The sequence below is a fragment of the Paenibacillus nanchangensis genome (genome assembly GCF_046543445.1).
In the GTDB taxonomy this organism is placed as follows: domain Bacteria; phylum Bacillota; class Bacilli; order Paenibacillales; family Paenibacillaceae; genus Paenibacillus_AQ; species Paenibacillus_AQ nanchangensis.
In genome coordinates, this window is the sequence record NZ_JBHOFD010000016.1 from 57,672 (window position 1) to 151,596 (window position 93,925).

At 49.3% G+C, this 93,925-nt stretch carries 69 protein-coding genes; 63 read left to right on the forward strand and 6 right to left on the reverse strand.

Annotation, left to right across the window (positions count from 1 at the left end; all coding sequences use genetic code 11):
- The first annotated feature begins 30 nt into the window (after positions 1 to 30).
- Complete coding sequence (locus tag ACE6ED_RS14510) at positions 31 to 408, forward strand: winged helix-turn-helix transcriptional regulator (protein WP_410827898.1); 378 nt, start codon at positions 31 to 33, stop codon at positions 406 to 408.
- A 127-nt stretch (positions 409 to 535) separates the two neighbouring features.
- Entirely contained in the window at positions 536 to 826 is a 291-nt protein-coding gene (locus ACE6ED_RS14515; protein WP_410827899.1) for a hypothetical protein, read from the forward strand.
- Between the two features lie 72 nt (positions 827 to 898).
- On the opposite strand, the gene ACE6ED_RS14520 is transcribed toward ACE6ED_RS14515, so the two are convergent.
- Positions 899 to 1,741: an AraC family transcriptional regulator gene (locus ACE6ED_RS14520; protein WP_410827900.1), complete on the reverse strand. Its 843-nt coding sequence runs from the start codon at positions 1,739 to 1,741 to the stop codon at positions 899 to 901.
- Between the two features lie 229 nt (positions 1,742 to 1,970).
- On the opposite strand from ACE6ED_RS14520, the gene ACE6ED_RS14525 reads away from it, so the two are divergent.
- The 10 genes from ACE6ED_RS14525 to ACE6ED_RS14570 all read left to right on the forward strand — a co-directional run bounded on the left by ACE6ED_RS14525 (position 1,971) and on the right by ACE6ED_RS14570 (position 19,732).
- Positions 1,971 to 3,758 carry a sensor histidine kinase gene (locus ACE6ED_RS14525; protein WP_410827901.1) on the forward strand — a complete coding sequence of 596 codons (1,788 nt, stop codon included), beginning with the start codon at positions 1,971 to 1,973 and terminating at the stop codon, positions 3,756 to 3,758.
- Complete coding sequence (locus ACE6ED_RS14530) at positions 3,751 to 5,304, forward strand: response regulator (protein WP_410827902.1); 1,554 nt, start codon at positions 3,751 to 3,753, stop codon at positions 5,302 to 5,304. The genes ACE6ED_RS14525 and ACE6ED_RS14530 overlap by 8 nt, the downstream gene beginning before the upstream one ends.
- Before the next feature lie 85 nt (positions 5,305 to 5,389).
- Complete coding sequence (locus ACE6ED_RS14535) at positions 5,390 to 6,346, forward strand: ABC transporter permease (RefSeq protein WP_410827903.1); 957 nt, start codon at positions 5,390 to 5,392, stop codon at positions 6,344 to 6,346.
- A gap of 14 nt (positions 6,347 to 6,360) precedes the next feature.
- Complete coding sequence (locus ACE6ED_RS14540) at positions 6,361 to 7,299, forward strand: carbohydrate ABC transporter permease (protein ID WP_410827904.1); 939 nt, start codon at positions 6,361 to 6,363, stop codon at positions 7,297 to 7,299.
- 168 nt (positions 7,300 to 7,467) lie between these two features.
- Positions 7,468 to 9,168, forward strand: coding sequence for an ABC transporter substrate-binding protein (locus tag ACE6ED_RS14545; RefSeq protein WP_410827905.1), 1,701 nt, complete (start codon positions 7,468 to 7,470; stop codon positions 9,166 to 9,168).
- Between the two features lie 168 nt (positions 9,169 to 9,336).
- Positions 9,337 to 12,912 carry a glycosyl hydrolase gene (locus tag ACE6ED_RS14550; RefSeq protein ID WP_410827906.1) on the forward strand — a complete coding sequence of 1,192 codons (3,576 nt, stop codon included), beginning with the start codon at positions 9,337 to 9,339 and terminating at the stop codon, positions 12,910 to 12,912.
- 30 nt (positions 12,913 to 12,942) lie between these two features.
- Positions 12,943 to 13,929: a glycosyl hydrolase gene (locus tag ACE6ED_RS14555; RefSeq protein ID WP_410827907.1), complete on the forward strand. Its 987-nt coding sequence runs from the start codon at positions 12,943 to 12,945 to the stop codon at positions 13,927 to 13,929.
- Between the two features lie 492 nt (positions 13,930 to 14,421).
- Positions 14,422 to 16,617 carry a rhamnogalacturonan lyase gene (locus tag ACE6ED_RS14560; protein WP_410827908.1) on the forward strand — a complete coding sequence of 732 codons (2,196 nt, stop codon included), beginning with the start codon at positions 14,422 to 14,424 and terminating at the stop codon, positions 16,615 to 16,617.
- Between the two features lie 173 nt (positions 16,618 to 16,790).
- Entirely contained in the window at positions 16,791 to 17,741 is a 951-nt protein-coding gene (locus tag ACE6ED_RS14565) for an AraC family transcriptional regulator (RefSeq protein ID WP_410827909.1), read from the forward strand.
- Between the two features lie 14 nt (positions 17,742 to 17,755).
- Positions 17,756 to 19,732 (forward strand): glycoside hydrolase family 31 protein, encoded by a 1,977-nt coding sequence (locus ACE6ED_RS14570; RefSeq protein ID WP_410827910.1) that lies wholly within the window; start codon positions 17,756 to 17,758, stop codon positions 19,730 to 19,732.
- Positions 19,733 to 19,808: 76 nt separating this feature from the next.
- Here ACE6ED_RS14570 and ACE6ED_RS14575 read toward each other — a convergent pair whose 3' ends face one another.
- Entirely contained in the window at positions 19,809 to 21,062 is a 1,254-nt protein-coding gene (locus tag ACE6ED_RS14575) for a helix-turn-helix domain-containing protein (RefSeq protein ID WP_410827911.1), read from the reverse strand.
- A gap of 163 nt (positions 21,063 to 21,225) precedes the next feature.
- Between ACE6ED_RS14575 and ACE6ED_RS14580 the strand changes: the two genes are divergently transcribed.
- The 13 genes from ACE6ED_RS14580 (at position 21,226) to ACE6ED_RS14640 (ending at position 43,094) form a co-directional block, all read left to right on the forward strand.
- On the forward strand, positions 21,226 to 22,509 hold the full coding sequence (locus ACE6ED_RS14580; protein ID WP_410827912.1) for a glycoside hydrolase family 1 protein: 1,284 nt from the start codon (positions 21,226 to 21,228) through the stop codon (positions 22,507 to 22,509).
- 43 nt (positions 22,510 to 22,552) lie between these two features.
- On the forward strand, positions 22,553 to 23,356 hold the full coding sequence (locus ACE6ED_RS14585; RefSeq protein WP_410827913.1) for an SDR family NAD(P)-dependent oxidoreductase: 804 nt from the start codon (positions 22,553 to 22,555) through the stop codon (positions 23,354 to 23,356).
- 19 nt (positions 23,357 to 23,375) lie between these two features.
- Positions 23,376 to 25,703 (forward strand): glycoside hydrolase family 2 protein, encoded by a 2,328-nt coding sequence (locus ACE6ED_RS14590; RefSeq protein ID WP_410827914.1) that lies wholly within the window; start codon positions 23,376 to 23,378, stop codon positions 25,701 to 25,703.
- A 19-nt stretch (positions 25,704 to 25,722) separates the two neighbouring features.
- Positions 25,723 to 28,398, forward strand: a complete 2,676-nt coding sequence (locus ACE6ED_RS14595) for a glycosyl hydrolase (protein WP_410827915.1) — start codon at positions 25,723 to 25,725, stop codon at positions 28,396 to 28,398.
- A 275-nt stretch (positions 28,399 to 28,673) separates the two neighbouring features.
- Positions 28,674 to 30,173, forward strand: a complete 1,500-nt coding sequence (locus ACE6ED_RS14600) for an MFS transporter (protein WP_410827916.1) — start codon at positions 28,674 to 28,676, stop codon at positions 30,171 to 30,173.
- A 21-nt stretch (positions 30,174 to 30,194) separates the two neighbouring features.
- Positions 30,195 to 31,004, forward strand: coding sequence for an SDR family NAD(P)-dependent oxidoreductase (locus ACE6ED_RS14605; RefSeq protein ID WP_410827917.1), 810 nt, complete (start codon positions 30,195 to 30,197; stop codon positions 31,002 to 31,004).
- Between the two features lie 499 nt (positions 31,005 to 31,503).
- Positions 31,504 to 33,300 (forward strand): cache domain-containing sensor histidine kinase, encoded by a 1,797-nt coding sequence (locus ACE6ED_RS14610; protein ID WP_410827918.1) that lies wholly within the window; start codon positions 31,504 to 31,506, stop codon positions 33,298 to 33,300.
- A complete protein-coding gene (locus ACE6ED_RS14615; RefSeq protein WP_410827919.1) occupies positions 33,297 to 34,877 on the forward strand; it encodes a helix-turn-helix domain-containing protein in 1,581 nt (526 codons plus the stop codon). The genes ACE6ED_RS14610 and ACE6ED_RS14615 overlap by 4 nt, the downstream gene beginning before the upstream one ends.
- 153 nt (positions 34,878 to 35,030) lie before the next feature.
- The gene (locus ACE6ED_RS14620; protein WP_410827920.1) at positions 35,031 to 35,936 is read left to right on the forward strand and encodes an ABC transporter permease; all 906 of its coding nucleotides are present in this window, start codon (positions 35,031 to 35,033) and stop codon (positions 35,934 to 35,936) included.
- A gap of 2 nt (positions 35,937 to 35,938) precedes the next feature.
- Positions 35,939 to 36,808, forward strand: a complete 870-nt coding sequence (locus ACE6ED_RS14625) for a carbohydrate ABC transporter permease (protein ID WP_410827921.1) — start codon at positions 35,939 to 35,941, stop codon at positions 36,806 to 36,808.
- 59 nt (positions 36,809 to 36,867) lie between these two features.
- Positions 36,868 to 38,448: a type 2 periplasmic-binding domain-containing protein gene (locus tag ACE6ED_RS14630; RefSeq protein WP_410827922.1), complete on the forward strand. Its 1,581-nt coding sequence runs from the start codon at positions 36,868 to 36,870 to the stop codon at positions 38,446 to 38,448.
- 80 nt (positions 38,449 to 38,528) lie between these two features.
- Entirely contained in the window at positions 38,529 to 41,273 is a 2,745-nt protein-coding gene (locus ACE6ED_RS14635) for a glycosylhydrolase-like jelly roll fold domain-containing protein (RefSeq protein WP_410827923.1), read from the forward strand.
- Between the two features lie 30 nt (positions 41,274 to 41,303).
- Entirely contained in the window at positions 41,304 to 43,094 is a 1,791-nt protein-coding gene (locus tag ACE6ED_RS14640) for a family 43 glycosylhydrolase (RefSeq protein ID WP_410827924.1), read from the forward strand.
- A 157-nt stretch (positions 43,095 to 43,251) separates the two neighbouring features.
- On the opposite strand, the gene ACE6ED_RS14645 is transcribed toward ACE6ED_RS14640, so the two are convergent.
- Entirely contained in the window at positions 43,252 to 44,391 is a 1,140-nt protein-coding gene (locus ACE6ED_RS14645) for a DUF418 domain-containing protein (protein ID WP_410827925.1), read from the reverse strand.
- A gap of 318 nt (positions 44,392 to 44,709) precedes the next feature.
- Here ACE6ED_RS14645 and ACE6ED_RS14650 point away from each other — a divergent pair, with 318 nt between their 5' ends.
- From ACE6ED_RS14650 to ACE6ED_RS14695, 10 genes are all read left to right on the forward strand, one after another.
- A complete protein-coding gene (locus ACE6ED_RS14650) occupies positions 44,710 to 45,417 on the forward strand; it encodes a winged helix-turn-helix domain-containing protein (protein ID WP_410827926.1) in 708 nt (235 codons plus the stop codon).
- Entirely contained in the window at positions 45,414 to 46,886 is a 1,473-nt protein-coding gene (locus ACE6ED_RS14655) for a sensor histidine kinase (protein WP_410827927.1), read from the forward strand. Before ACE6ED_RS14650 ends, ACE6ED_RS14655 begins: the two co-directional genes overlap by 4 nt.
- Positions 46,883 to 48,022: a WD40 repeat domain-containing protein gene (locus ACE6ED_RS14660; protein WP_410827928.1), complete on the forward strand. Its 1,140-nt coding sequence runs from the start codon at positions 46,883 to 46,885 to the stop codon at positions 48,020 to 48,022. Before ACE6ED_RS14655 ends, ACE6ED_RS14660 begins: the two co-directional genes overlap by 4 nt.
- Before the next feature lie 345 nt (positions 48,023 to 48,367).
- On the forward strand, positions 48,368 to 49,570 hold the full coding sequence (locus tag ACE6ED_RS14665; protein ID WP_410827929.1) for an acyltransferase family protein: 1,203 nt from the start codon (positions 48,368 to 48,370) through the stop codon (positions 49,568 to 49,570).
- 282 nt (positions 49,571 to 49,852) lie between these two features.
- Positions 49,853 to 50,431: an SGNH/GDSL hydrolase family protein gene (locus ACE6ED_RS14670; protein ID WP_410827930.1), complete on the forward strand. Its 579-nt coding sequence runs from the start codon at positions 49,853 to 49,855 to the stop codon at positions 50,429 to 50,431.
- 38 nt (positions 50,432 to 50,469) lie between these two features.
- Positions 50,470 to 51,504 (forward strand): LCP family protein, encoded by a 1,035-nt coding sequence (locus ACE6ED_RS14675; protein ID WP_410827931.1) that lies wholly within the window; start codon positions 50,470 to 50,472, stop codon positions 51,502 to 51,504.
- A 303-nt stretch (positions 51,505 to 51,807) separates the two neighbouring features.
- Entirely contained in the window at positions 51,808 to 53,004 is a 1,197-nt protein-coding gene (locus tag ACE6ED_RS14680) for a sensor histidine kinase (RefSeq protein ID WP_410827932.1), read from the forward strand.
- Complete coding sequence (locus ACE6ED_RS14685) at positions 53,001 to 53,651, forward strand: response regulator (protein WP_410827933.1); 651 nt, start codon at positions 53,001 to 53,003, stop codon at positions 53,649 to 53,651. Before ACE6ED_RS14680 ends, ACE6ED_RS14685 begins: the two co-directional genes overlap by 4 nt.
- Before the next feature lie 169 nt (positions 53,652 to 53,820).
- The gene (locus ACE6ED_RS14690) at positions 53,821 to 56,043 is read left to right on the forward strand and encodes an MMPL family transporter (protein ID WP_410827934.1); all 2,223 of its coding nucleotides are present in this window, start codon (positions 53,821 to 53,823) and stop codon (positions 56,041 to 56,043) included.
- A gap of 103 nt (positions 56,044 to 56,146) precedes the next feature.
- On the forward strand, positions 56,147 to 56,851 hold the full coding sequence (locus tag ACE6ED_RS14695; RefSeq protein ID WP_410827935.1) for a glycosyltransferase family 2 protein: 705 nt from the start codon (positions 56,147 to 56,149) through the stop codon (positions 56,849 to 56,851).
- 181 nt (positions 56,852 to 57,032) lie between these two features.
- Here the strand turns inward: ACE6ED_RS14695 and ACE6ED_RS14700 are convergent, their stop codons facing one another.
- Entirely contained in the window at positions 57,033 to 58,121 is a 1,089-nt protein-coding gene (locus ACE6ED_RS14700) for a hypothetical protein (protein ID WP_410827936.1), read from the reverse strand.
- 35 nt (positions 58,122 to 58,156) lie between these two features.
- On the reverse strand, positions 58,157 to 59,140 hold the full coding sequence (locus ACE6ED_RS14705; RefSeq protein ID WP_410827937.1) for a hypothetical protein: 984 nt from the start codon (positions 59,138 to 59,140) through the stop codon (positions 58,157 to 58,159).
- A 223-nt stretch (positions 59,141 to 59,363) separates the two neighbouring features.
- Between ACE6ED_RS14705 and ACE6ED_RS14710 the strand changes: the two genes are divergently transcribed.
- The 27 genes from ACE6ED_RS14710 (at position 59,364) to ACE6ED_RS14840 (ending at position 90,375) form a co-directional block, all read left to right on the forward strand.
- Positions 59,364 to 60,176 (forward strand): electron transfer flavoprotein subunit beta/FixA family protein, encoded by an 813-nt coding sequence (locus ACE6ED_RS14710; protein ID WP_410827938.1) that lies wholly within the window; start codon positions 59,364 to 59,366, stop codon positions 60,174 to 60,176.
- The gene (locus tag ACE6ED_RS14715; protein WP_410827939.1) at positions 60,173 to 61,375 is read left to right on the forward strand and encodes an FAD-binding protein; all 1,203 of its coding nucleotides are present in this window, start codon (positions 60,173 to 60,175) and stop codon (positions 61,373 to 61,375) included. Before ACE6ED_RS14710 ends, ACE6ED_RS14715 begins: the two co-directional genes overlap by 4 nt.
- Positions 61,372 to 62,067, forward strand: coding sequence for a hypothetical protein (locus ACE6ED_RS14720; protein WP_410827940.1), 696 nt, complete (start codon positions 61,372 to 61,374; stop codon positions 62,065 to 62,067). The genes ACE6ED_RS14715 and ACE6ED_RS14720 overlap by 4 nt, the downstream gene beginning before the upstream one ends.
- Positions 62,068 to 62,088: 21 nt before the next feature.
- Positions 62,089 to 62,949, forward strand: coding sequence for a hypothetical protein (locus ACE6ED_RS14725; protein ID WP_410827941.1), 861 nt, complete (start codon positions 62,089 to 62,091; stop codon positions 62,947 to 62,949).
- Positions 62,950 to 62,961: 12 nt separating this feature from the next.
- On the forward strand, positions 62,962 to 64,110 hold the full coding sequence (locus ACE6ED_RS14730; RefSeq protein ID WP_410827942.1) for a DegT/DnrJ/EryC1/StrS family aminotransferase: 1,149 nt from the start codon (positions 62,962 to 62,964) through the stop codon (positions 64,108 to 64,110).
- Entirely contained in the window at positions 64,107 to 65,114 is a 1,008-nt protein-coding gene (locus ACE6ED_RS14735; protein WP_410827943.1) for an ABC transporter ATP-binding protein, read from the forward strand. Before ACE6ED_RS14730 ends, ACE6ED_RS14735 begins: the two co-directional genes overlap by 4 nt.
- Positions 65,111 to 65,902: an ABC transporter permease gene (locus ACE6ED_RS14740; RefSeq protein WP_410827944.1), complete on the forward strand. Its 792-nt coding sequence runs from the start codon at positions 65,111 to 65,113 to the stop codon at positions 65,900 to 65,902. Before ACE6ED_RS14735 ends, ACE6ED_RS14740 begins: the two co-directional genes overlap by 4 nt.
- Positions 65,903 to 65,906: 4 nt before the next feature.
- Positions 65,907 to 66,701, forward strand: a complete 795-nt coding sequence (locus tag ACE6ED_RS14745; protein ID WP_410827945.1) for an ABC transporter permease — start codon at positions 65,907 to 65,909, stop codon at positions 66,699 to 66,701.
- 13 nt (positions 66,702 to 66,714) lie between these two features.
- Entirely contained in the window at positions 66,715 to 68,190 is a 1,476-nt protein-coding gene (locus ACE6ED_RS14750; RefSeq protein ID WP_410827946.1) for a class I adenylate-forming enzyme family protein, read from the forward strand.
- Positions 68,187 to 69,107, forward strand: a complete 921-nt coding sequence (locus ACE6ED_RS14755; RefSeq protein ID WP_410827947.1) for an NAD-dependent epimerase/dehydratase family protein — start codon at positions 68,187 to 68,189, stop codon at positions 69,105 to 69,107. Before ACE6ED_RS14750 ends, ACE6ED_RS14755 begins: the two co-directional genes overlap by 4 nt.
- Positions 69,108 to 69,228: 121 nt before the next feature.
- On the forward strand, positions 69,229 to 70,314 hold the full coding sequence (locus ACE6ED_RS14760; RefSeq protein ID WP_410827948.1) for a glycosyltransferase: 1,086 nt from the start codon (positions 69,229 to 69,231) through the stop codon (positions 70,312 to 70,314).
- Between the two features lie 176 nt (positions 70,315 to 70,490).
- Entirely contained in the window at positions 70,491 to 71,480 is a 990-nt protein-coding gene (locus ACE6ED_RS14765; RefSeq protein WP_410827949.1) for a U32 family peptidase, read from the forward strand.
- Between the two features lie 14 nt (positions 71,481 to 71,494).
- On the forward strand, positions 71,495 to 71,761 hold the full coding sequence (locus ACE6ED_RS14770; protein ID WP_410827950.1) for an acyl carrier protein: 267 nt from the start codon (positions 71,495 to 71,497) through the stop codon (positions 71,759 to 71,761).
- A gap of 287 nt (positions 71,762 to 72,048) precedes the next feature.
- Positions 72,049 to 72,966 (forward strand): glycosyltransferase, encoded by a 918-nt coding sequence (locus tag ACE6ED_RS14775; protein ID WP_410827951.1) that lies wholly within the window; start codon positions 72,049 to 72,051, stop codon positions 72,964 to 72,966.
- Between the two features lie 9 nt (positions 72,967 to 72,975).
- Positions 72,976 to 74,691, forward strand: coding sequence for a hypothetical protein (locus ACE6ED_RS14780; RefSeq protein WP_410827952.1), 1,716 nt, complete (start codon positions 72,976 to 72,978; stop codon positions 74,689 to 74,691).
- Positions 74,692 to 74,705: 14 nt separating this feature from the next.
- Positions 74,706 to 77,291 (forward strand): excinuclease ABC subunit UvrA, encoded by a 2,586-nt coding sequence (gene uvrA, locus ACE6ED_RS14785; protein ID WP_410827953.1) that lies wholly within the window; start codon positions 74,706 to 74,708, stop codon positions 77,289 to 77,291.
- Positions 77,285 to 78,937: a carbamoyltransferase family protein gene (locus ACE6ED_RS14790; protein ID WP_410827954.1), complete on the forward strand. Its 1,653-nt coding sequence runs from the start codon at positions 77,285 to 77,287 to the stop codon at positions 78,935 to 78,937. Before uvrA ends, ACE6ED_RS14790 begins: the two co-directional genes overlap by 7 nt.
- Positions 78,938 to 78,964: 27 nt before the next feature.
- Entirely contained in the window at positions 78,965 to 79,252 is a 288-nt protein-coding gene (locus ACE6ED_RS14795) for an acyl carrier protein (RefSeq protein ID WP_410827955.1), read from the forward strand.
- Positions 79,253 to 79,291: 39 nt separating this feature from the next.
- On the forward strand, positions 79,292 to 82,633 hold the full coding sequence (locus ACE6ED_RS14800) for a non-ribosomal peptide synthetase (RefSeq protein WP_410827956.1): 3,342 nt from the start codon (positions 79,292 to 79,294) through the stop codon (positions 82,631 to 82,633).
- A 17-nt stretch (positions 82,634 to 82,650) separates the two neighbouring features.
- On the forward strand, positions 82,651 to 82,911 hold the full coding sequence (locus ACE6ED_RS14805; protein ID WP_410827957.1) for a phosphopantetheine-binding protein: 261 nt from the start codon (positions 82,651 to 82,653) through the stop codon (positions 82,909 to 82,911).
- 82 nt (positions 82,912 to 82,993) lie between these two features.
- Complete coding sequence (locus ACE6ED_RS14810; RefSeq protein WP_410827958.1) at positions 82,994 to 83,911, forward strand: hypothetical protein; 918 nt, start codon at positions 82,994 to 82,996, stop codon at positions 83,909 to 83,911.
- Positions 83,908 to 85,080, forward strand: a complete 1,173-nt coding sequence (locus ACE6ED_RS14815) for an NAD(P)/FAD-dependent oxidoreductase (protein ID WP_410827959.1) — start codon at positions 83,908 to 83,910, stop codon at positions 85,078 to 85,080. The genes ACE6ED_RS14810 and ACE6ED_RS14815 overlap by 4 nt, the downstream gene beginning before the upstream one ends.
- Positions 85,081 to 85,101: 21 nt before the next feature.
- The gene (locus tag ACE6ED_RS14820) at positions 85,102 to 85,845 is read left to right on the forward strand and encodes a hypothetical protein (RefSeq protein ID WP_410827960.1); all 744 of its coding nucleotides are present in this window, start codon (positions 85,102 to 85,104) and stop codon (positions 85,843 to 85,845) included.
- A gap of 18 nt (positions 85,846 to 85,863) precedes the next feature.
- Positions 85,864 to 87,288 carry a B12-binding domain-containing radical SAM protein gene (locus tag ACE6ED_RS14825; RefSeq protein WP_410827961.1) on the forward strand — a complete coding sequence of 475 codons (1,425 nt, stop codon included), beginning with the start codon at positions 85,864 to 85,866 and terminating at the stop codon, positions 87,286 to 87,288.
- 5 nt (positions 87,289 to 87,293) lie between these two features.
- Positions 87,294 to 87,425, forward strand: coding sequence for a hypothetical protein (locus tag ACE6ED_RS14830; protein ID WP_410827962.1), 132 nt, complete (start codon positions 87,294 to 87,296; stop codon positions 87,423 to 87,425).
- A 276-nt stretch (positions 87,426 to 87,701) separates the two neighbouring features.
- Positions 87,702 to 88,481, forward strand: a complete 780-nt coding sequence (locus tag ACE6ED_RS14835) for an ABC transporter ATP-binding protein (RefSeq protein ID WP_410827963.1) — start codon at positions 87,702 to 87,704, stop codon at positions 88,479 to 88,481.
- Positions 88,456 to 90,375 carry an FtsX-like permease family protein gene (locus ACE6ED_RS14840; RefSeq protein ID WP_410827964.1) on the forward strand — a complete coding sequence of 640 codons (1,920 nt, stop codon included), beginning with the start codon at positions 88,456 to 88,458 and terminating at the stop codon, positions 90,373 to 90,375. The genes ACE6ED_RS14835 and ACE6ED_RS14840 overlap by 26 nt, the downstream gene beginning before the upstream one ends.
- Positions 90,376 to 90,523: 148 nt before the next feature.
- On the opposite strand, the gene ACE6ED_RS14845 is transcribed toward ACE6ED_RS14840, so the two are convergent.
- The gene (locus ACE6ED_RS14845) at positions 90,524 to 92,422 is read right to left on the reverse strand and encodes a PAS domain S-box protein (protein WP_410827965.1); all 1,899 of its coding nucleotides are present in this window, start codon (positions 92,420 to 92,422) and stop codon (positions 90,524 to 90,526) included.
- A gap of 285 nt (positions 92,423 to 92,707) precedes the next feature.
- Here ACE6ED_RS14845 and ACE6ED_RS14850 point away from each other — a divergent pair, with 285 nt between their 5' ends.
- Positions 92,708 to 93,415: a DNA alkylation repair protein gene (locus tag ACE6ED_RS14850; protein WP_410827966.1), complete on the forward strand. Its 708-nt coding sequence runs from the start codon at positions 92,708 to 92,710 to the stop codon at positions 93,413 to 93,415.
- The last annotated feature ends 510 nt before the right edge of the window (positions 93,416 to 93,925 follow it).

Here is a 93,925-nt window from a genome sequence, read left to right on the forward strand (position 1 = left end):
AAGCACTATGCGGGTTAAGGAGGAGTCGTAATGAAATATGAATTAAAACTTGGAAAAGAATTCATGTGCCCCATTGAGTACGGCCTGGATATTTTCGGCGGAAAGTGGAAATCGCGCATTATATGTGTATTATCCGCTAACAAAGTCATCCGGTACAATGAAATCAAAAAACAGCTTAGTAATATAACAGACGCAGTGCTCGCTGCAATGCTAAAAGAATTGATTGCTGATGAAATGGTCAGCCGCAATCAATATAATGAGATTCCGCCTAGAGTTGAATATGCCCTTACCGACAAGGGGAAATCCGTTCTCCCCATTCTTCAATATATTTGCCAATGGTCGAGGGAGCATTCAGCAGAGGATTTGGAAACAAAACTGCCTGCTTGCAGAACTTGTGATTACCTATAAGTGTATGCACTAAGAAATTTATTAGTTACTAATAAAAATCCTAATATATTTACTCCTCCACCCCCCATGCTTATAGTTTAAGCATGGTTATCGAACCATAAAACAAATCATTTGGAGGGGTAAACTGATGAGTGCAAAAGCCTATCTGCAAATTACTATGGTTATTGACAATAACAACCGCCCAGCCGCTGCTAAGGTTTATGCGGAATACCGTGAACCTTTTTTGCAGGAGATCCAGGGTGCGGTTTCCAAAGATCTGCTGATCCGCGAACAAGATGTTCAGGTGCTTCACGGCTTTGATAGCGTCGAAAGCGCAGAAGCTTACTTGAGCAGCGAGTTGTTTAAGAATGACGTTTTTGTAAGTCTTAAACCCTTGTGGAGCGCTGATCCAGACGTAAAAATTCATAGCGTTGCTTAAGAAGTTTAGCCAGCATAGAAGCAGGCTCGAGATGCGCGTGCATTTCGGGCCTTAACCGGTTACTGTAATACGTTAGTTACCTGTTTTGTGGAAGTCGAAGTTTCCGGCCCGGTAGTGTTTAGGTGAAGCCCCCTTAACCTTTTTGAACATTTTGGAGAACAGCAAGGCGTCGCTGTAGCCCACAGACCGGGAAATGTCGGAGATCGACAGCCCTGCGTTTCCCATGATTTCACATGCTTTGTTCATTCGATAGCGAACCAGATAATCCTGGATGCTTTCATTTACATGCTGCTTGAATATGGAACATAAATAACTTCGGTTAAGTCCGACAAATTGGGCAATGTCCTCGATGGTAAATTTGTGCGGATAATTCATTTCGATAAAATCTTTTACCTGTTCCACGTAAATTTCCGCTCTCGTTCCCATAGGTTCAGGGGAAGAAGCCGCAGGGCTGGCTTCGATGAGCAGTGACAGCAAAAGATATAGCAGCCCGGTCAGCTTCGTTTCCCGCGCTTTGCCGGAATCCTTGGATTCATTCATCATTTGAAAATATTGATAAATCATGTCGTCCCGATCATAACGGGCGACAGGGGAAGCCTTCGACAAGCCGGCTTGCTTAAGCAGCAGTTCCGATGAGGTGCCGTTAAATCCAAACCAGCAATAAGACCAGGGATGGTTGATATCAGCCTGGTAATACGAAATGGTGTCTGGATGAATCAAGAAAAGCTCCCCTTTCCGCAGCCGGTAGCGGACACCGCCGGTTTCAAAGCTTCCCTCGCCGCTCAATACATAATGAAGCAGATAATGATTTCTTACTGCCGGTCCCCAAAAGTGCCCCGGAAGGCAATCCTCTATTCCATATTGAGTGAGGTACAGCTCCATCTGGCGTTTATTGCGAGGCAAATATTCGATCACAGTACCGCTCCCTTTAGTAAAATATCAAGCATTATAACATATTTAGCGATCACTATTCCATGTACTTAACACCTGTATATAACCTATCATTTACATATAGTTGATGGTTGCTGCTGTATGGATTTACCAAGTATTAAACCATGTTTTGGAAGCTGACATCCCCATGCCCCTTTCAATGAGAAGGGGCATTTTGCATGGGGTGGCCTAAGCGGGCCAGGGAGGGAAGGTTATGTTTTTTATTCGCATCATGAACGATATGAAGATGAAAAAAAAGTTAGCGCTTACCTTTATTTCGGCTGCCGTGCTTCCCATTATGTTATCCGGCCTGTTTTTGACCGGAAAGCTCCGGGAAATCGTGATTCAGGACGCTCTGGAACAAATATCTGACAATGTGGAGCGTGTTCAAAAACGGACGGAAGAGCTGATTAAGGTACCGCTGGACATTTCTTACCGGCTAAGCATCGATAACCGGATGAAAAAGGTAGCCACCCAAAAATACGAGGGGTACCCCGAAGTCATTCAGGCTTACCGCGAATATACAGATATCCGCGACTACATCCAGTTGTATAAAGAGATATCCGGCATCCGCGTGTATGTATCGAACCCCGGGGCGCTTAACAACTGGGAATTCATTCAGCCGGACGAGACCATCACGGCCCAAGCCTGGTACAAGGAAGCGATTGACCAGCAGGGGCTTGCCGGATGGAACCTGGTGAGGGATGAACGCAACGGATCCGACCAGCTGAGTCTGGTCCGTTCCTTTCCGGCTGACTCGTTTGGGCTGAGGGGGGTACTGATCATCAATGTCGACCAGCAGCAGTTAAAATCCATTTTGAACCAGGAGCCGTTCACCACGCTGATTGTGGATGACAAAAACCGGGTCGTCGGTTCCAATGAAGCCGGTTATTTCGGAAAGAAGTTATCGGAAATTGACGGGGACGAACAGGTCCTTTCCAATCAGGAGGGCAGCTATGACACGGTCGTTAACGGCAGCGATTCCAAAGTGGTGATCGCCAACCTGCAGCCGGAGAACAGCTGGAACGGGCTGCGGGTCATCTCTATTTTTTCCTATTCAGATATTATGCGGGATGCGAATCAAGTCATCCGGCTTGGCGCCATCGTGATAACGGTCAGCCTGATCTTTGCGGTTGTGCTTATTTATGCGTCCGCTTCTCTGCTGTCGGGAAGGCTGCTCCGTTTAAGCAAACATATGTCCAAAGTGGGGTCAGGCTCCTGGGAAACCTATCTCCATATTGACGGTAAAGATGAAGTTGGCCTGCTGTCCAAGCAGTTTAATTCGCTGGTGAGAAGTGTGCACGACCTGATACGGGAGGTCCAGGAAACCAATGACCAAAAAAATCTGGTGGAACAAAGACAAAATGAAATGCGATTTAAGATGCTGGCCAGCCAGATTCATCCGCATTTTCTTTTTAACGCTTTGGAATCGATCCGAATGGAGGCTCATATCCGCAAGCAGGATGATCTCGCGGAAGCGGTCTGGCTGCTCAGCACCCTTCTGCGCAGCAGTCTGGAGGCGGGAAATGGCAGCATTCCCCTTCATGAAGAGCTTGATCGTGTGCGCTGTTATCTGGATATGCAGAAGTTCCGGTATGAAGACCGTCTGGAATACCGTTTGACTTGTGATCCCGGTTTGGAAGATACGCCGGTCCCTCCATTAATTATTCAGCCATTAGTGGAGAATTCCATCCTGCATGGCCTCGAAAACCGTGAAGAAGGAGTGTTGGTTACGATTGAAGTCAAGAAGGCGGCAAAGGGGATGCAGGTTGAAGTGTGCGACAATGGCGCGGGGATTTTGCCGGAGCGTCTCGCCGGCATTCAAGCGGAGCTTGCGGCATCGCTTCATGAGCAGGAGAGCGAGCGGATCGGAATACGGAATGTAAACGACCGGCTGGTCCTTTTATATGGAGAACCAAGCGCCCTGACGATCGAAAGTGAATTCGGAAAGGGGACAAGCGTCAAGTTTTTGATACCTGGAGGTGCAGACAACCTTGATTAAAGTCTTGATTGTGGATGATGAACCGAAGTTAAGACAGGGACTTCAGACCTTGATTCCTTGGGAAAAGCTCGGGTTTACGGTTATCGCTGCGGCAAGTAACGGAAGAGAGGCATTAAAAATGATTGGGGAAGAACCACCCGATGTCGTGATTGCGGATATTCGCATGCCAGTGATGGATGGTCTGCAGCTCATTCAAAATTTGCGGTCGGCCGGCGGCCAGATGGAGTGCATTATTCTCAGCGGGTATGCGGATTTCGAATATGCCAAACAAGCGATTCAGTATGGAGTCGCCGGGTATTTGCTAAAGCCGATCAACATCCGCGAAATGTCGGCAACGCTGCAGCAGGTCCGGGAACGGATCGAAGCGGAGCGTTTGAAGCGGGAGAGCTATCGGGCGGGGACTTTGGACCGGGAATATTATCTGCACCGTCTGCTTGTCTCCCAGGAGAAGGCGGAAGATCTGGCAGTACTTAGGGATGGCATGAAAAAACTGGATCTGCTGTGGAGCAGCTACGAGGTGGTGGTTGTGGGTCCGCGTGTTGCCGACGCGGAACTTCCGGAAACGTTAAATCGGCTGTCGGCCGGACTGAACCAGGCGATTGAGGAACGGAACATGGGGGCTGTGACTGTACTCCCCCCTTATGTTGTGCTTCTGCTCAACACGCCGCTGCGCGGACTGCAGCGGCGCGACCAGCTGTACGGCGAGATCCGCCGAATCGCAGGCGAAATCCGGTTTATTGCCGCAACCGGCGGGGCCGTTAACGGTCCGGAACATGTAGGGGGTTCCTATGCCAAAGCCCGGGAAACGGCAAAATCCGCTTTTTTCAGGGGAAAAGATGGCCTGCTGGAGCCGGAGTCCCCGCTTTGCTCTATGCCTGACACTGCACGGCAGCCTAGTGCCGCCGGTTACGAAAAGATGCTGGAGGAGCTTGTTTTTCGCTTGTATTACAGCTTGGAGGCCGGAAACAAAGCGATGGTGCTGCCGCTGCTGAATGAAGCTGCTGCGCTTTTTTTCAGAACTGGACAAGAGGAGAAGTCCGCCAAGCAATCCTTCTTTTTTCTTTGCAATGCGATCATTCATAAACTTGCCGCAGCTTCCCGCATCGATCTGAAAGAGACGGAGAAGGTGTCGCGTTTCTTAAACGGGATTTATCAGCATGATTATTTGCAGGACCTTATAGAAGAAACCAGCCAATTTCTGCTGGAATTTGCGGAGGAATCGGAGCCGCAGGGCAAGGAGCAGGAGATTAAGAAAATGATCGGTTTTATTCATAAACATTATGCGGAGGACCTGAAGCTCTCCACCTTGGCCGGATTGCTGAATTACAGCACTCCTTATTTAGGCCAGCTGTTCAGAAACAAGACCGGGGAATATTTTAACACCTATCTGGACAAGGTCCGCATTCAAAAAGCGAAAGAGCTGCTGTCTCAAGGAATGAAGGTGTACGAAGCGGCCGAGCTGGTCGGTTATACAAACGTTAATTACTTTTTCAGCAAATTCAAAAAGTACGAGGGTCGTTCGCCGTCCGATTATAAAAATCCATAATTTATAGATGATTTTTTCCGAAATCCTTGGTATGGGAACACGTTCTCCTCTAATTTATGATGGTTATCAAGAGAGGGGAGGAAGCATGAAAACAACACTGTTGACTGCGGAAAACGCATACACAAAAAGAAAAAGAGGCGCATGGAAGGAGTTTAAAAATCAGAAATACTTGTATTACATGTCTATCCCGTTTGTGCTTTGGGTTTTTGTTTTCCAGTACCTGCCTTTATGGGGCTGGACGATGGCCTTCCAGAAATACAAACCCGGGGTGAGTTTTTTTGACCAGAAGTGGGTGGGCCTGGAACACTTCCGTACCTTGTTCCAAGACGGCCATTTCTATCAGGTGCTGCGGAACACGCTGGCCATGAGCTTTATGGGACTCATTGCCGGTTTTATTGTGCCGGTGGTGTTTGCCCTGCTGCTCAATGAGGTCCGCGTTCACACCCTAAAAAGGTTTGTCCAGACCGTATCGTATCTTCCGCATTTTGTGTCCTGGGTAGTGGCAGCAGGCATTGTGACCAAAATGCTCTCAACCGATGGCGGTGTGGTAAATGATATTCTGCTCGGCTTGCATATTATCGATCAGCCGATTCAGTTTATGGCCCAAGGACATTGGTTCTGGGGAATTGTCACCGGCGCCGATATTTGGAAGGAAACCGGCTGGAATGCCATTATTTATCTGGCCGCCATCTCGGGGATTGGCCCGGAGCTGTACGAAGCGGCAAGAGTGGACGGCGCAAGCCGTTTCCGGCAAATGTGGCATATCACGCTGCCTGGAATCCGGCCAACCATCATCGTCCTTTTGATTATGTCGATCGGGCATCTGCTGGGAACAGGATTTGAAAAGCAGTTTCTGCTGGGGAATCACTTGGTCATCGATTACTCTGAAGTGCTTGATTTGTATGCGCTTAATTATGGCCTGGCCATGGGCAGGTATTCCTTCGGAACGGCGATCAATATTTTTAACTCGGTGATCAGCCTGATCCTCTTGTTTGCCGCCAATGGAATATTTAAGCGTTTTACAAACGAAAGCATTATGTAAGGAGGAGGGGTGACATGGGAATTGCCAACAGCAGCGCTTCAACCAGTCCGCTAAAATTGAAACGCCGGTCCAAATCGCCTCAAGACCGGATTCTTGAAGTGATTGTGTATTTTACCATGATTGTCGTGACCGTATTGACGATTTATCCGTTTTTGAATGTCCTGGCGATCTCCCTTAACGATTCGGTAGATACCGTCCGGGGAGGAATTACCGTCTGGCCCAGAAAATTTACGCTCGACAACTACAGCCTGATTTTTAGTTATGGAAGTCTGATTACCGGATTTAAGATTTCCGTATTACGGACGGTGGCTGGTACTGTATTAGGCTTGATCAGCGGTTCGATGCTGGCTTACACGCTTGCGCGCAGCGATTTTCAGGCACGGAGATTCATTTCCGTTTTTCTTGCCGTCACGATGTATGTCTCCGGCGGTTTGATCCCGGGTTTTATCCTGATGAGGGATTTACAGCTGATTGATACTTTTGCCGTATACATTTTGCCGGGTCTTGTAAGCGCATTTAACGTTTTCGTTATTCGTTCTTTTATCGACGGACTGCCGTATGCGCTGCAGGAATCAGCCAAGCTGGATGGAGCCAATGACTTTACGATATACTGGCGTGTTATTTTGCCTCTTTGCAAGCCGGCATTGGCAACCGTAGCACTGTTCCTGGCGGTGGGACAGTGGAACTCCTGGTTCGACACGTACCTGTTTAACGGCTCCAATGAAGCGCTCACTACCCTGCAATATGAATTAATGAAAATACTGCAAAGCACTACAACAACCGGTACCAATTCGCAGGATATGGCCAATATGGCGGAACGCATGTCGCAAATTTCGCCGGAATCCGTAAAGATGGCCATCACGATTGTGGTAACCGTCCCAATCCTGATTGTTTATCCTTTTTTGCAAAAGTATTTTGTTAAAGGGATGACGCTTGGCGCGGTAAAGAGCTAAGAGTTATGAGCTGATAGCTGAGAGCCAAGAGTTCAGAGTTCAGAGTTGTAAGCTCAGAGTTTCGAGGTCAGAGTTCAAGCGTTAGAGCATTTGCTCCGGTGTGTCCAGGCTAACAGCCTGTCTCATACAATCTAATATCTATTCCAATAATTCTAGGGGGTTCTCTTAATGAAGCGACAGAAAAAAGGGCTGGTCCTGTCATGCGTGCTGGCACTGACGTTAGCCTCAACGCTTGCCGGATGCGGCGGTAATAACGGCTCTGCGGCAGAAGGGGGCAGCAACGGGGAAGGTTCTTCCGGAGATCTGAAGCCCATCACGTTCACTTATTTTTCGGAAGACAGCAGCACGAACTGGAATAACATGCAGGATGAAGTCGGCAAAATTATTACGGAAAAAACCGGCGTGACCCTGGATGCCGAGTTTGCAGTAGGCGATCCGGTCCAAAAGATTTCGCTTATTGCGGCAACCGGCAAATACCCTGATTTGATTGCTGCAAAGGCGGATGTCGGCAAGCTGGTTGACGCTGGAGCTGTAATCGATTTGACGGAATTGATCGACAAGCACGCGCCAAATATTAAAAAAATGCTGGGAGATAAGCTGGTCCGGACAAAATACAGCCTGGAAGATCAATCGATTTACGCCATTCCAACCTGGTCCGCTGTAGATGAGAAAAAGTTCAAAGCGGACGGAGGTTTTGAACTGCAGCACCGCGTTGTCAAAGAAGCCGGCTATCCGGAAATCCGGACAGTAAAAGATTTTGAAAAAGTCATCCAGGATTACCTTGCCAAACACCCGACGGATGAAAATGGCAATAAAAACATCGGAATCTCTCTCAACGGGGACGACTGGCATATGTACCAGGTCACCAATGCGGGCTTCCAGACCACCGGCGGACCGGATGACGGCGAATTTTATATCGATCAGGAAACCCATCAGGCCACTTATCATTTCCGCCGTCCGGAGGAAAAGGAATACTTCCGCTGGTTAAATCACATGAATGACATCGGGCTGCTCGATCCGGAAAGCTTCGTGCAAAAAACCGACCAATTTAAGGCTAAAGTGGCTTCGGGCCGGGTGCTTGGTTTGGCCGATCCGGAATGGGATTATGGCGACGCGCAAAACGCGCTGAAAGCCGCCGGCAAGTTCGACCAAACCTATGGTCATTATCCGGTCACTATGAGCGAGGAGTATAAGGACACCAGCTTTTGGCCGGCCGGGTTTGACGGCGGATACGGCATCTCGATCTCCAGCAAGTGCAAGGATCCGGTGCGTGCGATTAAGTTCCTTGACTTTTTGGCATCCGAAGAGGGACAGATCCTGAACAACTGGGGAATTGAAGGGAAACATTACACGGTTGAGAACGGCAAACGGGTGATTATCCCGGCTGTACAGGAACGTATGGACAATGACAACGCGGCATTCCAAAAAGAATCCGGTATGGGGCTGTACTGGAACATGATGGTTCATTACGGCGACGGCATTAAAGATTCAACCGGCAACTACTTTACCCGCAGTTATCCGGAGCAGCTGACTGCAAGCTACAGTGAACCGGAGAAGGAAGTGCTGAAAGCTTACGGTGCCGAACACTGGAAGGATCTTTTCCCGGCAGAAGACGAGTTTGAGCCTAGAGCTTACGGTGCAGCTTACACGATGTCGATCCCAAGCGACGATCCTGCCGTGATCCTGGGAGCCAAAATGAAGGATATTACCTGGAAGCGGATACCTGAAGCGGTCATGTCCAAGCCGGCGGAATTTGATAAAATCTGGGATGCCTATATGGCCGAGCTGGAGAAGGCCGGTGTAAAGGAAATGGAAGAGGCGTACACCCAGCATATTCAAAATCGTATCGAGTTGTGGTCCACTAAATAATTAGTCAGGTCTTGCGGGCTCATTTCCAGGTGTAATGAAATGGAAATGAGCCCTCTTGATAGAGTAGACAATAAAACTAGATACAAGCGAGTGAGAGAGAATTCACCATTTTTTGTAAGCGTTTAACAATGGCCGTACTGCAATCAAGATCTGCCAGGAGGGAAGTTGATGCGGTTGAACATGAAAAGAGGTCAATTAAGCTCGCTGTGTCTGGTTCTATTGTTTTCTTTATTCGCACAATTGGGGACAGAGGGTTCGAAAGCTGCCGCTTTTGCAGAACTCATTGACCCAAGTGAAAAAGAAGAGCGGCTGATGGATGGAGGTCCCGCCAGTGTTGTGAAGGTGACTTATGCAGAAGCGGTGTTAAAGGGTTATGGCATTGAGAAACGCGGTCCCGTCTTTGAGGATAAGGACCGGCTCTACGATGGCGAGGGTTATATCTCTTTCTTTTTCGACGAAAAAACTTCCTCATCGGAGGAAGCCGGAAATGCAACCTTTACGGTAAATATTGCCGAGGCCGGATTATACAAGATGAGTCTAGGCTACTATATTCCTGAAGGTTACGGCGGAAAGGCAACCGGCATACAAGTCAATGGGACCGGTACCGGGGAACTCATGCTGGACGCGCCTGCTGCAGGTACTGTACGGGCTGAAAAAATGGTGAGTAAAGTGCTACTGAACGCCGGCACTAATACAATTAAGGTAACCCGGGGTTGGGGGTACTATGGAATCGAGTATATCAAGCTGGAACCAGCGAAAGGGCCGCAGGCCGGAAACCTGCTTGAAGCAGAAGACGGCATGATGAATGGCGGCGTGTCGATAAGCGCCTCCGGGACTGGATACTCCGGTGAAGGTTACGCGGCTTTTCAGCAGTCGGGTTCGCTTGCTTTAACTTACACCACCCCTGCGGCAGGGATGTACGATATTTCTATAGGCTACAGCGCGCCAAACGGGGAGAAAAAAACCAGTATGGTCTTGAACGGGCAAACCTCTGAAATCACCCTTCCGGAGTCCGCAGGTTTTGCTCAGGTCCATGCCGGAAAAACATGGATGCGTCAAGGAGACAACACCATAGAGTTTTTGGCCAACTGGGGCTGGTACAATATTGACTACGTCAAACTGACGGCTGCATCCGTGCCGGAGCAGCGTGATGCGGCAAACACCTTAATTAATCCGGATGCAACACCTGAAGCCCGGGCACTGATGAACTTTTTGGAAAGCCAATACGGCCGCAAAATGATTTCGGGTCAACAAACGCTTGAGGATGTAGAGTGGATTGCCCAGCAGACCGGGAAATATCCGGCGATCTTTGCCACTGACTTGATGGACTACTCCCCCTCCCGGGTCCAGTACGGCGCCACCTCCACTGAAATTGAAAAAATGATCGAGTGGTACAACCGGGGAGGTATGGTGTCGCTGTGCTGGCACTGGAATGCGCCGAAAGGGATTGGAGCAGAAGAGCCGGGTAAGGAATGGTGGAGAGGTTTCTACACGGAGTTTACTACCTTTGATGTAAAATATGCGCTCGACAACCCCGATTCGGAAGACTATCATTTGCTCATCCGGGATATCGATGCAATTGCAGTTCAGTTAAAACGTCTGCAGGATGCGGGTGTTCCGGTGTTATGGCGCCCGCTGCATGAAGCGGAGGGCGGCTGGTTCTGGTGGGGAGCTAAAGGTCCCGAGCCAACGAAGCAGCTATGGAAACTGATGTACGACCGGCTGACCAACCATCACCGCCTGAACAATCTGATCTGGGTATGGAACTCTGAGAAACCGGAGTGGTATCCGGGAAATGAATTCGCCGATATCGCCAGTGTCGATACTTACAATCCAGCAGGCGACTATAATCCTATTATTGCAAAGTATGAAAATCTGGTATCCCTGGTGAATGCGAAGAAGGTAGTTGGCCTGGCGGAAAACGGGCCGATTCCCGATCCGGACATGCTGCAGGCTTATGGGGCCGACTGGAGTTTCTTCACCACCTGGACGGGGAATTTTATCAGGGATGGAATCACCAACTCTGCTGAACATTTGCAGAAAATTTATAAGCATGACTATGTCCTTACGCTTGATGAACTTCCAGCTGACCTGTACACCTCACAAAAGTATGAAGCGGAGAAAGGGGAACTCACGGGTTGGGAGATAAGCAATCAACAGGGGAATTACTCCGGAACGGGTTATGTGACTGGCATGTCAGCCACCGAGAGCAGACTGCGGATTAAAACCAATGTATCGCCTGGTACTTATACACTTATGATTCGTTATAAGTCGGACAATACCCGGATAAACCGCATTTCGATTAATGGCGCTGAAGCGGCTGATTATACATTTGCGAAAGCAGCGGAATGGACGGACACTGTAACCGGAGCCCATAACCTGCAAAAAGGGGAGAATACAATTGATATTCTCGGTGCCGGAGACCACACCGACATTGACTATATCAAGTTAACCCGTCATACGCCGCCTGCCGATCCCGAGACTGGGGCTGGCAGTTCCGGTTCCGGAAGTATAGGGAATACGGGGATGATCAATCGTGTTGGATCACAGCATATGGCGGCGGATCGAACAAAACGGATTGAGGTAGATGGAGTACAACTAATTGATGCCTTGAAAAAACAGCTGGGCCACCCCGCCGAATCGCAGTTGTATGTCATTCAGGCAGCCGGCAGTGATGTTACGGAAGTCAGCTTCCCGGCGTCGGCTCTTGCCCAGGCTGCGGATATCGCTCCCCAAGCAAAAATTGTGATTCAATCGGATATAGGGGAATACCGTCTCCCGGTTACCTTTGCCGATGTGGATGCGATTTCAGATCAATTGGGGACGGAGACTCAAAACATTCATATTTCAGTCCATATGAGAAAGCTCACCAGCGAGAAAGCAGGTAAAATCCATGCACGGTTAAGGGATACGGGCAGCCGGTTGGACAGCGATGTGTACGAATTCAATGTCCTTGCTTCTTCGGTCACCAGCTCCATCCCAATCAACACTTTTGGGGCCAGTTATGTATCCCATACGCTGTCATTTTCTCAAGCAGCCCGCGGCAGCTTAACAGCAGTGTTGGCCGATCCTGTAACGGGAGAGCAGTCGTTTGTTCCCGCTATATTCCATACACAGGACGGCAAAACGGTTGCAACAATTAGGCGGAACGGCAGCGGGATGTATACGATAGGCCAGTTCAACCGGACCTTTGATGATCTTGGCGGTCACTGGGCCAAGGAAGATATCGGGTTGATGGCGAATAAACTGCTTATAGATGGAATCGATGAGAATCATTTTGCCCCAAACCGGTTCATTACGCGGGCTGAATTTACTGCACTGCTGGTAAGGGCGCTCGGTTTCTCCGCTCCATCAAAAGCAGTTCCTTTCTCTGATGTCCCGTCAGCAAAGTGGTATAAGGAGGCGATTGGGGCTGCCAGCGAAGCGGGTTTAATTTCCGGCTATTCGGATGGCACCTTCCGTCCGGACGCTTGGATGACGCGGGAGCAAATGGCGGTTCTAATAGTTCGCGCTGCGGCTATCGCAGGCCAAAAAGCGGATGCGGAACGGAATGTCTTGGGACAATTCCTCGATGCGTCTTCCGTCAGTAATTGGGCTGCGGACAGCGTCAATGGGGCATTAAGCGCAGGAATTGCCCAAAGTGTTACGGATGACCAGTTTGCGCCTCAAAGTTTGGCGGACCGCGCACAAGCTGCCGTTATGGTAAAGCGTTTACTGGTGTGTCTGAACTTTATTAACGTCTAAGTGTAATTTTAAAGAATTGGAGCCGTGGAAATGAACAAACCTATGAATACTGCACCTCATGTTATTCCCTGCAACGCGAATGCCATTAAGGAGGTAAAAAACGTTCTCCGTTATTTGAGCGATCTGTCCGGCAAAGGGATCATCACGGGGCAGCACACTCAAACCACCGTACAAAAAGAACTGCGGTATATCGAAGAGTTAACGGGGAAATTGCCGGCATTATGCGGATTTGAGCTGCTGTCGTATTCCCCTAACATTAACTACAGTGATGCCAGCGAAGAATGCTTGATTGAGGTAGAGGAAAATAAAAACACGCTGGATAACGCATGGGACTGGGCCTTGAACAAACGCGGGCTGGTTACCTTCACTTGGCATTGGTTTTCACCGTTTGGCAGCCGGGATAAAGGGTTTTACACGGAGCACACCACGTTTGACGCTTCCCTTGCGGTAAAGGAAGGAACGGAAGAGAACAGGCAGCTCATCGCGGACATGGACCATATGGCTGAATTGCTTAAACCTTTTTGTGAGCGGCGGATTCCGATTTTATGGCGTCCATTCCATGAATCCGAAGGCGAATGGTTTTGGTGGGGAGCCAAGGGACCCGAGGTGGCCAAGCAGCTGTACCGGATCATGTATGATCGGTATACCCATCATCATGGTTTAAACAACCTGATTTGGGTATGGAACTCGCCGCTGCCCGAAGGGTACGTGGGCGACGATGTCTGTGATGTGATCTCGCTGGATCTCTATCCGCCAAAACACACGCATACGGATCTGGAGACAGAATATCACCAGCTGGTAAAAATTACGCCGGCGAATAAACTGACCGCGCTGGGCGAAATTGGCGTTCTTCCGAGTATCCCCCGTTTGGCGGAGACGCGCATTCCTTGGGTTTGGTATATGACTTGGTCAAATGACTTCGGCGCTACCGAAGAATGGACGACAAAAGAGGAACTCCGTGCTGCTTATGCCCATCCTTATGCGGTGACATTGGATACGCTGCCGCGGCTGTATTAGTACGTCCCTCAGAATAGGGAGACTTGTCAAGAAGGATGGCTTGCAAGCAAAGCAATCATAAAATCGATAAGACGAAATGATAAGAAGGAAGGAAAAAAGGGGACCTGTCAGCCGGCAGGTCTCCTTTTCTAACGGCCCAATCTGCACGCGAATAGCGCAGCTTAACCGCTCCCCCCGCCGATTAAACCAACAGCTGCCGCATGTTGAACTGAATGCCTTCTCCTTAGAAATTCACCTTCAGCTAGCCGATTTAATATGAAGTTATCCCCTCTCCATTCCTGCTTCCCTCAAGCAGCTGCAAAATACTGCAACCCGTTCAAAAAAGTGCAATGTCCTGAATCCGTCCGGGCAAAAATGTCTTATTGCTGGAAGCGGCTAAGGTAAGTATGCTACGGGTGTGATTTTTGGCGGCCTGGCATTTATCAGGTTAAGGAGAAAAAGATTACCGGAGGAAAAATCTGATTTGGGATGATTAACGGAGGAGGCTAAGGAATGAGCGTGCAAATGGAGCATTTAGACCGGGGGCTGGCAGCAGTTTGCACTTCCGAGGGGATATTTATCAGCTGGCGGCTTCTGGGGCAGGAGGTGACCGCCGTTTCAGAACACGGCCTAATTGCTGCGGATTTCCGCTTATATCGCAACGGCCGGCTGATTGCGGAAATCGGTGACAGCACGAATTACCTGGATAAGGAAGGCACAAAGGAATCGGAATATTCGGTCGCCGCTGTAATCAACGGAGAAGAACAGGACCAATGCGCCGGAATCCGGCCGTGGGAAACCCCTTATCTGGAAATCCCGCTTCAAAAGCCGGGGGACGGGGTTACGCCCGCGGGGCAGCCTTATACATACAGCGCCAATGACATGAGTGTGGGCGATGTGGACGGGGATGGAGAATACGAATATATCGTCAAATGGGACCCGTCCAACTCCAAGGATGTTTCCCACACAGGTTATACAGGGAATGTGTATCTGGACTGCTACAAGCAAAACGGCACGCTTTTGTACCGGATCGATTTGGGGATCAATATCCGGGCAGGGGCTCACTACACCCAATTTCTGGTCTATGACTTTGACGGGGACGGCAAGGCGGAGCTCATGTTCAAGACGGCGCCGGGAACCCGGGTGATCCGGTACCGGGACGGTGCTCCCGTCTCCGCAGCCTTCATTACCCTGCTGCCTGAGGATGCGGCGGCCGGTTACAGCCATAATGACGATTACCGCATGAGCAGTGCCGACTATGCGGAGCACGTGGCGGATATGTTCCAGAGCTGGCACAAGCACGAAGAGGTAGCGGCCGGCCGCTGGCCGGCTACGTTGGAGGAGTGCTTCGGCATCGCCCCCCAATATCCCTATCCGCTATCGCGTGTGGATGCGGTACGCTTGGCAGATTATTTCCTTGATGTGTATGCACCCGAAAGAAGCGAACGCAACAAGCTGCGGCAATTTGAGGGCTTTATTTTAAAGGGGCCGGAGTACCTCAGCGTTTTCCGCAGCGAAACGGGAGAAGAGCTGACGACGGTCCGCTACAAGCCGGGGCGTCACGACGACGGGCTGATGTGGGGGGACTATTCCTGGAACCGCATCGAACCGGGGAACCGGGTGGACCGCTTCCTCGCAGGGGTAGCCTATCTGGACGGCTGCAAGCCTTATGCGTTGTTTGCCCGCGGGTATTACACTCGGGCCGCCATGGCTGCTTACAGCTGGGACGGACAGGAATTGAAGGAGATATGGTACACCGACAGCGGTTGGGTGACCATGAATAATCCGTTTCGGGATACCTTACACCTGCAGGACGGCCGTAATCCGGAATTCGGCAGCTTGGCCAAGCAGGGCGCCCATGCCCTGTCCACTGCGGATGTGGACGGGGACGGCTGCCAGGAAATTATTTATGGGTCCGCCACGATTGACCAGGATGGCAGCCTTCTTTATAGCTCTGGAGGAATTTTGCCTGAAGGGAGCGCGGCTCCAGGGGAGTATGCCAAGTTGGGTCATGGGGATGCTCTGCATGTGGCAGTTGTGGATCCCGGCCGGAAAGGTCTTCAGATTTATATGGTTCATGAGGAGGGGATTCATGCGCCTTATGGATATACTTTGCGGGATGCTGCTACGGGTGAGGTGCTGTACGGTGCTTTTGCCAAAGAGGATGTGGGCCGGGGGATGATCGGGAAAGTGGAGCCGGAAGTGCCGGGACTGCAAACCTGGTGCAGTGAAAGCCACCTGGCTCACGAGCCGTCCAGAGGATTGCGCTCGGCCAAGGGCGAGAAGCTGGATGAGCGGGCACCTGGCACCAATATGAGCATCAAGTGGGCGGCAGATATGACCACCCAGTTCATTAGCGGCACCTTTGACGAACCGGTTGCTGTTGAAGACTGGAAGCGTGGACGGCTGCTGACAGCCGAAGGCACACGCTCCAATAACGGCACCAAAGGCAATCCCTGCCTGGTGGCAGATTTGTTTGGAGATTGGCGGGAGGAACTGGTTGTGCGGACAGAGGATAGCACGGCTATCCGCATTTATATGAGCACGGAACTGACGGACCGTAAGCTGTACACCCTGATGCATGATCCCCAGTACCGGACAGGGGTAGCCTGGCAAAACGTGGTGTATAACCAGCCTTGTTACACCAGCTTTTACCTGGGGACGGATATGAACTGGTCCAAGGTTCCGGTGCCGGATCTGTCATCATAATCATAAAAAGTCAATAACTGATGAGGAGAAGTGGATATAGGAGGAGACATCGCCCATAGCGTGGAAGTAAACTGGTAATAAAGCCGGGGGTTGAGGTCAATCCCATCCGTAACAGGTCAATCCCAGCAGTCATCAGTAATTGGTGAATCACTCCTTTGTTGGCGAGGTGGCATATGAAACCAAGTCTGGAACCATTACATCCGGAGCCAACAGACGAATGGGTTGCCGGGGATATGAAGGAGAAGCTTGAGCATGGAGACAAGCATTTCCGGATGAGCGTGCATAAGACGACAATCTCTCCAATAAGCAATTTGGTGTTGTATTCCCATTGGCATGAGGAAGCCGAGTTATTATTTATCGAAAAGGGCAGTGCGCGCTTTTATGTAGGGCAGGAGCAGTTTACGGTAAGAAGCGGCGAAGTTGTGCTGATTCCACCCCATATGCTGCATTCCGCAAGCAGGATCTGCCCGGGTGAAATCGTGTTTTATGCGTTCCTGGTTCACTACAATTTTTTGTCCAGTTTGAGCAATGATCAAATCCAGCAGCAGTATATCACCCCGTTTTTTTCGGGCCGGCGCAATTATCCGTTGCTTGTCACCCAAGAGATGGAGGCCGGGATGCGGCTGATTCCTGTTCTGGAAGAGGTAAGGAAGGTCTATCAGGAAAAAAAACAGGGTTATGAACTGCTAATCAAAGCCAGATTACTGGAGGTTCTGTACAAGCTGGAGAAATGTGCCGCCGAGCAGCCAGCGACATCACACGCTAATCTTTCCCGAAGGAATCACAGCTCCGTATTGGCCAAAAAAGTAATCGCTTACGTGCAGCAAAATTACAGTAAGCCTGTAACGCTAAGCGATATGGCGCAGCAGGTGAATATGAACCCCTCTTATTTTTGCCGGTTCGTCAAAAAACAGTTTGACCTTTCGCCAATGGAATTTCTAAATGAATATCGGATCGCGGAAGCCGTCAACTTGATGGAGACGACCGACAAAAAGATCATCGAAATTGCTTCCCAAACCGGCTTTAGCAATGTGAACCGTTTTACGCAAATTTTCAAAAAGTATTATGGCTGCACGCCAGCCTGCTATCGGCATGCCATTGTGGACCGTTCGCCGGACCGATAAGGGGGATAAACGTTATGTTTCGCGCGGAGAACAACCGGTTAATCAGAGAATTTGACCATGAAAGGGTATGGATCGAGCCGTGGGGAGAGAACTCGCTCCGTGTCAGGGCTTCCTATGCCGACATTACAGATGATGCGTGGGCGCTGCTGCCTGTTCCTGCAGTCACTCCTGAAATCCGCATTGAGGAACAACAAGCAACCATTACAAACGGGAAAATCAAAGCGGAAATTTTGAGCAGCGGACAAATTTTATTTTATAATCAACACGGAAAATTGCTGTTAAATGAAACAAAAGACACGTATCAGTTAAAGTATGGGGGCCGGGAACTTAAGGCCATTCCGGGCGGCAGCGATTTTGCCGTTAAACTGCGTCTGGAATCCAGCCGTTCCGAAAAGTTGTTTGGCATGGGCCAATACCAGCAGCCTTTCCTGAATGTAAAAGGATGCACATTGGAGCTGACTCACCGCAACAGTCAAATTAGCATTCCGTTTGTTCTCTCCAGCGAGGGATACGGCTTTCTTTGGCATAACCCGGCAATTGGCCAGGCCCATTTCAGCTTGAATGTAACCGAATGGACGGCACCTTCCGCAAAGCAGCTGGATTATTGGATCACGGCAGGAGATACACCGGCGGAAATCGAGGAGTCGTATGCGGCCGTGACGGGGAAAGTACCGATGATGCCGGATTACGGGATGGGATTTTGGCAGTGCAAGCTCCGTTACCGCACGCAGGAAGAGCTGCTGGAGGTTGCGCGGGAATATAAACGGCGGCAGCTTCCGATTGATGTTATAGTGATCGATTTTTTCCATTGGACCAATCAAGGGGACTGGAAATTTGACCCTGAATATTGGCCGGATCCCGAAGCGATGGTGCGCGAACTCAAGGAAATGGGCATTGAATTGATGGTTTCGGTATGGCCGACCGTGCAGACGGAAAGCGAAAATTATCAGCAGATGCTGGAAAAAGGTTACTTGCTGCGTTCCGACCGGGGCGTCCGTACGCAGTTCCGTTTTCTTGGAGAAAATGCGATTTTTGACGCCACAAATCCGGAAGCACGCCAATTCCTGTGGAACCTCATCAGACAGAATTATTATGACAAGGGAATCCGGGTGTTTTGGCTGGATGAAGCCGAACCCGAATTGAGCGTTTATGATCATGACATCTACCGGTACCATATTGGGTCCAGCCAGCAGGTCGGCAACATTTATCCGATGAAGTACAGCCAGACTTTCTTTGATGGAATGACCGCTGCAGGCCAACATCAAATTATGAATCTGGTCCGGACCGCTTGGGCGGGCAGCCAGCGATACGGCGCTGTTGTCTGGTCCGGTGACATTCATTCCAGTTTCGAGGTATTGGGCATACAGGTAAAAGCCGGCTTAAACATGGCCATAGCGGGCATTCCTTGGTGGACTACGGATATCGGAGGGTTCCACGGCGGCAACCCGCAGGACCCCTCCTTCCAGGAATGCATCATCCGCTGGTTCCAGTACGGCGCATTTTGTCCGGTGTTCAGGCTTCACGGCGACCGGCAGCCATATGCCGCTCCGATCGGAACGAAAGGCGGCGGCGTCTGCGGCAGCGGGGCGGATAACGAAGTATGGAGTTATGGGGCGCAGGCTTACGCCATTTTTACGGAATTTTTGCACATGCGCGAACGCTTGAAGCCGTACATCTCGGGATTGATGCAGGAAGCGCATGAAAAAGGGACCCCGCCGATGCGGCCGCTTTTCTACGATTTCCCGCAGGATGAAGCCGCCTGGAATGTAGAAGATGAGTATATGTTCGGGCCCGATTTGCTGGTCGCTCCCGTTGTCATTGAAGGAGTAAGATCACGGCCGGTGTACTTGCCCGCGGGGGCGGTATGGGTGAATGCTTACACTGGCGATAAATGTCCAGGCGGCCAAACAATCGTGGTTCAGGCGCCGCTGGAGCAGATTCCCTTGTTTCTGAAAAATGGAGCCGATTTGCCGATTATTCCGGCTAGATAAGCTGGAATGCGGCTTGCAGGCGATAAACTGTTCATTCAGTGAACGCATACCCCGATTGTACGTTAACGGACAACCTTCAGCGGTTGTCCGTTTTCTTTTCCATAAACCGGTGCCGTTCCCGATAAAACTTGGGGGTGACTCCGGTTACCTTTTTAAATACTTTGGTGAAGTAGCTTTGATCGTTAAAGTTCAGCAGCGTACAAATTTCGGAGATCGGCGTTTTGCTGTAGGCGAGCAGCTTTTTGGCCTCCGCGATCCGGGTCTGCTGAATATAATCGCTGACGGTAATCCCGACCTCTTTCTTGAACAGCACAGACAAATATTTGGGGCTGAGCTCAACCGCGGCCGCGAGCTCCTCATGTCCAATATTGCTGTAAATGTGTTTGTATATATAGTTTTTGCAGGAGGCGATGGTGCGGGAGTATTTTTCATTTTTGGCCTGCCGCACTTTATCCGCGTAGGTATACAGCACCTCCTTCGCTAAGTCCCGAACCTCGTCCAGGGTTGTTGTCTCTTCCAGCTGCTGAATAAAACGGTCATGCAGGCTAAACGCAATTTCCTCATGCAATCCCCCTTCGATTGCAGCCCGCGAAACCAAGGCGATCAGCGTGATAATATGGTTTTTGTTCGACCGGAAGTAGCTGGATTTCGACAGCACGCTGGCGACCTCTTCTTCTTTTAGAACGGGCAAATGCTTTAGTTCATCGACCCGGCCTTCTTTAATAATCTCCAGCATTTTTTTCTCAAACAACCGTTCATGAAAAGTGTGGGTCTGCAGGTGTTGCGACACCATCAGTTCCGTTTTTTCCAGCTTGGCGGCATCCAGCACCTTGCCGTTTTTCTCCCGCACGGCAGCCGGGTCCAAAAGGATCTGATTAAACAGCTGAAACACAATGATGCCGATATATATCAGCCGTTCATGTTCAATAACGGGAAGCGATTTGTAGTACCGGTGAACCTGGTCACGATAAAAAAAGCCGCGCGCATCATGGATAATTCCGTTCACCACTTCATCGGATACCGGGTGGGAGAGGGCAGGGCCAATCAATACGGTGCCTGCAAAGGTTTGATCCCGGAATATACTGACTAAAATGTATTTTTCGGAGAACACGGATTTTGTAATCAAGGGGAAGGCATACGACCGGGTGGAATACAAATTGAGCTGGGTGAATAAGTGATGATTCTGGTTGGCATAAAGCGGGTTTAATCCATGCTGGCTGGAGGCTTCATAGATGATCTTCCCCCCGGTATCAATCAGAAACACGTGCAGATCAAAGCTGTGACAGACCAGGTCACAATATGGCTGGTATTGATCCATGTAAGAGTCCATGCGCCCTTCTCCCTTTCCGCTTGGAAGATCAAACTTACGGATTATAATACAAAAAATCAAGCGGAAATACCATAAAGATTTTTTGGCTGATGTTATGATGCAGATGTGCTTATTTATGATAGCGGTTACATTGGGGCGAATCTTTTAGAAAGGTTGGATGGATATGAGCAAATTTCCTGAAAATTTTCTGCTTGGGGCGGCCACTGCAGCGCATCAGGTAGAAGGCAACAATATCCACAGTGATTTTTGGGCAATGGAGCATGTTCCGCATTCCGTATATAAAGAACCTTCTTTGGATGCGGTAGACCATTACCACCGGTTCAGAGAGGACATTCAGCTCCTGAAGGATGCCGGCTGCAACGCCTACCGGTTCTCTATAGAATGGGCAAGAATAGAGCCGGCCAAAGGGCAGTTTGATCCCCATGAGCTGGAGCATTACCGGCAGGTTCTCGATTTTTGCCATGCACAAGGGATTACTCCGATTGTGACGCTGCATCATTTTTCTTCGCCAAAATGGCTGATCTCCGAGGGGGGATGGGAGAGCGAATCGACAGTGGAACACTTTGGAGCATATACCCGCTATGTGGTTTCCGGGCTGGGCCATCTCATTCCTTATATTTGCACCCTTAACGAAGCCAATATGGGCAAGCAAATCACAAAAATCATGAAGCGGATGATGGCTTCCAGCCCAAAAACCGGCGCCCAGGCCGATGTTCAAGTGGGGCTTAATGCAGGGGCCGCCGACCGGATGCTCCATTATTACCGGGAACTGGGCGAAGTATTCGGGATTGATCCCCGCAGTGTACAGCCGTTTTTGTCACCGAGAACGGAGCAGGGGGAACGGATCATTATGAAGTGCCATGAAACCGCAAGAAGCATAATCAAGGCGATTCACCCCCAGATTCAAGTGGGAATTACGTTTTCGCTTTACGATCATCAGGCGCTGCCGGGCGGAGAACCCTACGTGACCAAAGAGCAGCAGGAGGATTTCCTGGATTATTTGCCGTTTATTCTGGAGGATGATTTCCTGGGTGTCCAAAATTATTCGCGCAAAATTCATGGTCCGGACGGTGTCGTTCATCCGGATGATCAGACAAGACGGACCAAGATGGGATATGAATATTATCCGGAGGCTTTGGGGCATGTGCTGGATTTTGTGGCTGAACACTGGCATAAACCGATCTTCATTACGGAAAACGGGCTGTCGACAGACAACGACGAGGAACGGATTGAGTTTATCCGGCAGGCGATGGCAGATGTGCATGAGCGGATAGAGCGGGGACTTCCCGTCATTGGGTATACTTACTGGTCGCTGCTGGACAATTTTGAATGGCAGCTGGGTTATGACCAGACCTTCGGCCTGATTGCCGTGGACCGCACAACCCAAATCAGACAGCCTAAACCAAGCTTGTCCGCATTGGGGACGATTCGTCATACCGGTCTGTAACCGGTTTACTCAAACGGCTTTACGGAAAAAGGAGGGCGAACAAATGAAGGTAGCAGGCAAAGTAATGGTAGTTACCGGTGCAGGCGGCGGAATCGGGAGGGAGCTGGTCTTAAACCTGCTTTCCAAAGGCGCACGCGTGGCGGCGGTGGACATCAGTAAGGCAGCCTTGGAAGAGACGGTCCGGCAATCCGCCGGCAAAAGCGGTCTGATCTCCACCCATCTCGTCAATTTGACCGAACGCGCTGCTGTGGAAGCTCTGCCGGAGCAGGTCATCCGGGAGCATGGCAGCGTAGACGGCGTTATTAATAATGCGGGAATAATCCACCCGTTTGTGAATGTCAACGAATTAAGCTACGACAAAATCAAGCAGGTCATGGACATCAATTTTTACGGGACGCTCTACATGGTCAAAACCTTTTTGCCCTATCTTCTGGCAAGGCCGGTGGCGCATATTGCGAATGTCTCCAGCATGGGCGGCTTTCTGCCGGTTCCCGGGCAGACGATCTACGGCGCTTCCAAAGCGGCGGTCAAGCTGTTGACCGAGGGGCTGAGAGCGGAGCTTAAGGATACAAATGTGAAAGTAACCGTGGTTTTCCCCGGCGGCGTAAGCACCAATATTATGCAAAATTCCGGTTTGGAGAACGCTCCTTCCAAGGAGATGAGCAAGGAACAGGTCTCTCAATTGCTGACGCCCTCCAAGGCTGCGGAGCTCATTATCGATGGAATCGAAACAGAACGGTATCGTGTTCTGGCGGGCAAGGACTCCAGAATGATGGATAAGCTGTACCGCTTGAATCCAAGACGGGCCGCGGAGCTGATTGCCGACAAGATGAAGGACTTAGTCTAGGACAAAAGGAGATGCTGGCGTGCGGAATGTGGTCAATCTTAACTCATCCTGGAGGTTCCTGCAGCGGGATGAGATTGAAGCTAAAGAAGTAAACTTCAGCGATCAGGACTGGGAGCGGCTGTCGCTGCCCCATACCTGGAATGCGTACGATGGGGCCAATGGCAATGAATATTACCGCGGTGCTTGCTGGTACCGCAAAGATTTAACAGTCCCAATGACCTGGCAGAACCAGCGGGTATTTATCGAATTTCAAGGGGCGAACAGCATCGCCGATGTTTATCTGAACGGACAGCTCGTAGGCACGCACCGCGGAGGTTACTCCACGTTTCGGTTTGACCTCACGCCATATTTGGCGTTTGGCACATCCAATCTGCTTGCGGTCCGGGTGGACAATTCGCCGGTTGAGGATGTCTATCCGTTAAGAGCGGACTTCACCTTTTTTGGCGGACTATACCGTGATGTGAATCTGATTCTCGTCCATCCTGTGCATATCGACTTGATGGATTACGGTTCTTCAGGCGTTTATGTGGTGCAGGAGGAAGTCACGGAGCCGGCGGCCAAACTGCGGGTGCAGACGCGGCTGGCGAATGATCTGCCGGATGAGAGCAAGGTCCGGTTATGGATTGAGCTGCTGGAAGAGAGCGGCCATGCCGTCTGCGCCTCTGGAGCGGAGGTTGTTATTCCGGCGGGTGACAGCCGTGCTGTTGATCTAAAGATGACCCTTAAGCAGCCGCATTTATGGAACGGTACCGGAGACGCCTACCTGTATCAGGCGCGGGTTACCCTGCAGCGCTTTAATGACACAATCGATGAAGTGAAAATCCCTTTTGGTGTCCGCTATTTTCATGTAGACCCGAATCAGGGATTGTATTTGAACGGCAGTAATCTCCGGTTAAAGGGAGTTTCCAGGCACCAGGACCGGAAGGACAAGGGATGGGCAATATCGCATCAGGAGCACGATGAAGATATGGCCCTTATCAAGGAGATGGGAGCAAACTCGATCCGGCTGGCCCATTACCAGCATGACCAGTATTTCTACGATCTGTGCGACCGTGAAGGCATGGTGGTGTGGGCTGAAATTCCGTTTATTACCCAAATGTCGCAAAGCGATTTGACCGGGGAAAACGCCAAGTCCCAAATGATCGAACTGGTCCGCCAAAATTTTAACCATCCTTCGATTTTTTTCTGGGGTCTGCAGAACGAAATTCAGATTGGCAGCAAAAACGCGGACCGTGTCCGCCAGGTGGTCCGTGAATTAAACGATTGGGTGAAGCGTGAGGACCCGTCCCGGTTAACGACGATGGCCAATATGTTTATGGTTGAGGATCAGGATGAATACAACTATATCACCGACGTGATCGGATACAACAAATATTATGGCTGGTATAACGGCAAAGCCGAGGATTTTGCGTCATGGCTCGACCATTTTCATGCCGTCAATCCCGCGACCTGTTTATGTATTTCAGAGTACGGCGCGGAAGGTATTATCGAGTATCACAGCGATAAGCCGGTTGTGAAGGATTACACCGAAGAGTATCACGCGGTTTATCACGAGACGGTCTGGAGGATTTTTGAAGAACGTCCGTTTCTGTGGGCGACGTATGTATGGAACATGTTTGATTTTGGGGCGAATATCCGGGATGAAGGCGGCGTGAAAGGCCGCAACAATAAAGGGCTGGTTACCTATGACCGCAAAGTTAAAAAAGATGCGTTTTTTATGTATAAAGCACATTGGTCGACGGAGCCTTTTGTGCATATTTCGGGAAAAAGATACCTGGAACGTCCAAACGACACCATGAATGTGAAGGTATACACGAACTGCGAAGCCGTAACGTTAAGGGTAAACGGGGAGGTAATCGGGACGTTATCCGGCGGCGGCAACGTTGTGGTTTTTCAAGAGGTCATGTTGGGGGAAGGTGTCAGCCATATCGAGGTGACCGCCGGTCATGACGGAGCGGCATATGCGGATCAGGCATGGTTTACCAAAGTTGCCGCCGCCAATACCTCCTATACCGCTCCGGTAGAAGATAAAGGGGAAGCCGTCGCCAACTGGTTTCAACTGCCGGAGCATGCGGACGATGAGCCGCTGGAAGAGGTGGACATTCCGGACGGAGTCTATTCCTCCCGCGACACGCTTCAGGATTTGATGGCCCATGAAGAGGCGAGACAGGCGGTGGTCCACGTGCTTGGCGATCTGACTCAGGTTCCGATGTACGGAATGATGGAAGGCTTCAAGCTGGATGTCCTGGCCTCGCTGGATAACGACAGCCTGCTGTTTAATAAGCGGAATCTAAACAAGCTGAACCGCGAGTTAGTGAAAATCACAAAGCAGACGGGCAACTCGTGATGCTGGAAAGGAGATCCGCATGAACCCAAAAATCAAACAGCTGCTAAATAATGAAGGGGAAAACTATATCTTCCCGTTCCTCTGGCTGCATGGGGAAGAAGAAAATGTATTGAGAGAATATATGGAAGCCATTCATTCCGCGGGCATCGGTGCCGTTTGCATCGAAAGCAGGCCGCATCCCGATTTTTGCGGTCCGAAGTGGTGGCATGACTTGGATATTATCTTGGATGAGGCCAGAAAGAGGAAGATGAAAATATGGATTCTTGATGACAGCCATTTTCCTACCGGGTATGCAAATGGGGCTTTGGAGAACGCGCCAGCGGAATTATGCAGACAGTTTATCTATTATTCTTCTGTTGAGGTGGCCGGGCCGGCAAAGTCCGTTCAATTAAACGTGGCAAACCATGCGGTGTATGTCAAAAACCCGTTTGAAACCAGCATCTTTGGCATGCGCGCCAAAAAAGAAAAACGAAAGTTCGACGACGATGCCCTGTTCAGTGTCTGCGCAGCGCGTGTTGACCAAGGTTTTGATGCATCCACCTTAACGGATATTACGGAATATGTTAAGGATGGAGAACTGGTCTGGGATGTCCCGGCAGGAAAATGGATGATTTACGTTCATTATCTGACCCGCAATGCCGGCAGCCGTGACGGTTACATCAACATGCTGCATAAGGAAAGCGCAAGAAAACAGATTGAAGCCGTGTACGAACCGCATTGGCAGCGCTACAAACAAGAGTTTGGCACGACCATTGCCGGCTTTTTTTCAGATGAGCCGGAGCTGGGTAACGGCAAAATGAATGCGAACCAGCCTATCGGCGCGGATCAGGACCTGCCGTGGAGCCCTGAGGTAGAGGCGCAGTTGCTGGCCCGGCTGGGCGGACAGTGGAAAACCCGATTGCCGCTGCTGTGGGAAAGCGGGAACCATCCGGACCAAACGGCTGAGGTTCGTTATGTTTATATGGATATTGTCACACGGCTGGTGGAGAAGAACTTTTCGCAGGAAATCGGGGACTGGTGCGCGGAGCATGGTGTGGAGTACATCGGCCATTTAATCGAGGACAACAACATGCATGCCAGACCCGGTTCCAGTCTGGGGCATTTTTTCCGCGGCCTTTCCGGACAGCATATGTCCGGTATTGACGATATTGGCGGGCAGGTTATGCCCGGCGGCGAAATTTATCCCAAACGGACGGTTATCGGCGAGCGCGACGGCGAATTTTTTCATTACCTGCTTGGAAAATTGGGAAGCTCCTTTGCGGCGATTGACCCCATCAAGAAAGGGCGCACCATGTGTGAAATTTTTGGAGCCTACGGGTGGGGCGAAGGCGTCCGCACGATGAAATATCTGGTGGACCACTTCCTGGTGCGTGGGGTCAACCACTATGTGCCGCATGCTTTTTCCGCCAAACCTTACCCTGACCCGGATTGTCCGCCGCATTTCTACGCTAATGGCCATGATCCGCAATTTCGCCATTTCGGCGCGCTTATGCGGTATGTAAACCGGATGTGCGCTTTGATCAGCGGCGGTACCCGGATTGCCCCTGCGGCTGTACTGTATCATGCGGAGGCGGAATGGGCAGGGGAGTATATGCTGGACCAGAAGCCGGCGCACGTGCTGCTGGATCATCAGATTGATTTTGACATTGTGCCTGCCGATGTCTTTGTGGAGCAAGACCGTTACAGAACCCGGTTGGGGAACTGTTTGTACGTGAATGACCAGGAATACAAGGTTTTAATTGTCCCGTATGCGCAGTATATGACAGCGGGTACGGCCAAGGCCGTCCTTGAGCTGAAGGCGGCAGGCTGCCCGGTGCTCTTCATTGACGGATTGCCAAGCGGAATACTGAGCGGAGAAGCCGCTTTACTGACAGAGCTGTCTGCCTGCCGGGTGGTTACCTTGGATACGCTTGTGTCCGAGCTGGAGAGCCATTCCGTAGCTGAGCTGGCGGTAGAGCCGGCTTTTCCGATGCTTCGTTATTTGCATTACCGGGAAGATAACGATCTTTATCTGTTCACCAATGAAAATATGGCCGAAGCATTTACCGGTACGGTACACGTGCCTGCTGCAGGCCCGGTATACGGTTATGATGTATGGAACAACCGCCTGGTTGAAGTGCGGGCTGAGCCTACAGATACAGGGACAAAGCTCTGCCTGGAAGTAAGGCCTTATCAGAGTGTGGTTATTGTGTTTGGCCGGGATGAGGAAACCGGTGCGCGTGCGGAAGCCCCCGCTTGCTGTGATCAGGAAATCCAACTGGCCGGCGGGTGGACGATGAGCCTGGCGGCAGCGGCGGAATATCCTCATTTTCACGACCATCAGCCGATTGAAGAATGTACAAATGTGGGGCTAAACTACCCCGCATTCTCCGGCTTTATCCGCTATGAGCGGGAGCTGGAGCTTCCTGCACTGCGCCATGCCGAGCTGGTGATCGAGGAGGCATACGAAGGCGTAGAGGTATTTGTTAATGAGCAGTCAGCAGGCATTCAGGTCGCTCCTCCATTTCATTTCAGGATCGGCCACCTGCTGAAAGCAGGCGGCAACAAGCTGCGGATCGAGGTAGCTACAACACGAGAGCGTGAACAGCACTATGCTCCGCCGCAGGCGGGAAGCTTTTTTGCCGCTTTTCTCAAAGCTCCCGCGCTTCCGCCGACCGGAATAATCGGCGATGTAAAGATTTTGGCTCAAGCCTAACCTTCAAGGGGTATTTTAGCCGGTTCCTGTCTATAGACGGGGGCCGGCTTTATTTTTGGGATTTATTAACAGTATGAATAGTCAAAATTAATGATTGATATCACCAAAAAAATGACCAAAGTACCATAAAGAAAAAAAGGCAGATGCTAACATTGGAGTTGAGCTCAGCAAGTAAAGAAAGCAGTCGGCCGATAAACGATGTTTTGAAAACGCTTAACCCATAAAATGTAAGCGCATTATTTTTTATTGTTGTTGATCTGAAAGGGGCGAATGGTATGGCGCAGATTGCGTTAAAAAAGCCGGCAAAGCAGCAAAAAGCAATCATCAAAGCGGAAAGAGAGAAAATGTACCGCCGGGCCAAGGGCTGGGAGCTGGCGCTTTATCCGATTGGAGGCTTCGGCCACAATGCCTTTATGTTTCTGATGGGTCTGGTTTCCTATTATGCTGCTGGAATTGTTGGTCTGGGTACGGTGATTGCCTCCATCGTTATCACTGGCTCCAGGGTAATGGATGCGGTGACGGACCCGATTATCGGCATTATTCTCGACAAAACCAATGGAAAGTACGGGAAAGTCAGACCTGCTTTGCTGATTGCTTATCTCATAATGGCTGCGTCAACGTTACTGCTGTTTTTTACTAATCATCTGATACCTGACGCATTGAAGCTTGTATACTTTATTGGGCTGTATATGGTTTTTATTGTCGGTTATGCGTTATCCCAAATTTCCCTTAATATCGGAAATGCCATTTTGACCAATGATCCGGAACAGCGGCCGTTGTTCGGCGGACTAACCATGATCTACACGATGGTATTTTATACGGCCGCTTCGGTTTATCTGTCGTTTTATCTCACCGGCAAATACGGCGGTTATACCCAAGTTGGCTTGTTTCAGGAAATGACCATTTCCACAGTGATTCTTGCGGGTGTCGGATATGCGTTTGCCATCATCGGTATCTCGTCCAAGGACCGGCCGGAACACTACGGCGCAGGCCAGCATTCGGAGCCTCTGAAGCTGAAGGAAATCTGGCCGCTGCTTAAGAGCAACCGGCCGCTGCAAATGTTTGTGGTGTCCGCCTCCATTGATAAACTAAGTCTGCAGATTGCCGGCAACCAGATTGTTAACGTGATGCTGTTTGGGATTGTGCTTGGCAATTATTCACTGCTGGGGACAACCAATGCGATCGGGATGATTCCCAATATATTAATTTTGATGTTCGGCATCCGCTATTCGATGAAATTTGGCTCAAAAAAAGGTTTTGTAATCGCTACCTGGGCATGTCTGATCAGTTACAGTCTGCTCTTCCTGCTGTTATGGCTGGGCGATCCGAATCAGATCCGGATGGAGAACATGGGTTTTATGACCATCAGTTTTTTATTTCTGTACCTGATTGGCGGAGCGTTGCGTTATGTAGGCTCCGGCCTGATGATGCCGATGCTGGCGGATGTCATTGACTACAGTATGTATAAAACCAACCGCTTCGCTCCGGGCTTGATCTCCTCGGTCTATGCCTTTATTGACAAGGCCGTTTCTTCGCTGCAGCAGACCTTCATTGGAGTCATGCTTGCTTTTATCGGGTTCAAAACGGCTTTTCCGGACGTAGATACCCCGTATTCCGGCAAAATCTTTTGGATGACGATGTTCCTGTCCATCGGGATTATGCTGCTCGCTTGGATCATCTCGCTTATTGCCATGCGGTTCTATGAACTGGATAAAGCGCGGATGGTTGAAATTCAGGCGGAAATTGAAGCACGGCGGCAGGCCGCACAATCTTAACTTTGGAAGGAGCCAATAAAGATGACGGATTTCACCAGTGTAAAAGACAAAGTGGCGGTAATCACCGGCGCAGCCGACGGGTTGGGTGAGGCGATTGCCCGCTGCTACGCGGATAACGGCATGAAGGTGATCGTTTCGGATATTAATGCCGAGAAGGGAACACAAGCAGCGGATCAACTGAGAGCACAAGGCGGAGAAGTATCCTTTTACCAAGCTGATGTCACTTCTGAAAGCGGTATCAGGAAGCTGATGAATTATGCAGTGGACACGTACGGCCGCCTGGACGGTGTCGTTAATAATGCAGGCATAGCCGCAGCTAACCGGCCAGTCCATGAATATACGGCTGAAGAGTTTGACCGGGTTACCGCCGTGGATTTGAAGGGCGTATTCTATGGCATGAAGTATGGGATTGAAGCGATATTGAAGTCCAAATCGCCCGGCGGATTTATCATCAACATAGCGTCGCTGGCCGGTCTCCTGGGCAACAGTTCCATGGGGCTCTATACGGCCTCCAAACACGGCGTGGTTGGATTAACCAAAACGGCCGCGCTGGATTATGCTCCCTATAACATCACGGTAAATGCGATTTGCCCCGGCACCTTCCGGACCTCGATCTGGGGCCAGGCGCCTGAAGAGGTGGTTACAGAGTATGCCAAAATGATTTCGCCAAACGGGCAGCTCGGCGATCCGCGGGAAATCGGGCATTTGGCCTTGTTCCTGGCCTCCAGCCTGGCCCGGTATATCAGCGGCGCAGCCATTCCGATTGATGCCGGGGCGGGCGCCGGCAAACTCACGCCTGTGAAATGGGAACATCCGGAGATTTTACATTAGTTTTAGAAGATCAGGAGGAAGAGAGAATGGCAACTTTCCGTAATCCGGTCATCAAGGGCTTTCATCCCGATCCTAGCGCCTGCCGGGTTGGCCAAGAGCCACCGGGAATGGAAAACACTCGCAAACTCCGGCACATTTTGATGAGTTGGCCTATTCTCCAATCGAAGGAGAACGCATGAACGTCTTTGCGATAATGACATGATTTTGAGCAGAAAGCTCCTTATCGGCGGATAAGGAGCTTATGCTTTTTAGAGCTGTTATTTTGCCGGCGAATCCTTAAAAATGCCTTGAAAACCCTATAATTCCTCCTTTTGACTTGAAGTTTCAGTCCGGTATATTTTCATTGATCAGCGGGATGGGAATTAAAGCCATGAATAACTTTTTGATAGCACCTGTGGAATAGGTTATGTACAATCGTTACTAAAGTCGAATCACAAAGGAAGGGCCAAACATGAGGTTGCGGCAGTGGGCACAAAAGCCAAAGACAACAATAAGGAATATGAAATTCCAAAATAAGTTAATGGCGGGGTATCTTCTGGCCTGCGTTATTCCCTTAGTATTTGTAAGCGTCTTCATATTTCGCCAAGCGGCCGCGGGACTGGAGGACTCCTCCCAGGAATTTGCTTCCCTGTATACGTCCCAAATCAAAACAAGCTTAAACGAGTTCCTTGAAGAGTATGACGAGGTCACCAAGTCGGTCCTGGTCGACAATGAGCTGATTTACCGTCTGGGTGAAGCCCGGAAATTGCCTATGGCCGAGCAGGTGAATCAGAGAGTCGCTGCTCAGCGCCTACTGATGCGCGTTGCCCTGCTGAAATCCGAGATTAGCACCGTGATGTTAATCAGCCGCGACAACAGTGTGTACCAGTATACAGCGACAACCAGCAGAGTCAATGAAGAAGCGCTGCTGTCCCGGCCGTGGTACCGGGAAATTGACAGTTCAAATGAAACCTTCTTCATTACCGGACTGCATGACCGTTCCCATTATGAGGATAAAGGGGCGGGAGCGGTTGTAACGATAGGCAGAGTGCTGTACAGCTCGAACGGAGCCTATGCGGGCCTGCTGCTGTTGGATTTGGATCCGTTTACTCTGCTGCAGCTCGATCATGAATTCATCATGGCCCGGGACAAATACGGGATCAGTGTATTTATCAGCAACCGTAAAGGGCAGATGGTGTATCACTCTGACGCCGCAAGCGGCCGGATGTCCTGGGAAAAGGTGCTCGAATCCGAAGCGGGCTACATGGAGGACAGCGGAAGGAAAGACCGCATCGTCCTGCTGGGCAGCACCGGGCAGGGGGAATTGTCGATCCGGACGGAAATTCCGCGGGTCAAACTTCTGCAAAAGATCAATGATATGCAGGGCATGACCGTCATTATTATCGTGCTGAGCTGTCTGTTTATCACCTTGATCTCCTTGGCTTTAAGCTACACGATCACCAAACCGATCAAATCGCTCCGCCGAAGCATGAAGCAGGCGGAAATCGGCCAATATGTGCCGATTGAAAAAGAGCAGTCGCGTGATGAGATTGGAAGTCTGGTCCACAGCTACAACAAAATGATCCTGACGATCCGCGACTTAATAGAGGACGTCTATATCGCGGAAATCAAGCAGCGGCAGGCCAAGTTCATTGCGCTTCAGAATCAAATCAACCCGCACATGCTGTATAACACCCTGGAATCCATCCGCATGAAGGCGATCGTAAATGACGACGATGAAGCGGCTGAAATGATCCGGATCTTGGCGCGGATGTTCAGGCTGGCCTTGGGTAAAGAGGGGCGGTCACATGCTATTCAGCATGAGCTGGAATACACCACCAATTATTTGCAGCTGCAAAATATCCGTTTTGAAAATATGTTCAGGCTCAGCGTCCGCATTCCCAAAGACATGCTGCGCTGCCGTGTCATTCCGCTTATTTTTCAGCCAATTGTCGAGAACAGCATCAATCACGGATTTACGGATTATGACCGGCCGATGGAAATCGGAATCGAAGGGAATTGGACGGAGGAAGGCGATCTGCTGATCCGGATTACGGACGATGGAGCTGGCATGTCTGAGGCCAAACGGCTTGAGCTTATGGCCCTTCTGGAGGATGTGGAAACCAATAAAACCAAGCTGGGGCAGACGGACGCTCCTGCCGGCAAAGGGCTGGGGCTTGTAAATATCGCGGAGCGGATCAAACTCCAGTATGGAGACCGTTATTATTTGGCCCTTCTTCCGGCGGCCGGAAACGGTACGGCAATTGAAATCCTGCTCCCGTCATCAAGCTATGAAGAAAGGAAGGAATCACCGTGAAGATTGTATTGGTAGACGATGAAAAAGGCATTGTGGAAGGTCTCAAAAAAATGATCGGCCGTTCCGTTCCCGAATGCAAGGTCGTGGGCACAGCCCATAACGGGGTGGATGGCTGTGCGCTTATACAACAGCTTGATCCGGACATCGTTGTTACGGACATCCGAATGCCAAAAGCCGATGGTCTGGATATGATAACCATGCTTAAATCCGCGGATGTACATGCCAAATTTATTTTGCTTAGCGGGTATGCGGATTTCGAATATGCGAGGAAAGGCATACGGCTAGGCGTAGAGTTTTATCTCAATAAACCGGTGGATGAACAAGAACTGAGCGAATGCCTGAAACAGGTCATGGGATCGATCCGTGCGGACAGAACCAAACTGCAGGAAGTCAATGATTTGAAAAAGGAGGTTCATAAAAGCATCCAGGAAAATGCTCTGCGGGATATCATCGATCTGGGCAGCGAGCAGACAGACCTTGTGGTGGAACTGGTGCAGATCGCTGGAATTCCCGCGGAGTATAAACGGTTTGCGTCTCTAATTGTAGAAGCGGGAAGTATCGATTATTTAAAAAAGTTTGGTTTCCAGTCCATTTTCAAGCACATCGATCTGGCGCTGCGGCCCTACAAACAGGTGTACAGATTCCGTTATACAGGAACACAGATAGCTGTGGTTATCGCCCACACCACCACGATTGAAAACGGCGGCCTGATTCGTGCGGCACAGCGTTTGCGGGAAGCGGTTAACCGGGAACTGAACCTGCCGGTTACGGTTGGAATCGGCACGGCGAAGGAGCGGGCATCGGGCATCGGCCAATCTTTTGAAGAGGCCAGAAGCGCGCTCAGCTACAAATTGTTTAAAGGCGCGGATGCCATCATTTCATTTCCGGAAATCAAAAATTTGGCCGGTACATGTGAAGCGGTGCATGGAGAGTTGATTGATAAACTGGACGCGGCCCTCGACAACAAGGACGAGGAGGAGTGCGCCGCCGTGATCCGGGAGATTTTCCGGGGAATGGAGAAGCATCCCGGCTTAAGTCCGTCGGAGCTTCAGAAGCAGTGCCTGAACATTCTTTTATCCAGCATCCGCAAGCTGTCCTTTCAGCAGCTGCAGCAAAATGAACGGCTTGGCCGCCAATTATTGACGCTGGAGGGGATATCGAGCTTCCGGACCCTGGAGGAACTGGAAGAGTGGATGAATCAAGTGATCGGAGGCATTATCGCGTTCAAAAAAAGCCACAACGTTCCCCACAAGCAGGACATGATCTCCGAGATCAAAGAGTATGTGTCGAAGCACTATAATGAGCAGATTAGTCTGGCTGATCTTGCGTCGCGTTTTTTCATTAATCCCTATTATTTGAGCCAGATTTTTAAGCAGAAGACGGGAGATACTTACTTGAATTTCCTGACGAATATCCGGATCGCAAAAGCCAAAGAGCTGCTGGAAACGACCGATCTGAAAATGTACGAAATCTGCCAAATGGTCGGTTACTCGGATCCCCAGCATTTCTCCCGGATGTTTGAAAAAACGGCGGGATGCAAACCCAAAGAATACCGGAAAAACCTGTCGGATACGTAGCGCGAGCAGTATGGCGAACCCGCACCGCTGCCGGTTAAACGGATATTAAAAATGACCCGGTTATCCTTAAAAATGCCTGATTGAGAGCGGTTTCCCCCGGCGGTATAGTAACAGCGAAAGCGAATTCAACAACCAGAACCAGGGGGGGACACATTGAAACACACTGCAACGCATCAAATGAAGGTGTATTGGCCGCTGTATGTGATGGCGATTCCGGGAATCGCTTTTCTGATCGCATTTAAATTCATTCCGCTGGCCGGCGCTGTAATCGCCTTCAAAGACTATTCCGTCTTCCAGGGGCTGATCGACAGCCCGTGGGTGGGCCTCAAGCATTTTAAGACGCTGCTGGATCATCCCGACTTCATCCAGGTATTCGGCAATACGCTGATGCTGGGATTTTTTAAGCTGGTCCTGATTTTTCCGGTGCCTGTATTATTGGCGCTGATGATCAACGAGGTCCGCAAATCGGCGCTGAAAAAAGGCATTCAGACCGCTCTATACATCCCGCATTTCCTGTCCTGGGTAATCGTCGGCGGCATCTTGTTTGATTTCTTTTCGCTGAGCGGCTTGTTCAACATCATTCTCGGATGGTTTGGGGCAGACCCGGTGCTGGCCATGCAAGAAAGCGCATACTTCCGGCCGATTTATGTCCTGGCGTCGATTTGGAAGGATGCCGGTTGGGGAACCGTGGTTTACATGGCAGCCATCAGCGCCATCGATCCCCAGCTGTACGAATCGGCGATGATCGACGGGGCGTCCCGGTTCAGACAAATCCGCCACATTACGTTTCCAATTTTGCTGCCGACCGTGCTGGTGCTGTTCCTGCTGGATATCGGGAATTTCCTCGATCTCGGCTTCGACCAGGTTTATAACCTGCTTACTCCAATGACGTACAATGTCGGCGATATCCTGGATACCTACGTATTCCGGACCGGAATTCAGCAGGGGCAGTACAGCTTCGCTACGGCGGTAGGACTGTTCCAGTCCATTATCGGATTTATCATGGTATTCACCTTTAACAAGATTTCCAAAAAAGTTTCGGACGGGGGGCTCTGGTAACTATGCTGGAAGCAAAAGGAGAAAAGGCGTTTGTTACCGCGATAACGGCCGCTCTCATCCTATTTTCGGTCATCGCGCTGGTCCCGCTGCTGTCCGTCATCGCAACTTCATTTAGTTCAAAAAGCGCCGTGGATATGAACCTGGTTACGCTGTGGCCCAAGCAGTTCACCCTGGATTCCTGGATGTATATCCTTGACCGCCCGGATCTTTGGAAATCCTTTTTTCTGACGCTGGGGACAACGCTCATCGGTACCGTACTGGCGCTGCTGATGACCGCCTTGTTTGCTTATCCGCTGTCGAAGCCGGAATTCCGCTGGGGTTCGGTGATTATGATATGCGTGGTCGTCGCCATGATTTTTAAAGCGCCAATTGTGCCGTATTTCCTGACGGTGCGCGGGATGGGTCTATATGACAACCCGCTGGTGCTGGTCATTCCGCATATTTTGAACCCGTTTAATCTGATTATTATGAGAACCTTCTTCAGGCAGTTTCCGAAGGAGCTGGAGGAAGCGGCTTTCCTGGAAGGCTGCGGGTATTTCCGGATGCTGTTCCAATTCGTGCTGCCGCTGTCCAAAGCCGTCCTGGCAACCCTTGCTTTATTTTACGGTGTGGTGCTGTGGAATCAGTTCCAGCATCCGCTCTTTTTCCTGCAGGACCCGGACTGGTTCCCGCTGCAGATCAAAATCCGGCAGTTCATTACCGATGATAATGCGATTATGGCAGGCGTCTCCTCCGCTATAGACCTCAACTACAATGAGCGGACCCTGCGGGCGGCCACCGTTATTTTTGCCATCCTGCCGATTGTGGCGGTGTATCCGTTCCTGCAAAAATATTTTGTTAAAGGAGCCATGATCGGTTCAGTAAAAGGTTAAGGCTAACCTCCGGTTTCACAGCAGCGCCAAATATAAACCAATTCAAAGGGGAAACGCTCATGAAAATTAAAAAGTTCGGATTACTGTTATCCGCCGTTCTTCTCTCTGTGACCGCTTTATCCGGCTGCGGCGGAAATAATGAAGCTTCCAATGCCGCCAATTCGGCCAATGCAAGCCAAACCGCAAACGGGGAAGAAATTGTGGATATCGAGGTATGGGGGACGAACATCGGCTACCAGCCGATTGCCAAGGGCAGCAAGCTGTATGAGTTTTACAAGGAGAAACTCGGCGTCGGCGTCATTCATCCGTATGTCGAGTGGAACGGAGGCACCAATTACCTGAACCAGCTCAACATGAAAATTGCGGCAAACGAAATGCCGGACCTGTTCCTGCCCCAGCAGGGCCTGGAAGACAGTTTGGCCAAAAACGGCGCAATTGCGGATCTGACGGAGCTGCTGCCGAAATATGCCCCGAATCTCTGGGAAGCCATTCCGCAGGACATGTGGGATATCGTCAAGGCCAACGATCCGACCGGCCAAGGGAAAATTTATTATATCCCGGGCATGGTGGATTACGGCAGATATGCGGGCATGATTCGCCAGGATTGGCTCGATAAATTGAACCTGTCCATGCCAACCACGCAGGAGGAATATGTAAAAGTGCTGGAGGCGTTCCGCGACCAGGATCCAAACGGCAACGGCCGGAAGGATGAGCTGCCTACCGGCGGCCGCGAGCAGGCCCGCTGGATGGACCACTTGTTCGCCATGTACGGAGTCGCTATGTTCGAGGGTTATCCGGACTGGGATATTTACAACGGCGAGTTGACTTACTCCGCAGTGACGCCGAACATGAAAGCCGCGTTGGAGTTCTTGGCGAAGCTCTACAAGGAAGGGCTGATCGATAAAGAATCGCTGCTGAACACCAAAGACAAATGGGACGGCAAAATTTATTCCGATAAAGCGGGGAACTACTTCCATTGGGTCGAGCAGGGGTATTTAGCTCTGGAAAACAACTTCAAAAACACAGGCGTAAAAGCAAACTTCACGATTTTGCCTGTGCCGAAGGTTGAAGGGTACGAAGGCTTTTATACTTGGAAGCGGTTTACGCCTCCGGCTTGGGTAGTCAAGAACAACAAGGATGAGAAAAAGCTGATGGCGACGCTGAAGCTGCTCAACAACATGTATGACAAAAAAGTGTGGAATGACCTCTACCTGGGTGTGGAAGGCATGCATTATACGATGAAGGACGGCAAAGCCGTTAAACTGCCCGATGATAAAAGCACCCAAGAGAACTTGATTCTTGATCCATACTCCAAAATCTCGACCCTGGATTTCATGATGGACCTGAACAAGAACACTGCTTCGGAAGACAGAATGTGGGCGATTGACCAGGTGAACCGGAACATGCAGGAAGCCCAGAAATATGCCAAAGTGATTGCCGGGGACGGGATGCCGGCCAGCGTATATGACGGCTACCCGGATATCAACAACCGCACCCTCTATGTTGAATACGCCACAAAAATTATTTTGGGACAATATCCGATCGATAAATTCGATGAGTTCGTGGAGAAATGGAACAAGTCCGGCGGTGAAGAAGTGACCAAACGCGCCAGAGAATGGTATACGAAGGTGCAGAAATAACGTGTAAATGAAGATCATCCGCTCGATTCGAATTGGAGTCGGGCGGATATTTTATCCGGGGTATAGAGTGGGAGGTTGTTATGGGAAACCGTTTGACGGAAGTATTACAGGGCCGGGAGGCCAATTATATCCTTCCTTTTCTCTGGCAGCATGGCCAGGAGGAAGCGGTGATCCGGGAAGAAATCGCCCGGGTGCATGAATCGGGAATCGGAGCGGTGTGCGTGGAGGCGCGGCCGCATCCGGATTTTCTGGGGCCAAAGTGGTGGCAGGATATGGACGTCATTATGGATGAGGCGCGGAAACGCGGCATGAAGGTATGGCTGCTGGATGACGACCATTTTCCGACAGGACATGCGGCAGGCCGGGTCAAGCAGGCTCCGGAAGAGCTGCACCGCAGGTTCCTGGGCGAACGCCATATGGATACCATAGGTCCGGCCCCGGGAGCGTCGGTGCTGCTGGATACACTGCTGCTGTCCGGGCTTCGGCCGACCTTCTCCTTGCGTCCTTATGCCAGCGGCAAACATCAATTGGTGTCTGTCGTTGCGGTCCGCCGTAATCCGTCCGATGGAACGCTGCTTGAAGATTGCGTAGATTTATCGGCAAATGTGCAGGATGGAGTGCTCTATTGGGACATTCCCGACGGCTATTGGCGCATTTTTATCATTTCGGAGAACAAAGACGGCGGCAGCAAACCGCAGGAAGATTACCTGAACCCGCTTGACCGGGATTCCGTCCGCATTCTGCTGGACACCGTTTATGAGCCCGTTTACGCGCGTTATGGAGCGGATTTTGGCCAGACGTTTGCCGGATTTTTTTCGGATGAACCTGGATTCTATAACGATCCAATCACCTTCCAGTTCGATTCAAAGCCCGGTAAACCTGGAGTACCGCTTCCCTGGAGCCGGGAAATGCCGGCTTTGCTGGAACAGGCGCTCGGTAAAGATTACGGCAAGCAGCTGCACCTGCTTTGGCATGACGCAGGGGAGGCATCGAACGTTGTCCGGTACGCTTACATGAATATTGTCAGCAGGCTGTACGGGGAACACTTTTGCGGTCAAATCGGAGAATGGTGCAGGGCCCGCGGAGTGGAGTACATTGGCCACGTTCTTGAAGACAACAACGTGCATGCAAGGCTGGGCTCCGGCGCAGGACATTTCTTCCGCGCGCTTGGGGGACAGGACATGTCGGGCCTGGATGTGGTGCTGTGGCAGATTGTTCCCGGCTTTGATGAATTATCCTACCGGCAGCCTACAGGGGTGACGGACAGCGAATTTTATCATTATGGTCTCGCCAAGCTTGGCGTTTCGCTTGGGCATCTCGATCCCCGCAAGCAGGGCAGAACGATGGCCGAAGTATACGGAGCGTACGGGTGGACAGAAGGGTTAAAACTGATGAAATGGCTAACCGACCATATGCTGGTTCGAGGGGTTAACTATTTTGTCCCGCATGCCTTCTCCCAGAAGGACTTTCCCGATCCGGACTGCCCGCCGCATCTGTATGCAGGCGGACAAAATCCGCAGTATCGTTATTACAAATATTTAAACCGGTATATGAACCGCATCAGCCATCTGATCTCAAGGGGAAGACATGCGGCAACCGCTGCTGTTTTGTACCATGCCGAAGCCGAATGGTCCGGCCAGGCGATGCTGTTTCAGAAGCCGGTAAAGGCCTTGATGCAGCACCAGATCGACTGCGATGTGGTTCCGGCCGACTATCTTCTGGAATCGGGTCATGTGGCGGACGGCAGGCTGCACGTTAACGGGGAAAATTATCAGTGTCTTGTTATCCCTTATGCCGAAGCGCTTCCGGCTGAACTGCTGCAGCGCCTGGCCGGGTTTGCCGCACAGGGGCTGCCGATCCGTTTTGTGGAGGCGCTGCCAGTGCGGTCGAGTGAAGGCATCGACGTCTCTGCCGCGTTGTCGGCGCTGTCCGCATCTCCGCATGTGGAGATTACCGGACTGAATCATTTGGCGGATGCTTTAATTGCCGACGGAATTTATGAGCTGCGCATTGAGGGATATGAACCCTATCTCCGGAATTATCATTACGTTCATACGGATCTGGATGTCTATATGTTTTTTAATGAAAGCCCGCACTGGATTATTACCACTACCGTTGAATTGCCGGTCGAAGGCGAGCTTTATGTTTATGATGCATTCCTTAACCGGTTGACCGCTGCAAATGCGGCGGGACAGCAAGGGATAACAAAAACTAAACTGGTGCTGCACCCTTATGAATCGATTGTTCTGCTGCATGGGCCGGCCTGCAGGGATGCTGCAGTAAAGACGCAGCCAGCTTCCGTGGTAGAGCCGTTGCCGGCTTCCGTGGTAGAACCGCCGCCGGCTTCCGTGGTAGTGCCGCCGAGTGTTGCCGCAGGGCCAACTCTTGAGATTCTAGGTGAATGGACGGTCTCCACCGCCGATGCCTTACAGTATCCTCAGTTCAAGGAATGGGGAAAGCTTAACGCACTCCAAAATATGAGCGCACCGGATGTCCTGCCGCGATTCTCCGGAACCTTCCGTTATGAAACCGAATTTAAATGGAGCGGACCTTCGGGCAGTGTGCTGCTGGAGCTGGGCGAGGTGTATGAAACGGCCGAGGTATGGCTGAACGGGGAGCAGGCGGGGGTGAAGCTGTGCCCTCCTTACCGGCTGGAGATTGACGGCTTGGTGCAGCAAGGGAACAACAAGCTGGTCATTGAAGTCACCAATACATTGGTTAAGGACCAGCATGATTACTTGTCGGCGTTCGCCCAGCAGGAGCCCAGCGGGTTAATGGGTCCGGTTCGCCTCAGCAGCAGGGGAGATCAGGGATTCATTTGTTGACTATACGCACCGTGAAAGGGGAATCAACCGGTGAACTATGTATGCAACCCCATAAATATCGAATATAAATATCAGTTTGTGGAATTCGGCAAAATGATGCTTTATAGAGAAGCTGCGGACCCGTCGCTAATTCGCTTTAAGGGAAAATATTATCTGTTCCCGTCGATGACAGCCGGATTTCTGACGAGCAGCAATCTGGCGGATTGGGAATATCATGCCCTGACCGGTGTGCCGCTGTACGATTATGCCCCCGACGTGCGGGTGATCGGGGAATGGCTGTATTTTTCCGCGTCCTCCAAAAGTAAAAACTGCTCCTTCTTCCGCACCAAAGACCCGATCAAAGGGAAGTTTGAGGAAATTCCCGCAGGGTTCCCGTTTTGGGATCCCAATCTGTTTTTAGACGATGACGGCCGGATTTACTTCTATTGGGGTTGTTCCAATCTGACGCCGATTTATGGGGTGGAATTACATCCGGAAGACATGACACCGCTCGGGGAGCCCGTTGCGCTTATTTTTGGCAGGCCGGAGATGCATGGTTATGAAAGAAACGGAGAAGATCATGTTTTCGGCAGAACGCCTGAACAGATTGAAGAACTGGTTCAAGCCTATGCGAACAGCGGAAACGTGACCGAGGAGAACTTGAGGAGATTCAGGGTTGCTGTTGGCAGTGACCCGTACATGGAGGGAGTGTGGATGGACAAATATGACGGCAGGTATTATTTGCAGTATGCTTCCCCAGCCACAGAAGTGAATGTATATTCCGACGGCGTATATGTGTCCGATCATCCGCTGGGACCGTTTACTCCGGCCAGAAACAACCCTTATTCCTACAAGCCGGGCGGGTTTATTCCCGGAGCCGGCCACGGCTCTACACTAGAGGATGAATTCGGAAACCGGTGGCATGCCGCAAGCATGAGAATCAGCGTAAACCATCCTTTTGAAAGACGAATGGGACTGTGGCCGGCAGGGTTTGACCCCGACGGGGAGTTATTCTGCAATCAACGTTACGGGGATTGGCCGATGAAGATCGAACAGGCCGCAATGGACCCTTGGAGCCAGCCGGAATGGATGCTGCTCTCTTATGGAAAGCCGGCCCGGGCTTCTTCCTGTGCGGAAGGAAAGGAGTCTTCCCTGGCGGTGGACGAAAGCGTCCAGACCTGGTGGAAAGCGGCGTCTCCGCAGCCGGGCGAATGGCTTGAGCTAGACTTGGAGCAGGTATGTAATGTGCATGCCGTACAGCTTAATTTTGCGGATGATGGGCTCAGTCTTCCTTTTCCGGAAGGGATAACGCCAGCGGTAAACGGGGAATTGCAGAAAACGAGAAGACACATCGAAGAACGGAAGCACGTTACCAGGTGGCTGCTGGAAGGATCAGTGGACGGTACCGGGTATTTTGTAATTGAAGATAAATCAGAGGCGGATTCCGACCTGCCGCATGACCTGATTGTCAAAGAAGCCGGAGTGAAAGCGCGGTTTATCCGCTGCACCGTTAAGGAGCTCCCTTATGGCCAAACGGCCTGCATTTCCGGCCTGCGGGTGTTTGGACTTGGAGAAGGGGAGCGGCCGGATAAGGTAACCGGTGTCCAGACCCGCTTGATGAGCGAACTGGATCTTACCGTATCCTGGGATCAGGGAAAGGCTGCCGGGTATAATGTGCTATGGGGCTTCGCGCCGGAGAAGCTGTATCACAGTTATATGGTGTTTGGCAAAAATGAGGTGAACATCGGTGCATTGGTCAAAGGCCAATCCTTGTATGTCAGGGTGGATGCTTTTAATGAAGCAGGCATCACCGAAGGCGACGTGTATAAGGTGATTGATTAAGCCGCAAGAACGGGCTGCCGGATATATAGCGGCAGCCTGTTTCATGCGTAAATGTTACGCCAAAGGTGTATAACTTAAGCCCAATAGCCAGCCGTTAAATCAGATCAGTATGCTGAAGATAGCGGCTGGATATCCGGCATAAAAGTATATAGCGAGCCTAGACCTGACGAGCAGTTGCTATTTCCGAACTGAATAACTTGTCAAACCGCCGCATCAATGTTTCGAGCGGGCCGGCGGCAAACCGCGTGATCAGCCAGCCCGCCGCCAGGGTTACGGCTGCGACGAGCAGATCACCGAAGGGAAGGCCGCCAAGCCCCGGATCGATTCCCGACAGTCCAAGGATCCAGATTACAACGAATTGAGCCGCATACAGGGTCAGCGCCACACGTCCAACTGCGGCAAATGGTGTCAATACAACAGGGATGTTTTTCGGGATAAGAAATACCAGTCCCAGTACGAGACACGCGGCTCCAAGTCCTATAAGCGTCTGAAAGGTGGATGCGCTATGCGGAGCATCCCAGAGAAGCATGTGCCAAAGGGGAGTCTCCGTGTTATAGGGCCAGATGGCGTAAGGATCCGGCTGAGCGGGGGCGGTGCCTTGAACAGTAACAAGCCACTGCTCGAAGGACTGCCGCAGATCCGGCAGAACGTAAGCAGCCAGTATCTTGCCGGCGGCCAGCATAGCGGCGCCGACTCCGGCGATCTGAAGCGCGATCCGCTTTTTGGTGAGGTCGAGACGGCCAATCGCCATTCCCGCGGCAAAGGCTGGGGCGAGAGCGACAGCTGACATCGGCCCTCCCGCAATATCGCCAAGGAACCAGGCCCCCTTTAAGAGGCTCATTCCCATCATCATCACAGGCGGACACGCGAGGAAGAGCGCGGCGGCAGTTCCGAATATCACCTTTGTGGAACGGTGAACCAGCACCAATGCCACTACAAACAGCCCTGCATAAGCGGGCAAAATTACCCCAAAAGGTGTGTTCAGCAGAATGAGGAGGTACCCTACCACATCAATAAAGACGGCTCTGGCCAGCATCCGTGTACGGAAAGCCGCGATGTCCGAACCCCGGTTTTTCATACCCCGCGCCATAATCGAATACGAGATGCCGCCGCACAGCACAAACAGCAGCGTCGTATTGCCGGAGACAATCGAGGCGTTTCGCTCGTTTAACGCAAAATGCTGCAAAAACATGCCTATAACGGCCAGTCCCCGTGCCGCATCAAGCGCTATAAGACGTCCCTTCCTGCGGGGGGGTTCTTTAGAGGTCTCTTGCCCTCCGCTATTTTCTTGCTTCACTTGATTCTCTTGACTCTCCGGGGGGAATACCTCCGGTCCGGACGGATTATCAATGGGCTTTGGCCTCGTACTATCCATCATCAAATTCTATTCCTCCTCTGTCCTTCCTTCTCTTCCCCCACCTTCATTAACAGTAGTTGTAAGGACGGTGTCAGGCTAAAACCCAATATAGCCGGCAGATGTCGCTAAAGTTTGATCAACTTGTAAACAAGTTGTCACAGCGAAAATCAGGGTTTGATTATTCCGGTTCCAATCGATAATATAAGTACAATGCCGGCGGGTTTACAGGCATGAGAAGAACAGAGACGGGGAAATGCAATGAATAACTCGAAGATTTTGATTATCGAAGACGATGGGCCAATTGCCGATTTGCTTGCCTATGGACTTGCCATGGAGGGCTATCAGACCCGCACTACGTCTACAGGAGCTGCAGGAATCAACGAATTGCAGGGCTTTCAGCCCGATTTGCTGGTGCTTGATTGGATGCTGCCTGACATGAGCGGTCTGGATATCTGCAAAAAGGTTACCGCGGAATATAATCTTCCCATTCTGATGATCACAGCGAAGTCCGACATCACTGACAAAATTCTTGGCCTCGAATTCGGTGCGGATGATTACATTACGAAGCCGTTTGACCTGCGCGAAGTCGTAGCGAGGGTTCGGACCATTCTCCGGCGGGTGGACCAGGCGAACAGCAGCCAGCCTGTCGAAGCTTCAAAGACGGAGCCCATCCGCTTTAAACAGATTGAAATCCTAAAAGATGAGCATGTGGTCAAAAAAGAGGGCTGCCCTGTTGAGTTAACGCCCAAAGAGTTCGACCTGCTGATGATGCTGGTCAAAAATCAAGGCAAAACGTTTACCCGTGCGGAGCTGCTGGACCTTGTGTGGGGTTATCAGTTTGTTGGCGATACGCGCACCATTGATACGCATATCCAAAGGCTGCGGAAGAAGCTGGATGCGAGCGAATATATTACGACGGTTTTCGGGATCGGTTATAGATTTGAAAAACAGGCGGAAAAGGAATGATACGAAAAATCAGCGTCAAATTTCTGATTGGTTTTTTTCTTATATTCTCTTTTTCCTTTGTTGTGCTGAACCAGACCGTCAAAGAGTACATCCGAACCAGCAACCAGAAGCTGGTCACCTCCGAGCTGGTTGGACTTAAAAGCAACAGTAAGGTCTATGTACGGCAAGCGTTCCTGATCAATCATTATTCAAGCAATGAGCTCTATTTCGGCGAAATGGCCCAGGAGATGGCGAGTGATTTAAACCACTCCACCGGCAGCAGCGTCGGCATATATTCGGTGGACGGCAAACTGCTCCATGCTTCGGATCCATCAGTTTTTCCGCCGGAAAAAGACAGCGATCTGAGACAGGCTGTTGACGGCAACACCGCATACAGCATTACCTTTGAGTCTAAGAAAAAGGGCGCCTCCGTCCTGTTTTCTTACCCGGTCGTTATTGACGGAGCCAAGGTAGGAATTTTGCGCTTCGCCAAGGATTTCAGTCTCCTTTACCGGCAAAGCGGACAAATTCTGGAGCTTGTCTTATATATCACACTTGCTATATTTGCCGCCGCTTTTTTGTTCTCCTACATCCTCTCCAGACATATAACGATCCCGCTGGTCAAACTTGCGAAGACCTCCACCGAGGTAATGAACGGAAACCTTGACGTACGCATCCGGTTTAACCGCAAGGATGAGATTGGCCGGCTTGCCGACAATTTTAATGACATGATCGACCAGATCAGCCGTCAAATTGACATCATCAAAAAAGACCGCGATCAGCTCAAGGAACTGCACCAGCAGGAAAAACTCTTTTTTGACAATATCACGCATGAGCTGAAAACGCCGCTCACTTCCATATTAGGTTATGCGGAAATTATTAAGAAAAATGGGGAACGGGACCCGGTCTTTTTTGAAAAAGGAATGAAGCATATCATTGAAGAAAGCGGGCGTCTGCATACGATGGTACTGAGGCTGCTTGAAGTATCGCGCAGTAACCAGACACTGGACGAGCCGGATAAGGTTGATGCCGCGGCGATTCTCCAGGATGTGTGTGAGACTATGGGGATGAGGGCACAGCGGTATAAAAAGACCATAAAGTATACCGTCGAAGACGGTCTGCTTGTTTTCGGGCAGGAGGACAGGTTGCGCCAGCTGTTTATCAATTTGCTGGATAATGCAATTAAATACAGCTTGCCGCAGTCGGAGATTCTCGTAGCGGCCCATGCTGCCGGTGAGAAAACCCGGTTTGTGTTTGAGAATCCAAGCGATCCGCTTGAGGCGGAAGAACTGGCGAGCCTGTTTGAACCTTTTTATGGGGCGCATGCCGGGAACCGGGAAGCGGGCAGCGTGGGTCTGGGTCTGAATATTGTTAAAGCCATTGTTGATGATTACGGGGGCGACATTGCTATCGCCAATGAGAACAAGCGAACCGTGGTTACAGTAGAGTTCGATTCGAATAAAATGTTAAGGATGGAGAGCGGAGGATGAAGCGCAACCGTGTATTAAAAGGACTGGCGGTAATCTCGCTTCTCTGCATGCTGCTGTCGGGCTGCAAGGCAAGCCCGGCGACAGAAACAATCGTGATTCCGGGCACCGACGAAATCTATACCGGACAGCAGGGAACCCAGCCGTTTCAAGTTAAGCGGATTTACCGCATCCCGGATCAGTTACTGCATGCTGATCAATGGCTGGGATGGTCCGGCTCCGATTCGATTCTTGCCGCATTCAAGACGAGAGTATCGTCTGAGCAAATGGTGCTGCAGCGCCTGGCCTATCCTTATGAGCAAAGCCGGGAGATCGGTGGCCTTCAGCTTGATGGTCCTCAGATCAGGATGTCGCCCGACGGCAGGTATATTTTCCATACCTCCACAACGTCTTCGAAATTGACGCTGAAGGTGACTTCGCTGCCGGATGGAAAGGATGTACACACCAAGGAAATCAACCCGAACGAAAAATTTCTGCAGGCCGTCTCTTGGTCGGGCAACAGCAGGTACCTCGGCTGTTTGCTCGTAAGTCCCTTTGGCGATGAAGCCTCCCTCGTAGTATTCGATCAAAGCGCCCAAACCTTCAAAACCTATCAGCTGAGGGATGTGCCCCGGAAAGCAACGCTTCTGAATCTCAATATTTCGGATGACGGTGCAGGGGTGTTGTTGACCTCTTTATATTATAGGGAGCGGAGCAACCCTCTTTATATGATGTTGGGAACGGTTGATGGAGGGGAGCTTAAGGCGGAATACAATCACGACATTGGCGGAGAACAGAATACATGGATCACTAATGATCAGATTGCATTTCTTGGTACCGGCGGAGATCTGCTCCTCTATGACCAGCGGAACCACGAGCTTTCGGTGATGTTGGAAAAAGTGAGCAGCTTTACTATCTCCAATGATAAAAAAAGCATCGCCTACACCCTAAACAATGAGGATGTTCTCTATGCCGGCAAAATACAAGGGAAAAATGTGCTGTACAATGAGCCGGTATATCATGGAATTGTACCGGCCCAAATGGAATGGAGTCCCGATAATACAAGTTTGTTTCTCCACGGAGGAAGACAGTTTACCGATTCCCTGTCCGCAGCGGCGGATTCAAAGACGGGTCAAACCTTTATCCTTACCTTTCAGTAAAGCGGCCCGGCAGGACGCGCCTGCGGGGACATTCCTTGCGGGAATCTCTCTTGTGGGGACCTCTCCTGTTGGGACCTCTCCTGTGGGGACCTCTCCTGTCGGGACTTCACCGTCATAACCTCGACTGCTTCTTCAGGCCCAGAGTTTTTCTCCCTCCGGGCAAAAATCTGCAGCTTTCATTAAACCTTATTTCGGCGGCTGTTCCGAAGTAAGGTTTTTTTGTGCATCTTTTTATTTTCCCGCTTGTGACATCTTGTTTACATCCCGATCAAACTTTCTCGACATCTCCCCGCTATATTGAAATAGAGCCTTAATACTTCCTAAACAGACAAGGAATGAATCAGAATGAATGGGAATCTGCCTCAACCGATTATGCGGTATATGCCGGGATTGGACGGGTTGCGTGCGCTCTCTGTAATTGCGGTTATCTTTTATCATCTCCACCTCAAATGGGCGCAGGGGGGATTTATAGGAGTAGGCATCTTTTTTGTTCTGTCGGGTTATCTCATCACCGATCAGCTTCTGATCGAATGGAACACGAACCGGAGAGTGTCGCTGGTGAACTTCTGGATCCGAAGGATAAAAAGACTGCTGCCAGGGATGGTCGGCATGCTCCTGTTCGTGGCATTATGGCTGCTTGTGACCGATTCGGGCAGATTGCAGGCTTTGAAAGGAGATGTTTTGTCCTCCGTTGCTTATGTGAACAACTGGTACCTAATCTTTCATCATGTTTCGTATTTTGAAAGCTTTGGTCCTCCGTCTCCGATCGGACATCTGTGGTCCTTATCCATTGAAGAACAGTTTTATGTGCTTTGGCCGCTAGCTCTGCTGCTTGGCATCCGGATTGCGCCCCGCCGGGGCAAACTTTTGCTGTGGGTTCTAGGGGGCGCGCTTCTCTCCGCTCTCGCCATGGCGATTATCTATGTGCCGGGAACAGACCCCAGCCGGGTTTATTACGGTACGGATACCCGGGCTTTCGCTCTTTTGGTAGGAGCGGCTTTAGCGGTCATTTGGCCGAGCTGGAAACTAAGCAGCCATGTATCTTCTTTCGTCAGGAACCTGCTGGACATCTGCGGGGGGCTTGGAATTCTCGCATTGCTTTTATTGATGGGCTATACCAATGAATACGACGATCAGCTTTATCAAGGCGGTTTGCTGTACGTATCCCTGCTCACCGCCGTGGTCATCGCCGCACTAGCCCATCCAGCCGGACGGTTAGGTAAACTCATGGGATGCAAGCCGCTGGTTTGGACGGGCAAGCGGTCCTACAGCCTGTATATCTGGCATTATCCTGTCATTATATTGACGGATTCTGCCGTAAACGCGGAAGACATCCGCTTCCTGCCTGTTCTTTTGCAAATTACGGCCAGTTTTATTCTGGCAGCTTTATCTTACCGTTTCATTGAAGAACCCGTCCGGAGGGGGACGTTTCAAAGCACCTACAGACAAGCGGGGCGTATAGCTATAATCGTCTTCTTGTTCCTCATCATTCTGTCCATGAGCATGTATTTGGAGCGTTCTCCATCCAATGCGGGGGTTCCGCTGTAGTACGGGAGACACGCCCGCTGGAGCTAATGGAAGCCAGTCTGGCCGCCGGGATGACCGGGCTCCTTCGAAAACATGATACGCAATGAAACAAATATCAAAGACATAGATTCATTACATGGAAAGGATGAAATGGAAATGAAACCGAAAAAGCCGGGGATGCTGTTGCTCGCAGCAATAACTGTTGCTCTTACTATCGTATGTGTTTATGTTTTCAGCCGTAGTGAAAAGGAGGAGACCGTCGCTCTTGTGACACCTCCATCCGCCTTTGAGGGGGCGGATTCCATGCCGCAAAGTAACGGGGCGGCCACACACGAATTAGCCCAGGTAAGCAGTCCGGTCCAGCAGGATCAAGGAACAAGCGGGAAACCCAAAACGAAGCAGCAAACCGGGATGACGGGGAAAGGAATTACCGTAATCGGCGATTCCGTTATTATCGGAGTGGAACCATATTTGAAGGAACAACTTCCGGAAATTACCGTGGACGGGAAGGTCGGCAGACAGATGTCGCAGGCAAATAAAATCGTCGACACGTTAAAGTCGCAGGAGAAATTAGGCGATCAAATCGTGATTGAACTAGGTACAAACGGTCCTTTTAACAAAAAGCAGCTTCGGTCACTGCTGGATTCCCTTTCCGAAGCCGACCAGGTATTGCTGGTAACCACCCGGCTCCCGAAAAACTGGCAGGATACGGTGAACGCAAACATTAAGGAAGTTGCCGGGGAATACAGCAATACAGAAATTGTGGACTGGTACGCAGCAAGCGAAGGAAAAAAAGAGTACTTCTACAAGGATGGCGTGCATTTAAAGCCGGAGGGCTGCAAATTTTACACTTCTCTGCTAATAGACGCACTGCAGAAATGAGAATGCCTGATTTTTTGTGAGAGGAAAGGAAGGACAGCATGACGCGTACGAAAAAAAAGACCATCGTATGGACCAGCTTGTTTCTGGTTGCCCTGGCGGGAATCGCACTTTATTATGTGACGTCAATCTATAACGGTCTGGAAAGCTTAAGCAAATCGCCCGAAAGCTCCCCGTTTCACGCGGTGGAAGCGGAGGAGACCAAGGAAGTCGAACCTCCTGTATGGACGGGAACCGAGCCGGTAAATATTTTATTAATGGGAGTGGACGCGCGGGGGATGAAAAAAAATGAAATTCCCCGTTCCGACAGCATGATGGTGGTTTCACTGAACCCTGTCCAGAAACGAATTCATGTATTTTCCATCCTTCGCGATACTTATGTCGATATTCCGGACCATGCCAAAAACCGGATCAATACGGCAATAACGCATGGCCCGAATACAGCGATGAAAACGGTAAGTGATCTGCTGGGCATCCCTGTGCAGTACTACGTATACACCGACTTTCAAGGTTTTATTAAGCTTGTAGACGCGGTTGGCGGTGTTGATTTTTATGTGGAAAAGGACATGCACTATTTAAGCGAGGCGGACAAACATGAATATGATATCGATCTGAAAGAGGGCGAACAGCATTTGGATGGCAAAACGGCGCTGCAATATGTTCGTTTCCGCCATGATGCGATGTCCGATTTTACCCGTACGGAAAGACAGCGGGAGTTCCTGAAAGCAATCGCCGATAAAATGAAAAAAACCACTTCGATCATGAAGCTGCCGTCTATCCTTAGCGAAGTCAGTCCTTTTATCGACACCAATCTGTCGGTAAACGATATGTGGAAACTGGCTTCCTTGGGATTTGCAAGCAAGGTGGAGGGAAGCGAACAAATCCCCCCGATGAAGCTGCTGGAGCAGACTTATGTTGGCCGGGCTGCTGTATTAACCGTATCAAGCGGCACGGAACTGAAGGAATATGTCCAGGACGTAATCAATAACTCCGGCCCTGCGGCAAGCCCGGCGAATGCAGGACAGGAGTCCTCTGAGTCCGCAGAGTCTGTTAAGTCTATTGAGATGAGATCATGAATCGTAAAAAACCAAAAAGAACATGTAGGACGCCAAGCGGATTTCAGAAGACTGAATCCGTTTGACGTTTTTTGTTTAGGGTCCGCTGCTTATGGTACGATCGGAACAGCAGAGTAAATCCAGCGGGCATGTTGCCCAAAAGGGCATGCCCGTCTGCACCTTCGGACGATGCCCGAGGTTGTCCGTTCCTATAAAATGAAGGAATGCGGTGATGCCGGGGTACTGTAGGGACAGCTCGCTTCACCTGTACTGCTCCAGTTTAGTCTAAATAAAAGAATCCTTTGAATGGAAATGGGTGGTCTATTGAACGAAAAAAAAGATGGGCTAGAGACGATCAATGAACTGTTTGCGACCCGTCTGCCTATACTCATCTGGCTGAGCCTTGTCTATGCAGGGACAGTGGTCCTCCAATTTTTGCGTGACCCTGTGATTCTGCAGAGTGCCGTGTTTACGGGACTATTTACAGTCCACGTTCTGCTTCACTTGAATTCTTATCGTGTGACCCCAAAGCAGTTCTGGTTTTATTTTGCGGGTCAAGGGATTCTGATATATTTGTGCGCGATCCTTATGCCGGGAGGGTACCAGGCCGTACTGATCGGGCTGCTTCCCGTATTGATCGCACAAAGTCTTGGTTTTTCTGTCCGGAACCGCAGAATGGTGTTTGTGGCTCTAATCAGTATTGCTATATTTTTTGACTCCGCCTTAACCGTTGGGGATACGGATGAATTGCTGATTTTTCTCCCTCTCTTTACTTTAATGTTAATCATCGTGATGGCTTACGGCACTTTATTTTTTAGGCAAGTCCACGAACGGCTGCGGATTCAGAGTTTTCTGCATGATCTTCAAGAGGCGCACCGGAGGGTGGAGGAGCTTACGCTGTCCAATGAGCGGCAGCGGATGGCCCGGGATTTGCATGATACGCTGGCGCAGGGCGTGGCGGGATTAATTATGCAGCTTGAAGCGGCGGATGCCCACATGACCCGGGGAAATGCGGCGAGAGCGCAGGGCATTATCAATCAGTCCATGCAGCAAGCCCGCAGAACATTGGCCGAAGCGCGCAGGGCAATCGACGATTTGCGCATAAAATCGGCTTCCGAGCTGAATTTCAAAGAGGCTGTTGAAGATGAAGTGCAGCATTTCGAAGAGGCGACGGGCATTCAGGTTTCAGCGGACATCCGGCTGACCAAACGGCTGTCGAGAGTCGTCATGGAGCACAGCCTTCATATGATCAAAGAGGTCTTGACCAATGTTGCCCGTCACGCACGGGCGAGCCAGGTCTGGGTGCAGCTGTCGGATGAAGGCGGCAGCCTGCAGATCCAATTGCGGGACAATGGGATTGGATTTAATGCAGAGCAGATGGGCATGGAGCCCGGCCACTACGGGCTGCTTGGCATCCAGGAGCGGGCAAGGCTGATTAACGGGGAAATCCAGGTCCAGAGCAGTCCGGAAGGAACAATCATTAGAATAACGATACCGTTTGTTGAAGGAGAACACCGATGACTGCCTATAACATTATGATCGTCGATGACCATTTTGTAGTTCGTGAAGGGCTTAAGCTTATATTAGAAACAAATGAGCGGTTTCAAGTGGCGGGCGAAGCCGGAAACGGGCAGGAAGCCCTTAAGCTGTTAGAGCACATTCAGCCGGATGTCATCCTGCTGGATTTGAATATGCCTGTTATGGGCGGACTGGAAACGATGAAAGCGATGAAAACCCAGGGATATTCCATCCCGGTGATTATTTTGACGACATACAATGAAGACGAGCTCATGGTGAACGGCTTAGCCCTGGGTGCAAAGGGCTATTTGCTGAAGGATACGAGCAGGGAAAACTTATTCCGGAGCATTGAATCCGCGGTGCGTGGCGAAACGCTGCTGTCGGCTGAAATCATGGAGCGGGTCATCGCGGCCAAAACACAGACGGCTTCCCCTTCAGCCAAAGCTGATCCAAGTCTGCTGAGCGAAAAAGAAACGTATATTTTGCAGTGTGTGGCAAAAGGGTTCAAAAGCAAAGAAATTGCCTACGAGCTGGGGATTGCGGAACGGACGGTAAAAGCCCATCTAACGAGCATCTATAATAAACTTGGAGTGGATTCGCGTTCTCAAGCGGTTGCCGCCGCACTGGAACGGGGACTGCTGAATCTGTAGCTAAGGCATGCGGGAAATTTATCCTGCATGCTTTTTATTTTGTGTTCCCGGCACAATGGGCTGCCCGAAAGGGCAGAAGCCCGTCGCCCTTTCGGACGATGTTCCTCCGCCACTGCGGCTGTAAGATAGGAGCAGAAGCAAGATACAGAGTAGAGGAGACGATGCTGCAATGGCTAAAATGTTATACCGGCTCGGGTTCTGGTCGGCTAAAAACCGCCTGAAGGTGCTCATAGGAGGCATAGTGATTTTACTGGCAGCCGCTGCTGTGGCGCTATCCATGGGAACCAATTTTAAAGAAGAGACCTCCATTCCCGGTTTGGAATCACAAAAGACGCTGGAGATGATGTATAAGGAATTTCCCGCCATGCAGGATAACAGCGGAAAAATCCAGCTGGTGATGAAGGCGCCGGAACACGAGACATTAACCTCGGAGACGGCGAAACAACAAATCGGCGGGCAGCTCAAGGAAATTGCAGAGGATCCTGCAGTTGCCTCCGTAGTGAGTCCATATGACAATCATTCCTTGAACGCGGACGGAACGATTGGTTATGCCGCCATCACCTACAAATTTCCCGGGGATGAAGTGACAGACGTTTCGAAGGAACGGGTATTGGAGGCGGCCGATAATCTGCGCGCTGCCGGTTGGCAGGCTGAATTGACCGGTTCGGGGTACGTGCAGATGGAGATCGGAGGTGCGACGGAAGGAATTGGCGTATTGATTGCCCTGCTTGTGCTTACAGTCGCCTTTGGGTCGCTGCTGACCGGGGTGCTGCCGATTTTAACGGCGGCGATCGGGCTTGGCACCGGGCTGATGCTGATCATCATTGGATCCAATCTTTTTGAGACCCCGTCCTTCGCTTTATCCCTTGCCGCAATGCTGGGACTGGCGGTCGGTATTGACTATGCGCTGTTTATTATTTCCAGATACCGGCAGCAGCTGGCCGAGGGATATGAACGCAGAGAAGCCATTGCCATTGCTAATGGAACCGCTGGAAGCGCGGTGGTGTTTGCGGGAATTACGGTTATGATTGCTCTTGTTGGGTTCTCGTTCGTCGGCGTGCCGTTTTTGACAGCGATGGGGGTAGCCGGTGCGCTGTGCGTTTTTGTTGCGATTCTGACCGCCATATTTATCGTTCCGGCTCTGCTGGATTTGCTGGGCGGACGAATTAAAGCGGCGAAAAAGGCCAAAATGGAGACTAACCACCCTTTGGAGGGGGAATCCGGCAAATCCCGCAGCAATTTGTGGGGCCGGTTCGTAACCGGGAAACCGTGGATAGCGGTAGTGCTGGGGATCGCGCTGCTTGGAACGATTGCCCTGCCGTTTTTTAACATGGAGACAGGCATCCCTGACAATGCGCAGAAATCAACCGAAAAAACGGAACGCCGTGCGTACGACCTGATGACCGAGGCTTACGGCAAAGGGTACCACAGCCCGCTGGTGATCCTGGCGAAGACGGAAGGGGACCAAGCGGCGGAAGCCAATCTGGCTCGTGCCATTGAGGAACTGAAGACATATCCCAATATCGGGACGGTCGCCCCGGCTGTTCCGGGACCCTCCGGCACTTTATCGCTCATCAGCGTGATTCCTGCAACGGGTCCTCATGATGTGGAGACGGTTGATCTGGTGAAGCTGATTCGTACCAAAGCTCCGGAAATCCGGCAGAACACTTCTGTAGAGGTGATGGTAACGGGCAGTACCGCCGTTAATATCGACATCTCCGAGAAGCTCAATCAGGCCCTTCCTAAATTCTGCTTGATTATTGTCGGTTTGGCTTTCCTGCTGTTGCTGGTCGTATTCCGGTCGATTTTGGTTCCTATTAAGGCAGTTCTCGGTTTTATCCTTTCCTTAGGTGCAACCTTAGGATTTGTAACCTATGTCATCCAGGATGGGCATTTGCAGAAGCTGTTTGGGTTTCACGCCGCATCACCAGTGCTGAATTTTCTGCCGATCATCGTTGTCGGAATTTTGTTTGGGCTCGCCATGGACTACGAGGTGTTCCTGGTCAGCCGGATGCGTGAGGAGTTCAAACATAGCGGCGATGCCAAAAAATCGGTTCTTGCCGGTATCCGTCACAGCGGCGGAGTGGTAACTGCAGCGGGATTAATCATGATTTCGGTCTTTACCGGATTTATGATGGCGGAAGACCCTACCATAAAAGTGATGGGCTTTGCGCTCGCCTTCGGAATTTTGTTTGACGCCTTTGTTGTCCGGATGCTCATTGTTCCGGGCGTGATGACCTTGATGGGGAACTCAGCCTGGTACCTGCCAAAGTGGCTGGACCGACTGCTGCCGAATTTGGATGTGGAAGGCGAGGAAGTCATGAAAGCGGCCGAAAGGAAAGGGCCGGCAGCAGGTACGGCGCTTGGTTTTTCAACAGAGCCGTCTAAATAAATCGCTAATGGTATTGAGCGGCAGCATGCCGGCGTTATCCGGATCAACCGGCCCTTTTTCCGGTGATGCTGATTGATAAATAATGTAAGGGAGGTGGCTTCCCGTGACCCGGGTTTCAGTGGTGGTACCCATCCATAATGCAGAGGCCAACCTGTTCGATCTTTATTTCGGCATAAAAGAGGCAATGCGGGCCGAAGGGGTCGACTATGAAATGATCCTGGTAAACGACGGAAGCAAAGATGGCGGGGCCCGAATCCTGGATGAGCTCTCCCGTGGTGACAAAACCGTAACAGCCGTTCATTTTGACCGGCATTATGGGCAGGCCGCCGCAATCCGGGCGGGGATCCAGCAATCTTCAGGGGAGCTAATCGCGCTGATGGATGCCGGACTGCAGACGGACCCGAAGGAACTGTTCCGGCTGATGCCGTTTATCCCTAAAGTCGATTTTATTAACGGGAAGTGGACGAGCCGCAAAGGAAACTGGTTAAACAAGCTGTCATGGCGCACAGGGAACCGTATCCGCAATTGGATCACCGGCGAGCATTTCTGCGATACAGCATGTCCGATGAAGCTGTTTAAACGGGAGGTTGCTGAAAGCTTTTATTATTTTAATGGGATGCCCCGATTCCTGCCGACCTTGGCAAGAATGAACGGATTTTCCGTTATTGAAGTTTCGGTGACGCACACGGAGGCCAAGCGCGCAGGTGCCAAGCCGGATGGAAGAAAGCCGTTTTACGCAGGGGTTGTAGATGCCTTGGTTGTAGGGTGGCTTAAAAAAAGAGTTGTGCAGTATCGGATAAGAAATTAATGTTGAATGCCCAAGTACACGGAGAGGGTTAGGAGGAGGACAAATATCAGTAGGGGACAAAGAGGCAGATAAGTCAAGGAGTTTAGGAATGATTAAGCAGCCGTTTCCTGATTAAATACCGGGAAACGGCCGACACCTACATCTCCGCCTTAATATGATGCTTTGCTCTGCCTGTTCTGTCCTATATTTGGCATAAATTATCCATATTCTTTTCGAGGGAATGAAAAAACTGGTCTTCCGCATGAAGCACATTGGCCATGTGTTGCTCCATCTGGCCAGTAAGCTTAAATTCATTTATGATATATTGTCTGGTCATGGCATTCCTTAATACTTCCCATTGTTCAATGCTTTGTTCAGCGCAGTGAATGACATCGCAAAATGCATTTCGATTATTCAAGGAATTAAGCAGCAGCAACAGCACCTTTTTTTTGTCTGAATGCCGAGTGAGCGTCGTTCGGGTTAAAGAGTAAAGATCATGGGGGCGGTTAGCAATCTTCGTATTGAGGATGAAGCGACCGCTTGCAAACAAATGATTCAATTCCTGGATGGCCGAACGTCCCAAATATTCCAGACGCCCATTAGTGCTAGAGTTGGGCTTATAATAATTCTCTAGTGAGGTTCTTAGAATGAGCGAGGCTCTGGCGGGCAACTCGGCAAGCTCTTCATAGTTAGGATGTACAGTAAAGCAAGTGAATTGCCGGTTAAATGCATTTCGGAATGAATTCTTCGCATCTTGACCGATATTTTTGTTGTGCGGATATGGCTTGAAGTACTCTTTGTTATAATTTATATAATTGTCTAAGAAATAAAAATCTGTGGCTGTCTGACCTAAAACTAAAAAGATATGGCCATCCACAATGTGGTCCGTTTCCAAGGCCGGATTTAATTCAAATGTTCTGTAAAAGGGGACGCGCTTCATAAGTGTGTTCACAAATACAACTTCGTTATTCGCTAACAGCTTTTCTATTGTCCGGATAGCTTCTTCTGCATTACTGCTAATGACATGTCTATTACCGACTATTATGTAATCCTCCGGGTCTTTAATCTCGTTTAAACCTAATTCAAAATGATCATTGCCAACATGGGTAATTAATTTTAAGTTAAAATCATCCAGGAACATTTTGCACAATACACTGGAGTCCTTTATGTATCTCCTCAGCACGAAAAAAATATTTCGGGTATAGCAGTTCCCCAGTGATTGCACCTCATTAATGGGCGCTCCTTCAGAGTTGTAGTAATATTCCATTTCTAACGGCTGTACTGCCTGCAATGTCCACCCCTCCAACTGCGCGTTCTTCAATTAAATCACTTGGATCCAAGCGCACTTATTACTTCGCCTAATAACTTGGCTTCGTCTGTTTGAATGCTTAATAGAGAACCCTTAAGTGAAACCAGCACATTAGGGTCCATGGTTAAATTGTATCGAAGCGCCACATTTCTGTTCAGCAGGGAACGGTCCTCCAGCTCTTTACAACGCTCTATCCAGCGATCCCCTTTGGGCAGGAGATCCTTTTGATAAAGGTATTCCAGACGTAAAGCCATAAGCTTTTTGTGCTCCCAAAACAGATGAAAGGCTCTAATATCAAGCGCAGGTTCTTCCTCTTTAGGGTGCTCCATTTGATATATAAGCTGCTGGTACACCTCCTGCCCGTAGATGCTGGTAGTTGAATGATTAATAATATCAAAAGAGCGCTTGGAGCACAGATACCGCTGTAAACTGTCGACGATCTGTTCAACGTTTATATCAAATTTAGCGTTGATTTTGGTAAGCAAGGATACGCGCGTTATGAAATTTTCTTCCCCTGCCAAATAGGCATAGGCGGATTCCAGTTCGGAAAAAGAGCACTCAGCCTCGATAAATTTACCATCCGTGATATTGTCTCGAATGCATATGGTTTGGCGTTCAAGATCATAGCCGTAAATTAATGTCTCATGAAAGCGGTGTTCTTGACCAAATTCTTGATACGCCGTTAAAAAGTACCGGTCAAGGTGGCACCACACATAGTTGTTGCCGTTAATAGAATCCACAACAAAATCAGTAAAGGCAGGCCATTTGGAAATGATAGTTCTAGGTAATACGAATTTATTGAGAAAGGGGCAATAATCTACAAGGAATTCATGATTATCGAAAAAATAAGTTTCCCAATCCGTTACAAAGCGGAGTTGAATGAAGTTGGAAAATACCCAGGGCCATATGTGGTTATCCGAAGAAATAATGGAAAATAAGGTCCCATATATATTGGAAGTGTTTACTAATGGATCGGAAACTGGTAATGTAATTTTACTCAATTCATACCTCCATAATACCCTTTTATGTAAATGAAAGCGAAATAAATTACATTATTATACTATAATAATCCTTCATTCCATTTATGTGACCATAATCATATCATGATAATAAAGGGAAGGTTTAATCTGGCGGAGAATAGTATTTGGTAATATATTTAAGAAAATGGTTTTTAGTCACACGTACCTCTGGTGAATAAGCTGCAGAAGATGGGGGAGCTGAATATTGCGGATAGTAGTTTGTCTAAAGTTTATTGCACACGTGAACGGAGATAGCACACACAGCGGTGACGGCGGCCGAAAGCCTTCAATCTATACACGGCAGAAAGCAGCTTATCAGCTTAACTCTCCGGACAGGCAGGCCATTCATGCAGCATTGGAACTGAAGAATAGCAGCCATGCCTACGTAACTGCCATTTCTATGGGGCCGTCCGGCTGTAAAGCGGCTCTACAGGAAGTCATGGGTCATGGAATAGATGAAGCAGTTCTGCTAAGCGATCCCTCTTTTGCCGGTTCGGACACATTGGCGACGTCGTTGGCGCTTGCCCGGGCTGTAGAGAAGCTTGGGGGTTGCGATCTTATTCTCACGGGCAGCCATTCTACTGATAGTGATACCGGTCAGGTAGGTCCGGGGATCGGTGAATATCTGGGCATTCCTCATGCCATCAATGTAACGCAGGTTGAGCACTTTTCAACCGATGAGGTACAGTTCCACCGCCGGTATGACGCAGGGGTAACCATTAGGCAATCTTGCCTGCTTCCGGCAGTGTTAAGTATGAGCGGTTTAGGATCAGCATCAGATCTGAAACCGCTAACAATTGCAGCCAAATTGTCCGGCAGAACAAAAGAGATTCGAGTATGGTCTTGCCAAGATCTTGACCTTGCTCCGCAGACTGTCGGTCTATCGGGTTCGGCTACGGAAGTTGTGTCCGTGTATGAACAATACTCCGTAAGAAAGGGGATTTTGCTGGAAAGCGATGAATATCACCGATTGCTTGACCCGATAATCAGCAAAGTCAGTGAGGTTAGGAGCAGATGATTAGGATCGATCAAGAACAATGCACATACTGCCTCCATTGTGTGAACCGTTGTCCCGCCGCCGCAATCAAGGATGAGGAGGCGGGGCTGCAAATCGATGATACGGCTTGTACTTATTGCGCAATCTGCGTATCCTGCTGTCCCAACAATGCCATTGTTATAACGGACAGGATTCAGGAGCCCAAACAGCCGCTGCCGGAGAGTGAAGGTATTTGTCTCGTTGTGGAACATGCTGAAGGTGAACTCTCTCCATATTTCCCGGAACTGGTAAGCGTGGCAAAACAGCTTCAGACAATGGGAGGACAGCACATTTATGCATTGGTTATTGGAGAGGGTGCAGAAGACCTTGCCTGCCAGATGCTCCAGTGGGGACTAGACGAGGTGTGGGTGGTGGACAAGCCGGAAGTTCATCTTTACGCGGAAGACACTCATTATGATTTGATTTCTGCGGTGCTCTTGGACAAAAGGCCGGATATCGTGCTTTGTATGGCTACCGCCTGGGGCAAATCTATCTTCCCCAGAGTTGCCGTCCGCCTGCGGACGGGGCTGTGCGCCGATTGTACCGACTTAAAGGTGGGGCCTGATCACAAGGATTTTATTGTTACCAGAGCGACGCAAATGGGAGCGCAGTTTGCTGAGATAAAAATACCGGTAAGACGGCCGCAGATGGCAACTGTAAAAACCAATTATTATCCAAAAGCCGTTATCGCACAGATGGTTCAAGGCAAAATCGTTGATCTAAGCTCCCGGTATTCCTATAACCCGTCCATTCTGAAGTTCTTAGGAGTAATTGAAGAAGCTGTGAACAAGGAGAGCATTGAGAGCACAGATATTATTGTTGCGGCCGGAAGGGGAATTCAGAACGCGGACAATCTTCGTTTAATTTATGCGCTTGCGGATACGCTTGGCGGTAAGGTAGCGGTTACAAGGCCGCTTGTGGAGTCTGGTTGGATAGACAGTATGCATCAAGTGGGGCTCACAGGCAAAATGGTCAAGCCCAAACTATACATTGCCTGCGGAGTGTCCGGCGCTGTTCAGCATAAAGTCGGAATGCAGCATTCGGAGATGATTATTGCCATAAATACTGACCGGAACGCGCCTATTTTTGATTACTCCAATTATGGGATCGTTGGAGACCTTTTTACAGTTATACCTGAAATTATGTCGGCTTTGAACACCTTACAGGAGGTCGGACGATGATTGAGAAGGAGCTGTTAAGACAGCAAACGCTGCATACGATTGAAGTTATGCTCGATGAGCGGTTACTTCAGAAGGAGGATATGCTTAGATTTCAAAGCAATGTTCATGATGCCTACTCTCCGGAATATATCCGAAGCGAGATGGAAGACTGGTACAGAACATTAGGAATCGAACATATCAGCAGGCGGAAATTTTCACTTCGGATGCCGCAGTTTACAAGAGAAGAACTGAAGGAGGCGGAGCAGAGAAACGAGATTGTTTTATGTGTGCCCCAAGGCATCAGCCGCAAGCAGCTGGGCTGTTTGTTTAATATCCGCAACTGGACGCTGGAGAGTGAACTGGTTGCTGCGACCCCGGAAGTTGAAGATTTTTGGTTTACAGCGCCGCGCACAACTGAGCCGGAAATGCTGGACCGAACGGCGGTAGAGATTCAGCGTACATACAAGAAGACCGGAAAATTGGGAATGAGCCTGGAGCGGTACCTGGTATTTGTCGCACGTATGAGGCACATAACAGGAGAGACGCCGGATACCAAAACAAAGACGTGGATAACCAACGGCAAATATGAGGGAAAGGCGTTGCTTGTGGCCGGTTTTGACTCAGCAAGCGAGTTTACAGCCCATGGCTGGATGCCGAATTTCCACTCTCCTATGGTGGGCGGACGATATACCTGGATACCTGATCATATTTAAATGAAGGAGAGTCTTTCGGCTATGTACAATAGGTATTGCGCTCCGGAGCCTCATCAGCCGGTCACTCCGATTCATGTTGCTGGCCAGGCGGAACCGGGTCCCAACGAGTTATTCATTACCAACCGGTTTACTCTAACGGGAACTGAGAAGGATCCTTCCTGTTTACAGATTTTACACGGATCCTGCCATTTACCCGGACATTATCCTTACTCCAGTGTCGGGGTAGTGGCTAAGGCGGGGCCTGGAACAGAACATCGTACAGGCCAAACACTTGTATTTTCTCCGCATTATTCAAAGGATGTATGGTTACCCCTGCAAAGCGGGATGAGCGGACAGATCTTTATCTCCAACGATCTGGACCCCGTGGCTGCCGCATTTATGCCATTATTGTGTGTTGCACTGAGCGCGTATGAAGAACTGGATGATGAAAATATCAGGACAGTTGAGCTGTGGGGGAGGGGACTGCTGGGGAAGCTTTTGCTGAGGCTGCTTGAGCTGGAAGGAAAGTTAGGATTCACAATGGAAACGAAGACGGACAGGAATCAGATATGGGCCGGATTGGACAGCGGGGTATGGGGTTGTGAGGAAACGGCCATTGTTGCGCTTGATTGTGACCTGCTCGCACAGGTTCGCCACCATTCTGCTTTAAAAAGTTATCCGCCAGACCGGCACATACGATTTATTGATTTGACCAGACCAGAAATAATCAAGGAATCGATAACGCATGACCATGTTCAGGAAATCTCCCGCAGAATCAGAAAACAAGAGTTTAATGTAACCGGTCTGATTGCCCAACATATTCATGTGGAACATATGGAGCAATTTATTTTGCACGCGGCGGAAGGCTTGTTTGAAGGGAAAACAGTAGTTTATGACTGGTAGAGGAGGACCCTTATGCATCTGACACAAAAAGTTTTGGATGTGCCCGCACTCAATATTGCATTTTCCGAGCAGGAGCGGCGTATCATTTTGGAGCGGATTGATGACTGTTTATCGAGGGGGGCGCTGAGCCAAGGCAGGTATGTACAAGAGCTGGAGGAACGTTTTGCCCGGTACGTGGGGGTTCCGCATGCTATTGCGGTAAATTCGGGCACAAGTGCTCTTGAGGCGGCAATGAATGTGCTCGAAGTAAAGGGGCAAGAAGTGCTGGTCCCGGCAAATACGTTCATGGCCACGGCTTCCAGTGTGCTGTTTGCCGGAGGTCATGTCCGCCTTGTAGATATCGATCCCCTTACTTTTTCGGTATCGTTGGCTGAAATAAAGAAGCAGGTCACAAGCCGTACCCGGGGCGTGATTATCGTACATATCGGCGGAATTATTACTCCGGAGATTGAAGAAATCAGGCAATGGTGCGAAGAGCAGGGTCTCTGGTTGTTTGAAGATGCCGCGCATGCGCATGGCAGCAGGATGTCAGGAAAAGGCGCGGGAGCTTTCGGGATTGCCGGAAGCTACTCCTTTTTTGCCACGAAGATCATTACCTCGGGTGAAGGAGGGATCATCGTAACAAGCGATCATTCCATGGCGGAGAAGCTGCGAATGTTCCGAAATCATGGCAAGCCTCAGCCTTGGGAGACCTACCATACTTCGCTGGGCAACAATTATCGCATGAGCGACATCACAGCTGCAGTAGCACTCACTCAGTTTGAGCGGCTTGACGCGATTATCGAGCAACGTGAGGCGATCGCCGACCGGTATACTTCCTTCTTTACGATGAATCTTCCCGATTTTGAAATTGTGAAACCGCAGGACAGATGCAGCTGGTATAAATACATTGTTATTTTGCCCGCGGACATTGAAAGCTCCGATTTGAAGCGCAGACTCAAAGAGAAAGGCGTCTCGCTCCAAGGGGAGGTTTACGGAACACCGCTTCATAGGCAGCCAATTGCTTCTTCCCTGCAGTTTAGCGGGGAATATCCACTGGCGGATGAGTACTGTAGGCGGCATATCTGCTTGCCTATCTATCCCAATTTAAGTGATGAGCAGATCGAGTATGTTTTAGCTGTATTTTCAAGTGTTGTAGCGGAGGTAAGGGGGCAGCAATGAACGAGGGAATTGTTATTGAGAATCTAAGGAAAGTCTATCGTATTCCTGTCAGAGAGCATGGGCTAAGACATGCATTCAAAAGTCTGATCAAGATGAAGTACAACGAAGTTGAGGCGGTAAAGGGCATTAACCTCAAGGTTGAGCCTGGAGAAATTGTCGGGTTCATCGGACCTAACGGCGCGGGTAAAACGACCACGCTTAAGATGCTTTCCGGGATCCTGTATCCGACATCAGGCAGCATTTCCGTCTATGGCTTCAAACCGTGGGAGCGTCAGCATAAGTTTCTGCGCAACATCAGTATGGTAATGGGCAACAAATCAACGTTAACCTGGGACATTACGGTTGAGGACTCTTTTTTTGTTATGAAGGAGATCTACGGGGTTTCAGACACCGATTTTAAACAAAGACTCAATGAGCTGACAGAACTGCTGGATATCGGGCATTTGCTTAAAAATCAGGCGCGGAATCTTTCTTTGGGAGAACGCTCCAAGTGTGAATTAACGGCCGCATTGTTACACCAGCCGCGAGTTTTGTTCCTGGATGAGCCTACATTGGGACTGGATGTCAGCATGCAGCTGCGGCTGCGCAGTTTTATTAAGGAGTACAACCAAAAACATGAAACTACTATCCTGCTCACCAGCCATTATATGGAAGATATCGCTTCTCTTTGCAAACGGGTTGTACTGATCAATCAAGGCAAACTGTTATACGACGGGTCGCTGGAGCAGCTAAGCGGCAAGATCGCTCCCTACCGCATTCTTAAGGTCAGCTTTATGGATGAAGACGTAACGGACACCATCGAAGAGCTAAAGGTAAAGTTTCCCGACAGCCTGCAGGTCATGGAGCTAGCCGAGAGCTACGTATTGTTTAAAATTCAGAAGGAAGCTGTTCCTGTCATTGTATCCGACATCTTTAACAGCTATAGCATCGGAAATGTCACCATCAATGATGCTCCAATCGATTCAGTAATTGATGAAGTGTATCGAGAGGGGAGGCTGCTTTGAATTTTCGCGGAGGTTTTGCACTGATACGTAGGACCATGTTCGGGTTTATGGCCGAAAAAGGCTTTTTCTGGACATTGGCGCTTGGTTGGATGATGGGACCTGCCATCTATATGTTTGTTTGGACTGTTGCCGCGGGAGACGGTAGCATAACAGGCTTTACTCAACAGGATTTTGTCAGATATTATATTCTGTTAATTCTCGTGAATCAGCTGACCTACCCTACCTCGCACTGGACGGTTGGCGATCAAATCTATGGCGGCAAGATGTCGATCGTATTGCTCCGGCCAATATCGCCTTTTTACGATGTGGTTGCATCAGATTTGGCTGTTAAGATCGTCTGTATGCCTTTTGTTATTTTTATTGCCGGGATGGCCGCCATTTTTATGAACTTCAGGTTGGCTATATCTGGTCTCGATTTGCTGGTGGCTGTGTATCTTCTTCTTATGGCTCAAATTATTAGATTCATGCTGGCCTATACGCTTTCCCTGTTTGCGTTTTTTACCAATAAAATCAGCTCACTGCTTGCAATTAATGACACCTTGGTATTTCTGCTGGCCGGACAGGTGGCACCTTCGTCGCTGCTTCCGGGATTTATGCAGAAGATTTCCGATTACTTGCCTTTTCAATATATGATCAGCTTTCCCATAGAGTTTGCTCTTGGGAAGTTGGATCGTTCGCAGCTGCTTTTTGGCGTCATTGTTCAGCTGGTTTGGGCAATCGTTATCATCATTTGCAACCGTATTGTGTGGAAAAAAGGGATTCGCGCATACATGGCCGTGGGAGGGTAGAAGCATGCTGAGATATTTGCGTTTGCTGAAATTGTTTTTCTCAACAGCGCTTCTAAAGGAAGCGTCATTCCGCGGTGACTTTTTAATCAAAATTTTGTATACCGCAATTAATTTAACAGGGACCATTGGCGGGATCGCAATTCTGTTTTCCAACACAAATTCACTTAACAGCTGGACTTTTGCGGATACGCTGGCATTGTCGGGTGTGTACTATTTTATTTTGGCAATGAAAAACCTGTTTGTCGGTCCAAGCCTGGGCTCATTGGCCGGGATGGATGGGGAGCTGTGGACCGGCGGATTTGACTTGACACTGGTCAAACCTATTGAAACTCAATTTTATGTGAGTACGAGATACTGGTCACCGCTGAATCTATTTGATGTTGTGGTGGGAATAGCGGTCATGGTGCTGGGTGTTGCCCAAATGCCGGAAGAAATAAGTGTATCCTCCTGCCTGATGTTTGTTTGGGCCATCTTCAATGCATTACTGCTGCTATATTCGATTCTGCTGTTATTAAGCTCCTTGGCGTTTTGGTATGCCGGAAGTCCGATGCTGAGTATATTCGACAATATTATGCAGATGGGGAGATTTCCGGTCAATGTTTATCAAAAACCTATCCAGTTAGTACTTACCTGGGTCATTCCAGTCGCCTTTATTGTCTCTATTCCTGCGGAGGCATTGGTGGGCAGAGCCAGTCTGACCTATTTATTCGGTGGCAGCTTGCTTGCCGCGGCTCTTCTGGTTCTGGCTAGCCTATTTTTTAAGCGAGCGGTAAAAAAATATGCAAGTGCTTCAAGCTGAAGGAGGAATTTAATTGGACACTTCTTCCATATTGAACTTGATTGACTTCAATTGCTCGGAGTATCCCGGGCGTACCGCTATTGATTATGAAGGAACAAAGCTCACCTATGCAGAACTCCGGCGGGAGCTGGAGCTCTGCAGTAAGGAGCTGGATCTTGCGGGAATCGGGCCTGGAAGTAGAGTTGCAGTAGCCGTTGCAGATAAAACTGTTTTTATCAAAATATGGCTCGCTTGCTGGCGTACTGGAGCCATCCCGATCCCGTTTGAACCAGCAAAGAACTTGCCGGAACTGGAGAAAATGGTCTCGACAGGACAATGCCATTATTTAATTTGCGATCCTATGGATCCTGAGACCGGCAGCCGGCTTGAACTGTTGCTAAGATCGCCGATATTTATCTTTAAGGCGGCAGCGTCATTTGCAGATGAAGAGCGGGATCAAGATATGGCTTTGAATTTTTATACCTCAGGAACAACCGGGCTGCCTAAATGCGTACAGTTCAGTCATCAGGCCATCTATCATAATGTGATGTCCATCTGCCGAGGGATGGAGATGACTCCAAGTGACAGGCTGTTTACCCCCCTGTCCCCTTGGCTGCCCGCAGCACTAACTACTGCTGTACTTCCGGCCCTTTGCGCGGGTGCTGCTTTAGTTATGTCGAAGGGTACAATGCCTGCCAGAATCTTTGAACAAATCAAACGTCAAGAGATAACCATTTTTTTCGCGGTTCCTTATCTATATGCTTTGCTTAATGAGTCTGTCGTGTCATCGTCAAGTGTCGCTTGGGACAACGTGAGATTGTGTATTAGCTGTTCTGCCCATCTGGATGCAGCGACTTTTAACGACTTCTATAAGCTGACGGGAAAATCTATCCGCTCATTGTTCTGTTCTTCCGAAGGAGGAGCGATTGCTTATAATGGTTCAAATCAGTATGAGCTGATCAAAGCTTCAGTAGGGCAGCCGCATCCGGGAGTTTCCGTCCGGCTGCTGGATCCGGAGGGGCACGAGGTTGCTGCCGGAGAGGAAGGAGAAATATGGGTCAGCGGCGCTCACATATCTTCCGGATATTACAGACAGCCCGAACTTCAAGCGGAGGTTTTTCAGCAAGGCTGGGTTCGTACGGGCGATCTGGGCAGGTTGGATGAACAGGGGTTTCTTTATTTGTCGGGAAGGCTTTCTGACAACATCAATGTAGGCGGCCACTTGGTAAATCCAACAGAGATTGAACAGGTCCTGCTGCTCCATAACGGTATTAAAGAAGCGCTTGTATATGGCATTGCCGACAAATATTATGGCAGCAAGCTGATTGCGGAAATTGTGCCGCTGAACGCCAGGGTGCCGGATGACGATATTATCAAATTCTGTTCAGCAAGACTCCCGGGGCATAAGGTGCCCAGAGTTATCAAATGGACAGATAGTATTCCAAAGGGCCGTTACGGCAAGAAGCTGAGAAATCAAAATCAAGCCGTTGGGCATATCCCGACACCATGAGATTTCTTGTGACAGGCTGCAGCGGATTTATCGGAAGCAGATTAACAACCCGTTTGCTTGAGCAGGGCCATAGCGTCAGAGGGCTAGTATTGCCGAAAGAAATAGAGGTTGGCCAAACACTTGCACAGCTGGGTATGGAATTGTGGGTAGGCGACATGCTGTGCCCTGAAACGCTGGACGGCATAGCTGAGGATATTGACGTTGTGTATCATCTTGCAGGTAAACATTCCGCTTCTATATCCCGGATGAGTCAGCTGTATGTGGAGGGAACAAGAAATTTGCTGGATCAGCTTAGGTCCAGCGGAACAGATGGTAAATTCATAGCGGCTAGCAATGGGGCTGTATATGGGAGCGGCAGCGAATTTGTGGCTGATGAATCCGCACAGTGCGATCCTGTTCATCCTTTTGGGAGACTTACACTCGAAATGGAACGTCTGGTCCAGCAACACTGCACACAGGGCAGTTGGTCTTATATCATTCTCAGGATCGCCGAAGTGTACGGCCCGCATGAGCATAACTATATTCGGCAATTTATGCGGAGCGCACAGATGCTGGGAGATGGAAGCAATTATTCTTCCAAAGCGCATATAGACGATGTTGTTTCAATCATGCAGTTGGCCTGGAGCAGTCTGGCAGTACAAGAGGTCTATAATGTAAGCGATGATCTGCCTCTCACACAGGAACAACTAATAAAAGAAATTCAAAAATACGTTCAATTGGCTGAAATACAGTGGATCTCCCCCGATGCTGTGCCTGAGCGTATCCGGCTAAGTATACATGGTTTACGCGCCTTATCCGTACGGATGGCAAACGAGAAAATTAAACACTATGCCGGCGTACGGCTGGAATACCCTACTTACATTCAGGCAATTCCATATCTAATAGAAGAAATGCTCAATCAAAGCGAGGTGAGATGATGTGAGTCCGCCTAGAATTTTGCTCCTTCCGAGTCCCCCCAGTTCCGGCTCCGTAGGGTCCGTAAGCAAAACACTGGGAATTGCCAAAGTTCTGCAAAGTGAGGGATGCACAGTCAGCTTTGTGGTTGGCGGCAAGCTTGCAGAATTTGTCCGCACCAACGGCTTTCAGGTTTTTGATTATCCGATTCCTCTTCCTTCAGGAGATTCTGGAGACGTTCGCAGCGCTGCCGATTATGTGGAGTGGACGGGAATGGCGGAACCTGGTTTTATTCGTCAAGCGGTTGAGGCGGAACTAAAAGCGATACAGACTTTTCAACCGGATGCTATTTTTGCCGAGTCCCGGCCGAGCGCTTCTATTTCAGCAGCCGTTGCCCAGATCCCCACTTTGATGATTGCAAGCTGGCCAAGCCATCCTGCCTTTCCGGCCAATTTGCAGTATCCAGGGTCTGCGAAAGCCATAGCTGCTTTCAACGAAGTGTTGGCGGAGTATTCACAGGAACCTGTTTCAAATCTGGCAGAATTATTATTCTCAAGAGCTACGATTCAAATGGCACCTACGCTGCCCGAACTGGAACCTGAGCTGGATGCGTTAAAGGAATGCGATTTTGCTGGTTACATTCTGGATTTAAAGGTAGACCAGGCCTCAAGTTTGCAGTGGCATCCGGACTGGCAGGATAAGCCGCTGATTTTCATCTATTTAAGTGTAAGTGCGATCCCCCCCTTAATTTATATTGAGATGGTCAAGGAGATTTTTGACAAACAGCCTTACCGTGTTGCCTGCTTATGCGGATTTCATTATGAACTTAAGGAGCTTCCCGACAATACTGACAATATTCAATTCCACTGGTTTATTCCTGCTGCTGAGATTATGCCGGAAGCCTCTCTGGTCATTTTCCATGGCGGACAAGATACCATGCTTACGACAATGCTGTATGGACTTCCTAGCATAGCGATTCCCGGCCAGCATTTTGAACGGGACTATAACAGCACACAACTCCAAAATCTTGGCCTCACTTACAAGCTGCCTGTTCAAGCGTTCAGGCCCAGTCGTATCCGCAAGATAGTTCAGACAGCGCTGACCGAGGACGCGGCGGAGCTTCGGGACCGTTATATGTCCAAGCTGAGGTCCTTAAGCGGAACAGAGAATTGCTGCGCTGCACTAATTTCGTTGGCACAAAAAAAACAGCTGGCAGGTGAAATTTTATGAAGTTATCTGTTCCCTATAACGGCGATATCCAGCTTATTGACGAGCTGGGCGGATATGAACATATCAGCTGCTTCTTCGGCGGCTCTTCCCAAGAAGGCTGCGGCAGCGGAAGATCGGCTGCGGCTATGCCGACAAGCACGCGGAGCGATATTGAACAAGCAGTTAAGCGGGCTCATATGTACAAAAAAGAATTTAACTACTTGATGAACAGCTCCTGTCTGGGAAACAGAGAGTATGAAGATGAGGGCTACCGGCAAATTGTAGATCAAATGGATTGGGCTGCGGATATTGGCGTGGACTGGATCACCTTAGCTAATCCGCTGCTATTGGACATTTGCAGGAGAAGACATCCTGAAATCAAAGTAAGTATATCCTCCTTTGCTGTGGTCGAAAGTGTTGAACGCGCGAAATACTTTGATGCAATGGGCGTCAAAGAGATCACCGTAAGAGAGAACATAGCCAGGGATTTCCGGCTGCTTGAACGTATACAGAACAGCGTTGAATGTGAAATCCAGGTTATTGTCAATCAGACTTGTCTTTATGAATGCCCCATGCAGGTCTACCATGACAATGTAATGAGCCACGGCTCCTCTAACCGGGGCACAGATCATCAAAGCTTTATGGATTATTGCTCTGTCAAGTGCACATACGAGAAATTTAATGATCCGGGGAATATCATGAAGGCGCGTTGGATCAGACCCGAGGACTTGACCGAATACGAAAAGATTGGCATTCGCCGCTTTAAGCTGACGGACCGATCGAAATCAACCGCCTGGCTGTTGCAGGCGGCAAAAGCCTATCATGACAAGCAGTATGCGGGCAATCTGGCCGATATTCTGAACATCGTTCATACCAACCATCGCAGAGCGGCCACTGCGGTTTCCCGAGAAAAGGCGGATGTCCCCCGGCACAAGCAGATGAGCCGCCACAGTATCCGTGCCCTGACCTTATTGGATGTTTATATTGATAACGCTAAGCTGGAGGGATTTATTGATTATTTCAAAGAGATAGATTGCCGTTCGCTAGATTGTACAGTGTGCGGGTATTGTGATCAGTATGCTGCTGAAGCGCTTTCGTTCCCTGATCCTTCTGCCAAGTCCAAGGGCTTAACCATGCTGCAGCAGCTGGTACAGGATACGGCGGAACGGCAACCAAAAGTTTTTTGAGAGGAGATAAACCCATGCAGAACAAGGGAATTTTGGGTAAGCTGGCCGCTATTTTTTCAGAGGTCTTAAGCAAAGAGGTTACGATCGAAGAGCTCGAAGCTCACACAGACCTGCTTGAAGCCTTTCATATGGACTCCCTGATTGCTTTGCAGATCATTGTTAAGATTGAGCAGCAGCTGGGAATCGTTATTGAAGATGATGACCTGGCGCTGGAACTATTAAATGATACCGGGAAACTGACGGCGTACATTGAAGGACAGTCGGAAAGGGTGAGCAGCTGACGATGAATCTTTTGTTTCTTTCGGAAGGCGCTTACTTTGCCTATTACCAGGGGGCGGTTAAAGCTAACCGCGCTGTATTTGAGTCACTGGCAGCCAGGGGACATCAATGCACTGTAGTTCACCTGATGGACCAGGGGGAGTCACTAACGCAGGTAGAGGAACAGCTGCTGGAACATGGGGTACAAGATATCAATCGTTCAGCGCATTGTCTTAGGGGAACAGTGAACGGTGTAGAATGCCATTTTACTACAAGTGTTATGCACTTATATAGAACAGCGGGAAATGTAATGAGTAAAAGTAAGCCGGATGTGGTTCTGGTTAATATGGCTTACCATACCATGGTTGCTGCTGGAATCAAGCTTGTGGCCGGAAGCGCAACAAAATTAATTGTCATCTGTCATGACGTAATTACTCTCCCTTTTGGACCGCATAGCTGGATCGATAACCCGCTGCTCCGGGAGGAGCTTGTCCATGTCTCCGGGTTTATCGGCGACAGTGATTTCGTAGCCCGATATATCACTGAGTGGGGCGGGTACAGCAATGCTGTTTCGCTACGCTTCCCGATTTATGGGAACGGTGTGTTTCCGACGTTCCACAATTTTGCTAAAGGGTACATTGCGATATGCAACCCTACGGAGATAAAGGGATTATCCATTTTCCTAAAGCTGGCTCAAGCTTTTCCGGACTATCCCTTTGCGGCTGTCATTACTTGGGGCAATTTAAAGCAGGACGAGCAATCCGCTTTACGCGCTCTTCCTAATGTGACGCTGCTAGAGCCGGAGCGCGACATGAATTTGATTTTTGAACAGGTGCGGGTATGGCTCCATCCTTCAATCTGCGCGGAAGCATTCGGACAAACCGTAATCGAGGCGATGTTAAGAGGCATTCCTGTAATTGCAAGCGATCAAGGCGGTCTGATGCAATCGAAATGCAGGGTGGACTATAATCTTCCGGTTACGCCAATCACGGAAACTTATAAGGATGAAGGAACGGGACTCACTATGCCGGTCATTCCCGAACAGGACGCTGCCGTATACGCCTTATGGGTGGAGACATTGCGGAGGCTGCTGACGGACAAAACGCTCTATGAATCCATTTCCGCCGCCTCAAAAGCAGCTGCGCAGAAATTTATTATGGAGGCCCAGCCCGAAAAATTCGAGTTATATCTGGAGAGTATGCTGCAGTCTGAACTTACGGCAAGGTGAGGTGTGAAAGTGGGAACAACAATGAATATGTCCGCTATTTCACATACTTTGCTCAGCCGTCTCCATCGAGCTCTAGCAACGGGAGACATGAAGATGTGGCTGGAGACCCTGTATTTCGAAGACGAAATGGAAGCTGAATCACAGCGGGCCTGGTTTAAGGGGTACTTGCACAAAACCGTTCCGTCTCGTGTAGAGTTCATCGTGCAAAATGTCAGTTTAAGTCCTGACGAAATTAATGCTGCCTGTACTTTGATTTTCACTTACGAGCAATTTGATCAGCTGAAGGACGAGCATATTTATACGATGCGTTATGTTGAATGTGAAGGAGAATGGAAGGTTGTAACGATTAACAAAAGCTGGCTGCCTTTTGGGACGGCGGAGATTAATCCTGTCCTTTACAGCGATTATTCCACGGCCGATCCCTTTTGGTGGAGTAATGAATCGGAACTGGAACTTGTCCGAAACAGCAGCGATCCGCTGCCGGCGAATTTGTACGCCCGTGCAATACCGCGAAATATACGTTCCCGGGAAGTGCACTCTGACCTTGAATGTGCGGCTGTTCTGTCTAACATGTTATCCCTGCGGACAGCTGATTTAGCTGCATTGCTGATTCGGCCAAACGATCTACAAACGCTAGAGGCCTTGTATCATTTTGCAAGCAAAAATATCAACTTTCAGATTGAACGGCCTGACCGTAACAGCAGCTGGTCAAGCAAATTTACCGCTCCAACATTCAGTTTTGATGAACTGTTGGCAATGGCTGGAGGCCACTTCCCATTAACTGCTAATTGTACGCCGGTTATGTCTCTTTATTTTGCCGTGCTCCGGCTTTGCGGCTATGCAGCTTCGGATATCGTCCAGCTCCGTTTAGTGAATTACGATTGTTTGCTCGTCTCTATCAGTGGGGAAGCTCACCTGTTTTTTACAGACCGCATTGTGAAGCTGAACGCCGGAACCTTCTATTATCAGAATGAAATCAGCAAGTTATTTAATGAAAGAGAATACTGGTCCGCTGCCGGAAATTCGAGTTTATCGAGCCAGATGGCGGATCGATTGAACAGCTGGTTCGGTGAGGACGTCGTATTCAAATTCTCGCATCCTTTAACAACCGGAAATGGTGGCGATAAAAGTGACTGCCCAATGCCCAGTTTAAGAGACTGCGCCGATCCGCTGGAGCTTCACGGTTTGCTCCGTCAAGCGATCCTGAAGTACAGCTGCGATCTTCCGGATTCTGTTTACACTTACGCCAAGTATGCGTACCAGACAATATTGGTCAAAAAGCCGCAGGCCTATGTGCTCGCCTCAATGAACAGTCCGGTTATTCGTCAGTTTTTGAGTGACTATGATACGAAAGAACGTTTTTTCGAGTATGTGAGTCTATTGAAGAAGAAGTCCATATTTCGGGAATATGACCGGCTGATGACCGCAGATCAAGTTATCCGGCACGGTACCGGGGATCCAGCTTCCCTTAGTGTTTTGGTGTTTGTCTGGCTGAATTTAAGCTGCCGTTCTCATGGCGGAGTCTGTGTAACAGATGAAGACAGCTATTGCTGCTTTGATGGAGAAATATGGAGCGGCAAAAAACGAAAAAACGTATCAGAGATACAAGGAAATCTGTTGGTTGCCTTTAACCACGAATCCTGCTTCAGTGAGCTGATGAATATGTATGAGGCGAAGGATGATGGATGGATAACGTTCATAAGGCAGCGTATGAATGTGTCATGAAGGAGCGATATACATTGAATGACTGGATTCATATTCAGGGTGCAAGAGAAAACAATTTAAAAAATATATCTTTATCGATTCCACGTAATAAACTGGTTGTGCTGACTGGTTTGTCCGGTTCCGGCAAATCAACGCTTGCCATGAATACCTTACAGCAGGAATGCCAAAGGCAATATATGGACTCGCTCGGAATGATAAGTGATTTTATCCACAAACCCAAGGTGGATTCTATTGAAGGCCTGTCGCCTTCCATATGTGTTGACCAGCGCCATACCAACCGTAATCCCCGGTCAACCGTCGGAACGACAACGGACCTTTATACCTTGCTCCGCATCATGTTTGCCAATTGCGGAGAAAGAACCTGTCCTGGCTGCGGAAGTCAAGTCAAAGGTTCCAACAGCGCTGACAGCTGGCAGGAAAGCTATGGATCATTTGAAACAGAGATTCAAGATCTGCCGATGTCCTATTCAGACGCAGGCAAAACCTTGTGCCCGGTGTGCAGCCATGAACTCAAGGAATTGACGATGGCTCATTTTTCCTTTAATAAACCCGAAGGTGCTTGCCCAGTTTGCATGGGGTTAGGGGTTGAACGAAAACCGAATCTGCAAGAGATTTTCAATGACACTCTCAGTATGAAGCAGTGTGCTCTTAAAGGGAGCAATCCGCATGGCGCACAGCTGATGGCAGATAATCTGGTCGCAGCCGGTAACTATTACGGATTTGTGTTTGATCCGGATAAACCTTTGAAGGATCTAAGCACAGTCGAACGGGATCTGCTGTATTACGGTGTATACAGCCCGCGGTTTACCAGGCATTTCCCGGGGAAGAACCCTCCAGCCTATGCCGCGGAAGGTCGATTTGAGGGGATTTTGACCAACCTGGAACGCAGATACAAGGAACGTGGACATGAATCGGACTATCGGGAGAAACTCGAAAAATTCTTCCATTTGCAGGAGTGTTCGGGCTGTCACGGCATGAAGTTGAACGCTGAGAGCAGAGCCGTTACTCTGGCCGGGAAAAGTATCACTGAAGCCTCTGCATTACCACTTTTCCATTTACTTGACTGGTTACATAAGGTGTCCGCCCAGCTGCATATGGGAAGTCAGGATGCGCTGATGAATGTGGTGGCCGAAATGGAAAAGAAGCTGGCCCGCTTGTTAGAGGTAGGAGTCGGTTACTTGAGCTTGGACCGTTCCACTGTTTCTTTATCTCTTGGAGAAATGCAGAGACTTAAACTGGTCTCATTAATTGGGGCCGGTTTAACAGGAGTCTTGTATATTCTCGATGAACCGACAGTTGGACTTCACCCGGCAGATACTGAAGGCCTGCTCCGGGTGCTCCGGCAGTTGCGCGATCTTGGAAATACGGTCTTAGTCATTGAGCATGATCCCGATGTTATGCGAGCCGCTGATTATCTTATAGATATCGGGCCGGGTGCCGGCAAGCAAGGGGGAGAAGTGGTTGCGGCCGGATCCGTGCAGCAGCTGATGCAGTGTACCAGATCGTGGACAGGGCAATATTTTTCCGGAAAAGATACGGTTAATCTGCCTGAGCAGCGGCGTAGAGGAAACGGGGAATCCATTCAGATTGCCAACGCCCGTTGCCATAATCTTAAGAATGTAAATGTAAATATTCCGCTTGGCAAGCTCGTTGTGCTGGCCGGGGTATCCGGATCTGGAAAATCGACGTTAATGTTCGACGTTCTGGCTCAATCGGCACAACTTCATTTTGCCCAAGGTACCGGATCTAGCGGATATGCAGAGGTTACAGGCTGGGAGAATGTGCATAAGGTTATTAGTTTTGACCAATCCCCTATCGGCCAGACAGCAAGATCCAACGCAGCAACCTACACGGATGTCTACACGGCGATAAGAAACATCTTCGCTTCGCTGCCCGAGGCGAAACGGCGTAACCTTCAGGCCAAACACTTTTCGAGCAATGTACCCGGCGGCCGATGCGAACGCTGCCAAGGGTCAGGAGTAGTGCAGGTGAATTTGCAATTCCTGCCGTCGGTTGAGGCACCTTGCCCCGTTTGCCGGTCCAAACGATTTAAGCCGGAAATATTGGATGTAAAGTACAAAAACCATACCATTTCGGATGTATTAGCCTGCTCAGTAAAAGAAGCGATGGAGCTATTTGAGGATGAACCATCCGTATACAACAAGCTGAATGTGATGTGCCGTATCGGGCTGGATTACTTGATTCTCGGGCAACCGGCAACAACCTTGTCCGGAGGGGAGGCTCAGCGGGTGAAGCTTGCCAGAGAGCTCTCCAAGAGCAGCAGACATCATACCTTATATTTACTTGATGAACCTACAACAGGCCTGCATCCCCATGATGTGATTAAGCTGATTGATATGCTTGGGCAGTTGGTCGATTCAGGAAATTCCGTCGTTGTTATCGAGCACAATACCGATGTCCTAGCCATGGCGGACTGGATTATTGACATGGGTCCGGAAGGAGGGTTGGAAGGGGGAGAAATTCTAGGCGAAGGTACGCCGGAAACCGTTGCGGCAATCATGAATTCCAAAACAGGCCGTATTGTTGGCCAGCTTCTCAATCTATATCGACAAAACTTTAAGGGGGAGTTCATGTGTTAATTCTTGGACTAAGCGGCGGTTTAGGACATGATTCAGCGGCATGTTTAGTGCATGACGGCAATCTGGTTGCTTATGCCGAAGAAGAACGGTTTAGCCGGAAAAAACATGCTTATGGGGAGCCGCCGGTTTTATCGGTCCTCAATTGCCTGACCCAAGCTGGCGTTGCTTTTGAAGATATTGATCTGATCGCTTTATCATGGGATCCGCAAAAAGCTGAGGAATTGGGGATATTGGAGAAGTTCAAGAAGCATCCGATGTTTATAGGCAAAAAAATGCCCGATATTGTTTCGGTCAGCCACCACTTATGTCATGCGGCAAGTGCGTACTATTTATCCGGATTTGATGATGCGGTGATTTTGGTCATGGACGGACAAGGCGACGACATATCTACCACAATAGCCTATGGGAAAAATGAGGACATTGCGATTAAGCAGGAGTACGGGATCTCGCAATCGCTCGGGTTCTTTTATTCCATTGTCAGCGATTATTTACAGCTTGGGTCATCGGGAGAAGGGAAGCTGATGGGCTTGGCCTCCTACGGAGAGCCGGTCTATGACTTTGCTATACGGTTGACGGAGGACGGATACGAAATACCTATTGGAGAACCGGACAGTTCGCTTGGGTTGGAGGATAAGTATAACAAATTGACGCGAATGTGGATGAAAGAGATGTACCGCAAATTCGGTGATCCCCCTAAGCGAAAGTATAGCAGCAATACATTGTACGGCGGTTTGAACTATACGGTGGAGTACGACAAAGTCCACAAAAATATTGCCGCATCGGCACAGCAGGCGCTGGAAGATACTATAGTGCATCTTTGCCGCCAAGCTGCCCGGCAAAGCAATAGCAAAAATTTGGTGTTAGGCGGAGGCGTAGCTCTTAATTGTACGACAAATGGCAGGCTGGAACGCCTCGGGATTTTTGAAGATATCTTCGTTTTGCCAGCAACCAATGATGCTGGGGGATGTATCGGCGCTGCAATGATGGTGTCGAAAGGGCATTCCGTTCTTCCTGTGAAAGGGAGACTGAAGACTCCTTACTGGGGAATCTCCTATGATGATAACCATATCGCTGAAGTAATGGACAAGCTGGGTTTGAAGTATAACTATTCATCCGATATTTGCCGGCAGGCGGCAGAGCTGATTGACAGGGGGAAGGTTATTGGCTGGTTCCAAGGCGCAGCTGAGATGGGACCAAGGGCATTAGGCAATCGGTCCATAGCAGCCAGTCCCGCTAGCTACGAGTCCTATGTGAGGGTCAACCAGCAAATCAAATTCAGAGAATCCTGGCGCCCGTTGGCTCCAAGTATACTGAATGAACATTCAGATTGGCTGGTTGAGGAGGCGCGGTATTCGCCCTATATGCTGAAAGCCTACACTGTCAAAGAGGAGAGAAGGCAGGCAGTTCCCGCCATTGTACATGTGGATAGATCGACCAGACCGCAAACGGTCCGAAAAGAAGCAAATCCGCTTTGGCATCAGCTTATTGCTGAACATCATCAATTGTCCGGAATTCCGCTGATTATGAATACATCGCTTAACACACGGGGAGAACCGGTATGCGAAACTCCGTACGACGCAATTAAAACATTTTACACTTCTGCCATGGATGCTCTGGCTGTCGGCAACTTCTTAATTGAAAAATAATACGGGAAACGAGGGGATTGAACCGTAATGAACAGAGACGAGGTCTATATTCAAACGACGGTAATGGAACTGATCCGCAAAAATGCAGCCTCACCCTCAACGGAATTAACAGAGCCGGTCCAGGCGGCAGATTTGAACAGAAGCTTAACTGAATGGGGAGTAAATTCTTTTCGGGCGTTGTATCTGCTGTACGATTTGGAGGAAGCCTTCCGGGTACAGATACCGGATAATTACCTTACTCCAGAGACTTTTGAGTCTCCCTTGACGATTATCAACTGTCTTAATGCATTAATCCAAGACGGTGCTGTTTCCTGATGGCATTATATTCGATCCCAAGAATCGGGAGGATGAAGGATGACCAGCGCATTATCTTATTGGGAGGCTTTGCTGCAAGCGGAGCGAATGCACAGACGCCTCCCTCCTATCCATGCTGATTCCGACGTAGCTGATATCCCCTTGAGCGGCGCTCAGCGGAGATTATGGTTTTTGCATCAATTGGACCCTGCTGATTCCGCTTACAACATGACCATACAATACCGTTTGAGAGGCAGCCTGAATACTGAACTCCTAATTGGAAGTCTGGGTATTTTGAAAGACAGACACCGGATTTTAGACACTGTGTTTTACGAAAAAGACGGTGAGCCCTATCAAAAGACGGTTCCGCGGCCGGCAGCCATAAGAATTGAGCGGTTGGACAGTTCTGAAGCGGATCTGGAGACACTGGCACTTGAATGGGTAGCGGCGGAGACTAACAAACCATTTAATTTAAATGGAGGCCCTGTATTTGAGGCGGCATTGGGCCAGGTGAGTCAAACGGAGCATTTGCTGGTATTTCGTTTTCATCACATCATCGCGGATGCATTGTCTTTGGATATTTTTATAAATGAATTCGCGGAAATTTACAATGCACTGGAAAATAGCAGGTTGGCAAGTTTGCCGGAATTGCCGGTACAATATTCTGCTTATGCAGTATGGGAACAGAGATATGTTGCAAACGCCGGCAATTCAACTCTAATGGATTATTGGAGCAACAAGCTGGCTTCAGCGGATACGCGGCTTGATTTAAATCTTGCGGCAGCGGCTGAGACTGCCGGGCCGACCGAATTGGAATGCGATTACAGAGCGGATATGCCGCTGGATATCTATAATGAAATGTTGGATTTTATATCACTCCACCCTGAATTCACAGTTTATAACATAATGCTGTCAGCTTACCGGATTCTATTGTTTAGATATACCGGCCAATCTAACCTGATTATAGGGTCGACGATGGCTAACCGTAACCGTCTGGAGTTAAGGCACCTTATCGGCTTTTTTGCCAATACTTTGCCGCTCACAACCAACGTAGAGATACAGGATAGCTTCCTTCAAGTATTGAACAAAGAGAAACAAACAATTAATGAGGCAATAGCTTATCAACATGTCTCGTTCGATAAGCTGGTCAGCATTATGCATCTGGACCGCACTCCCGGGGAAAATCCGCTGTTTCAAACGATGTTTACTTATGTGCAGAGCGGCGCAGCAAATGTGGAGCTGTCAAAACTATCAGCAGAAGCTTTAAAGGCAGGAAAAAACTCCTCAGCATTTAATCTGACAGTCGGGCTCAATGATACTGGAAGCGGCGTACAGGTATTTTATGAATATAGCAACGATAAGTGGAACGAAGCTTTATTGTGGCAATTCAATCGCCATTACATGAACATTCTACGACAGCTGCTGCGGCGGCCGGAGGCTGCGATACACAGCCACATGTTTTTAACAGAGGAAGAGATCCATCAGGTGATCTACGAATGGAACGATACGGGTACGAATTTCGGCCGTCTGGATAGCAGAAGATTAGTCAGCCAGATTAAGGAACAAGCTGCGAAGCATGGCCAACTTCAGGCAGTGTCCATTGGCAGAGAGAAGAGCTTGAGTTATAGAGAGCTTGATTTGGCTTCTGATGCGCTTGCTGTGAGACTGGAGCAACTAGGGATTAGACGCAATAGCATTGTTGGTCTAGGTATGGAGAGGTCTTTTGAACTGGTGATCTCCATTCTGGCGGTGCTCAAATGCGGTGGGTCATTTATGCCGCTTGATCCCCAGCTGCCCCTCAAACGTTTAAACCATATGATTTGGGAATCCTCGTGTGCACTAATAATTACCCAAGAACAATATGCCAATTTGTTTGCCGGGATGCATGATGTGGTTGTTTCTGGTATTTCCTCGTATCCGCCTGACATTAGCTATGAGCTCGTACGCAATGAGTCTGCAGAACCCAGCGATTTAGCCTATGTGATCTATACATCGGGTTCGACAGGAACCCCGAAGGGCGCAATGAACAGTTACGGGGGATTATGCAACCGGCTCTGTTGGATGCAGCAGCAGTTCGGCCTGGATGAAACCGATAAGGTACTGCAGAAAACACCACTCACTTTTGATGTGGCGGTATGGGAACTACTGTGGCCGCTTCTGCATGGTGCGGAACTGGTGTTGGCCCGCCCGGAAAAGCAGCATGATCCCGAGTATATCGGCAATATAATTGTCGAGCGGCAAATTACGACGATTCATTTTGTCCCGGCCATTCTTAAGCTTTTTATAGACTCCTATCGTGTAGAACGCTGTATTTCACTTAAGAATGTCATTTGTAGTGGAGAAGAACTGAGCACCGCGTTACGTGATTCCTTTTTTTCTAAATCCGGCGCACATTTGTTCAACTTGTATGGACCCGCTGAGGCCGCCATTGATGTGACTTGGTGGGATTGCGCGGAGAAAAAAGATCATCTCTCAAGTGTGCCTATCGGCAAGCCAATATCTAATCTACAAATCTACATCTTGGATACAAATTTACTGCCTGTTCCTGTCGGAGTTTATGGTGAGATATGTATTGGGGGAATAGGGGTAGGCCTGGGATACATCGGAAACGAGGAGCTGACCTCCCGCTGTTTTGTTCCAAATCCTTATTCCAAAAATCCATCTGAATGCCTGTACCGCACAGGCGATTTGGGCAAGTTTCTCGATAATGGCACGATTATTTACGGGGGAAGAACAGATCACCAAATTAAGCTTAACGGTGCGCGAATTGAGTTAGGTGAAATTGAGGCCGTTTTCCGCGGGTACAGCCGCATTAAGGAGTTTCTTGTCCATCCGCAGAAGTTAAATGACGGAGGTCAGATTTTGATTGGCTATTATGTAAGCGATGAAGAAGTGGCCGCTGCTGAGCTGCGGAGTTACGCGGGAGCCTATTTGCCGACTTATATGATTCCCGGCATTTTTATGCAACTTGAGCAGTTTCCGTTGAACCGAAATGGCAAGATTAACCGTCATGCCCTCCCTATGCCTGATCCAGGAGCGAAGGCGGCTGGCGCCGTTCAACTTCCTAAAAATGAGCTTCAAGCAGCGATAGTGTCCATCTGGCAAGAGCTGTTGGGGCTGGAAGACCGTCCAATTGGCATATCTGAGAATTTTTTTGATCTGGGCGGACACTCGTTATTGGCTCTGAAGCTGGTTAGTGCTGTCAACAAAAAATTCAATGCCAGTGTAACTATTATGGAGTTGTATCTGGGGGAGTTCACCATTTCGAGAATGGCGGACTTGCTGACTGAACCATCGGTTGCCGCAGCCAAGGGACAGCTCACAAAGTCGGTGTTAGCCCAACTAGGGATGTCATTGGAAGAGATTTTACAGGTAGGCGAAGGAGTGTTAAGGCAGAAATAAGTCATGGGTGGGAGGATATGATGAGCCAACTACAACAGCAGGTAGAGGGTTTGCTGCGTCAATTTGTGAAACCTGAAGTTTCCTTGGCGTCCGAAAGTACATTCACGGATTTAGAAATGGACTCGCTTACTTACATTAAGTTTATCGTTGCTGTAGAGCAAATGCTGCACTTGGATTTTGATCCATATTTATTAGTACCGGATCATTTCCATACAGTCGGAGACTTAACAGCATACCTCTGGAGTAAGGCGGACGAAGGGCGTGCTGGAGATGCCTAAACTGCCAATTAAGTATCCTGTGGTAAACAGTAGTATGAATAGCTCTCATCTACTCAGTGTAGCAGGAGTTTGCTCCAGAAGTATGGATTGGCTGCATAATCACTATATGCATTTATACCTCGGTGAAGATCTGGACGTGATGGATCTTGAATTTGTGTCGCCCGAGCAGATGTTGGGACATTTTCCCTACTTGGAGATGAAGACAATCCAACTTGGTTCCGAACATAATGCTGTGCAACAGATTGTGGATTGTCTGGAAGAAAAGGAATATGTCGAAATAAGCCTGGATGAGTTTTATTTAGAAGGTAAGCATTACTTTAACAAGGATCATTTTGAAAGGAAATTTATTATATACGGTTACGAGGAACTCCATCATACCTTTAGTATTGCCGGCTCGGACTATGATAATGTTTTTGAGTTTCATGAACTTCCGGTCAATCAGCTTATACAATCCCTGCACGGCCAATCATTGCAGCAGTTATCGATTCGTTCTGTCCGGATAAATGATACAGGTGAAGTTCCTTTTAAGCTGCTTTCGTTGACCACAGCTTTTGAGGACTATTACTATTCGCGCCAGCCAAGGGCCGGAATAACAGTAACGGAAGCTATTGAAGGTTCCTATTGGGGAATGCAAGTGTATGGAGCAATGTTAGTCTATTTAGAAAGATTGGCCCGCAGTGAAACTTTCTATTGTGTCCGTCCGTTTCATTTGCTTTGGGAGCATAAAAAGTGCATGGTTAGCAGACTTCAATACTTGTCGCAGCACGGCTATGACCTATCTAATTTTATTAGCAGAGGTTACGAGGATATATACGAAACTACTTTAATTCTAAGAAACATATTGGTGAAATATCATCTTGAGCCTAACCTTAATCTGCTGCGGATTGCTGCCCGCACTGTAGAAAATATCGCGGAGCATGAGCAAACTTTATTGACAGCGCTTTTGAAAGAGCTAGGAGCTGGAACAAGCAGAATAGAAGCAAAGGAGGTTTCCTCGTGATACCCGAAAAATGTGAAGTAATTATTATTGGTTCTGGGGCAGTGGGGGCATGCACAGCCTACTATTTAGCCCAAAAAGGGATAACTGACGTGGTAGTGCTTGAAAAAGGCGAAAGTTTGGGTGGGGCAACCACATCGATCTGCGCAGGCGGGATGCGAAGCCAGTTTACAACAGAAATTAATATTGAGTTGTCCAAGTTAAGTTTCCGGTTACTAGAGGAACTCGATCCGTTTAATCTCGTTAAGGAGGAAATGGATCGATGCGGATATATGTTTATTTTCACGGAACAGGATAATCTTAACGAATTTTACGATGCCATGCTGCTGCAGCAAAGGTTGGGAGTACAGACGGAATGGATGGAGCCTGAGCAGGTTCAAAAGAAGCTGCCAATGCTTGTTTTGGAGGACGTTGTCGGTGCAACTTACAACAAACAGGATGGATTGGTCGATCCCAATAAGATTACCAGCACGTATATTCGTCTGTCCAGGGACCTTGGTGTCAGATATTATACTGGAGTTGCTGTAACAGACATTATTACTGACGGTAACGCGGTACAACAGGTTGTCACGTCCAAAGGAACGATCACTTCGCGAATTGTTGTAAATGCTACGGGTCCCTGGTCTAAATTAGTGGCAGCTAAAGCAGGAATTGAGCTGCCGGTAACACCTTGCCATCAGCAGTTGTTAGTCACAGATGTGCTTCCATGGCTGCCTGCCGATTTTCCCGTTGTTGTATTTCCCAGGGAGGGTTTAGGGTTTCATAAGGAGACAGGTGGACTGTTGACGGGCCTTAATAAGTCCTCTGCGGCAGGGATAATCGGAGATCCGGATGATAACTACTCGGATCCGGAATGGGAAATTACACATCTGGAGGCAGCTCTCCGGCGGCTTCCTCGTCTTCAGGATGCAACCGTTAAATCCTGCTGGGGAGGTTATTATGACGATACGCCTGACTCCCATCCGGTACTGGGTGCAGATAGCACCATTCAAGGATTTTACCATGCATCTGGGTTTAGCGGGCATGGTTTTATGCATAGTCCCGCTGCAGGACTCCTAATTAGTGAAGAAATAGCTAAAGGTTCGGCACAAACATTGGACATATCGCCTTTGCGTTTAAATCGCTGGCTAAGTGCGGCAGACAATAAAATCTATGAATATTACAAGATATAGAAGCACAGGAGGTTTATTTAAATGGAGAACACAAAAAGCCAAATGCTCAAGCTGATAGACAATATGCTGACCGCAAATGTGCTTCAGCGGACCGATCTCAAAAGGTTTACCGCAAATCTCGACCATTCACCGGATGATCCGGAAATGCTGAGATTGGAACTTGAATCTTGGTATCGCGGGATGGGTGTAGAGCAGATTATCGGCAGAAAATTTGAGCTGTCTCCGTGTCCTTTTACAAGAGATGAGGTTTGCTCAGCCAGAGAAAACGGAGAGATTATATTGTGCATTCCAAAGGGCATCACGCGGGAACAGATTGGTGAGCTTACAAGAATCTCCAGCTGGGCGTTAAAAGACCCGTTGGTGACGGCTGCTACGGAGCAGGAAGATTGCTGGATGCGGACCTCGGCTTCGCTGTCTCCTTCGTTTATGAAACAAACAGGGATTGAGGTTGCACATTTAGCTGAAGACAAAGGGGAACTCAATTTTAGTTTGGAAAGATATCTTCTCTTTGTTTCGAGAGTAAGATTTCTGACTGGGAGTACTCCCGATTCGGAATACTGGATTTGGTTGCCCAGGGGAAGGTATGACCGTTCGGGCATGTTAATTGCCGGTTTTGACCGGAATGGCCGTTTTAATGCTCATGGCTGGATGCCCCAATTCTCAGCAAGTTTTTTGGGTGCCAGATTTGGAACACCTCCTGGTTCTGCGGCTAAAGCTCAATCTTCTATCCGCTCTGCTTCAGACCTTAGTTTCAGTAAAATTTAATAATGGAGGGCGAAAACAATGGCAGATCGTCATAGTAAAAGAGTAGCCTGTATCATTCCTCCGTTTTATCGGCTTATTGAGTCAAAAAATAATAGAATCAGTCCTGCTATGCATTACATAGCAGAGATATTATATCGCAGAGGGCATGCAGTCACGTTAATAAATGGCGATTATGCCCCGGATGATCATGATTATACGGAAAGGTATAGTATGACCATGAACAGCTGGCTTATGCAGGAGCGCTGCATCCGGGGGCATGAAAGCTTTGACCGGGTAATAAACGAGCTGGAGAGCTTCCAACCTGAATATGTGTTTATTGGTGTAGGTGATGTTCTGATGCCTACCGTCGAGCTTGGAAGTACACAGTCCTGTGCATACCTGGCAAAAGAGATAAAAAAAAGATGGGGGGATGCGGTTACCTGCATTGGTTATGGACATTTGCTCAAGCATGCCAAGCCGAAGGACATGGAAGATTTGAATGCCGTCATTGTTGGGGAAGGCGAGGATCTTGCGATTTCGGTAGTAGAGGAGGGTGCAAGAGGTGCGCTGCCCGTGAAATGGGTTCAGCAATTAAATGATCTTCCTATTCTGACAGATTCTTATCTAGCACAGAAGAGTAATCCGGAAGATTGGGACTACATTATGTCTATGCGTGGATGTCCCAAACGCTGCACTTTTTGTTATCAGCCTTCGCTGCGGGGCAGCAATGTCTCCTTTATGTCTCCCGAACGTTTTGTAAGCGAAATCCGTTACCGCATTGAACATCTGCATGTATTTGGATTCTACTTCTCAGATATGATTTTTTTGCCGGGTCTGGGCAAACGCACCTCAGAAATGCTTAGATTATTGATTGAACTTAAAGAAGAATACCCGGCATTTCACTGGTGGGCTGAAGCGCGAGTTGACATCTGTGTGAGGCAAAATATCCTTGATCAGATGAAGCAGTCGGGTTGTGTGCATTTGAAGTTTGGTGTAGAAATGGCCAACCAGAAAATGTTAGACACGGTGAGGAAAGGCATCCGTTTAGATGAAGTCAAGGAAGCGTTCCGGATGGCAGCAAAGGCGGGAATCAAACGGACAGCCTATATTTTGCTCGGGTGCCCAGGGTTCACTGATCAGGATTATAAAGAGATGTTACCTTTTTTTAAAGCCTTGGAAGCAGATAATTATGTGATAAATATTAATGTTCCCTATGTTGGTACACAACTATATGAGCAGGTAAAGGAACAGCTTTTCGACTTTGGGATTTATAAAGATGGTGAAGAAAGCTACATGCACACTTCCTTGGTTATGCAAGAATTTTGGGGGATTTCTGATGAAACGCGAGATTGTTTTTTTGCGCTTCAAGGTGAAAAAGATGATGCCAAAGTAAGGAATTATAAGAGGAAGATAGTCGAAAAGGAGTCATTTATAGAAAATAATGTGCTGACTTTTCAGGAGTAGAGTGAATGAATTACAGCAACGGAGAGATTGTGGAGCAGGGCACGTTCGCTGAGTTGATGTCCCGCCGCCAGTTTTTCTATAACCTGTACAACGTATATAAGCCGGAGCCGGCGGAAGCTGTTGTAGTGACAGCGTAAGGAACTCCCCCAATGGGGAGTTTTTTTTGTGCGATATTAAGGGGCGGATGAACAGGTGGTTTGTGCTTATGCCTGTGCTTCTGCCTGTACTTGTGCTTATGCCTGTGCTTCTGCCTGTACTTGTGCTTATGCCTGTGCTTATGCCTTTGCCTGTGCCTGCGCCTGTGCTTGTGCCTATGCCTGCTGAAAAATGTATCGTAGGTCACTGGTGCAGATAATAAACAGGAATATAATTCATGAAACAAGCGTTTTTGGCGGCAAAGGGGAGGGAGCATCATGCACGCACTGGAAATGAGACGGGTCCGTAAGGCGTATTCGACGGGCTCGAAGCAGAGCACCATAGCCCTAAACAATGTCGATATTCTTCTGAAGGAAAATGAATTTGTTGGGATTATGGGAACCTCGGGCAGTGGAAAAACGACACTATTAAACGTAGCGTCAGGCATCGACAGATGTGAGGAAGGAGATATTTATATTTCCGGCCGGAATATCTGCGAGATGAGTACAAATGAACGCGCTTTGTTTCGCAGAAACCATATCGGCATGGTCTTTCAAGACTTTAATCTGCTGAACTGCTTAACGGTGAAGGAAAATATAATGGTCCCTTTGATTCTTAACAACGATGCGGAAAAACTGGAGAACAACGCTGTGGAACAGCTGGCGCAAAAGATGGGTATTGACTCGGTTCTGGACAGTTACCCGTATGAAATATCAGGCGGGCAGCAGCAAAGAGCCGCATTATGCCGGGCTGTGATTAATGAGCCCAAGCTGTTATTGGCTGATGAGCCCACAGGCAATTTGGATTCACGCTCCTCTGAAAATGTGCTGGCTTATCTGGAGTTCATTCACAGGGAACATAAGGCGGGGATTTTAATGGTTACGCATGACCCTTTTTCCGCGCAACATTGCGAAAGGGTGATTTTTCTTCAGGACGGGGCGGTGAAGGGGGAAATCCGCAGGCAGGGTGACAAAAGGACGTTTATGAATGAAATTCTGGACGTTCTGCAGCAAGGAAAGGGGGAGACGGGGGATGACCTTTCGGATGATCGCCTTTAAGATGTTCAGGGCCAATATCCGGCAGTACCGGCTGTTCATCGTGTGCAATCTTGTCTCCGTTGCAGTTTTGTACAGCTTTATCTCGATAGCGGTTAATAAACAATTTAAAGACCCAACCGTTGTAAATCCCATGATCTCCAGTAACATTTTTGCTCCAACGATGCTGGTCGTTCTCTTCACCTGCTTGTTTATTCCTTTCACTCAAAACGTTTTTAGGAAAATGAGGTCACATGACTACGGCATTCTGCTAACCCTTGGAATGACGGAACGCGAGATGAGAAAGTATGTCCTGCTGGAGAATATAGCGTTATGCCTTCTGTTTTTGTTGAGCGGGCTGGGGGCGGGGACGCTGCTGTCCTTTCTCTTTTGGGGCGTGATCCATTATGGAATCGGCATCCAGGGCCTTCCCCTTTCCATTTCGTTTGCAGCCTATCAAATGACTGCGATATATGTTGTGGGGATTTATGCGCTCTTTTTTTTGGTCAACCTGCTGGGAAGTGTTAGAAGCACAATTCTTGAGAGAATAAAGTTTACAGAGAGGGCAGAGAGCGGACGCTCCTCCAGGCTTTGGTTGTCTGCAGCCGGCTTAGGCCTCACCGCTGTCTCTTTCGGTCTGATGATTTGGTTCTACGCTGGCCACGACAATGTCTGGTTGCTCAGCTTGTTATTGTGTGCCGCGGACTCCTTGTTAATCTTGTTTAACGCAGAAGCGTGGATCAATAACTATAAGCAAAAAAGGCCCCAGTCCTACATCAAGCATTTGTTCCTGTTTTCGGATATCACCTATAATTACCACAAAAACAGGATGACGTTGTTTGTCACCACCTGGATTTTTTTCGGGATTCTCTTTTTTGTCATGTTCAGCTTCGTTACCTATCCGAGTTTGAAACATAATGCCTTCGTGTATCATCCTTATCACATGGCGTTTGCTGAGGTCAAAGGCAGCTTTCACCCTTTGGGAGACCATGAAGTGCAGCGGATTACAGAGGAACATGACAATTCCATTCTGCAGACGGACCGCGTGGAATTTTTACGAAACAATGTTTATACAGTATTTAATGTTGAGGATATCAATACCTTATTGGCGAAAAACTACAGTATTCAGCCCGGTTCCTTTATCCATGTGTATCCCTATGATCCCAATGACGGCTATGACCGTCCTTTGGGCCCGGGGCCCTCCGTTCTTCAGATGGATTCGAGTGCGGGCGCAAGGACTTTTGCTTTGCAGGACAACGTGATGGACCCTTTATTTGGACAAGTGAACACCATTTCAGGCGATATTCTTGTGGTGCGGCCGGAGGATTTTGATTGGATTGCAGCCTATGGCAAGGATTATAAAATCCAAGGAACGCTGCATTTGTATAACTTTGCGGATTGGCGTCATTCGGAAGGGATCGTTAATGTGATTTCAGCCAGGCTGGCTGAGAGAAACGGAGTTCAAACAGAAAACGGCTTTTACCATGTGAGTTCGCGCATAGAGGCTTACCGGACCGCGCAGCAGAGCTCCGATTTCCTGATGTTTACGATTCTTTATGTAGGCCTGCTGCTGTACTTTTCCGCGATTACCATGGTTCATTTCAAACTAAAAATGGAATCCCGGGAGGATGCAAAAAAATACCGCGCCTTATTCCGTATCGGCCTGCTAGAGAAGGAAATGCAAACAATGGTCCGGCAAAAAATACGGGTGATGTTTTCGATCCCAGTTGGATACGCTGGATTGATGGCGTTAGCCTACAGTTATTTCCTCCACCATACGTATGGATACGGTACAATTAGCATTGGTTTTGCGCTGCTGACTGTATTGGCGTTTGGGGCGCTGCATTTCTTTGTCTACCGCTGTTATGTGCCGGTTTGCTGCAAGCAATGCATGGCAGACCAAACGGTCTTACGGTAGACACTTTGCCTTCCAAGATGCTGGAAGCCGCCACATCCGGCCGCTCCGTTACCTGGCCTCGGATGACCTATTGTCCTGCGCATTGGCTTTCGGTTGAAAATGCAAAAGAGACCTGCGTTACGGCAGGTCTCTTTTGCATATAAACAGCTTAAATCCGGGAAAGCGTCCGGACATGTTGATTCAGGACTTTGGTCAATGTCTCAAGTTTTACGGGCTTGCTGATATAGTCATCCATCCCTGCCGCCAAACATTTTTCGCGGTCGCCTTTCAGCGCATTCGCGGTAACCGCGATAATACGCGGATGTTTTGCGGACGACAGTTTTTCCTTGATTTCCCGCGTCGCATCCATGCCGTTGATCACCGGCATATGGATATCCATAAAGATAACATCATAATTGTCTTGGACCGCCGCCTTGATCGCAGCTTCGCCATTCATGGCGACCGTAACTTGATGTCCGATTCTTTCGAGCATTTTCTTCAGTACAAGCGTATTGATCGGATTATCTTCGGCAATCAAAATTTTTGCCGAACCGGCTGCTATGGTATCATTCTCCGTTTTATGCACGTCATTTGCCGTTTTTTCGTGCAAGCGGATGGTGAAGTGGAAGGACGAGCCGTTTTCCCCGGTGCTTTCGGCATGGATATCCCCGCCCATCAGCTCCACGATTCTTTTACTGATGGCAAGCCCCAACCCCGTTCCTTCGTGTCTCCGCATCATAAAGCTGTCAATTTGCGAAAACGGTTCGAAAATCTCCTCCAGCCTGTCCGGCGGAATTCCGATCCCCGTATCGGTGATGGTAAACTCCAACAGCTGCTCTTCCTTTGCTTTTTTCACTTCGACCGAGATGTTTCCTGTTTCCGTGAATTTGACCGCATTGCTGAGCAGATTCATCAGCACCTGCTTCAGACGGTCGGCATCGGCGTAAATGTAATCGGGAACGTCATGATGGATCGTATAGGATAACCCCAGTTTCTTCTCATCAGCCTTTGCTGACAGAACGGACAAACTGTCTTTGATACAGTGGCGCAAATCGAAGGTAGTTTCACTGAGTTCGCTTTTTCCCGCTTCAATTTTAGAGATATCGAGAATGTCGTTAATGATGGCAAGGAGCGTATCCCCGCTTCTTCTAATAATCTCCACATAATCCCTGTGCTCATCGCTAAGCTGGGCATCCAGCAGCAGTTCAGTCATTCCGATAATCCCGTTCATCGGCGTTCGGATTTCATGGCTCATCATCGCCAAAAATTCACTTTTGGCTTTATTGGTCGCTTCGGCAGCCTCTTTGGCAAGCACCAGCCTTTTTTGCTCGGAAATATCTTTGCAGATCAGATAGAAGCCGATGTTCTGGTTATTCACAAAAATCGGAGCGATGCTTGTGAGCACTTCAACGCTGTTGCCGTCTTTGCCCACAAGGATATCAATCTCCTGCTCAATGGTACTGTCGTGAAGCGCATCCGCTAAAATGCGGTCAACATTAGGCTGTCCGATCAGGTTGCCAAGATCCATGCCGATTAGCTCGGACTCAATTTCGTAGCCCGTAAGTTTTTCGGCCATCGCGTTTCCGTTGATAATCCTTCCTTTTAAATCGAACGATAAAACCGCATCATGGTTATATTTCTTAAGTGACGTATAGCGTTCGACGGTTTCCTGCAGCCGCAGCTCAGATTCCTTTTGCTTGGAGATGTCGATAACTTGAGCGATATAATAAAGCGGCTTTAAGTTCTCGTCCCGGAATAAACGGACGGACAAAAGCGTCCAAATGCACATGCCGTCTTTTCGCAGGTAGCGTTGTTCCAGTTGGATTTCGAGCTCAGTGTCGCCCATCAATCTCTTTAGATCATCTATAGATTTAACTGATTCGTCAGGATGGGAGAAGCTGCCGAATTGTCTGCCGTCAAATTCTTCTTTGGTGTAACCGAAGATTCGTTCCATAGCGGGGTTGACGGTCAGGATCAAGCCGTCGGGAGAAAAAAGAGCAATCCCAAAGGAGGCATATTGGAATACCTGACCGTTAAACGAGTTTTGGTCTAAGTTTACGCGATGCATAATCAACCTCCAGTGCTGTTCAGTGTATGTTTTTAATGATGTATGAAGCGGATTTATAGGGCCGGATACCTAAGATACATAAGATTAGATACATAAAGCAAATTATATTAACCCCAAGTGCGTATGTTGAAACACTGGTAAGATCGGTGTACTGACGGGAATTTTTGGGTGGCGAAAAGGGACTTCAGCTTGCTGTAGGCGACTCCGTACAGTACACTTTCTCTAAGCAGCTAACTGCTTGTCTTAATGCAAAGCATACTTCGATTAACGAGGAGGAGCTAACCCATGAATTTGGAGATGGTCATGCAGGAGCTGGAAGCGCTCGGCAAAGAAAGGACCAAAAAAATATACCTCTCAAACGGTGCGCGTGAGCCGCTGTTTGGTGTCGCTACCGGTGCAATGAAACCGATTTTCAGAAAAATCAAAATCAATCAGCCCCTGGCCGAAGAGCTGTACGCGACAGGTAACTACGACGCCATGTATTTTGCGGGCATTATTGCCGACCCGAATGGGATGACAGAAGCAGACTATGACAGGTGGATGGATGCGGCTTACTTCTATATGCTGTCCGATTATGTAGTAGCTGTAACTTTGGCGGAAGCGGATATTGCGCAGCAGGTCGCCGATAAGTGGATTGCCAGCGGAGAAGAATTGCGGATGTCCGGCGGCTGGAGCTGCTACTGCTGGCTGCTGGGGAGCCGTCCGGATCGGGAGTTTGCCGAAGACAAAATTGCCGGGATGCTGAACAAGGTGGAGAATACGATTCACGATGCGCCGGAGCGTACCCGGTATTCCATGAATAACTTTTTGTATACTGTGGCGGTGTCTTATCAGCCTCTGCATGACCAGGCGGTGGAGACCGCGCGCAGAGTGGGACCGGTAGAAGTAGGGCGGGCGCAGGCCAAAAGCAAACTCATTAACGCTTATGACAACATTCAAAAGGCCGTCGGCAAAGGGCAGCTTGGATTTAAGCGCAAGCATGTGCGATGCTGAGAGGAAAGCCGTGTTCCTGCAGATGAGGACAGAGATGAGGTTGAAGACCGAGATATTGAGCCTGTGCGTTTCTGCTTCTATATAAAGGTGCGATTCTAATTATTGAATGAGGTGCTATATACTCGGTTTGAAGTGGAAAAGCAAATTCGGATACGCTGGCGGAAGTATAGCGGTGTGCAGCTGAATGGCTGAACAGATGAACATCCGAGTATCTGGCCACCCGGAAACCCGTAGACCCGGAGACCCGGATATGCGAACATCCGAACATCCGAGCATCCGAGCATCCGAGCATCCGAACGCAGGTATTGCTCCTGTGGTAAAGATTACTGGTTGAAACCAAAGCTCATACGGGTTATATTATTAATCCGGCCAAGAAATACGAAAGGCTGGGAGCGATCTGGTAAAATGTACAGGTTGCATAAGTAGTAAATAACGTGATATATTATTACTCCGGCCCGGTCGATGAATATAAAGTTGACTAGCTGGAAAAACTTACAACTTGCGTTACGT

What these genes read in the sequence shown, in the direction of transcription:
- ACE6ED_RS14510 (WP_410827898.1), top strand. Translation starts at nt 31, where the DNA reads ATGAAATATGAATTAAAACTTGGAAAAGAATTCATGTGCCCCATTGAG.
- ACE6ED_RS14515 (WP_410827899.1), top strand. Translation starts at nt 536, where the DNA reads ATGAGTGCAAAAGCCTATCTGCAAATTACTATGGTTATTGACAATAAC.
- ACE6ED_RS14525 (WP_410827901.1), top strand. Translation starts at nt 1,971, where the DNA reads ATGTTTTTTATTCGCATCATGAACGATATGAAGATGAAAAAAAAGTTA.
- ACE6ED_RS14535 (WP_410827903.1), top strand. Translation starts at nt 5,390, where the DNA reads ATGAAAACAACACTGTTGACTGCGGAAAACGCATACACAAAAAGAAAA.
- ACE6ED_RS14540 (WP_410827904.1), top strand. Translation starts at nt 6,361, where the DNA reads ATGGGAATTGCCAACAGCAGCGCTTCAACCAGTCCGCTAAAATTGAAA.
- ACE6ED_RS14545 (WP_410827905.1), top strand. Translation starts at nt 7,468, where the DNA reads ATGAAGCGACAGAAAAAAGGGCTGGTCCTGTCATGCGTGCTGGCACTG.
- ACE6ED_RS14550 (WP_410827906.1), top strand. Translation starts at nt 9,337, where the DNA reads ATGCGGTTGAACATGAAAAGAGGTCAATTAAGCTCGCTGTGTCTGGTT.
- ACE6ED_RS14555 (WP_410827907.1), top strand. Translation starts at nt 12,943, where the DNA reads ATGAACAAACCTATGAATACTGCACCTCATGTTATTCCCTGCAACGCG.
- ACE6ED_RS14560 (WP_410827908.1), top strand. Translation starts at nt 14,422, where the DNA reads ATGAGCGTGCAAATGGAGCATTTAGACCGGGGGCTGGCAGCAGTTTGC.
- ACE6ED_RS14565 (WP_410827909.1), top strand. Translation starts at nt 16,791, where the DNA reads ATGAAACCAAGTCTGGAACCATTACATCCGGAGCCAACAGACGAATGG.
- ACE6ED_RS14570 (WP_410827910.1), top strand. Translation starts at nt 17,756, where the DNA reads ATGTTTCGCGCGGAGAACAACCGGTTAATCAGAGAATTTGACCATGAA.
- ACE6ED_RS14575 (WP_410827911.1), bottom strand. Translation starts at nt 21,062, where the DNA reads ATGGACTCTTACATGGATCAATACCAGCCATATTGTGACCTGGTCTGT.
- ACE6ED_RS14580 (WP_410827912.1), top strand. Translation starts at nt 21,226, where the DNA reads ATGAGCAAATTTCCTGAAAATTTTCTGCTTGGGGCGGCCACTGCAGCG.
- ACE6ED_RS14585 (WP_410827913.1), top strand. Translation starts at nt 22,553, where the DNA reads ATGAAGGTAGCAGGCAAAGTAATGGTAGTTACCGGTGCAGGCGGCGGA.
- ACE6ED_RS14595 (WP_410827915.1), top strand. Translation starts at nt 25,723, where the DNA reads ATGAACCCAAAAATCAAACAGCTGCTAAATAATGAAGGGGAAAACTAT.
- ACE6ED_RS14600 (WP_410827916.1), top strand. Translation starts at nt 28,674, where the DNA reads ATGGCGCAGATTGCGTTAAAAAAGCCGGCAAAGCAGCAAAAAGCAATC.
- ACE6ED_RS14605 (WP_410827917.1), top strand. Translation starts at nt 30,195, where the DNA reads ATGACGGATTTCACCAGTGTAAAAGACAAAGTGGCGGTAATCACCGGC.
- ACE6ED_RS14610 (WP_410827918.1), top strand. Translation starts at nt 31,504, where the DNA reads ATGAAATTCCAAAATAAGTTAATGGCGGGGTATCTTCTGGCCTGCGTT.
- ACE6ED_RS14625 (WP_410827921.1), top strand. Translation starts at nt 35,939, where the DNA reads ATGCTGGAAGCAAAAGGAGAAAAGGCGTTTGTTACCGCGATAACGGCC.
- ACE6ED_RS14630 (WP_410827922.1), top strand. Translation starts at nt 36,868, where the DNA reads ATGAAAATTAAAAAGTTCGGATTACTGTTATCCGCCGTTCTTCTCTCT.
- ACE6ED_RS14635 (WP_410827923.1), top strand. Translation starts at nt 38,529, where the DNA reads ATGGGAAACCGTTTGACGGAAGTATTACAGGGCCGGGAGGCCAATTAT.
- ACE6ED_RS14650 (WP_410827926.1), top strand. Translation starts at nt 44,710, where the DNA reads ATGAATAACTCGAAGATTTTGATTATCGAAGACGATGGGCCAATTGCC.
- ACE6ED_RS14655 (WP_410827927.1), top strand. Translation starts at nt 45,414, where the DNA reads ATGATACGAAAAATCAGCGTCAAATTTCTGATTGGTTTTTTTCTTATA.
- ACE6ED_RS14660 (WP_410827928.1), top strand. Translation starts at nt 46,883, where the DNA reads ATGAAGCGCAACCGTGTATTAAAAGGACTGGCGGTAATCTCGCTTCTC.
- ACE6ED_RS14665 (WP_410827929.1), top strand. Translation starts at nt 48,368, where the DNA reads ATGAATGGGAATCTGCCTCAACCGATTATGCGGTATATGCCGGGATTG.
- ACE6ED_RS14670 (WP_410827930.1), top strand. Translation starts at nt 49,853, where the DNA reads ATGCCGCAAAGTAACGGGGCGGCCACACACGAATTAGCCCAGGTAAGC.
- ACE6ED_RS14675 (WP_410827931.1), top strand. Translation starts at nt 50,470, where the DNA reads ATGACGCGTACGAAAAAAAAGACCATCGTATGGACCAGCTTGTTTCTG.
- ACE6ED_RS14685 (WP_410827933.1), top strand. Translation starts at nt 53,001, where the DNA reads ATGACTGCCTATAACATTATGATCGTCGATGACCATTTTGTAGTTCGT.
- ACE6ED_RS14690 (WP_410827934.1), top strand. Translation starts at nt 53,821, where the DNA reads ATGGCTAAAATGTTATACCGGCTCGGGTTCTGGTCGGCTAAAAACCGC.
- ACE6ED_RS14715 (WP_410827939.1), top strand. Translation starts at nt 60,173, where the DNA reads ATGATTAGGATCGATCAAGAACAATGCACATACTGCCTCCATTGTGTG.
- ACE6ED_RS14720 (WP_410827940.1), top strand. Translation starts at nt 61,372, where the DNA reads ATGATTGAGAAGGAGCTGTTAAGACAGCAAACGCTGCATACGATTGAA.
- ACE6ED_RS14725 (WP_410827941.1), top strand. Translation starts at nt 62,089, where the DNA reads ATGTACAATAGGTATTGCGCTCCGGAGCCTCATCAGCCGGTCACTCCG.
- ACE6ED_RS14730 (WP_410827942.1), top strand. Translation starts at nt 62,962, where the DNA reads ATGCATCTGACACAAAAAGTTTTGGATGTGCCCGCACTCAATATTGCA.
- ACE6ED_RS14735 (WP_410827943.1), top strand. Translation starts at nt 64,107, where the DNA reads ATGAACGAGGGAATTGTTATTGAGAATCTAAGGAAAGTCTATCGTATT.
- ACE6ED_RS14745 (WP_410827945.1), top strand. Translation starts at nt 65,907, where the DNA reads ATGCTGAGATATTTGCGTTTGCTGAAATTGTTTTTCTCAACAGCGCTT.
- ACE6ED_RS14755 (WP_410827947.1), top strand. Translation starts at nt 68,187, where the DNA reads ATGAGATTTCTTGTGACAGGCTGCAGCGGATTTATCGGAAGCAGATTA.
- ACE6ED_RS14765 (WP_410827949.1), top strand. Translation starts at nt 70,491, where the DNA reads ATGTACAAAAAAGAATTTAACTACTTGATGAACAGCTCCTGTCTGGGA.
- ACE6ED_RS14770 (WP_410827950.1), top strand. Translation starts at nt 71,495, where the DNA reads ATGCAGAACAAGGGAATTTTGGGTAAGCTGGCCGCTATTTTTTCAGAG.
- ACE6ED_RS14775 (WP_410827951.1), top strand. Translation starts at nt 72,049, where the DNA reads ATGAGTAAAAGTAAGCCGGATGTGGTTCTGGTTAATATGGCTTACCAT.
- ACE6ED_RS14795 (WP_410827955.1), top strand. Translation starts at nt 78,965, where the DNA reads ATGAACAGAGACGAGGTCTATATTCAAACGACGGTAATGGAACTGATC.
- ACE6ED_RS14800 (WP_410827956.1), top strand. Translation starts at nt 79,292, where the DNA reads ATGACCAGCGCATTATCTTATTGGGAGGCTTTGCTGCAAGCGGAGCGA.
- ACE6ED_RS14805 (WP_410827957.1), top strand. Translation starts at nt 82,651, where the DNA reads ATGATGAGCCAACTACAACAGCAGGTAGAGGGTTTGCTGCGTCAATTT.
- ACE6ED_RS14810 (WP_410827958.1), top strand. Translation starts at nt 82,994, where the DNA reads ATGGATTGGCTGCATAATCACTATATGCATTTATACCTCGGTGAAGAT.
- ACE6ED_RS14820 (WP_410827960.1), top strand. Translation starts at nt 85,102, where the DNA reads ATGGAGAACACAAAAAGCCAAATGCTCAAGCTGATAGACAATATGCTG.
- ACE6ED_RS14825 (WP_410827961.1), top strand. Translation starts at nt 85,864, where the DNA reads ATGGCAGATCGTCATAGTAAAAGAGTAGCCTGTATCATTCCTCCGTTT.
- ACE6ED_RS14830 (WP_410827962.1), top strand. Translation starts at nt 87,294, where the DNA reads ATGAATTACAGCAACGGAGAGATTGTGGAGCAGGGCACGTTCGCTGAG.
- ACE6ED_RS14835 (WP_410827963.1), top strand. Translation starts at nt 87,702, where the DNA reads ATGCACGCACTGGAAATGAGACGGGTCCGTAAGGCGTATTCGACGGGC.
- ACE6ED_RS14840 (WP_410827964.1), top strand. Translation starts at nt 88,456, where the DNA reads ATGACCTTTCGGATGATCGCCTTTAAGATGTTCAGGGCCAATATCCGG.
- ACE6ED_RS14845 (WP_410827965.1), bottom strand. Translation starts at nt 92,422, where the DNA reads ATGCATCGCGTAAACTTAGACCAAAACTCGTTTAACGGTCAGGTATTC.
- ACE6ED_RS14850 (WP_410827966.1), top strand. Translation starts at nt 92,708, where the DNA reads ATGAATTTGGAGATGGTCATGCAGGAGCTGGAAGCGCTCGGCAAAGAA.